A 115,104-nucleotide genomic window follows, 5' to 3' on the forward strand; every position below is an offset into this window, starting at 1 on the left:
TGGAGAAGGCCGACCCGGCCAACGCCGCCGACTACAAGAAGAACACCGACGCCCTGGTGACGAAGCTCGGCGCCCTGAACACCGAGTTCGAGACGGGCCTGAAGAACACCACCACCAGGACCTTCATCACCACCCACTCCGCCTTCGGCTACCTCGCCGAGCGCTACGGCCTGGAGCAGGAGGGCATCACCGGCATCGACCCCGAGTCCGAGCCGAGCCCCGCCCGCATCAAGGAACTCCAGGACATCGCGGCGAAGGACAAGGTCTCCACCGTCTTCTTCGAGACCCTCGCGAGCGACAAGACCGCCAAGACCCTCGCCGGCGACACCGGTCTCAAGACCGACGTGCTCGACCCGCTGGAGGGAATCACGGACAAGTCCCAGGGCGATGACTACATCGAGGTCATGCAGTCCAACCTCGCCGCGCTGAAGAAGGCCCTCGGCGCCAAGTGACCACAGCAGCACAGCAGGAGGCACGAGCCATGGCAGCGCCGGCACAGGAACCCGTCATCTCCGTCCGCGGAGCCACCGCGACCCTCGGCGCCCGGCCCGTCCTCCGGGGCGTCGACCTCACCGTCCACCGCGGTGAGGTCGTCGCGCTGCTCGGCGCCAACGGCTCCGGCAAGTCCACCGCCGTCCGCTCCGTCATCGGCCAGGTGCCGCTGACCGGCGGCCGGATCGAGCTGTTCGGTACGGAGCAGAAGCGGTTCCGCGACTGGGCCCGTGTCGGCTACGTACCGCAGCGCACCACCGCCGCGAGCGGCGTCCCCGCCACCATCCGCGAGGTCGTCTCCTCCGGCCGGCTCTCCCGCCGCCGCTTCGGCTGGCTGACGAAGGCCGACAAGGCCGCCGTCGACGCGGCCATCGACCTCGTCGGCCTCGCCGACCGCGCCAAGGACTCCGTCTCGGCGCTCTCCGGCGGCCAGCACCAGCGCGTCCTGATCGCCCGCGCGCTCGCCTCCGCGCCCGAGCTGCTGATCATGGACGAGCCGATGGCCGGCGTGGACCTGGCGAGCCAGGAGATCCTCGCCGCGACCCTGCGCGAGCAGGTCGCAGGCGGCACCTCCGTCCTCCTCGTCCTGCACGAGCTGGGCCCGCTGGAGCCGCTGATCGACCGGGCCGTCGTCCTGCGCGACGGCTGCGTCGTCCACGACGGCCCGCCGCCCGAGGCCGTCGGCCAGCACGCGCTCCCCGGCCACGACCACGTCCATCCGCACGCGGCCGGTGAGCCGCTCCGTACGGGTCTGCTGACCTGAGGAAGCTGACCTGACATGGAACTCCTCACGCTCCCCTTCATGCAGCGGGCGCTCCTCGCGGCCGTGCTCGTCGGCATCACCGCGCCCGCCGTCGGCATCTACCTCGTCCAGCGCCGCCAGGCGCTCATGGGCGACGGCATCGGCCACGTCGCCATGACCGGTGTCGGCCTCGGCTTCCTGCTGAACTCCAGCCCGGTCTGGATGGCGACCCTCGTCGCCGTCGTCGGCTCGGTCGCGATGGAACTGATCCGGGCGTACGGGAAGACCCGCGGCGACCTCGCGCTCGCCCTGCTCTTCTACGGCGGCATGGCCGGCGGCGTCCTGCTGATCAACCTCTCGCCGACCGGCTCCAACGCCAACCTCAGCTCGTACCTCTTCGGCTCGCTCTCCACGGTCGCGCCCGAGGACATCACCGCGATCGCGATCCTGGCCGCCTTCGTCATCCTGGTCACGGTCGGTCTGCGCCGCCAGCTCTTCGCGGTCAGCCAGGACGAGGAGTTCGCCCGGGTCACCGGCCTGCCGGTGCGCGCCCTGAACCTGCTGATCGCGGTCACGGCCGCGGTGACCGTCACGGTCGCCATGCGGGTCGTGGGCCTGCTGCTGGTCAGCGCGCTCATGGTGGTGCCGGTCGCGGCGGCCCAGCAGCTGTCGAAGTCGTTCCGCACGACCTTCGTCCTCGCGGTGGCGACCGGCATCACGGTCACCCTGGCGGGCACGGTCACCTCGTACTACCAGGACGTGCCGCCCGGCGCGACGATCGTCCTGTACGCGATCGGGGTCTTCGTCCTCCTGACCCTCCTCGCCACCCCGCTCGCCAAACGGCGGGCGCGGGCGACCGAGGCGGGCGCGGAGAGCGCGGAGGGCTGCGGCGTACCGCGTCCGCCGACCCCGCGTCCGACGGACGACGTGAAGGTCTGATCCGGCTCTGACCGCAGGGTCATGGGGGACTGGCAGAATGGCGGGGGCAGACAAGCATTCAAGGAGGCCCCCGTGGTGACGGCAGGACCCCCCGTACGAGGCCGCTCGACCAAGCAGCGGGCCGCCGTGTCGGCGGCGCTGAACGAGGTGGACGAGTTCCGCAGCGCCCAGGAGCTGCACGACATGCTCAAGCACCGCGGCGACTCCGTAGGCCTCACCACCGTCTACCGCACGCTCCAGTCCCTCGCGGACGCGGGCGAGGTCGACGCGCTGCGCACCAGCGAGGGCGAGACCGTCTACCGGCGCTGCTCGACCGGCGACCACCACCACCACCTGGTCTGCCGCGTCTGCGGCAAGGCCGTGGAGGTGGAGGGCCCGATGGTGGAGCAGTGGGCCGAGACGATCGCCTCGGAGCACGGCTTCGTGAACGTGGCGCACACCGTCGAGATCTTCGGCACGTGCGCGGAGTGCGCGCAGAAGTGACCTGACCTGACAGACGAAGGGGCCCGCACCGGACGTTTCCGGTGCGGGCCCCTTCGTCGTGTCCGTCGTCCGGCCCGTCGTCCGGCCCGTCGTCCGGCCCGTCGTCGTGTCCGTCTCAGACCTTGCTGATGTTCCGGTCCAGGACCGCCCGCAGCCGGTCCTCCTCGCCGGGCCCCGCCAGGCCCCGCTTCGGCAGGTAGGCGAAACCGCTGCCGGACTTCTCGGCGGTGAGCAGGACGAAGAGCCGGGGCGTCTCCACGTACCGGGGCATCAGCGCCCACCGGAACGCCATCTCGGTGTCCCGGGAGGTCCAGCGCGCTCCGTCCTCGTCGACGACGGCCGTGGCCTCGCCCTGGGACCTGACCGCCTGGAAGAAGGCGCGGGCCGTCAGCCAGGGCGCCAGCTCGGCGGCGACCACGGCCACCAGGCCGAGCGCCACCAGCTTGACCACCGCGCCCGGATCCGGCGTGGGCGGCAGCAGGGCCACACCGGAGGCGAGGAGGGTGAGGACGAACGCTCCCCACGCCGCCCACCGCAGCAGCCGCCACCACAGGAGGGCCCGCATCCGTATCCGTACGGCCTCGCGCACGTCCGCGAAGACCGCCGGGTAGACCAGCTCGATCCGCTCGCTCGTCTCCACGAACATTCCCCCGGGGTCCGGTCAGGCCTTGTCGAGGACGGCCATGTCGGCCGGGTCGACGCCGCCGAAGCGGCGGTCGCGCGAAGCGTATTCGACGCACGCGCGCCACAGGTCGCGGCGGTCGAAGTCCGGCCACAGCACGTCCTGGAAGACCATCTCCGCGTAGGCGCTCTGCCAGATCAGGTAGTTGGAGGTGCGCTGCTCACCGCTGGGCCGCAGGAAGAGGTCCACGTCCGGCATGTCCGCGTAGTACAGGTACTTCTGGATCGTCTTCTCGGTGATCTTCGCCGGGTCGAGCCGGCCCGCCTTCACGTCCTCGGCCAGCGCCTGCGCCGCGTCCGTGAGCTCCGCGCGACCGCCGTAGTTCATGCAGAAGTAGAGCGTGAGCTTGGTGTTGTCCTTGGTCTGCTCCTGCGCGACCTGGAGCTCCTTGGCCACCGACTTCCACAGCTTGGGCATCCGGCCGACCCACCGCACCCGGATGCCGAGCTCGTCGAGCTGGTCGCGGGTCTTGCGGATGAAGTCGCGGTTGAAGTTCATCAGGAAGCGCACCTCTTCGGGCGACCGCTTCCAGTTCTCGGTGGAGAAGGCGTAGAGCGAGATCGACCCGACGCCCATCTCGATCGCGCCCTGGAGCACGTCGAGGACCTGCTCGGCGCCGACCTTGTGCCCCTCGGTGCGCGGCAGACCGCGCTCCTTGGCCCAGCGGCCGTTGCCGTCCATGACGATCGCGACGTGCTCCGGGACGAAGTCGGACTGGAGCTTCGGCGGGCGGGCACCGGAGGGGTGCGGCTCGGGGGTCCTGTACTCCCGGCGCTGGCGCCCGAGCAGTCGTGCGATGGCCATGGCGTGGTCTCTCCTAGCTTTTCTCTACGTACCGCAGGGAGCGCAGGCCGCGCTCCAGGTGCCAGTGCAGATAGGCGGACACGAGTCCGCTGCCCTCCCTGACGTGACGCGGCTCGCACGCGTCCGCCGTCGCCCAGTCGCCGGTGAGCAGCGCGCTGAGCAGGCCGATGGCCTCCGCAGAGGGTACGACGCTTCCGGGCACCCGGCAGTCGCCGCATATGACCCCGCCCGCGCCGACCGAAAAGAACCGGTTCGGCCCGTGGAGTCCGCATTTCGCGCAGTCGTCGAAGCTGGGCGCGTAGCCGTTCACGGCGAGCGAGCGGAGGAGGAAGGCGTCCAGGATGAGGTGGGGCGCGTGCTCGCCCCTGGCGAGCGTCCGCAGGCCACCCACCAGCAGCAGGTACTGCTGCACGGCGGGCTCACCCTCGTGGTCGGTGAACCGCTCCGCTGTCTCCAGCATGGCCGTGCCGGCGGTGTACCGGGCGTAGTCGGTGACGATCCCGCCGCCGTACGCGGAGATCGTCTCGCTCTGCGTGCAGAGCGGCAGCCCGCGTCCGACCAGCTCACTCCCCCGGGCGAAGAACTGCACGTCCACGTGCGAGAACGGTTCGAGCCGCGCCCCGAACTTCGACTTCGTCCTGCGCACCCCGCGCGCGACAGCGCGTACGCGCCCGTGACCGCGCGTGAGGAGCGTGATGATGCGGTCCGCTTCACCCAGCTTCTGGGTGCGCAGCACGATGCCGTCGTCGCGGAACAGACTCATGGGCCCATTCTCCCGTACGGCGGGGGCGTGCCGACCCGCCCCTGGCACGCACTCGCCAGTGCCGCCTGGTACGGCTGGAGGCGGCGGGCCCCGCAGGGCCCGTCCGGGCGGTTCAGGGCACCTCGCCCCGGCTCCGCGCGTTGACGTGCGCCGTGGCGGCGCTCAGCCGCTCCGACGAGGTCGCCTCCCGTACGTCCTCGGGCTCCACGTCCCACTCCCGCCCGCCGCCGAGCGGCCGGATCTGGACGTAGGGCCCCTCGTGGCCCATCACTCTCCCGACCCGCCCCGTGCGGATCTCCACGACGTACGACCCGATGGGCAGTGCTGTCATGACCGGCTCTCCTCCCCTGGCGACAGAGCGGCGGCGATGAGCCGAGCCGTCTCCGCCGTGCAGCATCCCAATTCGACGAGCGGCCTCGGAGGATCGGCGGCGAGGGTGACGACGTCGAGCCCGAGCGAGGGGAGTGTGATTCCCGCCCTCGCCAGCGCCTCGCGCAATTCCGTCACTGCCTCTTGTGCGGCTTCGAGTGCCCCCGTGGTCGTCTTCATGATGTCTTCCTTCACCAACGTATGCCTTTCTGAATCCATTTCCCGCTTCGCCTCTCCAGGGTGGGGCGGGATCCGTAGAATCGGCAGACGCGCAGGCCGTACAACTGCTGCGTAGGGTTGGGGAGTTAATCCATGGCCAAGGGCAAGCAGGACGAGACGTGGGAGTTCTTCGGGGAGCTCCTCAAGGATCGCCGGGAGGCGGCCGGCCTCTCGCAGAGCGATCTCGGCGCACGGGTGTTCGTGTCCGGTGGATACATCGGACTGTTCGAGCAGGGAATTCGAAAGCCACAGCTGGATGTGGCGCGGAGAATCGACGAGGTCCTACAAACCGGCGGTATTTTCGAACGTACGGTACGCAAACTCATCAACAAGTCGCCGTACGCCTCCTATTTCCAGGCCGCTGCCGATCTGGAGGACATCGCCACGAGGATCTGCGAGTTCGAGTCCACCGCCATCCCTGGCCTGCTCCAGACGCCGGCGTACGCCGAGGCGGTCGTCCGCGCGAGCAACCCGCTCGCCACCGCCGAGTACGTCGCAGACACAGTCAAGGGTCGGCTGGACCGATCCGCGATCCTCAAGGACGCCACAAGGCCCATGTACTGGGCGATCCTCCACGAAACAGCGTTACGCATCCCGGTGGGCGGACCCGCCGTCATGGCCGGGCAACTGGACCACCTCATGGTGCAGGCACGCGCGCGCGTAGCCCTGATCCAAGTACTGCCCTACGCGGCGGGCGCCTACCCTCAGATGGGCAAGCCTCTCAAGCTGATGGAGTTCGAGGACGCTCCCCCAACCGCCTATACAGAGGCGGTGTATTCGGGCAACCTGCTGGATGATCCGGCAGTGGTGAAGCGGGCACAGGCCACCTACGATCTGCTGAGGGCCGCCGCTCTGTCGCCGGAGGTGTCCCTGGCCCTGATCGAGTCGGCGGCGGAGGACTACAGACGATGCGCGCGTACGACCTGAGCAACGCCCAGTGGTTCAAGAGCTCCTACAGCGACGGCGACGGGGGCAACTGCGTCGAGGTCTCGTACGACTTCGCGGGCGCCGCCTGGCGCAAGAGCAGTTACAGCAACGGCGAGGGCGGCAGTTGCGTCGAGGTCCTCGACGACGTCCCCGGTGTCGTGCCCGTCCGGGACAGCAAGAACCCCGCCGGCCCCGCCCTGATCGTGCCCGCCGCCGCCTGGTCCGTCTTCGTCGCCGGTATCGCCGGATGACCGCCTCCCCTTCCCTCGTCCTGCGCGGCAGCGGCTCCACCGTCCTCCGCTTCGAGGGGGAGGGAGGGGCCGTGTCCCTCGGTCGCCCGGGTGAGGACCACCGCATACCCCTGGGGGCGATCGCGCACGTCCGCGCCGAGGGGCGGGTCGCCATGATCGAGCTGACCGCCCCGACGGGCGTCGAGCCGGCCTCGTACCGCGTCGAGGACGTGAGCGAGGCCGCCGCCACCGCCTTCGCGGATGCCGTGAACGCCGCGCTCCCCGAGCGGACCGAGGACGCGGTCGACGGCTCCACGCTCGTCACCACCCACCTCACGCCGCCCACCCCCGCCCCGGCCCGGCGCCGGATCGGCACGGTCGGGGTGGTCGGCCTCTGCGTCCTCGCCGTGGCCGTCGCGCTGTGCGTGACGGCGGGAGTGGCGGGCGGCTGGGGGTACGCCGTGACGGTCCTCTTCCCCGTGCCCTTCGCGCTCCTCGGGGCCGGGATCGCCGGGGTGATCGGCCACGGGCTCTACGCACAGCGGGCCTACCCGAAGCACGGGATCACGGTGATGGCGGAGTTCTCGCACTACGACGCCAGGAGCCGGGTGTACCGGTACGCGGACACCACGGGCGCCGAGCACACGTACAACGGCTCGGGCGGGCAGTGGATCGAGCTGAGCTACCTGCCGCGCGCTCCCCACCGCGCCACCACCGTCGCCACGCGCCGCGAACGGATCGGGCTGGCCGGCCTGGCGCTGTTCGGCGTGGCCCTGGGCGGGGGCGGGCTCTTCGGCGTCGCGTACGTCATGACCGCGGCGTTCGCCGCGTGACGGCGCTCAGGGCGCGCGTCGGCTGCCGTGCCGCGTGCGGCGGGCTCCACGGCATCGGCCTGCTCGCCGTCACCGCTCCCCCGGACTGACCGCCCCGGCGACCACCGCCTCCAGCTGCCGCGCGACGCGGTCCAGCGGCTCGGTGGAGCGCTTGGCGCGGCACATCGCCACCGTCCCCTCGACGGACGCGACGACGAGCGTCGCGATCTCGTCCGCCCGCCCGCGCTCGACGCCGTGCGCCCGCAGCGAGGCGGCGAGCAGCTCCTCCCACTGCTCGAAGACCTCGGCCGCCGCCGCGAGGACGGGTGGGACCTCGGCGACCGGGGGTTCCTCGATGGCGACGGCGAGGACCGTGCAGCCCGCGTGGAAGTCGGTGCCGACGACCGTCCGGCGCCAGAGGTCGAGCAGGGCGCGCAGGCCGGGGACCGGGCCCGCCTCCAGTTCCTTGCGCAGGCTGCGGGCGATGACGTCACCGGCGTACCGGACGGCCTCGGTGGAGAGCTGCTGCTTGCCGCCGGGGAAGTAGTGGTACGTCGAGCCGAGCGGCGCCTTCGCGTGCTTGGCCGTCTCGCGGATGCTGGTGGCGCTCAGGCCTCGGCGGCGGATCATGTCGGCCGCGCCGGCCACGATCCGTTCGCGTGCCTGCGCCTGCGGGTTGGGCTCGGTCACGACGCGGTTCTCCTCGCACTCACTCCGGCATCACTGGCTATAACGGCCGTCATAGCCTAACGTGGCGGCGACTTATAACGCTCGTCATAACCTGAACGAGGAGAACCTCCGTGCCGATGATCCGACTGACCGTCCCGACCGGCTCCCTGACCGAGGAGGGCCGCTCCCGCGTCCGGCGGGACCTCGCCGCCGCCGTACTGCGCTGGGAGGAGTTCCCCGACACGCCCTTCTTCCGTGGCCTCTCGTGGAGCTATCTGATCGAGCTGCCCGAGGGCGCGCAGGGGACGTCCGAGGACGACGAGCCCCGCTTCCTCGTGGAGGTCACCGTGCCGCAGGGGCCGCCGCCCGCGCGCGACAAGACCGGTCTGGTCGCCGACGTGACGGCGGTCGTCCTCGACGCCGCCGGACTCTCCGCGCGCGACGCCGCCCGGGTCTGGGTCCTCGTGCACGAGCAGCCCGAGGGGTCCTGGGGCGCCGCGGGCTCGGTCGTCCGCCACGCGGACCTGGCCGCCCTCGCGAGCGCCCAGGCCACCCCGTAAGACCCCGCAAGACCCCGTAAACCCCTTCACCGTCCGCCACCCCGCCCCTACGATCACGCCCATGTCGATCACTTCGCCCATACCCGCCCTCCAGGGGCCCGAGGGAACCTTCCTCCGGGCCGAGGGGCAGACCCTGATCCTGCGCCGCGCCCGCGAGGAGATGCACATCCCCCTGAGGGCCATCGAGCACGTCCGCGCCGAGGGGCGGGTCGTCGCCGTCGAGCTGACCGCCCCGGCCGGGTCCACCCCGTCCGTCCAGCGGTTCGAGGGTGTGGACGAGGCCGCCGCCGTGGTGTTCGCCGACGCCGTGAACGCGGCCCTTCCGACAGAGGGCAAGGTGGACGACGGCTCGAAGTACATCGGGGGCGACCGCCTGGGCGGCGACCCGCACGCCGCGAAGGCCCTGCGCGCGCTCAAGCGAGGGACGCTCTACGCCACCCTCGCGGTCGTCGCCCTGTGCGTGCTCATGGTCGCCACGGGGCACGCGGGCGCCATCATCCTGATCATCCCGTTCGGATTCATGGCGGTGGGCTTCCTGGCGGGCGGCTCGGTGCCGGCGTACGGCCCCTACCGGGAGGGGCACCTCCGCAGGCACGGCGTCACGACCGTCGCCGAGCGGATCCCGGGCGAACCGAACCAGTTCGCCTACATGGACCCCACCGGACTCAGCCGCACCGTGACGTCGACCGCCGCCGCGTGGACCATCGACGTCGCCTACGATCCACAGGACCCGGGGCGCGTGACGGCCCTCAGGAAGCACCCCTGGTTGTCCTTCGACGGCATCCTGGGGGTGGCCAGTATCGGCACCGGCCTGTGCTTCGCCGCCGGGGTGATCGCGATCGTCGTCGCCAGCCTTCTCGGCGCCGGGGGTTTCTGACCCCGACACCTTCACTTATGGAAGTCATAAGTTCGCCTTATGGGCCCATAGACCGGGCCCGGGTACCACCCCGCTCGCGTTGTTATTTAGGGTGGCCTAAGTGTCGGCGGCTTCGCCGAAACGTCGCTTGCGAAGGGAACCCAGCCATGCCCCGCCCCCTCCGGGTCGCGATCGTCGGCGCCGGCCCCGCCGGAATCTACGCCGCCGATGCGCTGCTGAAGTCCGAGGCCGCCGCCGAGCCGGGCGTGTCCATCGACCTCTTCGAGCGGATGCCGGCCCCCTTCGGCCTCATCCGCTACGGCGTCGCCCCCGACCACCCGCGCATCAAGGGCATCGTCAACGCCCTCCACCAGGTCCTCGACAAGCCGCAGGTCCGCCTCTTCGGCAACGTCGACTACGGCACCGACATCCACCTCGACGACCTGCGCGCCTTCTACGACGCCGTCGTCTTCTCGACCGGTGCCATGGCCGACCGCGAGCTCCGCATCCCCGGCGTCGAGCTCGACGGTTCGTACGGCGCCGCCGACTTCGCCTCCTGGTACGACGGTCACCCGGACGTCCCGCGCACCTGGCCCCTGGAGGCCGAGAAGGTCGCCGTCCTCGGCGTCGGCAACGTGGCCCTCGACATCGCCCGCATCCTCGCCAAGACCGGCGACGAGCTGCTGCCGACCGAGATCCCGGCGAACGTCTACGACGGCCTCAAGGTCAACAAGGCCGTCGAGATCCACGTCTTCGGACGTCGCGGCCCGGCCCAGGCCAAGTTCAGCCCCATGGAGCTGCGCGAGCTGGACCACTCCCCCACCATCGAGGTCATCGTCAACCCCGAGGACATCGACTACGACGACGGCTCGATCGCCGAGCGGCGCAAGAACAAGCAGACCGACATGGTCGCCAAGACCCTGGAGAACTGGGCGATCCGCGACGTCGGCGACCGCCCGCACAAGCTCTTCCTGCACTTCTTCGAGTCGCCCGTCGAGATCCTCGGCGAGGACGGCAAGGTCGTCGGTCTCCGCACCGAGCGCACCGAGCTCGACGGCACCGGCAACGTCAAGGGCACCGGCGCCACCACCGACTGGGACGTCTCGGCCGTCTACCGCGCCGTCGGCTACCTCTCGGACGAGCTGCCCAAGCTCCCCTGGGACACCGCCAGCGGCACCGTCCCGGACCAGGGCGGCCGGGTCATCGAGGAGACCGGCGAGCACATGGCCTCCACCTACTGCACCGGCTGGATCCGGCGCGGCCCCGTCGGCCTCATCGGCCACACCAAGGGCGACGCCAACGAGACCGTCGCGAACCTCCTCGACGACTTCGCGAACGGCCGTCTGCTGACGCCCGAGGCCCCGGAGACGGAGGCCGTCGTGTCCTTCCTGGAGGGCAAGGGCGTCACGTACACGACGTGGGAGGGCTGGTACGCCCTGGACGCCGCCGAGAAGGCGCTCGGCGAGCCGCAGGGCCGCGAGCGCGTGAAGATCGTCGAGCGCGAGGACATGCTGCGCGCGAGCGGCGCGATCCAGTAGTCGCCGAGGCCCTCGCCCCTTCCCGGTCCTACCCTGAAAGGACCGGGAAGGGGCGAGGCCATGTCCGCACCCACACTCCACACCGCCCACACTGCCCACACCGCCCACACGGCCGCCGGAGCCGACGCGTCCGACGCGGTCGAGCACGCCAGGGACGCGGCCGGCCGGGAGTCCTGGGCCGAGGCGTACGCGCTGCTCCACGCCCACGACCGGCACCCCTCCCGCGCGCTGACCGCGGACGACCTCTCCGTGCTGGCCGACGCCGCCTGGTGGTCGGGGCACGTCGACGAGTCCGTCACCGCCCGGCTCCGCGCGCACGCCGCCTTCCTCGCGGCCGGTGACCACCGGGGCGCCGGGCTCGCCGCCTGGTGGCTGTCCTACGAGTACCGGAGCCTGGGGCGGCCCGCGGCGGCGGCGGGCTGGCTGCACCGGGCCCGGCACCACCTGGAGGACCTGCCGCCCTGCCCCGAGCAGTGCTTCCTGGCCTGGACGGACGCCGAGGAGGCCGAGCAGCACGGCGACCGGGCCGGGGCCCTCGCCGCGGCCCGCCGCATGACCCGGCTCGCCCTCCGCTCCGGCAGCCCCGACCTGCTGGCCCTCAGCCGCCAGGCCGAGTCCGCCGTCCTGCTCGCGAACGGCCGCAGGACACAGGCGCTGGCCCTCCTCGACGACGCGATGTGCGCGGTCTCCGCGGGTGAGCTGAGCGGCATGTTCACCGGCTGGCTGTACTGCCTGGCCCTCACCCAGTGCATGGAGGCGGCGGACTTCGGGCGGGCGGTGGAGTGGACGAACGCGGCGATGGAGTGGTGCGAGCCGCCGTGGACGGGCCGCCCGGCGGAGGCGGAGCCGGAAGCCATGACCACGTCCGCGGCCCCCGGCGAGAACCCCTTCCGGGGTGTCTGCCGGGCCCATCGGGTCGAGGTCCTCGACCTGCTCGGCTCCTGGGCGCTGGCCGAGGCGGAGGCGCGGCAGGCGTGCCGGGAGGTGCCGGTGGACTGCCTGGAGTCGGCCGCCGCCGCGTACTACGCCGCCGGGGACGTCCAGCGGCGGCAGGGCCGTCTCGACGAGGCCGCCGTCTCGTACGCGCACGCCCACGAGCTGGGCCGGATCCCGCAGCCGGGGCTCGCGCTGCTGCGGCTCGCCCAGGGGCGGGCCGACGCGGCCGTCGCCGGGGTGGAGCTGGCCCTGGCCTGCCAGAGCGACCCGCGCCACGACGTCCTGGGCCGGGCCCGCCTGCTCGCCGCCCGTACGGAGGTGGCGCTCGCCGTCCGGGACGTGGCGGGCGCCGCCGGAGCGGCGGAGGAGCTGGACGCGCTGGCCGGGGACGTACCGCTGCTGCGGGCGACGGCCGACACGGCGCTGGGCGCGGTGGCCCTGGCCGAGGCCCGGTCGGGCCCCGCGCTGCGGCTGCTGCGGCGGGCGCTCGCCGGGTGGCTGGAGCTCCACGTCCCGTACGAGGCGGCGCAGGTCCGGATGCTGCTCGCGGCGGCCGACCGGACGGTGGGCGACGAGGAGGCGGCCCGACTGGAGCTGGGCGCGGCGCGGACGGTGTTCGAACGGCTCGGGGCCGTACCGGACGCCCGGCGCGCGGCGGCGCTCCTCTCCGGTGGGAAGCGCCGACGGCTGCCGGGCGGTCTCACGGCACGCGAGGCGGAGGTCCTGCGGCTGGTCGCCGGGGGCGGGACGAACAAGGACATCGCGCAGGCCCTGGTGATCAGCGAGCACACGGTCTCCCGGCACCTGAACAACATCTTCGCGAAGCTGGACGTGGGCTCCCGGTCCGCCGCGACGGCGTACGCGTTCGCGCACGACCTGGTCTGAACGGCCCATCCCGCGCGAGGTGCGCGGATGGGTGGTTCGGGCGATGCCCCGCCCGTCTCCCCCGGGCTACACCGGAACCATGACCACCACGACCCACTCCCTGGACACGCTCCGCGGTGCCGTGCGCGGCACCGTCGTGACCCGTGGCGACCCGTCGTACGACGTGTCCCGTCGGGTCTACAACGCCCTGCACGACCGGCGTCCGGCCGTCGTCGTCCACGCCGTGGACGCCGGCGACGTCATCGCGGCGGTGCTGTACGCCCGGGAGCACGCCCTCCCGCTCGCCGTGCGCGGCGGTTCCCACTCCGTCGCCGGGTTCGGCACCGTCGACGACGGCCTCGTGGTCGACCTGTCCCGGATGCGGGGTGTCCGGGTCGACCCGGAGGCCCGTACGGCGCGGGCCGAGGGTGGCGCCACCTGGGGCGACTTCAACCACGCCGCCCACGCCTTCGGGCTCGCCACCACCGGCGGGGTGATCTCCACGACCGGCATCGGCGGTCTGACGCTCGGCGGCGGCATGGGTCATCTGTCCCGCCGGTACGGGCTGAGCTGCGACAACCTGATCGCGGCGGACGTGGTGACCGCCGAGGGCGCCCTCGTCTCCTGCGACGCCGAGCGGCATCCGGACCTGTTCTGGGCGCTGCGCGGCGGAGGCGGGAACTTCGGTGTCGCCGTCTCGCTCGCGTACCGGGTCCATCCGCTCTCGGACGTGTTCGGCGGCCTGACCTGCTACCCGCTGGACCCGGACGTGGCCCGTGCCTGGCAGCGGATGAACACGGACGCGCCGGTCGAGCTCAACTCGATCCTCGTGATGGCGCTCGGCCCGGAGGAACCGTTCCTGCCGGAGCGCTGGCACGGCCGGCCGATCTGCGCCGCGTTCACCTGCTTCAGCGGCCCGGCCGCGGACGACGACAAGGTCCTCGCCCGCCTGGACGGCCTCGGCCCGGTCGTCGGCCGGTTCATGGAGCGGATGCCGTACCCGGTGGTCAACACCCTCTTCGACGAGCAGCTGCCGCCGGGGCTCTTCCATTACTGGAAGGGGAACTTCAGCCGCGGCCTCACGGACGGCGCGATCGACACCCACGTCGCGTACGGCGAGACGATGCCGTCGATGGAGTCGGACACGGCGATCTTCCCGATCGACGGGGCCTGCCACGAGGTGGGACGGGAGGAGACCGCGTTCGCCTACCGGGACGCCGACTTCTCGCACTCCTTCGGAGCGAGCTGGACGGACGCGGCGGACTCGGAGGCGAACATCGCCTGGACCCGCGCCTACGACGGGGCACTGCGCCCGCACACCGAGGAGGGCGGGTACGTGAACTTCATGGACACCGACGACCAGGACCGGGTGCGGGTCAACTACCGGCAGAACTTCGACCGGCTGCGTACGGTCAAGCGCCGGTACGACCCCGACAACGTGTTCCGGCTCAACCAGAACATCGTGCCGTAGGCAACGCCCCCTACGGCACGGTCCGGGCCGAGGCGAGGAGGCGGACGGTGTCGTCGGGAGCCAGTGAGAGCGCGTTCCCGACGGTGCCGAGGACCTCCATCTCGGTCGGGCTGTACGCGCCGTCGGCGAGGGCGATCCGGGCGGCCTGGAGGAGGATCGACTCCCGCCCGGCGGGCGCCAGGTGCGGGGTGAGGGGCTCCAGGGCCTCGTGGAGCTCGATCGCGAGGAGCGTGCCCTCGGGGTTCACCTCGGGCATGAAGCGCCCGGTGTCGGCCGCCAGGGCCTCCACGAGGTCGACGAGCTGGACGGCCGTGCACTCGGCGAAGCCGGCGGACCGGACCGCGCCGACGGCCAGGTCCAGGACCGCGCGGGAATCCGTACCTCCGGCCGCGAGAACGGCCAGCGCGACGGTGTGCACACCGTCCCGCAGCATCGCCGAGAAGCGGCTCGTCGTCGGGTGGTCGAGCACCTCCGTACCGAAGTGCGTGTGACAGGCCGCGCACTCGACGACGGGGCCCGTACAGCCCCTGGGCAGGACGGGGACGCCCAGGACGGCGAACCTGCGGCGGCCGGTGCGCCGCCGGTAGTTCCGGTCGCCGCCGCACTCCTCGCAGAAGAACTCGCCGTCTCCGACCGTGTTCCAGGAGGTGCGGATTCCGCAGACGCCCACTTTCCCACCACGTGAATTCCGGGCAGACCGCACACGCACCTCCTCAACGGCCCGGCTGCACTGCCGGCGTTGGCGTGATGTTAGCCACATCCTTGATGTGGCGTCAGCACCCCGTCGACAGATCGCCGTGGAGATGGCCGAGACACGTCACCGTCCGGGCATGCTCAGGAGGCGCGTCGGCGACGCTTTGCGAAGGCCAGGAAGCCTCCGCCGACGAGGACGGCGGCCGCGGCGGCGCCGATCGCGCCGGGCCCGATGGCCGAACCGGTCGTCGCGAGATCACCCTCCGGGGTGGCGGACGGCGCCGGGGTCGAGCCGGGGGCGGTGGTGGCGTCGCCGGGGGTTGCCGGGGTCTCCGACGCCTCGGGAGTCCCGGGGGCCTCGGGAGTGCCGGCGGGCGTCGACGGCGAGGCGGAGTCCTCGGGCGTCTGGGAGGCGCCGGGGGTCCCGCCGTCCTCGGTCGGGGTGGGCTCGGGGGTCGCGGGCGGCGTGGGGACGGTCGTCTCGGTCGGCGTCGGCGGCTCCGGGGTGACGACCGTGCCCGGCGTGGTCTCCTTCGGGAGGCAGCCGGCGAAGTTCATCTGGTGGGTCTCGGCGCCGGGGACGGTGACGAGCTCCTCGGCGATGACGGAGCCGTTGACGTGGCCCGGGCCGATGTTCTTGCCGCCCATCTCGACCGTGGCGTTCGGCGCGAGGATGGTGCCCGGCCAGGAGGTGTAGTTCTTCCTGACGGTCTCGGCCTGCGGGAAGTTCCACAGCAGCTTGGAGCGGATCTGCCGGAACTCGTCGCTCGCCAGGGCGTAGTCGTCGATGACCGGAGCCGTGCCGTCCGCGCCCTGGTAGTAGACGCCGTAGGTGGCGGAGGCGTTCATGTCGTACGTCTCGCCGAGCACGTTCACGAGGGTGGAGGAGCCGGCCGGGACCTTGAGCGTGATCGCCCGGGCCTTCTGCAGGTCGGCGGCGGCCACGGCGAAGACGTTGAGCTCCGGGTCCGTGCCGGTGAGGAACAGGCCCTGGGCGTCCTTGTCGCCGGCGACGGTGCCGTTGGGCGTGGTGCCCGCCCAGCCGGTGGAGAGCGCGCGCAGGCTCGTGAACTCCTTCGCGAAGTCGATCGGGGCGGTCGGGGAGGCGCCCTTCGCGTGCGGGCCGTCGACGGCGAAGCCGGCGCCCTTCACGGAGCGGTCGTCGAGCGATCCGTACACGCCGGAGCCCTTGTTGATCACGACCTGGTTGGCGTGGAGCGTGCCGCCGACGACGAGGCTGTGGCCGCCGGGCAGCTTGGCGAGGTCGGCGCCGGTCAGCTTGTGGCCGATGGAGAAGCCCTGGCCGACCTTCGCGTCCCCGAAGTACGCGTCGCCGCCGACCGCGACCGCGCCTTCGGAGTCCGAGTAGCGGGTGGAGTCCTGCTCGACGAACTCGGCGTAGAGGCCGGCCGCGCCGAGCGGATTCGTCGCGCACGACGTGGCGGGGGTGGCGGAGACGGCGGGGGCCCAGGCGAGGGCGGTGCCGGTCACCGCGAGGACAGCGGCCACAGCAGCGGTCGTGCGCATGCGAAACTCCAGGTCAGGGAGGTGCGAAGGGGGCGCGTGGGGGGAGTGTCCGAGGGGACGAGCCGACCTTCCGCCATTCCCCGATGTGCCGTCAACTCACCTGATATGACGCCGATTCCGACATGGCGGCATGATCTTCCTTAAGCGAACCTGAAACCGTGACGCAGCTCACAAACGCAGCTGCCCCGCACCTTCCGGAAGGAAGGGTGCGGGGCAGCTGCCGTGGAGCGCGTCAGCGGGCGGAGCGGTTGACCGCCGAGATGACCGCCTTCAGCGAGGCGCGGGTCGTGTTGGCGTCGATACCGATGCCCCACAGGACCTGTCCGTCGATGGCGCACTCGATGTACGAGGCGGCCTGCGCGGACGCGCCCTCGCTCATCGTGTGCTCCTGGTAGTCCAGCAGGCGGGCGTCGACACCGACCGCCTGCAGGGCGGCGAAGAAGGCGGAGATCGGGCCGTTGCCGGAGCCGGTCAGCACGGTCTCGGCGCCGTCCACGACCGCCTCGACGGTCAGCGTGTCCGTGCCGTCGGTGTCGGAGGTGGTCTGGCCCGAGCGCAGCTGGATACGACCCCAACGAGCCGCGGTGTTGTCCGGGTTGGGCAGGTACTCGTCCTGGAAGACGGACCAGATCGCGGCCGGCGTGACCTCGCCGCCCTCGCTGTCGGTCTTCTGCTGGATGATCTTCGAGAACTCGATCTGCATCCGGCGGGGCAGGTCCAGCTTGTGGTCGTTCTTCAGGACGTACGCGATGCCGCCCTTGCCGGACTGCGAGTTGACCCGGATGACGGCCTCGTACGAGCGGCCGACGTCCTTCGGGTCGATCGGCAGGTACGGGACCGCCCACTCGATGTCGTCGACGGTGACGCCCTTGGCGGCCGCGTCGGCCTCCATCGCGTCGAAGCCCTTCTTGATGGCGTCCTGGTGGGAGCCGGAGAAGGCCGTGTAGACCAGGTCGCCCGCGTAGGGGTGGCGCGGGTGGACCTCCATCTGGTTGCAGTACTCGCTCGTCCGCCGGATCTCGTCGATCTGGGAGAAGTCGATCTGCGGGTCGACGCCCTGGCTGAACAGGTTCATGCCCAGCGTCACCAGGTCGACGTTGCCGGTCCGCTCGCCCTGCCCGAACAGGCAGCCCTCGATGCGGTCGGCGCCGGCCATGATCGCCAGCTCGGCCGCCGCGACGGCCGTACCGCGGTCGTTGTGCGGGTGGACCGACACGCAGATGTACTCGCGGCGGGTCAGGTTCCGGGACATCCACTCGAACCGGTCCGCGTGCGTGGACGGCGTCGAACGCTCCACGGTGGCGGGCAGGTTGAGGATGATCTCGCGGCCCGGGCCCGGCTGCCACACGTCACAGACCGCCTCGCAGACCTCCAGGGCGAAGTCCAGCTCGGTGTCGGTGAAGATCTCGGGGCTGTACTGGTAGCCGAAGACCGTGCGCTCGTCGAGCAGCTTCTCCGCGTACTCCATGACCAGGCGGGTGCCGTCGACCGCGATCTGCTTGATCTGCTCCTTCGAGCCGCGGAAGACCACGCGGCGGAAGGTGGGGGCCGTGGCGTTGTACAGGTGGACGGTGGCGCGCTTGGCGCCGACCAGGGACTCCACGGTCCGCTCGATCAGGTCCTCGCGGGCCTGGGTCAGTACGGAGATGGTGACGTCGTCCGGGATCGCACCCTCTTCGATGATGGAGCGCACGAACGCGAAGTCGGTCTCGCCCGAGGACGGGAAGCCGACCTCGATCTCCTTGTAGCCCAGGCGGACCAGCAGGTCGAACATCTCGCGCTTGCGGGCCGGGGACATCGGGTCGATCAGGGCCTGGTTGCCGTCGCGCAGGTCGGTCGACAGCCAGCGGGGCGCCTTCGTGATGCGCTGCTCCGGCCAGGTGCGGTCCGGAATCTCCACGGCCTCGTACCGGCCGTACTTGTGGATCGGCATACCGGACGGCTTCTGCAGCTGCGTCGCGTTGGTGACAGGCGTGGGACGGCCGATGAACGGGGACTGGCTCATTGCGTTGGGCTCCTCGGTCCAGCAAGAAGGACGGCCGACTGTCGAACGCAACACCAGGTCCCGCGGGGAGGGGGTCGGCCTACGACTACAGGCCCTCGCCGCGGCAGCTAAGGAGAAGCAGCCCGAAACGCATGATGTGCCGCAGCCTAGCCGAGGGACGTCGGAGACGGACGTCCTGTTTCAGTATGCGGGACGGGCCCTACGTCAAGGGCGATCAGTGACGCATCACTCCATTTCGCCAATCCTCGCCGCATCCCGTGACAGTTCCGTCACGCAGTGCCACATTGCAGGGATGACTCCCCAGACGTCCGTCTTCTGCTCGATCGTCCCGCCGCACCTCCTGGAGCACCTGGCGCGCTCCTCGAACCCGGCCGTCGCCGCCGCCGCCCGCCACACCCTCATCGCGGACGCCTCGGCCCGTGCGAGCCGGGTGCTGCCGCTGCCCGGCAGCGCGCCCACGCTCGCCCCCGCCGACGCCGGCCGGCCGCACCGCACCGTCTACGACTGCCGGCGCGGGACCGAGCTGCCGGGCGAACGGGTCCGCACCGAGGGCGAGGAGGTGACCGCCGACGCGACCGTCAACCGGGCGTACGCGGGTCTTGGCGCCACCTTCGACCTCTTCATGGACGCCTTCGGGCGGGACTCGATCGACGGCTCCGGGCTGCCCCTGCTCGCCTCCGTCCACTACGACGAGAACTACGGCAACGCCTTCTGGAACGGCGAGCAGATGGTGTTCGGCGACGGCGACGACGAGATCTTCCTCGACTTCACGCTGCCCGTGGACGTCATCGGCCACGAGCTGGCCCACGGCTTCACCCAGCACACGGCGAACCTGGAGTACTTCAGCCAGTCCGGCGCCCTCAACGAGTCCGTCTCGGACGTCTTCGGCTCCCTCGTGAAGCAGTACGCCCTCGGCCAGAGCGCCGACCGGGCCGACTGGCTCATCGGCGAGGGGCTCTTTCACCCGAACGTGGAGGGCACGGCCCTGCGCTCGATGAAGGCCCCGGGCACCGCGTACGACGACGACGTCCTCGGCAAGGACCCGCAGCCCGGCCACATGGACGACTACGTCCGCACGAGCCGGGACAACGGCGGGGTCCACATCAACTCCGGCATCCCCAACCACGCCTTCTACCTGGCGGCGACCGAGCTCGGCGGCAACGCCTGGGAGCGGCCCGGCCGGATCTGGTACGACGTGATGACGGGCGGGACGCTCACCCCCGAGACCCGTTTCTCCGAGTTCGCGGCGGCCACGGTGGCGGCGGCGAAGGCACGGTACGGCGACGGGGAGGAGATCCAGGCCGTCCTGAAGGCCTGGGCGGCCGTGGGCGTGCCGACCGACTGATCCGGCTGGTAGACAGGGTCCATGCGGATTCGAGTGCGGCGCACGGGCGGTTTCGCGGGTATCGAGCGGACGGCGGAGGTGGAGGTCTCGGACCCCGAGTGGGAGTCCCTGGCCGCCACCGTCCTCGCCGCGGGCGACGGTGACGTCCGGGGCGTGCCGGACGGCTTCTCGTACGAGATCACCGTCGACGGCCGCACGGTCCGCTGCTGCGACCCGCGCCTCACGGACGCGCAGAGGACCCTCATCACGAGGGTCCTCAAGGAGGGCGCGTAGCGGATCGCCGGGGCGCCGGTCATCCCCGGCGCCAGAACCCGCCGGACCGCTGTTCCTTCGGGGTCCGGACCTCCAGGGTCCAGTCGCCTTCGGCGGAGTCCACCACCACCAGCAGGGGCCCCGCGGGCAGCGGCTCCCTGGACTTCGGGTGCTCGTCGGCCACGTTGGCGAGCGTCGTGTAGTCGTGGCTGCCGCGGGTGGCCGGCCCGTGGCCCCGCACGCCGAAGTACGCGTGATCGGAGACCGGGCGCAGTTCGGCGAGGAGCTCTCCGGCGGGCCCCGTGTGGAGCAACACGTCCGCGCCGCGTCCCTTGGCGCCGCGGCCGAGCTTCGCCACGGCACTGCCCGGCCGGAGCGTGATATTCCACTTGTTGCCCTCGTCCTCGACACGCAGGCGCAGCGGCCCCTTGCCGTCGAACCACAACGCCGCCCGGCCCTTGAAGTTCTTCAGGTTCGTGTTGGCCAGCGAGTAGCCGTAATCCTTGTCCTCTTCGAGGCTCTGCACGCAGAAATAGCCCTCGCCCCGCCGTTCTGTGTCGACCAGGATGATGCCGGGCGGCAGGGGCACGTCGACGGTGAAGATCTCATCGCCCTCGCCGTTCCTGGTGTACGCCGAGAAGTCCGCGCCGAAGAGCGGGGCGGGGGAGGAAGCACCGGCCTCCGGTCCGGTCGCCACGGGCGCCGGGAGCTTGGTCACGCTCTGGAGGGGAGCGGGCCCGGTCGGCCGGGGTTCCTCGACCGGTGCCTCGACCGGCGCCTCGACCGGGTCGCCGCCCACGATGCCGAAGTCCTCGGCGAGGCCGACGAGGCCGGAGTCGTACCCCTGGCCGACCGCGCGGAACTTCCACGCCCCGTCGCGCCGGTAGAACTCGCCGAGGAGGAAGGCCGTCTCGGTGCTCGCGTCGTCGACCTCGTACAGCGCGAGCTGCTCGCCGGTGGTGGCGCTGACCGTCCGGATGTGGAGGCCCGGCACCTGACCGAACGTCCCGTGCTCGCTGGACGCGGTGATCACGATGCGCTGGACGGCGGGCTCGACGCGCTCGGTGTCGATCTCCAGCCAGTCGGCGACCCGCCGCTCCTCGTCCCGCACCTGCCCGGTCAGGCGCACCGCGCCGGACGCGTGCACCGGCTGGTTGTAGAAGACCAGGTCGCCGTCGCCCCTGACCCTGCCCGAGGCGTCGAGCAGCAGTGCCGAGGCGTCGACCTCCGGTACTCCGTCACCGGCGTCCCGCCGGACGACCGCGATCCGCCACGCCTGCCCGGGGACCGGCAGGTTTCCCCCCTTGATGATCTGCGTCACCGCGTCATGCTGGCACGCTGCCGGGGGGGAAGTCGACGGGCTAGAAACCCAGCTTCCGCAGCTGCTTCGGGTCGCGCTGCCAGTCCTTCGCGACCTTCACGTGCAGGTCGAGGAAGACCGGGGTGCCGAGGAGCGCCTCGATGTGCTTGCGGGACTTCATGCCGACCTCCTTGAGGCGGCTGCCCTTCGGGCCGATGATGATGCCCTTCTGGCTCGGACGCTCGATGTACACGTTGGCGTGGATGTCGAGCAGCGGCCGGTCCGCCGGGCGGTTCTCGCGGGGGATCATCTCCTCGACGACCACCGCGATCGAGTGCGGCAGCTCGTCCCGTACGCCTTCGAGCGCGGCCTCGCGGATCAGCTCCGCGACCATGACCTGCTCCGGCTCGTCCGTGAGGTCGCCCTCCGGGTAGAGCGGCGGGGACTCCGGCAGCAGCGGGATCAGCAGGTCGGCGACGAGCTGGACCTGCTTGTCGCCGACGGCCGAGACCGGGACGATCTCCTGCCACTCGAAGCCCAGCTCCTTGCCGAGCTGGTCGACGGCGATGAGCTGCTCGGCGAGCGTCTTGGAGTCGACCAGGTCGGTCTTGGTGATGATCGCGACCTTCGGGGTCTTCTTGATCGCGGCGAGTTCCTTGACGATGAACTTGTCGCCGGGGCCGAGCTTCTGGTCGGCGGGCAGGCAGAAACCGATCACGTCGACCTCGGCCCAGGTGGTGCGCACGACGTCGTTGAGCCGCTCGCCGAGGAGCGTGCGCGGCTTGTGGAGGCCGGGGGTGTCGACCAGGATCAGCTGCGCGTCCGGGCGGTGCACGATGCCGCGGACGGTGTGCCGGGTGGTCTGTGGCCGGTTCGAGGTGATGGCCACCTTCTGGCCGACCAGAGCGTTCGTGAGGGTGGACTTGCCCGCGTTGGGGCGGCCGACGAAGCAGGCGAAGCCGGCCCGGTGGTCGACTTCGGTTTCTTGGTTGCGAGCGCTCATGGGGGCCATTGTCCCCGATGAGCGCCCGCCTCACGTACTCAGTACGGCCTCACGGTGGCCCGGGGCCTCGCCCGGGGCCCTGCGGCGGCGCGTCCAGAGACCGAAGGAGCCGGTCAGAAGCGCGAGGAGGAGGAGCGCGACGGCGAGCCAGGGCACGGCGAGGAAGGACACGGTGCCGCTCTCCTCCACACCCTTCACGCCCTTCGCGGTGGCGGTGAGGGTCACGTCGCCCCAGTCGAACTGCGGGGAGCCGGTCCACCGCTCGGTGAGCCGGATCTTCTGGCGGGGCAGCAGCTCGGACGGGACGTTCACCAGGTCGCGGTCGAGGAGGGTGCGGCCGAAGAGGCCTTCCGCCCGGAGGACGACCTTGGGGTCGAGGGTGACGTTGCCCAGGTTGTGGAGGGTGTACGAGACGACGGCACTGCTGTCGCCGAGGCCGGGGACGAGCGGCCGGTCCTGGTCGAGGGTGACGTCCTCCACGGCGAGGGCGGGGACGGTCGGCCCGTTGACCCGGAGGTAGACACGGGCGCCTACCGCGCGCTGGACGCCGACGGCGACGGAGCCGTTCCCGCTGGGGCTGACCCGCTCGTCGAGGGCGACGAGGGCGCCGGGGTGGTCGCCGGGGTCGGCGTCGGCGGGGACGTTCAGGGTGTACGGGACGGTGACGGCGGAGTGGGCCGGGACGGTGATCCGGGTCCGCTCGGGCGTGATCCAGGCGCCGGCCCCGGTCTGCTTCTCCTGCTGTGTCCGGATGGCGAAGCCGCCGTCCCGGTCGGTGTTGTAGGCGTCGGCTCCGTAGAGCCGGAAGGTGAGCGGGCCGGCCGTCTTGTTGGTGACGGTGACGCGGTCGGTGAGCGAGGTGCCGGGGTCGACGGAGAGGTAGAAGTACGGGCGGCTGCCGGGCTTGGCGGCCGCCGGGTAGACGGCCCACTCGCCGTTCTCGGCGGCGGAGGCCTGCGGCGCGGCGCCGAGAAGCACGAGGAGCGTGCTCAGAAGGCTCAGGAGGAGGACGTACGGCTTGCTGCGCACAGTGCGGAGAACCCCCGGGTGCGGAGCGGGCCGGCCGGGGGTCGCCCGGCCGGCCCGCCGGGTGGTCAGGACAGGGTCAGCGTCAGCACGCCCGCGTACGAGCCGGGCGCGGTGAACGCCGGGACGTCGAGGGAGAGCTGGGCGTCGACGGTGAACTCGCCACCCGTGAGGGTGCCGTTCGGCGTGGAGGCGAGGGTCGCGCCGCCGCTGCCGACGGGACCGGCCGAGCCGGCCGCGCAGGTGCTGGGGCTGCCGGCCTTGGCGGTGCAGGCAGGGGTCCAGCTGAGGCTCCCGGCGCCGATGGCACCGCCGGGGCCGGTGAAGTCGGTGACCTTGCCGGTCAGGGACCAGCCCGCGGGGCCGCCGCGGAAGTCCTTGACCGTCACCGTCTTCAGATCACCGGTGGCCGCGCCGCCCTGACCGAAGTCGACCGAGGTCAGCTCGACGGCGTCGCCGGCCTGGCTCATGGACAGCTCACCGGCGTTGACGGCCGCGGTGATCGTCTGGCTGTTCGGCGGGGCCGGTACGACGACCTTGTACGCGGCGGGTCCCGCCCCCTTCTCGGGGTCCCAGGCCGCGCCCTCGTACGCCACGATCCCGGTGGTCGCCACGTCGTTGACCTTCAGGCGTGCCGCGAAGCCGCCCTCGCTGTCGGTGGTGACGGTCATCCGGTCGGCGGTCTCCGCCCCGCCGGCCCGGCCGACGACGGTGACCTCGGCGAGCGGGGTGAACTTGGCGCCGTTGACGGTCACCCGGACACCGGGGTCACCGGAGGCGGTGTCGAGCTGGAGCGTCCGGGCGTTGGGGCTGGTCACGGGGCTCGCGACGACCGTCTCGGAGACCGGGGCGGGCGGGTTGAGCACCGTACAGGGGGTGTCCAGCTCCATGAGGTAGCTGGTGTGGATGTTGTAGTCGCCCGGCGAGAGGGTGATCGATCCGGGCTCGGTGACCGTGAAGGTGCCGGTCATGGAGAAGGCCGGGAAGGAGCCCAGGCCCGGGATGGGCGGGTTCTTCTTGGGTCCGGTGACGGTGACCGCGCCGGTCTGGGCGCCGCCGAGGACGACCTTGCCGCTCGGGGTCATGATGTCGGCCGGGAGCGCGAGGTCGACGGGGTTGGACGCGGCGGGCTTGGTGATCGTGTAGGTCACGGTCACCGTGTCGCCGACCTTGGGCGCGGCCTTGTCGACCTTGATCTCGGCCGTCGTGGTGCCCGTGATGGGCGGGATGCCGGCGATCGGCGGCGGGACGCAGCGCGTCTGGTACTCCACCGGGGTGGAGAGTTCGACCGCGTGGGCCGGGGCGGCGATGGCGCCGCCTGCGGCGACCGCGAGGGCGGTGGCGCCGAGGGCGGCGGTCCAACGCCGTCTTCGGACCGCCGCCCGGGATCGGGTGAGTGCCATGTGTGGGCCCCCTCCTGAGGGATGAGAGGGCGCCATTGACGGCTGCGGGCCGAGAGAAGTCAATGGGATCGAAAACCATCGACTGATGACCCATCAGATTCTGTCAAGATCGTCGAAGGGTGGGCGTTCCCGCAGGTCAGGTCGGTCGCCATCGCCCCGAACACGCCGGAGACCGGTGCCGCCAGCGGCGGCACCGGTCAAGGGTGGAACAGGGCGGCTCAGCTGAAGACGAACGGACCCGGCGACTGCGACGTGACGGCGTCACAGGTCACCGTCACCCCGAAGATCACCATCTTGAGGGCAGGGCCCGCGAAGTACGAGTTGACGCTGGTGCCCGACGCCACGGTCCCGCTCAGGGGACCGATCGTGACGGACTGCCCGGCGGCGAGCGCCGGGTTCTTCTTGCCGGCGAACACCTGGGTGCCGCCGCCCGCCTTGGCCATCGTCAACGTGGAGCTGATCGTGTCGACTCCGACCGCGACCGGCGTCGTGATGGCCGCGGTGAGGGTGATGGTCGCGGCCGTGCCGCTCTGGGTCGCGGCGAGGGTGGCGGTACCGCTCCCCCAGGTGCCGCAGTCGTACACGGCCGTGGCGGACCCGGGTGCGACGGCCCCGGCCGTCGGGGCGAAGGCGAGTCCCGCGGCGGCGAGCGCTCCGGTGAGTACGGCGACCGACCCTAAGGTGCTTCTGCTTCTCATGGCGAGTTCGAACCCCTTCCGATGACGAACGCAGGGGTGCGGTCACTGCGTGAATGACGAATATCTGACGGTCCGTCGGGCGAACCGATGCTCATTGAGCAGCAGACCGGCAGGGAAGGCAAGAGAAGGTGCGGTGATCCTTCACAAACGCGCAAGGGCCCGGCATCCCGCCGGGCCCCGCTGTCCTGTTGTCGCCCCTCACGGTCACCCCGCGACGGAGGCCCGCGGTCGGCCCGCCGGGACGTCTCGCGGTCAGTCCCCGCGCCGGTCCGTCGTCACCTCGCGACGACGATCCCGCGTCAGCCCGCGGTGACCGCCTCGCGCAGCTGCCCGTCCGGGCCGGCGAGCAGCACCGGCGTCTCCGGGCCGCCGAGGTCCCGTACGGCCGCGCGGTCCGCCGCCGAGGCGGCCCCGGCGGACGACACGACGGCCGCCGCCTCCAGGGACTGGGCGCCACTCGCCACCGCCATCGCCACCGCGGTCTGCAGTGCGCTCAGCTTGAGCGACTCCAGCTCCACGGTCCCCGCCACGTACGTCCGCCCGGTCTCGTCCCGTACGGCCGCCCCCTCGGGCACGCCGTTGCGCGCGCGGGCGCTGCGCGCCAGGGTGATGATCTTGAGGTCCTCGGCGCCGAGGTCGCCGTGCTCGCTGCTGAGTGTCATGGGCCGAGCATAGGTCGGGGCCCGGGCGCACCCGGAACCCGTCTCATCCCACGGCCGGACGGGTCTCAGCCCGCGACCCCGCCGGCCCGGCTCGCGACCCGGCCGTCTCGGCCCGCGACCCGAGCGTCTCGGTCCCGCGACCTGACCGTCTCAGTCCCGAGACCCGACCGTCTCAGCCCGCGACCCGAGCGTCTCAGTCCCGAGACCCGAGCGTCTCAGTCCCGAGACCCGACCGTCTCAGCCCGCGACCGGGTACATCGCGCCGCGCCGCCCCTCCGGGGAGACCAGCCACTCCAGCTTCGCGGCCGTGTCCGCCTCCGGGAGCGGGGTGTGCAGGACGATGACCAGGTCCGGCCTGGCCGGGATCCTGAGCTGGGTCGCCTCGACGATCAGCGTGCCGGCCAGCGGGTGCTCCAGTTCCTTGCGGTTCTGGCCACCCGGCCGGATGTCCCGCCGCTCCCACAGCTCGGCGAACTCCGGGCTCTGCTCCTTGATCTCCTCGACGACGGCCCGGAACCCCTCGTCGTCCGGGCTCTCCGAGCAGGCGGACCGGAACTGGGCGACGACCTTCGGCGCGAGCGCCTCCCAGTGGCCCATCCGCGAGCGGTACAGCGGGTCCGTGAAGAACGCGACGAGGCAGTTCTGGGAGATCCCCGGCCGCATCCCGAGCACGATCGCCGCCGCGTCGTTGTAGGCGACCGTGTTCCAGTACACGTCCATGATGTGCGCGGGGAACGGCATCCACGTGTCGATGAGCCGCCGCAGCCCCTGGCACATGTCCTGGTCCTCCGGGGCGGCCTCCAGGGCCGGCGGGTTGAGCGCCGCCAGGACGTACAGATGGCGCCGCTCCGCCGGGCTCAGCCGCAGCACCCGTGCCACCGAGTCGAGGACCTGCGGCGAGACCGTGATGTCACGGCCCTGCTCCAGCCACTGGTACCAGGAGACCCCCACCCCCGCGAGGACCGCGACCTCCTCGCGGCGCAGGCCCGGCGTGCGGCGGCGCGCCCCGCCGTCCGGGAGTCCGGCCTCGGCCGGGCTCACCCGGGCCCGGCGGCTCATCAGGAACTCGCGCAGTTCGCCGAGGCGGTGCTGCTTGGCGGTGGTGCTCTCGAGAGCGGTGGCCACGTCCGCTTCCTCCCCCTGGATGCCTGTGGTGTCCGGTGGTACCCGGCACCCGGTCCCGGCGGTGCCTGGTGGTACGACCAACAGGATAAGTACCCGCTCCCCAGCATTGTTCCCCTGGCGCGAGAGTCGTCGGCATGGCAACGACGACCACACGCCCCACCCCGCCCGCCGTTCCCCCGTCCGCCCTCACCGGCCGCAACCGGCTCATCCTCTTCGTGCTGTGCGCCGCCCAGTTCATGGTGGCGCTCGACTTCTCCGTCCTGAACGTCGCCCTGCCCGTCCTCGGCGCCGACCTCGGCCTGAGCCAGTCCGCCCTCCAGTGGGCCGTCACCGCCTTCGCCCTGCCCTCCGGCGGCTTCCTGCTGCTCTTCGGGCGGATCGGCGACCTCTACGGACGCAAGAAGCTGTTCCTCGCCGGGCTCGCGCTCTTCGGCGCGGCCTCGCTGCTCGCCACCTTCGCCTGGAACCCGGCGGCCTTCCTGACCGGGCGCGCCCTCCAGGGCATCGGCGCCGCCGCGATCGTGCCCACCGGCATGTCGCTCCTGACGACGACGTTCCCCGAGGGCCCGCTGCGCGACCGGGCGCTCGGCATCTCCGGCACCCTGCTCTCGCTGGGCTTCACCGTCGGCATGGTGCTGGGCGGGGTCATGACCGACACCCTCGGCTGGCGCTCCACGATGGGCCTGCTCGCCCTCTTCACCGTGATCGTGCTGCCGCTGGCGCCGGGCCTGCTGCCCGAGTCCCGCACCCCCGAGAAGCCCCGGCTCGACGTGCCGGGCGCGGTGACCGTCACCGGCGGTCTGCTCTCCCTGATCTACGCCCTGTCGACGGCGGCGGAGCACGGCTTCGGCCGGACGGACGTGCAGGTCACGCTGGTGGCGGGGCTGGTCCTGCTCGCGGTCTTCGTCCGGGTCGAGTCCCGGCACGCGGCCCCGCTGGTCTCGCTGCCGATGCTGCGGCGGCGGACGGTCGCCTTCGGCAACCTGGGCGGTCTGATCACCTTCTCGATGATGTCGACCGTCGTCTTCGTCCTGACCCTGTACCTGCAGGAGACGCTGGAGCTCTCGCCCTTCGCCACCGGTCTCGTCTTCGGCGTGCAGGGCGTCTTCGCGGTCGTGGCCGGGATGCTCGCGCCGAAGGTGATCGGCAGGCTCGGCGCCCGCCGTGTCCTGGTCGGCTCGCTCGCCGGGCAGGGTCTGCTGACGGCCGCGATCCTCGGGGTCGGTCGGGACTCGGGCGTGCTCCTGGCGACGGTCGCGGCCTCGGTGGCCTGCATGTTCCACCTGGGCGCGATCATCTCGTACGGACTGATCGTCACCTCCGGCGTCCCGGACGAGGAGCAGGGCCTGGCCACCGGCCTGGTGACGACCACCCAGCAGGTCGGCCTGACGATCGGGATCCCGCTGCTCGGGGTGCTCGCGACCACGGGCGGGGACCTGTACGGGGGTGTCCGCACGGTCCTCGCCCTGGACGCGGCGATCGTGCTCGGTACGGCGGTGCTCGTCGCCCTCGGCCTGCGCCGCCGCTCCTGACCTACGGGCGGTCGAGGCGGAGCCGTACCGCCTTGGGAAGCCCGGCGACGACGAGGTCGTACGAGTCCTCGACGAGCTCCCGGACCATCCGGTCCGGGAGCTCTCCCACGGTCACCGTGTTCCAGTGCCGCTTGTTCATGTGATAGCCGGGGGCGACCGCCGGATGCTCCTCGCGGAGCCGTACCGCCTCGTCCGGATCGCACTTGAGGTTGACCCGCAACGGCTCGGCGTCGAGCCACGACAGCGCGAACAGCTTCCCGGCGACCTTGAAGACGGAGACGTCCGGGCCGAAGGGGAACTCCTCCGTCGCGTCGTTGAAGTCCAGACAGAAGGCGCGCAGCTGCTCGGGGGTCATGCCGGGCTCTCCTCCGGTTCCTGCGGTTCCAGCGGTTCCACGAGCACGGTGACGATCTTGTTCCGGCGGCCGGCCGGCGACTCGGCGGTGAGCCGCAGCGACCGCCCGTCCGGGAGCACCACGACCGCCTTCGCGCCCGCGATCGGGACCCGGCCGAGGGCCTTGGCGAGGAGTCCGCCGACGGTCTCCACGTCCTCGTCGTCGTACTCGTCGGGGCCGAAGCCGTACAGCTCGCCGAGGTCGCCGATGTCGAGGCGCGCGGTGACGCGGTGGCGGTCCTCGCCCAGGTCCTGGACGGGCGGCAGCTCCCGGTCGTACTCGTCGGTGATCTCGCCGACGATCTCCTCCAGGATGTCCTCGATGGTGACGATGCCGGCCGTGCCGCCGTACTCGTCGATGACGACGGCGACGTGGTTGCGCTCCTGCTGCATCTCGCGCAGCAGGTCGCCGGCGTTCTTGGTGTCCGGCACGAAGGCGGCGGGCCGCATCGCGGTCGACACGAGGTCCGCCTCGGAGTCGCGGTTGATGTGCGTCTTGCGGACCAGGTCCTTCAGGTACACGATGCCGACGATGTCGTCCTCGTTCTCACCGGTGACCGGGATCCGGGAGAAGCCGGAGCGCAGCGCGAGCGTGAGGGCCTGCCGGATCGTCTTGTACCGCTCGATGCAGACGAGGTCGGTGCGGGGCACCATGACCTCCCGTACGAGCGTGTCCCCGAGCTCGAAGACGGAGTGCACCATCCGGCGCTCGTCGTCCTCGATCAGCGACTCCTGCTCGGCGAGGTCGACCATGGCCCGCAGCTCGGCCTCGGAGGCGAACGGGCCCTTGCGGAACCCCTTGCCCGGCGTCAGCGCGTTGCCGATGAGGATGAGCAGCTGCGGGATCGGCCCCATGATCCGGGCGAGCGGCAGCAGGACGTACGCGGCGGCGGTCGCCGTGTTCAGCGGGTGCTGGCGGCCGATCGTGCGCGGCGAGACGCCGACGGCCACGTACGAGACGAGGACCATGACGGCGATGGCGACGAGCAGCGCCTCCCAGGTCTCCGGGAAGGCCTCCAGGCAGGCGTACGTGACGAGCACCCCGGCCGCCATCTCGCAGGCGACGCGGACCAGCAGCGCCACGTTGAGGTAGCGGGTCGGGTCGGAGGCGACCTGGGCGAGCTTGTCGGCCCCGCGCCGCCCGGACCGTACGGCCTCGGCGGCGCGGAAGCTGGAGACGCGGGCGAGCCCGGCCTCGGCGCAGGCGGCGAGCCAGGCGACGACGACCAGGGCGACCGCGCCGAGGATGAGCGAGATGTCCATCGGGTCAGGAGACGGTCGGCGCGGGAGACGGGCCGGTGAAGCCCTTCTCCGCACGCCAGCCGTCGACGATCGCCGCCTGGAGGCCGAACATCTCGGCCTTCTCCTCGGGCTCCTCGTGGTCGTACCCGAGGAGGTGCAGCACCCCGTGGACGGTGAGGAGCTGCAGCTCCTCGTCCATGGAGTGCTCCGTCGGCGCGTCCTTGCCCTGCTGGGTGGCGACCTCGGGGCAGAGCACGATGTCGCCGAGGAGCCCCTGCGGGGGCTCCTCGTCGTCCTTCGTCGGCGGACGCAGCTCGTCCATCGGGAAGGACATGACGTCCGTCGGCCCCGGCAGGTCCATCCACTGGATGTGGAGCTGCTCCATGGCTTCCGCGTCGATGACGATCACGGAGAGCTCGGAGAGCGGGTGGATGCGCATGCGCGCGAGCGCGTAGCGGGCGATGTCGAGGATCGCCTGCTCGTCGACCTCGGTACCGGACTCGTTGTTGACGTCGATCGACATGTGTTCTGCGTTCTACTTCCCGTTACGGCCGCGCCGATGCTCGCCGCGGCTTTCGTCGCGGCTTTCGTTGCGGAGGTCGTACTGCTCGTACGCGTCGACGATACGGCCGACGAGCTTGTGCCGGACGACATCCTGCGACGTGAGCGTCGAGAAGTGGACGTCCGGGACCCCGTCCAGGATGTCGCGGACCTGCCGCAGACCGCTCTTCGTCCCGTTCGGCAGGTCGACCTGGGTCACGTCACCGGTGATGACGATCTTCGAGTCGAAGCCGAGGCGGGTGAGGAACATCTTCATCTGCTCGGGGTTCGTGTTCTGCGCCTCGTCGAGGATGATGAACGCGTCGTTCAGCGTGTTGTGCGTCAGCAGGTAGTCCTGGGTGACGTACAGCGAGTCCTCGGCCGCGACCTGGATGCAGACCGTCTCCTCGCGCCCCGCGGGCTCGATGGAGTCGATGAACCGCATCGGCCTGCCGCCGCCTCCGGCCGCGTGGTACGTGTCGCGCTTGCGGGCGAGCCGGAAGGGCTCGATGCCCTCGGGGAGGCGGATGTCGACGACGTGGGCGTCGTAGCGGTGCTCGACCGGGCGCCCCTTGGCTCGCCCCGGAGTCCGGCCGTCCGCCGCCCTGCGACGGGCGTATGCGACGCCGCCCAGCGACTGAACCAGCGCGATCACGTCGTCACGGAGCACGATCGAGGTGGTCGTGTACTGGATCCGGCAGGTTCGGTCCTTCTGCGTCACCGGGCCGCCGTCGGAGTCGAGCAGCCCCTGGAGAACCGCCAGACGGACCTCGGCCGAGTTGTACAGGTAGTCGTCCGGGACGAACTTCGCGTGGGAACGGGTGCCGATGAGGTCGAGCTGTCGGAGCATCCCCGTCACGGGGTTCTCCTGCGTGATGACGTCGCCTGGTGCGGCGATCCGGTTCAGAACGTAGTCCGGGCCGCTCTTCGCCCGGACCCTGACACCGGGCAGAGCCGCTTCCAGCGCCTCGGCGAGCTCGTGGTCCTCGCTGGAGAACGAGGGTGTGGTGGAGCCGGTCAGGCACCCGTCCCCCAGGAGCAGCCCCAGCGCGTACGGGTCCATCGGGACCTCGCGCTCGGGCAGGGCCACCGGCGCGGTGAGCAGCGGCAGCTCGTACCGGCGGGCGTGCGCGGCCCGCAGGTTGCCGATCATCTCCTGGGTCTCCAGGACCCGCCACGGCTTGTCACGACGCTTGTCGGAGGCGGTACGGACCGTCCACAGGTGCTCACCGCAGCACAGGGTCCAGGAACCGTCCTGGGCGGAGACCCGATAGACGTCCTTCTCTCCCTGCGGGTAGACGCCGAGGACGGGGGTCGGCTCGCCGTTCGAACCGATGACGAGGTCACCGACCTGGAGGTCGCCGATGGGGCGCCAGCCGTCCGGCGTCAGCACGTTCGTGAAGCGCGGCTGCGCACGGCCCCTCATATAAGCCAGCGGCGCGACCTCGATCGTCCCGCTCGCCATGAGCTTGGGGATCGAGTCCGGGTCGAGCATGTCGTGCAGCGCGTCGTACAGCGGGCGCAGGTACGGGTCGATCTTCTCGTAGAGCGTGCCGGGCAGGAAGCCGAGGCGCTCGCCCGCCTCGACGGCGGGCCTGGTCAGGATGATCCGGTTGACCTGCTTGGACTGCAGGGCCTGGACCGCCTTGGCCATGGCGAGGTAGGTCTTGCCGGTGCCGGCGGGTCCGATGCCGAAGACGATCGTGTGCTTGTCGATCGCGTCGACGTACCGCTTCTGGTTGAGCGTCTTGGGACGGATCGTGCGTCCCCGGCTGGAGAGGATGTTCTGCGTGAGCACCTCGGCGGGAGTCTCCTCGCCGCCCTCCGCCGATCCGTTCTCGCTCGCCCTGAGCATGGCGATCGAGCGTTCCACTGCGTCCTCCGTCATCGGCTGACCGGTGCGGAGCACCAGCATCATCTCGTCGAACAGGCGCTGTATCAGGGCGACTTCCGCCGCGTCCCCGACCGCCGTGACCTGGTTGCCCCGGACATGGATGTCGGCCCGCGGGAACGACTTCTCGATCACGCGGAGAAGCGCGTCGCCGGAGCCGAGCAGACTCACCATCGGATGCTTGGCGGGGACGGTGAAGTGGGCGCGGGCCTGGTCGGGCGTCCCGTCGTGGGGCGCTCCGTCGTGGGCTGTGGGTGTGTGAGTCATGGGCCGGCACTAAGGCCTGCGCATACCTCCCGTTGCGGGGTTCTCGCCGCTCGACGACCTCTCGGCTTCCAAGCCTACGACTCGACACCGCAAGCCCGTAGTGGTTTACGAGGCGGCCGCACGGAAGCCGATCGTCGGCACCGCGCGGCGCAGCGGCCAGGGGCGCGCGGGGGCGGGCAGGAGCCGCTCCAGGAAGGCGTAGCGGCCGCGCAGGGCCTCGGGATCCTGCTTGGCGTGGCCCTGGACGTGTTGCCACCAGGCGGCGATCTCGCCCCAGGTGGGGGCGGAGAGCGAGCCGCCGAACTCCTGCACGGAGAGGGCGGCGGTGAGGCCGGCGAAGGCGAGCCGGTCGGCGAGGGGCCAGTCGGCGAGGGTGCCGGTGACGAAGCCGGCGACGAAGACGTCGCCCGCGCCGGTCGGGTCGAGGGCGGAGACCTGGATGGCGGGGACCTCGGCGGTCTCGCCGGTGGCGCCGTCGACGGCGTAGGCGCCCTCGGCGCCGAGGGTGACCACGGCGTAGCGGACCTTGTCGGCGAGGGCGCGGGCGGCGGCCCGGGGGCAGTCGGTGCGGGTGTACCGCATGGCCTCGGCGGCGTTGGGCAGGAAGGCCTCGCAGTGCTCCAGGTCGGTGAGGCCCGCCAGGTCCCAGCGGCCGGTGTCGTCCCAGCCGACGTCGGCGAAGACCTTGGCGCCGCCGCGGGCGGCCTGGGCGACCCACTCCTCGGTGCGGCCGGGGACGAGGGAGGCGACGGCGGCGCGGGCGTGCGGCGGGTAGGCGGGCAGGGCGCCGTCGAGCGGTGGGGCCTCGTGGCCGTGGGAGACCATCGTGCGCTCGCCCTCGTAGGCCATGGAGACGGTGACCGGGGAGTGCCAGCCGGGGACGGTGCGGGAGAGCGAGAGGTCGATGCCCTCGCCCTGCTCCAGGGCGTCCCAGCAGTACTCGCCGTAGTGGTCGTCGCCGAAGGCGGCGGCGAGGGAGGTGCGCAGGCCGAGGCGGGCGAGGGCGGTGGCCATGTTGGCGACGCCGCCGGGGCTGGATCCCATGCCGCGGGCCCAGGACTCGGTGCCGCGGACGGGGGCGCTGTCGAGGCCGGTGAAGATGATGTCGAGGAAGACCGTGCCGGTCAGGAAGACGTCGCAGGCGGGGTCGGTGGGCTCGCGCAGGCACACCAACGGGTCGACCCCGGCGTGGTGTTGCGGCTGGTCTCCCCTTGCTGTGCTCACGGCAGCTCCCCGGACGTGGTGCGGTGCGACCCAGTGTGCCCGACGGGTGGTGGGTGACGGGCGGGACGCACGAGGAAGGCCGACTCCCTACCCGTAAACCCGCATACCAAACCAAGAGTGACCCGGATCACATGCTTTACCTTCGGATACCACCTTCTCGGACAACTCACCTGCTTGATACACATGGTTCCGCGACCCCGTGCCCCACGCACCACCGGGCGCTCCACCCTCCCCTTTTCTGTTCCTGGGAACGCCCATGTCCTCGCGGACTCGCGGCTCGGGGGCCCTCGTCGCCCTCGTCGCCCTCTTCACGGCCGGCTATCTCGCCCCGTACCTGCTGCCGACCGTCGTCGGCCGGCTCGCCTCCGGTCTCGGCCTCAGCCCCGCCCAGGCGGGCCTGGTCGGCTCCGTACTGCTGCTCGGCTCCTCCACCGCCGGCTTCACGCTCGCCGCGCGCGGGGAGCGGATCGGCCCCCGCCGGGCGGCCCGCGCGGGCCTCCTCGCCATGGCCGTCGGATACGGCTCCGCCGCAGCGACCCACACCGTGTCCCTGGTGGTCGCGGGCGCGGTCCTCGGCGGCCTCGGTTCGGGCACGGCGACGGCGGTGGCCGCGGCCGGGATCGCCGGACAGCGCGACCCGCACCGGGCCTCGGCCCTGGGCCTGCTCACGGTCTCGGCCACGGCGGGCGCCCTCTACCTGACCCTCCCCCACCTGGGCGGCGGCCACGCGCCCCCGCTGCTCGCGATCGCCTGCGCGGCGGCCCTGGTGTGGCCGCTGACGGCCCGGCTGGCGTCCGGCACGCGCGCGCGTGCCGGACGTACGGAGGCGTCCCCCACGGGCCCGCTGCCGTACCGCCGGGCCGGTGCGGTGCTCGCCGGCGGCATCCTCTGCTGGTCCCTCGCGCAGAACGCGCTCTGGGGCGTGAGCGGCCGCATCGGGCTGACGCAGGCCGGGCTCTCCGAGGTCACCGTCGGCGCGGTCTTCGCGGCGGCGCTCGGCGCGGGGCTCGCCGGGGTCACGGCGGCGGGCGCGCTCGGCTCCCGCCTGGGCCGGGCCGTGCCGATCGGCGTCGGCACCGTCCTCATCGCGGGGTGCGTACTGCTGAGCTCGGCGGCCGGGAACCTGGCGTCCTTCGCGACCGGCGAGATCCTGTGGAACGCCGTCTACCCGGTCGTCCTCTCCTACCTCCTGGGCCTCGCCGCCTCCCTGGACCCGCGCGGCCGCTGGGCCGTCCTGGTCGGCTCGGCGTCCTCCCTGGGCGTGGCCTGCGGCCCGGTCGTCGGCAGCCTGCTCTCGGAGAGCGCCGGGTACACGGGCATGGGCGTGGTCCTCTGCGCCCTGCTCCTGCTCGTCGCGATCCCCATGACGGCGGTCGCCCGCCACGCCGCGGGCCGCCCCCTGGTCCCGGGCTCGGTCCGCCGCCGCGGCGGCGCCCCCGCTGCGGTCCTCGCGGGCACGGCCTCGGCGACCTCGGCCCTCGTCCCCCAGATGGGCGCCCCGGAACAGACGGTCACCCCGATCCCGGTCCCGGCGGGCCGGCGCCGCCTGGCGAAGTCGGCGTTCCGACTGGCGAGGCCGAGCGACCGGGGCTGACGGGAACGCGGCCCGTCCGGCGGCCCGCCGCAGGCGCCTACCAGGCCCAGCCCCGCGCTCCCCGGCTCCCCGCGCTCCCCGGCTACTCGGCTACTCGGCTACTCGGCGCCGAACTCGTACGCCTCGACCTCCGCGAGGTACCGCGCCCTGCGCGCCTCGTCGTCCTCCAGGAACGACGCCTCGAAGGAGTTGCGGGCGAGCTCCCGGAGCTGCTCCGGCGACAGCCCCAGTGCCTCCCGTACCCCGGAGAAGTTGTCGCCCACGTACCCCCCGAAGTACGCCGGGTCGTCGGAGTTCACCGTCACCAGCAGCCCCGCCGCCATCATCGCCCGCAGCGGATGGTCGGCGAGCGTGTCGATGACACGGAGCCGGACGTTCGACAGCGGGCAGAGCGTCAGCGGCACCCGCTCGCGGGCCAGCCGGTCGACGAGCTCCGGGTCCTCCATGCAGCGCAGACCGTGGTCGACGCGCTCCACACCGAGGATGTCGAGGGCCTCGCGGACGTAGTCGGCCGGGCCCTCCTCCCCCGCGTGGGCGACCCGGCGCAGGCCGAGCCGGGCGGCCTCCTCGTACACCTCGCGGAACTTCGCGGGCGGGTGGCCCACCTCCGCCGAGTCCAGGCCGACGCCGGTGATCCGGTCCAGGTACGGCTTCGCGGCCTCCAGGGTGGCCAGGGCCGACTCGGCGGACTCGTCGCGCAGGAAGCACAGGATGAGCCGGGTCGAGATCCCGTACCGCTCCTCGGCGCGGTCGAGGGAGGCGCCGAGCCCCTCGATCACGGTGCCGATCGGGACTCCGCGCGCGGTGTGCGCCTGCGGGTCGAAGAAGATCTCGGCGTGCCGGACGCCCTGGGCGGCGGCCCGCTCCAGATAGGCGTCGGCGAGCTCCGTGAAGTCCTCGGCGGTGCGCAGGACCGCCATCAGTCCGTAGTAGAGGTCCAGGAAGGACTGGAGGTCGCTGAACCGGTACGCCTCGCGCAGGGCGGCGGTGTCCGCGTACGGCAGGGTGACGCCGTTGCGCGCGGCGAGCGCGAAGGCCAGCTCGGGTTCGAGGGTGCCTTCGATGTGGAGGTGCAGTTCGGCCTTGGGGAGGGGCATGGGGGGTGTCTATCTCTTCGGTACGGGGACCCGCATGAGGTCCTGGGCAATGCTCAGTTCGCCGTCGAACCCGGCCGCCCGCGCCTGCCGCTCGAACTCGGCCGGGTCGGAGTAGCGCTGCGAGAAGTGGGTGAGGACGAGGTGGCGTACGCCCGCGTCCCGTGCGACCGCCGCGGCCTGGCCGGCCGTCAGATGGCCGTGGTCGGTGGCGAGGCGGACGTCCTCGTCGAGGAAGGTCGACTCGATGACGAGCATGTCGGCGCCCTCGGCGAGGGCGTGCACCCCGTCGCAGAGGCGGGTGTCCATGACGAAGGCGAAGCGCTGCCCGCGCCGGACCTCGCTGACCTCGTCGAGGCTCACGCCGTTCAGGGAGCCCTCGCGCTGGATCCGGCCCACGTCGGGGCCCGTGATGCCGTGCGCGGCGAGCCGCTCGGGCAGGATGCGGCGCCCGTCGGGCTCGGTGAGGCGGTAGCCGTACGACTCGACGGGGTGCGAGAGCCTGCGCGCGTCGAGGGTGTACGTCTCGGTGACGGCGAGCGGCCCGTCGGCGGCGACGGGCGACTCGGTCAGCTTCACGGTCTCGCGGTAGGCCGTGGCGTACCGCAGCCGCTCGAAGAAGTGCTGTCCGCTCGCCGGGTAGTGGGCGGTGACCGGGTGCGGGACCTGGTCGAGGTTGATCCGCTGGATCACCCCGGCCAGGCCGAGCGAGTGGTCTCCGTGGAAGTGCGTCACGCAGATCCGGTCGAGGTCGTGCGCGGCGACCCCGGCCCGCAGCATCTGCCGCTGGGTGCCCTCGCCGGGGTCGAAGAGGATGCCCTGGCCGTCCCAGCGCAGCAGGTAGCCGTTGTGGTTGCGGTGCCGGGTCGGGACCTGGCTGGCGGTCCCGAGGACGACCAGTTCGCGTACGGACACGGCCTAGCCGGGGGGCCAGTTGAGGCCGCGGCCGCCCAGCACGTGCGCGTGCGCGTGGAAGACGGTCTGGCCGGCGCCGGCGCCGGTGTTGAGGACGATCCGGAATCCGTGGCCGTCGACCTTCTCCTGCGCGGCGACCTCGCCGGCCTCGCGCAGCACGTCGGCGGCGACGGTCGGCGCGGCGGCGGCCAGGGAGGCCGCGTCCGGGTAGTGGAGCCGCGGGATGACGAGGACGTGCGTGGGCGCCTGCGGGTTGATGTCGCGGAACGCGACGGTCGTCTCCGTCTCGCGGACGATCGTCGCCGGCACCTCCCCCGCCACGATCTTGCAGAACAGGCAGTCGCTCTGCGGCTCTCCGGCCATGGCCCGGGCCTCCTCGCCTCTGATGTGGATCGGTACGACGGGAATGCTATCCGCCGACACCGGCACGGTCGCGTCCCCCGGTCGGCCCAGGGGGCGCGTGGGGGGCGCCGCCCGAGGCGCCGACCGCTCTTCGACACCCTGACGGCCCCCGGAACCCCCGGTCGCCGCATCCCCTGCCCCGCGGGCAGACGGCGGCACTACTTTCCGGACACCCCTAGCTCCAGCGGCCCGTGCGCCCCAGGACCAGGGCCGTCGCCGCCGTACCGGCCGTGGAGGTGCGCAGGACGCTGCGGCCGAGGCGGTACGGCTTCGCGCCGGCCGCCTCGAAGGCCGCGAGCTCGTCCGGGGAGACTCCGCCCTCGGGGCCGACGATCAGCACGATCGAGCCCTTCTCGGGGAGTTCGGCGGTGGCGAGCGCGCCGCTGGGGTGGTCGCGGTCCTCGTGCAGGACGGCGGCGAAGTCGGCGGCCGCGAGGAGGGCGGCGAGCTGCTTGGTCGTCATCAGGTCGGCGACCTCGGGGAAGCGGGTGCGGCGCGACTGCTTGCCGGCCTCGCGGGCGGTGGACCGCCACTTGGCGAGCGCCTTGAGGCCCCTGTCGCCCTTCCACTGGGTGATGCAGCGGGAGGCGGCCCAGGGCACGATCGCGTCCACCCCGGTCTCCGTCATGGTCTCCACGGCGAGCTCGCCCCGGTCGCCCTTGGGGAGCGCCTGGACGACGGTGATCCGGGGCGTCTCCTCGGCGTCCTCGTGTACCTCGGCGATCCGCACGGTCAGCTGGTCCTTGCCCTCGGCGGCGAGCACCACGCACTCCGCCCAGCGGCCCCGGCCGTCGGCGAGGACGAGCTCCTCGCCCTCCCGCAGCCGCTTCACGGAGACGGCGTGCCGGCCCTCGGGCCCGTCCAGGAGGAAGCTCCCGGGGCCGGGGACGGTGTCGACGACGAAGACGGGTGCGGTCATGGGGCGCTCCTGTGGGCGAGCTCGGAGAGGGCGGTGTCGAGTTCGGCGGCCAGCACCTCGACCAGCTGCCCGGCGGGGAGTTCACGGGCCAGCCGGTGGCCCTGCCCGGCCCACAGGGCCATGCCCTGGGCGTCGCCCGAGGCGGCGGCGGCCTTGCGGAGCGGGGTGGTGAGGTGGTGGACCTCGGGGTAGGCGGCGGGGGCGTACGGCCCGTGCTCGCGCATGAAGCGGTTGACGAGTCCGCGCGCGGGGCGCCCGGAGAACGCCCGGGTGAACGCGGTCCGGGTGAAGAGCGGGTCGGTCAGGGCCCGCTTGTGCAGGGGGTGCGCGCCCGACTCGGGGCAGCCGAGGAAGGCGGTGCCGAGCTGGGCGGCGTCGGCGCCGGCCGCGAGGGCTGCGGCGATCTGCGTGCCGCGCATGATCCCGCCGGTGGCGACGATCGGCAGGCCGACGCTCTCGCGGACCTCGGTGACGAGGGCGAGGAGGCCGGTCCCGGGGGTGCCGTCGCCCTCCGGGTCGTCGCGGTGCGTGCCCTGGTGGCCGCCGGCCTCGACGCCCTGGACGCAGACGGCGTCGGCACCGGCCCGCTCGGCGGCGAGGGCCTCCTCGGCCGAGGTGACGGTGACGAGCGTGAACGTTCCGGCACGGGCGAAGGCGGCGAGCGTGTCGGCGGCGGGGCAGCCGAAGGTGAAGGAGACGACGCGGACCGGGTCGTCCAGGAGGATGGCCAGTTTGGCCTCGTAGGCGTCGTCGCGGGAGTCGTCGGCCTCGCCGAGCGGGGTCTCGTACCAGGTCGCCTCGCCGGCGAGCTGGTGGCGGTAGACCTCGACGGCGGCGGGGTCGGCGTGCCTGCTGCTCTGGGGCATGAAGACGTTGACGCCGAAGGGGCGCGCGGTGAGCCCGCGTACCTGCTTGATCTCCTGGTACAGGCCTCCGGCCGTCTTGTATCCGCCGGCCAGGAAGCCGAGCGCACCGGCCTCGCAGACGGCTCCGACGAGCTCGGGACAGGAAGCGCCACCCGCCATGGGGGCCTGCACGATCGGGAACCGAAAGAGATCGTTCAGTGCGGTGGTGGACATACGGGCATCGTTTCATGGCCGTGCGGCCGGGCCGAATCGGTACGTCAGGTAACGGAAGCAGGCCCTCCGGAAACGGGAAGGAGCGGGTCGGAACGGGGAAGGAGCGGGTCGGAACGGGAAAGGGGCGGAACGGCTCATCGCCGTCCCGCCCCTCCCCGCATGCTGTCGTCCGGTCAGGTCCGCCCGTTGAAAGCGTCCTTCAGGCGCGAGAACAACCCCTGCTGCCCCGGCTGGAACTGCCCGGTGGGCCGCTCCTCGCCGCGCAGCTTGGCCAGCTCGCGCAGGAGGCGTTCCTGCTCGGCGTCGAGCTTGCCCGGGGTCTGCACCTCGACGTGCACGATCAGGTCGCCCCGGCCGTTGCCCCGCAGGTGCGTGACGCCGCGTCCGTGCAGCGGGACCGACTGGCCGGACTGGGTGCCCGGGCGGATGTCGATCTCCTCGATGCCGTCGAGGGTCTGCAGCGGCACCTTCGTGCCGAGCGCGCCCGCCGTCATCGGGATGGTCACCGTGCAGTGCAGGTCGTCGCCGCGCCGCTGGAACGTGTCGTGCGGCGTCTCGTGGATCTCGACGTACAGGTCACCGGCCGGACCACCGCCGGGGCCGACCTCGCCCTCGCCGGCGAGCTGGATCCGGGTGCCGTTGTCGACACCGGCCGGGATCTTCACGGTGAGCGTGCGGCGGGAGCGGACCCGGCCGTCGCCCGCGCACTCGGGGCACGGGGTCGGGACGACGGTGCCGAAGCCCTGACACTGCGGGCAGGGCCGGGAGGTCATGACCTGGCCCAGGAAGGACCGGGTGACCTGGGAGACCTCGCCACGACCGCGGCACATGTCGCAGGTCTGCGCGGACGTGCCGGGCGCGGCGCCCTCACCCGAACAGGTGGTGCAGACGACGGCCGTGTCGACCTGGATGTCCTTGGTGGTGCCGAAGGCCGCCTCGTTGAGGTCGATCTCCAGGCGGATCATGGCGTCCTGGCCGCGGCGGGTCCGCGAGCGCGGTCCGCGCTGCGAGGCCGTACCGAAGAAGGCGTCCATGATGTCGGAGAAGTTGCCGAAGCCGCCGGCACCGAAGCCGCCCGCGCCGCCTCCGCCGGAGGCCGAGAGCGGGTCGCCGCCGAGGTCGTAGACCTGCTTCTTCTGCGCGTCCGAGAGGACCTCGTACGCGGCGTTGATCTCCTTGAAGCGTTCCTGCGTCTTGGGATCGGGATTGACGTCCGGGTGCAGCTCGCGCGCGAGCCTCCGGAAGGCCTTCTTGATCTCGTCCTGGGAAGCGTCGCGGCGCACGCCGAGTACGGCGTAGTAGTCCGTGGCCACTTACGACTCCGCCAGGATCTGTCCGACGTAACGTGCCACTGCGCGTACCGCTCCCATCGTTCCGGGGTAGTCCATGCGGGTCGGTCCGACCACGCCGAGTTTGGCGACTGCTTCGCCGCCCGAACCGTAGCCGACCGAGACGACCGAGGTGGAGCTCAGCCCCTCGTGGGCGTTCTCGTGCCCGATGCGTACGGTCATGCCCGATTCCTTGGCCTCGCCGAGCAGCTTGAGGAGGACGACCTGCTCCTCCAGGGCTTCCAGGACGGGCCTGATCATCAGGGGAAAGTCAGGTCCGAAGCGGGTGAGGTTGGAGGTGCCGCCGATCATCAGCCGCTCCTCGTGTTCCTCCACGAGCGTTTCGAGGAGGGTCGCCAGCACGGTCGAGACCGTGGCGCGGTCCTCCAGCTCCTCGAAGGACTCGGGAAGGTCCTGCACCAGCTGCGGCACGTCGGCGAACCGGCGGCCGACGACCCGGCTGTTGAGCCGGGCGCGCAGGTCGGCGAGGGAGGTCTCGCCGAAGGGCGCGGGGCAGTCGATGACGCGCTGCTCGACGCGGCCGGTGTCCGTGATGAGCACGAGCATCAGGCGGGCCGAGGCCAGCGAGAGCAGCTCCACGTGCCGGACGGTCGAGCGGGTCAGCGACGGGTACTGGACGACGGCGACCTGCCGGGTCAGCTGCGCGAGCAGCCGTACCGTGCGGCCGACGACGTCGTCGAGGTCGACCGCGCCGTCGAGGAAGTTGTGGATGGCCCGCCGCTCGGGCGTCGACAGCGGCTTGACGCCGGCCAGCCGGTCGACGAAGAGCCGGTAGCCCTTGTCGGTCGGGATGCGGCCGGCGCTGGTGTGGGGCTGGGCGATGTACCCCTCCTCCTCCAGCACGGCCATGTCGTTGCGGACGGTGGCCGGCGAGACGCCGAGCTTGTGGCGCTCGGTGAGCGCCTTGGAGCCGACCGGCTCCTCCGTCCCGACGTAGTCCTGGACGATGGCGCGCAGGACCTCGAGTCTGCGTTCGCTGAGCATTCGTGCGCACCTCCAGCTGTCGTCGTCGTTCCGGTTGCTCCGCTTTTGGCACTCACCGTGTCCGAGTGCCAGCAATCCCCCGGCCAGTGTACGGCGGCGGGCAACGCTCCTGGCAAGGAGGCGGCGGCGCACCGGCTAGCGTCGCCTCATGGATGTCGATTGGGAAGCGTACGGCTGGGAGCGGCTCGGGGTCGGAGTGGGCAGGCGTCGGCTGCCCGGCTGGGACGCCACGGTGGGCCTGGTCGTGGGCGCACGGGCGCTCCTGCTGTACGACACGGGCTCGACGCTCACGGAGGGCGCGGAGCTGCGGACGCAGATCGAGGCGTTGACGGGCGGCCGAAGAGTGACGCACATCGCACTGAGTCACCCGCACTTCGACCACGTCCTCGGCACGGCGGCGTTCGCGGGCGCGGAGGTCTTCGGCGCGGTGGGGGTGGACGAGCTGCTCGGCCGGGAACGGGACCGGGAGGACCTGCGCAGGGACGCCGTCCTGCAAGGCGTCGACGCCCGGGAGGCGGCGGAGGCCGTCGACGTCCTCGTGGCCCCGCGGCACATGGTCTCCGGCGAGTGGACGCTCGACCTGGGCGGCCGCCAGGTGCTCCTGGCGAACGTCGGCCCCGGCCACACGGGCCACGATCTGGTGCTCTGCGTCCCCGGTTCGCGCGAGGTCGTCTTCTGCGGGGACCTGGTGGAGGAGTCGGGTGAGCCGCAGGCCGGCCCGGACGCGATCCCGTCCCGCTGGCCCGACGCGCTGGACCGGCTGCTGGCGCTGGGCGGTGAGGAGGCGGCGTACGTGCCGGGGCACGGCGCGGTGGTGGACGCCACGTTCGTACGACGCCAGCGCGAGGAACTGGCACAGCGCTTCTCCGTCGCATAACGTCGCCCGAATGCGCAGCTACGACCCGGACCTGACGCCCTCTTGGAAGCGCTCGGCACCCGTCCCGGAGGTCCCGGCGGACCACGACCTCGTCGTCGAGGAGGTCACCACGGGCTTCTGCGGGGCGGTGATCCGCTGCGAGGCGGGGACGGTGACGCTGGAGGACCGCTTCGGCAAGCACCGGGTCTTCCCGCTGGAGCCGCGCGGCTTCCTGCTGGAGGGCCGGGTGGTCACCCTGGTCCGCCCGTCCGCCGCCGCACCGGTACGCCCCACCCGTACGGCCTCCGGCTCGGTCGCCGTCCCGGGCGCGCGGGCGCGCGTGGCGCGGGCGGGCCGGATCTACGTGGAGGGCCGGCACGACGCCGAACTCGTCGAACGGGTCTGGGGCGACGACCTCCGGATCGAGGGCGTCGTCGTCGAGTACCTGGAGGGCATCGACGACCTGCCGTCGATCGTCGCGGAGTTCGGTCCGGCACCGGACGCCCGCCTGGGCGTCCTGGTGGACCATCTGGTCCCGGGCTCGAAGGAGTCGCGGATCGCCGCGCACGTGACGTCCCCGGACGTCCTGGTGGTCGGCCACCCGTACATCGACGTCTGGGAGGCGGTGAAGCCGTCCTCGGTGGGCATCAGGGCCTGGCCGAGGGTCCCGCGCGGCCAGGACTGGAAGACGGGCGTCTGCCAGGCCCTGGGCTGGCCCTCGGACAACACCGGCGCGGTATGGCAGGCGATCCTCAAGCGCGTGAACTCCTACAAGGACCTGGAGCCGGTGCTACTGGGCCGCGTGGAAGAACTGATCGACTTCGTGACGGCCCCCTGACGAGCCTCCGCCCCTGCTCCCCCCGCACCCCGACGCGCCGCGACCCCGGCCATGACCCGCCGGACAGGCCCTAGTCCACCAGGTCCCGCACGACCGCGTCCGCGAGCAGTCGCCCCCGCAGTGTCAGGACCGCCCGCCCGGCCTCGTAAGAGGCCGGGTCGAGAAGCTCGTCCGCCAGCGCACGCGCCGACGCCGCAAGCCCCGCCGGCTTGAGGATCGACAGCTCGACGCCGTCCCGGAGCCGCAGCTCCAGCAGGATCCGCTCGACGCGCCGGTCCTCCTCCGAGAGGATCTCCCGCCCCGCGCCCGGCGACTTCCCGGCGGCAAGGGCCGCCGCGTACGTCCCGGGGTGCTTCACGTTCCACCAGCGGACGCCCCCGACGTGCGAGTGCGCCCCGGGCCCCGCGCCCCACCAGTCCGCGCCGCGCCAGTACAGCTCGTTGTGGAGGCAGCGCCCCGCCTCCGAAGTGGCCCAGTTGGACACCTCGTACCAGGAGAAGCCCGCCTTCTCGAAGGCCTCTTCGGCGATCAGATAGCGGTCGGCGTGCACGTCGTCGTCGGTCATCGGCACTTCGCCGCGCCGGATGCGACGCGCCAGCTGCGTCCCCTCCTCGACGATCAGCGCGTAGGCGCTGACGTGGTCGGGCCCCGCGCCGATCGCCGCGTCGAGCGACGCCCGCCAGTCGTCGTCGGTCTCCCCGGGCGTGCCGTAGATGAGGTCCAGGTTGACATGGTCGAAGCCGGCGGCACGCGCCTCGGCGACGCACGCCTCGGGGCGCCCGGGGGTGTGCGTACGGTCGAGGATCTTCAGGACGTGCTGCTTCGCGCTCTGCATGCCGAAGGAGATCCGGTTGAAGCCGCCCTCCCGCAGCTCGGCGAGGTACGCCGGGTTCACCGACTCCGGATTGGCCTCCGTCGTCACCTCGGCGTCGTCCGCGAGCCCGAACTCGTCACGGATCGCCCCCAGCATCCGTACGAGGTCCCCGGCGGCGAGCAGCGTCGGCGTGCCGCCGCCGACGAAGACGGTCCGCACCGGCCTGAGGTCGTCGCCGAGGACCTTCCGGGCGAGCCGGATCTCCTCGACGACCTGCTCGGCGTAGTTGTCCCGGGAGGCGAGCACACCGCCCGTACCGCGCAGCTCGCTCGCCGTGTACGTGTTGAAGTCGCAGTAGCCGCACCGCGTCGCGCAGTACGGCACGTGCAGGTAGAACCCGAGCGGCCGCTCCCCCGCCCCTTCGAAGGCGTGCGGGGGCAGCGCCCCGTCGTCGGGAACGGACTCACCATCGGGCAGTACGGAAGGCATGAGCCCATTGTCCCGTACTGCCCGAGGTAACCGACCTGCCTGTGGACAACCGCGATCCGCGCAGGTCAGGACTGGCGCGCCCTGACGTCAGGACTCGCGCGAGCCCGCGTACATCTCCTCGATGAGCTCCTTGTACTCCCGCTCCACCACCGGCCGCTTCAGCTTCAGCGACGGGGTCAGCTCGCCGTGCTCGATGTCGAGGTCACGCGGCAGCAGGCGGAACTTCTTGATCGTCTGCCAGCGCTGGAGGCCCTCGTTGAGGCGGTCGACGTAGCCCTGGATCAGCTTCTGGGTCTGCGGGGCGGCGACGATCTCCGCGTACGACTTGCCCGCGAGGCCGTGCTCGGCGGCCCAGCCGAGGAGGGAGGGCTCGTCGAGGGCGATCAGCGCGGTGCAGAAGTTCCGGTCGGCGCCGTGGACGAGGATGTTCGAGACGAACGGGCAGACGGCCTTGAACTGGCCCTCGACCTCGGCCGGCGCGATGTACTTGCCGCCGGACGTCTTGATCAGGTCCTTCTTGCGGTCGGTGATCCGGAGGTAGCCGTCGTCGGACAGCTCGCCGATGTCGCCGGTGTGGAACCAGCCGTCGGACTCCAGGACCTCGGACGTCTTCTCCGGCAGGCCGTGGTAGCCCTCCATGATGCCGGGGCCGCGCAGCAGGACCTCGCCGTCGTCGGCGATCCGGACCTCGGTGCCGGGGAGCGGCTTGCCGACGGTGCCGGTGCGGTAGGCCTCGCCCGGGTTGACGAAGGAGGCGGCGGAGGACTCCGTCAGGCCGTAGCCCTCCAGGATGTGGATGCCGGCGCCGGCGAAGAAGTAGCCGATCTCGGGGGCGAGCGCGGCGGAGCCGGAGATGCAGGCGCGGAGGTTGCCGCCGAAGGCCTCGCGGATCTTGCCGTAGACGAGGGCGTCGGCGACCTTGTGCTTGGCGGAGAGGCCGAAGGGCGTGGAGGCGGTGCCCGTACGGCGGAAGTTGTCCTGGCTGACCTTGGCGTAGTCGCGGGCGACCCCGGCCGCCCACTGGAAGATCTTGTACTTGGCGCCGCCGGCGGCACGGGCCTTGGCGGCGACCCCGTTGTAGACCTTCTCGAAGATGCGGGGCACGGCCGCCATGTAGGTCGGCTGGACGACCGGCAGGTTCTCGATGATCTTGTCGACGCGGCCGTCGACGGCGGTGACGTGCCCGACCTCGATCTGGCCCGAGGTGAGGACCTTGCCGAAGACGTGCGCGAGCGGCAGCCACAGGTACTGGACGTCGGCCTGGGTGACGAGACCCGTGGCGGCGATGGCCTTGGCCATGTACGACCAGTTGTCGTGCGGCAGGCGGACGCCCTTGGGGCGGCCGGTGGTGCCTGAGGTGTAGATGAGGGTGGCGAGCTGCGTGGAGGTGATCGCGGCGACCCGCTCCTTGACGGCCTCGGGGTGCTTCTCCAGGTACGCGCGGCCGCGCGCCTCCAGGTCGGCGAGGGAGAGGACCCAGTCGCCGTCGGTCTCCACGCCCTCGGCGTCGACGACGACGACGTGGCGGAGGTCCGGCAGGTCGGCACGGCGCTCGACGGCCTTCGCGAGCTGCGTCGCGTCCTCGGCGATCAGGACCCTGGACTCGGAGTCGGAGAGGATGAACGCCGACTCCTCGGCGTTGGTCTGCGGGTAGACCGTGGTGGTCGCGGCGCCCGCGCACATCACACCGAGGTCGGCCAGGATCCACTCCACCCGGGTGGCGGAGGCGAGGGCGACGCGGTCCTCGGGCTGCAGGCCGAGGTCGACGAGGCCGGCGGCGATCGCGTAGACCCGCTCGGCGGCCTGCCCCCAACTGAGCGACTTCCAGTCGTCCGGACCTGTGCCCGAGGCGGCGGGCACCGGGTACCGGTAGGCCTCCGCGTCGGGGGTCCGCTCGACGCGCTCAAGGAAGAGCGTCGCCACGGAGGGCGGCCGGTTCTCGATCAGGGTCTGTGTGTCGCTCACGACGTCCTCCGGGCGGCGGCGGTGCCTGCTGGCGGTGCGTAACTACGTAACTAACTGGTGAGTAACCTTCGATTCGGGATCAGAGTAAAGGGCCGGGGACCGGCGCGTAAGGGCTTGCAAGACGCCGCTTCATAACGAACGGGTCCACGCGCCGTCGACGCGTGGACCCGTTCGATGCACAGGGCAGCTACTCGCCGCCGGCCGGCTACTTCTTCTTGCTGGACGACTCGTCACTCGACAGGACCGCGATGAAGGCCTCCTGCGGCACCTCCACCGAGCCGACCATCTTCATGCGCTTCTTGCCTTCCTTCTGCTTCTCCAGCAGCTTCCGCTTACGGGAGATGTCACCGCCGTAGCACTTCGCGAGGACGTCCTTGCGGATCGCTCGGATGGTCTCGCGGGCGATGACCCGGGAGCCGATCGCGGCCTGGATCGGCACCTCGAAGGCCTGCCGCGGGATGAGCTCGCGCAGCTTGGCGACGAGCCGCACACCGTAGGCGTACGCGGCGTCCTTGTGGGTGACGGCGGAGAACGCGTCCACCTTGTCGCCGTGCAGCAGGATGTCGACCTTGACCAGGCTGGAGGCCTGCTCGCCGGTGGGCTCGTAGTCGAGGGAGGCGTAACCGCGCGTCTTGGACTTCAGCTGGTCGAAGAAGTCGAAGACGATCTCGGCGAGGGGGAGGGTGTAGCGGATCTCCACCCGGTCCTCGGAGAGGTAGTCCATGCCGATCAGGGTGCCGCGACGGGTCTGGCACAGCTCCATGATCGCGCCGATGAACTCGCTCGGGGCCAGGATCGTCGCGCGTACGACGGGCTCGTACACGTCGTCGATCTTGCCCTCGGGGAACTCGCTCGGGTTCGTGACCGTGTGCTCGCTGCCGTCCTCCATGACCACGCGGTAGACCACGTTGGGGGCGGTGGCGATCAGGTCGAGCCCGAACTCGCGCTCGAGCCGCTCACGGATCACGTCGAGGTGGAGGAGCCCCAGGAAGCCGACGCGGAAGCCGAAGCCGAGCGCGGCGGAGGTCTCCGGCTCGTAGACCAGCGCGGCGTCGTTCAGCTGCAGCTTGTCGAGGGCCTCGCGGAGGTCCGGGTACTCCGAACCGTCCAGCGGGTAGAGGCCCGAGAACACCATCGGCTTGGGGTCCTTGTAGCCGCCGAGCGCCTCGGTCGCGCCCTTGTTCAGGGAGGTGATCGTGTCACCGACCTTGGACTGACGGACGTCCTTCACACCGGTGATGAGGTAGCCGACCTCACCGACGCCGAGACCGTCGGACGGCGTCATCTCCGGAGACGAGACACCGATCTCGAGCAGCTCATGGGTGGCGCCGGTCGACATCATCTTGATGCGCTCGCGCTTGTTGAGCTGCCCGTCGACCACTCGTACGTAGGTCACGACACCCCGGTACGAGTCGTACACGGAGTCGAAGATCATCGCGCGGGCGGGAGCGTCGGCGACACCGACCGGGGCGGGAACGTCCCGAACGACCCGGTTCAGCAGCGCGTCGACACCGACACCGGTCTTCGCGGAGACCTTGAGGACGTCCTCCGGCTGGCAGCCGATGAGGTTGGCGAGCTCCTCGGAGAACTTCTCCGGCTGGGCGGCCGGCAGGTCGATCTTGTTCAGCACGGGAACGATGGTCAGATCGTTCTCCATCGCCAGATACAGGTTGGCGAGGGTCTGTGCCTCGATGCCCTGGGCCGCGTCGACGAGCAGGACCGTGCCCTCGCAGGCCGCCAGCGAACGCGAGACCTCGTAGGTGAAGTCGACGTGCCCGGGGGTGTCGATCATGTTCAGGATGTGCGTCCTGCCCCCACCCTGCCCGTCGGTGGGTGCCCACGGCAGCCGGACCGCCTGGGACTTGATCGTGATGCCGCGCTCCCGCTCGATGTCCATCCGGTCGAGATACTGGGCACGCATCTGCCGCTGGTCGACCACACCGGTCAGCTGGAGCATCCGGTCGGCGAGCGTGGACTTGCCGTGGTCGATGTGCGCGATGATGCAGAAGTTGCGGATCAGAGCCGGGTCGGTACGGCTCGGCTCGGGCACGTTGGTAGGAGTCGCGGGCACGCAGGGTCTCGTCTCGGGGCGATGTCGGATCGATACGTAGGCTCCATGGTCCCATGCCCGTCGCCCTGTGCCCGGTTTGGGCGGCCCCGCGGGTGACTGATAGTGTGGACAGCTGTGTCTCGTGTGCCCTCTCAGCCTGCGAGTCACACTCCAGAAGGAACATCGAACCTGTAAAGGCTCTTTTCGTGGCGAACATCAAGTCCCAGATCAAGCGGAACAAGACCAACGAGAAGGCGCGCCTGCGCAACAAGGCCGTCAAGTCGTCGCTCAAGACCGCGATCCGCAAGGCCCGTGAGGCTGTCGCCGCGGGTGACGTCGAGAAGGCCATCGTGGCTTCCCGCGCCGCCTCCCGCGCGCTCGACAAGGCTGTCTCGAAGGGTGTCATCCACAAGAACGCCGCCGCCAACAAGAAGTCGGCGCTGGCCACCAAGGCTGCCGCTCTCCAGGGCTGAGCTCTGATGTAACCGGTCGCACGGGACCCAGCGGGCCCTCTCTCCCGCTCCCGCCCGACCACCAGGACTCGCACGCGGACGCGTTCGCCACGCGGGTGCGAGCCCACCCAGCTGAACGACAAAGGCCCCGCCAGACTCCTTCCCCAGGAGCCGACGGGGCCTTCGCCGTACCCAAGACCACCACAGACGGGACGGGGCGGGTCACCGCAGGGCCGCCCGCGGGCGGGACCGGGGAACAGTGCGGACGCGGCAGCGCGAAGCCATCGCGGACGGCGTCGGACGGCAGCCCGGGCACCCGGGGCTCACGCCGCCGAAGGCAGGACCCGGGCGCGGCCCGGACACGGCACCGCTAAGCCGCCCGCAGACGGGACCGGGCGCAGCCCGGAGCATCACCCCCCACCAGCCCCGGCAGGGTTTCGGGAAGGGGCGGGGTGGGGGAATCAAACCGCCCCGCCCCTACCTCCGCAGCCGCGCCGCCCGCGCCACCGCGACCACCGCTTTCTCCAGGGCGTACTCCGGATCGTCGCCCCCGCCCTTCACCCCCGCGTCCGCCTCCGCGATCGCCCGCAGCGCGAGGGACACCCCGTCCGGGGTCCAGCCCCTCATCTGCTGCCGCACGCGGTCGATCTTCCACGGCGGCATGCCCAGCTCACGCGCCAGGTCCGCGGGCCGCCCGCCCCGGGCGGACGAGAGCTTCCCGATCGCCCGCACGCCCTGCGCGAGCGCGCTCGTGATGAGCACCGGCGCCACCCCGGTCGAGAGCGACCAGCGCAAGGCCTCCAGGGCCTCAGCCGCCCGCCCCTCCACGGCCCGGTCGGCCACGTTGAAGGAGGAGGCCTCCGCGCGGCCGGTGTAGTACCGCCCGACGACGGCCTCGTCGATCGTCCCGTCGACGTCCGCGACCAGCTGCGCGCACGCGGACGCCAGCTCCCTCAGGTCGCTGCCGATCGAGTCCACCAGCGCCTGGCACGCCTCCGGCGTCGCCGCGCGTCCGAGCGCCCGGAACTCCTGCCGTACGAACGTCAACCGCTCCGCCGGCTTCGTCGTCTTCGGGCAGGCCACCTCCCGCGCCCCCGCCTTGCGCGCGGCGTCGAGCAGGCCCTTGCCCTTGGCGCCGCCTGCGTGGAGCAGGACGAGCGAGATGTCCTCGATCGGGTCGTCGAGGTAGGCCTTGACGTCCTTGATCGTGTCTGCCGAGAGATCCTGGGCGTTCCGCACGACCAGCACCTTGCGCTCGGCGAAGAGCGAGGGGCTGGTCAGCTCCGCCAGCGACCCGGGCTGGAGCTGGTCGGAGGTGAGGTCGCGCACGTCCGTGTCGGCGTCGGCGGCCCGTGCCGCCGCCACCACCTCCTGGACGACGCGGTCGAGGAGCAGGTCCTCCTGCCCCACGGCGAGCGTCACGGGTCCGAGGAGGTCGTCGGGGGAAGTCTTTCTGGTGGCCATCGCGATCCAGCATCCCACGGACGACTGACAGCGAGGCCCGACAGCCCTGGACGTCCGTCCTGCACCTCGGCCGTGCACCTCGCCCATGCACCTCGGCCACACACCTCGGTCGCACACCTCGGTCACGCCCGACAGCCCCGCCCGACAGCCGCGCCCCGACGGCCATGCCGGAGAATGGCGGCGTGAGCGAACGACGACACGTACTGGTACTCCCCGACCGCGACACCGCCGAGGAGGTCGCCCAGGAACTCCCCGACCGTTTCGGCGTGGCCGAGGCGCCGCAGCTCGTCCGGGACGCCCTGGCCGGGGAGGACGACGCCGAGGACGCCCAGTGGCTGGTGGTCGTCGAGGACCCCGCGGGCCGGCTCGACCCGGCGGCGCTCGACGAACTCGCCGCCGAGTACGAGGGCTGGCTGGAGGCCCCGTAACCGACCCTCACGCCCTGCGTCCTACGCCCTACGCCCGGCCCTGGCCCCTACGCGGACTTGCGGACGATCTGTATGTCGAGGTCGATGCTGATGCTGGACCCGACGGCCGCGATACCGCGCGCGAGCAGCGTCTGCCACGTGAGGGTGAAGTCCTCCCGATGCAGCTCGGTGGTGGCCCGGCAGGCCCCCCGGGTCTCGCCCTCCAGGCCGTTCCCGAGGCCCAGGTACTGGGTGTCGAGGGTCACCGTGCGACTGACGCCATGCAGGGTGAGCGCCCCGCTGACGGCCCAGCGACTGCCGCCCCGGTGGACGAAGCGCTCGCTGTAGAACTCCAGCGTCGGGTACGCGCCGACGTCGAGGAAGTCGCCCGAGCGCAGATGGTCGTCGCGCATCTGTACCCCGGTGTCGATGGAGGCCGCGTCGATGACGACGTGCATCGCCGACTGCTCCATGCGGTCGGCGATCCGCACCGCGCCGGCGAAGCTGTTGAACCGGCCGTGGATGCGGGCGAGGCCGATGTGGCGGGCGGTGAAGCCGATCTGCGAGTGGGTCGGGTCGATCTCCCAGTCGCCGGGTTCCGGGAGCTGTGGCTGCGGGGCGACCTGGAGCAGTACGTCGCCGACGCCCGTGTGTCCGCCCTCGGCGACGACGGCGCTGCCGTGGTACGGCGTGTACCCCTCGGCGGTGACCGCGAGCCGGTACTCGCCCGCCGGCACGGTCGCGAGTGCCGTGCCGTACGGGTCGGTCTCCCCGCCCAGCACCTTGCGCCCCGCCGCGTCGCTGAGGACGAACTCGGCCTGCCGGACGGGTTCGTGTACGGGATCGATGACGCGGCAGCTCAGCACTCCCGCCGAGGCCGGGACCTCGACTCCGGCGAGCGGTCCGCCCCGTGCGGCACCCGCCGCACGCTTCCCGAAGAGACGATCGAACATTCTTCACGCACCCCCGCATGACTCGTTCACTATGCAACGAAGTGGCATTCGATCACCGGTGAGGCGTTCGAGGCAAACGAACCAAGTGTTACCGAGGGTCCGAATTGGGGATTCCGCTTAGCGGGTCCAGAGCGTCCGGACGTGCCGTCTCGGGATCGCCCTCCGGAGCGACCGGCAATGCGTCGAGCACGATGCCGAAAAGGTCCCGGTACACGCCGAGCACCTCCTCGTCCCGCTCCTCCTCCAGGAGCCGCTCGACGCGCTCCCCGTCGACGCGGGTGACCAGCTTCCGGCCGCTGAGGGTGATCCGGCCGTCCTCGGTGAGCAGGGAGCAGACGAGGGAGCGCGGGAAGTGCGAGTCGGGCGAGGTCCGGTGGTACCAGGCTCCGGCCGTGAAGTCGGCGAGCTCCCGGGGCCGCGGCTCCAGCCGGTACTGCGGCTTCCCGTCCCGCAGCACGTCCAGATCGCCGTCGGCGGCCTCCTGGACACGGAAGCACCCGCCCGGGTCCTCCTGGTCCCCGCGCTCGTCGAACGCCAGCGGGTAGTGGCTGTGGTCGCCGAAGCCGACGTCGGCCAGCCACCGCTCCCCGTCGGCCGTCTCCACGAGGAGCGCCATGTGGTCGTACGGGATCCCGAGCCTCCCCTCCTCGTCGATCACCCGGGCCTGGAGCAGCGAGACCCGGTAGCCGAGCTCCCGCAGCAGGACCGCGAACGTGGTGTTGATCTCGTAGCAGAAACCGCCCCGCCGACCGCCGACCACCTTGCCGATCAGCGCCTTCTCGTCCAGGACGATGTCCTCGCCGAGGTGGATCGAGAGGTTCTCGAAGGGCACGCTGCGCAGGTGTCGCACGTGCAGCTCGCGCAGGGCGGCGGCATCCGCGCGTACGGGCCGCCCCGCGCCGATCCGCGCCAGGTAGGCGTCGGCGTCCGGCAGGACCGGGTCGGACGGAGCGTGGTCCGGGAGGGCGTGGGTGTCCGGTTCGGTACTCATCCGGGCAGTCTCTCCCCTGCCGCGCGCTCAGGCCGCTCCGACGGGGGCCGGCTCCTCTTCGCTGGTGGGCAGCTCGCGCATCCGCGCCAGCGGCGAGGGCAGCAGCCAGAGCACGGCGAGGACGGCTCCGCCGGTGGCGATCCACAGCGTCGGGCGCAGCCCGATCGCGGTGCCGAGCAGACCTCCGGCGAGCGCGCCGAGCGGACGGAATCCGTGGTTGAGCGTGCGGAACGCGCCCATGACCCGCGCCCGTATCGCGTCGGGGATCGCCGCCATCTGGAACGATCCCGCGGCGATGTCGACGATCATCACCCCGGCGCAGGAGAGGAACTCCGCCGCGAAGAGCACGGCCACCACCAGCGGAAGCGGTCCGCCGGCCAGGGGTATCAGGAGCAGGGGCAGCGTGAACCCGAGGAAACCGGTGACGAGCGAGGCGCCGATGCCGATCCGCCGGACGACCGCTCCGCCGCACACCGCCCCGACGAGACCGCCCACCGCTCCGGCCCCGAGCATCAGACCGAGCAGGCCGGCGTCGATGCCGAGGTCGGCGGTCACGTAGAGGACGAAGAGGGTGTGGAACATGTAGTTGAAGAACTGGACGGTGCCGGAGGCGGAGAACAGCGCGCGCATCGAGCGGTCGTGGACCACCCAGCGCAGCCCCTCGGTGAAGTGCCCCTTGGCCACGGGGGCCGGCGGGGGTTCGACGGGCTTGATCCGGGCCAGGTAGCCGGCCGACACCACATACGTGAGGGCGTCGGCGACCAGGGCCAGAGGGGCGGTGAGGACCTGGACGAGGACGCCGCCGATCCCGGGCCCCGCGAGCCAGGACATCGAACGGCTCCCGTTGACCAGCGAGTTCGCCTGCACGTATCGCTCGGTGGGGACGAGCGCCACGAAAAGCGTGGTGTTGCAGACCTCGAAGAGCACGGTGAGCGCGCCGACCCCGAAGGCCACCGCGTACAGCTGACCGAGCGTCAACGCGTCGAGCGCGTAGGCCACGGGGAGCGTCAGCATCAGCGCCGCCCGCCCGAGGTCGGCCGCGATCATCACGCGTCTGCGCCGGGCCTGTCGGTCGGCCCAGGCACCGAGCGGCAGGTTGAGCAGGAGGGCGGGGAGGAGTTCGGCGGTCTTGAGCCAGCCCATCTCGGCGGCGTCGGCGCCGAGGATCAGGACGGCGGCGAGGGGGATCGCGATGAGCGAGATCTGGTCCCCGACGAGCGAGATGGTCTGCCCGGTCCAGTAGCGGCGGAAGGTCCGCTCGCGCAGCAGTGCCGGTATGCGTTCCACGAGGGCCATCTCCCTCACTCCGCCTCTCGGTTGCCGGGGATCTCCTGATCCAGGTAGGCCATCCGCACGATGCTGACGGCCCGGGTTCCCTCCGGCCTGAGGGACGGGTCGGACTCGCGCCCTTCGTAGGGCCGGAGCAGTGCGTCGATCCGCTCTCCGAGGTCGATCAGCTCCGCGGGGGTGAGGTAGAGCAGGGAGTCGCTGAACTGCCCGGCCTCCCGCCACTCCTTCGGCAGCGCGTGCCGGTTCTCCATGGACCGGGTGACCCGCTCGAAATAGCGCTCGGCCACGGCGGCGCTCAGCGCGTCGGCGGCCTCCGCGACCGTCGAGTCCTCGCTGTACTCCGGCCACTCCGTGTACCGGGCCGTGGCCCGCCAGGGCTTCTCCCGCCCTCGCCCGCCCGGCGCCTCCTCCACGAGGCCGTACTTGGCGAGTATGCGCAGGTGGTAGGAGCAGCTGGCCACGGATTCGCCGGTCAGCTCGGCGGCCCGGGTGGCGGTGAAGGGGCCGACACTGCGCAGCAGTCCCACCAGGGACATCCGCAGGGGGTGGGCGTAGGCCCGCAGGGCGCGCGGGTCGGTGAGTCGGATACTGCGGGGCTGCTCGTCCCCTGGAGGCGGTTCGCTGATCTCCGGCATGATGAAAAGGTATCTTTAGAAAGATTTCTTTACAAGGACTTCTCTCATCGGAACACCTCCCGTCCCTGCACCTCGCCTCCCCTCGCTACGGCCACCAACCCGCGCCCCGCCCCCACCACCGCGATCGCCCCGTCCCGGTCGGTCCGCAGCACCCGCGCCCCACCGGCCAGCAAGGCCTCCACCGTCCGGGGCGAAGGATGCCCGTACGGGTTGTCGCGCCCCGCGGACACGAGCGCGAGCCGCGGCCGCACCGCCCGTATCAGCCCCGGATCCTGATGCGCTGAGCCATGGTGGGCGACCTTGAGGACGTCCACCGGTCCGAGCCCCGGACTGCTCCGCAGAAGCCCGCGTTGAGCCGGTGGTTCGAGGTCACCCAGGAGCAGCAGACTCAGCCCTCCCGCGGCACGGACGAGAAGGGTGACACTGGAGTCGTTCGCCCCACCGCCCGACACCCCGGCACCCACCGACGGCCAGAGCACCCACCACTCCAACGCCCCGATCCTCCGCTGCTCCCCGCGCCCGGCCCGAACCAGCGGCACCCCCGCGGCGGCCGCCGTCCGCCGCACGAACGCGGCTTGAGCGGGCGGCTCTTCGAGCCCCGTGGTCTGGATCGCCCCCACGGACCGCCCCCGCAGCACCCCGGTCAGCCCGGCCACGTGATCGGCATGGAAGTGGGTGAGGACCAGCAACGGCACCCGCCGCACCCCGAGTTCCCGAAGACAACGGTCCACCGGTACGGGGTCGGGGCCGGCGTCCACCACGACGGCCGCGTCACCACCCGCCGCCAGCACCGTCGCGTCCCCCTGCCCCACCTGGCACATCGCGAACACCCAACCCGGCGGCGGCCACCCGGTGACCCACCGGGCCACCGGCACCGGCCGCACGACCACCAGGAAGAGCACCGCCGCGACGAACGCGCCGAGCCACCCCCGGTACGGCAGCCTGCGCGCCCCGAGCAGCACGAGCCCCGTGACCAGCGCGAGGACCAGCCCGCCCCACCACCCACCGGGCCAGGCCAGCTGCGCCCCGGGCAGCTCCCCACCCGCGCGGGCGACCCCCGCGATCCACCCGGCGGGCCACCCCGCCGCCCACGCGACACCCGCCGCGGCCGGCTCCCACACCTGCGCCAGGGCGAGCGCGGCGAATCCGAGCACCGTCGCGGGCGCGACCGCCAGTTCGGCGAAGAGGTTCGCCGGAATCGCGACCAGACTCACCCGGGCGGCGAAGACCACCACGACCGGCGCGCACACCGCCTGCGCCGCGAGGGAAGCCGCCAGCGCCTCCGCGAGCCGCCCCGGCACCCGGCGTCGCCGCAGCGCCTCGCTCCACCGCGGGGCGATCGTGAGGAGCGCCCCGGTGGCCAGGACCGAGAGCAGGAACCCGTAACTCCGCGCCAGCCAGGGGTCGTAGAGCACGAGGATCAGGACGGCGGCGGCCAGCGCGGGGATCAGCGATCTCCGACGCCCGGTACCGATCGCGAGCAGCACGACGAGCCCACAGGCGGCGGCGCGCAACACGCTCGGATCCGGCCGGCACACGACCACGAAGGCCAGTGTCAGCACTCCCCCGGCCACGGCCGTCACCCGCAACGACAGCCCGAGCCGCGGAGCGAGCCCACCCCGCTCCACTTGGTGCGCCCTCCCGGGGCGGCCGATGAGCAGCAGCAGGACGACGCCGAGGTTGCTTCCGGAGACCGCAAGGAGGTGAGTGAGGTCCGTGGCTTCGAAGGCGTCCCGCAGCTCGGGCCCGATCCGGGAGGTGTCTCCCACGACCAGCCCCGGCAACAGGGCCCGCGCGTCCGGTGCGAGCCCCTCGGTGGCCCTCCGCAGCCCGGCCCGCAGCTCTCCCGCCGTACGCTGCGGAGCGCTCGGCGGACCGACGATCCGCGGCGGACCCGCTCCGTCGGCCTTCGCCACCGCGGCGAACGGTTCACCCGGGCGCAGTGGCGGCGCGAGCCGGGCCTCGACCCGCAGCCGGGTCGAGGGAAGGAGCCGCAGCCACTCCTCCCGCCCCTCCCCCGGCGGCACGACCAGCAGCACCGGCGCCCGCGTCCGGTGGACCGCGCCGTCCGACCGCTCGACCCGGGTCACCTCGCCGTCCAGGAGGACCGAGACCGGCGCCATCGCGTTGCCCCGCACCCGGGGCCGGGTCAGCCGCGGATCGGAGGTGACGGTGACCTCCAGCTGCGCCCGGCCGTACTCCCGCGCCAGGCCCGGCACGGGACCGCGTCGCAGGTCCGCCGCGTGCAGCCCCGCCGAGGCCGCCCCGACCGCGGCGCAGAGCAGGACTCCCGCCCACGCGGTCGCCCGTAACCGCCACCCGGCGGTCACCGGAGCGCCCGGCACCGCCCCCGGCCCGCCGCCGCCCGAGCCCCCGACCTCACGGGACCCACGAGCCCTGCGCGCCCCACGAGCGTCCGCGATACGCCGGGCCAGGGCCGGCGTCAGCAGGATCACCGCCCCCACCAGGCAGACCGCGACACCGGCGATCGTCCACCACCCGGTGACGCCGACCGCACAGGCCGCGGCCGCCCAGGCCGCCAGCGCGAGCGGCACGAGCCGCAGATCGACCGGCCCCTCTCCGCGCGAAGCCCCCGCGCCCCTCTCCCCCCGCTCCTCCCGCTCCTCCCGCTCCTCCCGCTCCTCCCGCTCCTCGTCCGTCACCGCGCCCCGGTTCACGGCCGGACCAGCGGTTCGAGGTCGGCGAACCGTCGCTCGCCGATGCCGTTGACCTCCCTCAGCTCGTCCACCGCCCGGAAGCCACCGTGCTCCGTGCGATGGTCGACGATGTGCTGAGCCAGGACCGGACCGACGCCGGGCAGCGTGTCGAGCTGCTCCACGGTGGCCGCGTTGAGGCTCAACGGCGCCCCCGGCCCACCTGCCCCGGTCCCGGAGCCGCCGACCGGCACCCCCGGCAGCCCGACCAGGACCTGTTCACCGTCCATGAGGACGCGGGCCCGGTTGATCCCGGTGAGATCGGCTCCGGGCTTCGCCCCACCGGCGGCGCGCAGAGCGTCCGCCACCCGTGCACCCGCCGGCAGGGTCAACACCCCGGGCCTGCGCACCTTGCCGCCCACATCGACGACCACCTTCGTCCCACCCGCCACCGGACCGGCTCCCGGGGCCGTGCCGGGTGGGGGCACGGGGGCGGACGCCACAGCGGCGGCACGGACGATCTCGGGGGCACGCACCTGCTCCGACCGCCCCGTCCAGAAGTACCCGCCCGCGAGGCCCACGGCCACGAGCAGGACCACCGTCAGCGCGGCCAGCGCCCGCGGTTCGAGACCGCACCGCGTCTGCACCCACAGCGGAGTCCGCTCGCGCAGCACCGCCGCGAACCGCGCCGGCGCCCCGATCGAGGAATCCCGCACCGCTGCCTCGGGCCCCGCAGCGACCTCAGGCCCTGCCGACGGCACCGGCGGCACCACCGGCACCACCCCCGGGAACAGCGCGTCCCCCCGCTGCCGCACGACGGCGGCCCCGGGCGCCTCTGCGGCCCGGCGCACCCTGACCCGCCTCCCGGCCCGCCCAGGAGGCGAGCCGCGTCCCGCCGGGCGACTACGCCCGTCCGAGCCCGGCGCCCGGCCGGGTCCGCTCGTCGGAGCCCCGGGCCTGCCCGCGAGTCCGGTGGTGATCGCTGCGCTGTCTGTACGAAGAGCCATGCTCGTGACGGTAGAGATCACGACCGCCCCGTGCGGGACTCACCGAATTCCCGTGGACAGGCCTCCCGTTGTGGATAACTCCGTCACTCTCACGAGTGCGCCACGGGACGGCGCGGGCCAGGGCTGGGCGGAACGGCGAGGGCCGGGGCGAGGCGATTCAGGTCAGGTCGAGCCGAGTCGAGTCGAGTCGAGGCATGCTCAGCGCGGCGAGACGACGACCGCGAGGAGTCCGGGGCCCGTGTGGGCGCCGATGACCGCGCCCACCTCGCTGACCTGGAGTTCCTCGATGCCCGGGATCCGTTCCCTGAGCCGGTCCGCCAGCACGGCGGCCCGCTCCGGTGCGGAGAGGTGGTGCACGGCGATGTCGACGGCGCCGGAGCCGGCCCGCTCCACGGCGATCTCCTCCAGGCGGGCGATGGCCTTCGAGGCGGTCCGCACCTTCTCCCGTAGCTCGATCCTCCCGCCGTCGAGCTCGAGGAGCGGCTTCACCGCGAGCGCGGAGCCGAGCAGCGCCTGCGCCGCGCCGATGCGCCCGCCCCGGCGCAGGTAGTCGAGGGTGTCGACGTAGAAGTAGGCGGAGGTTCCCGCGACGCGCTTCTCGGCAGCCGCGACCACCTCGTCGAGCGAGCCGCCGGCCTCGGCGATCTCCGCGGCGGCCAGGGCGCAGAAGCCCAGCGCCATGCCGACCATGCGGGTGTCCACGACCCGCACCGGCACGGGGGCGTCCTTGGCCGCCAGGACGGCGGCGTCGTAGGTCCCGGAGACCTCGGCGGACAGATGGAGCGAGACGATGCCTCGCGCCCCCGCCTCCGCGGCCGCGCGGTAGGCGGCGGCGAAGGTCTCGGGGCTCGGCCGCGAGGTCGTGACGGGGCGCCGTTTCTGCAACGCCTCGGCGAGGGACCGAGCCGAGATCTCGGTGCCCTCCTCCAGAGCGCGGTCGCCGATGACGACGGTCAGCGGGACCGTGGTGATGGCGTGCCGCTCCATCGTCTGGCGTGGCAGGTAAGCCGTGGAATCGGTGACGATCGCGACATGCCGGGACATGAGCGGGAGGTTACCCGCCGGAGCCACGGCTCGGCAGCCCGGCCCCCCGACGGAGGCTCACCTACGCCCCTCGCGCCCCTCCCGACGCCCCGCGACGCCGTACCGTCAGGTGGTGGTCTCCGGGCGGGTCGACTTCTCCCACGGATAGGCGGTGCGCCGGGGATCACGTGCCGTGATCGCGGGCGGCTCGTCTCCGGCGCCCGGAGCGGTGGGCCCGACAGGGCTTCCCCATCCCTCCGCCGTGCCCGTCTCGGCCCGGCCGGAAGCGGCCCCCGGCGTCCCCGACCCCGCTGCCGTCTCCGGCGCGTCCCAGTGGCGCAGGGCGCCCGCCTCCACGTCGATCTGGGCGCTCAGCGAGGACAGGTCGTCCTCGGCGAACTTCAGGGCCCGGTCCCGGGCGGCCCGGCGCAGCGCGTCGGCCGAACCCGTGATCTGCTCCGTCCGCCGCGTGAGCTCGGTGAGCTGTCCGGACACCCATGCCCGGTCGGGCTCCCGCTCCAGCCGCTTGAGGTCCTCGTCGAGTTCGCGCCCGTGCGCGCTGAGCCGGTGGAACAGGTCGAGCGACTCCTTCAGCGAGGCGTCCTCGCCGACCCCCGCCTGCAGCGCCTCCTGCGTGGCCCGCATCGAGGTGCGCAGCGAGAGCCGGAGCCGGGCCAGCTCGCCGGCGACCCCGGCCTGGCCGAAGCTCTTGGCCCTCAGCGTGGTGTCCTCGACCGTGCGTCGTGCCTGGTCCAGAGTGCGGTCGACCCCGCGCTTGGCCGCCTTCGCCACCTTCACGGTGGTGTAGACGCCGAGCGCCACGAAGGCGAAGAAGAGCAGCGCCATGATCGTGATAATCGCGGCTTCCATGTCCGCCCCTCCGGCATCCGTCGAGTCCCCACGTATGTGGTTCCTCCACGGTAAACGGAACGGGCAGGCCAGGGGTTCCATCGGAACCCCCAACCTGCCCGTAGGGGAAAGCCCCCATACCTCCGTCAGACGTCAGACGTCAGCCGTCAGCCGGCGACGATGTTGACCAGCTTCGGCGCGCGGACGATCACCTTGCGGATCTCCGCGCCGCCCAGCGCGCCGACCACGTGCGGGTCGGCCAGCGCCAGCGTCTCCAGCTCCGCGTCGGTGATCGACGGGGAGACCTCCAGACGGGCCTTGACCTTGCCCTTGATCTGCACGACGCAGGTCACGGTCTCGTCGACGACGTACGCCGGGTCGGCGACCGGGAAGCCCTGGTGGACGACCGATTCGCTGTGACCCAGCCTGCGCCACAGCTCCTCGGCGATGTGCGGGGCCAGCGGGGCGACCAGCAGCACCAGCTGCTCGGCGACCTGCCGGGACAGCGCACCACCGGTCTTCGTCAGGTGGTTGTTCAGCTCGGTCACCTTGGCGATGGCCGTGTTGAAGCGCATGGACGCCATGTCCTGCGCGACACCGTCGATCGCCTTGTGCAGGGCGCGCAGCGTGTCCTCGTCGGCCGGCGCGTCGACGACGGTGACCTCACCGGTCGACTCGTCGACGATGTTGCGCCACAGGCGCTGCAGCAGTCGGTACTGGCCGACCACGGCACGGGTGTCCCAGGGACGCGAGACGTCCAGCGGGCCCATCGCCATCTCGTACAGGCGCAGGGTGTCGGCGCCGTACTCGGAGCAGATCTCGTCCGGCGTCACCGCGTTCTTCAGGGACTTGCCCATCTTGCCCAGGACGCGGCTGACCTTCTCGCCCTCGTACCAGAAGGCACCGTCCCGCTCCTCGACCTCGGCGGCCGGTACGGCGATCCCGCGCGCGTCCCGGTAGACGAAGGCCTGGATCATGCCCTGGTTGTACAGCTTGTGGAACGGCTCGGCCGAGGAGACGTACCCCAGGTCGAACAGCATCTTCGACCAGAAGCGCGCGTACAGCAGGTGCAGCACGGCGTGCTCGGCGCCGCCGACGTACAGGTCGACGCCACCGGTCGGCATGCCCTCGCGCGGGCCCATCCAGTACTGCTCGACGGCCGGGTCGACCAGCTTCTCGGCGTTGCGCGGGTCCAGGTAACGCAGCTCGTACCAGCAGGAGCCGGCCCAGTTGGGCATGGTGTTGGTCTCGCGGCGGTAGCTCCGCGGACCGGCGCCGTCGCCCAGGTCCAGGGTGACGTTGACCCAGTCCTCGTTGCGGGACAGCGGGGTCTCCGGCTGGGTGTCCGCGTCGTCCGGGTCGAACGTGCGCGGCGAGTAGTCCTCGACCTCGGGCAGTTCCAGCGGCAGCATCGACTCGGGCAGCGAGTGCGCGACGCCGTCCTCGTCGTAGACGATCGGGAAGGGCTCGCCCCAGTACCGCTGGCGGCTGAACAGCCAGTCGCGCAGCCGGAAGTTGACGGTGCCCTCGCCGATGCCGCGGTCGGCCAGCCAGGAGGTGATCTTCTCCTTGGCGTCGACGACACCCAGGCCGTCCAGCGAGATCTCGTCGTTGGCGGAGTTGATCAGCTTCGCCTCGTACGAGGCGAAGGCGTCGTCCCAGACCGACGGATCCGTGCCGCGGTCGTCCGACGGCTCCACGACGCAGCGCATCGGCAGCTCGAAGGCGCGCGCGAAGGCGAAGTCGCGGCCGTCGTGGGCGGGGACGGCCATGATGGCGCCGGTGCCGTAGCCCATCAGGACGTAGTCGGCGATGAAGACCGGGACCTGCTCGCCACTGACCGGGTTGGTCGCGTACGCGCCGGTGAAGACACCGGTCTTGTCCTTGGCCTCGGCCTGCCGCTCGACGTCGGACTTGGAAGCGGCCTGCTTGCGGTAGGCGTCGACGGCCTCGGACGGGATGGCGTGACCGCCGGTCCACACGTCGTGGGTGCCCTCGGGCCAGACCGCCGGGACGATCTTCTCGATCAGGTCGTGCTCCGGCGCCAGGACCATGTAGGTGGCGCCGAACAGCGTGTCCTGACGGGTGGTGAAGACGGTGATCGCACCGCTGTCGCCGACCTGGAAGTCGACCCGGGCGCCCTCGGAGCGACCGATCCAGTTGCGCTGCTGCAGCTTGATGGCCTCGGGCCAGTCCAGCGCGTCCAGGTCGTCCAGCAGGCGGTCCGCGTAGGCGGTGATCCGCATGTTCCACTGGCGCAGCTTGGACTTGAAGACGGGGAAGTTGCCGCGCTCGGAGCGGCCGTCGGCGGTGACCTCCTCGTTGGCCAGGACCGTGCCCAGGCCGGGACACCAGTTGACGGGCGCGTCGGAGGCGTACGCCAGGCGGTACTCGCTCAGGACGTCGGAACGCTCGGCGGCGCTCAGCTCGCTCCACGCGCGCGTGCCGGGGGCCTCACGCGTGCCGTTCTCGAACTGCGCGATCAGCTCGGCGATCGGACGGGCCTTACCGGCCTCGTCGTCGTACCAGGAGTTGAAGATCTGCAGGAAGATCCACTGCGTCCACTTGTAGTACTCCGGGTCGATCGTGGCGAACGACCGGCGCTTGTCGTGGCCCAGGCCCAGCCGGCGCAGCTGGACCTTCATGTTCTCCATGTTGGCCTCGGTGGACACGCGCGGGTGCGTGCCCGTCTGCACGGCGTACTGCTCGGCCGGCAGGCCGAAGGCGTCGAAGCCCAGGGTGTGCAGCACGTTGTGGCCGGTCATACGCGCGTGGCGGGCGTAGACGTCCGTGGCGATGTAGCCCAGCGGGTGGCCGACGTGGAGACCCGCGCCCGAGGGGTACGGGAACATGTCCATGATGAACTTCTTGGGCCGGGCGGCGACCTCGGGGTCGCCCGCCAGGTCACCGGAGGGGTTCGGCGCCTCGTACGTGCCCTCGGCGTCCCAGAAGTCCTGCCAGCGTGCCTCGATGTCGGCGGCCATGGCAGCCGTGTAGCGATGCGGGGCCGCCGTCTCGGCGGCCGTATTGATCTCGGTCATGGTCCTTGAAGCTCCATCGATCGTCTCTGCCCACTGCCCCGAACTGCCGCGAAATGAAAAAGCCCCTCGCACAGGAGGGGAAGCCGCGCCGACTCCGACGGGATGACGGTCATCGGGACGACCGTCATGCGCCGGTGCTGATCAGCGCGGCTCGGTAAGCAGGAGGCGTACGGCACGCATGGCGCCAGGGTACCGCAGGGCCCACGCGAGCCGCACCGGCGTTCCACGCGCGGGCACACGAAGAACACACCCGGGCACAGCGGGAACACGTGTGGGCGCACACGAAGAAGCGGGCCACCCGATCCGGGTGACCCGCTTCTTTTTCTGTGGAGCTAAGGAGAATTGAACTCCTGACCTCCTGCATGCCATGCAGGCGCTCTACCAACTGAGCTATAGCCCCTTGCTTTCCCGTCTCCGTTTCGGTTTCCCTCCCGGCGACAGACAGAACATTAACCGGCTCCCCGGCAGATCACCAAATCGATTCTCCGACCCCCTCCGACCTGCCCGGTAGGGTCGCCGACTGTGTCCGTTTCCGTGCTCTCCAAAACCCGCGCCCGGCCGTGGCCCCTTGCCACCGCCGCGGCGGTCTGCCTGCTCTCGTTCGCGGCCTTCTGGGTGGCGCAACGCCTCGCCCACGTGAACATGCTCGACGTGATGGTCTACCGGGCCGAGGGCGAGACGCTGCGGGCCGGCGGGGACCTCTACGCGATGCGCGCCACCTCGGCGAACCTCGCGATGACCTATCCGCCCTTCGCGGCCCTGCTGTTCGTCCCGCTGACCCTGGTCGGCGTCCCGCTGATGCGGACGCTCACCACCGCGGGGAACCTGCTCCTGGTGGTCGCCCTGGTCCAGCTGTCGCTCCAGCTCGTCCGCCCGTCGCTGTCCCGGACGAACCTGTGGCGTACGACACTGCTGGTCGCCGCGGCCGTGGTCTGGTGCGAGCCGGTGTGGACGACGCTGCGGTACGGCCAGATCAACCTGCTCATAGCGGTGGCGGTGCTCTGGGACCTCACCCGCCGCGAGGGGAGTCGCTGGGCCGGCCTGGGCATCGGTCTCGCGACCGCGGTGAAGCTCACACCGGGCCTCTTCGTGGTCCTTCTGCTCGCCGCGGGTCTGCTGCTGTGGCGCCGGGACCGTACGTGGAACCAGTGGCTGCGCATCGGGGTGACGGCGACCGGGGTGTTCCTGGCGACGACGCTGGCCGTGGCGCTGGCCCTGCCGGCGGACTCGAAGAAGTTCTGGACGGAGACCCTCTTCGCGACCGGCCGCGTCGGCTTCGCCGAGGAGACCGCCAACCAGTCCATCAGCGGTGTCCTGGCCCGCCTGATGCACACCGACTCCCCGGGCGTCTGGTGGCTGCTGACCGCTGCCGTCCTGGGCGGCGTGGCGATGGTCGTGTCCGTACGGGCCGCGTTGCGCGGCGACAAGGCGGTGGCCGTGGTCGTCTGCGCGTTCACGGCGCTGATGATCAGCCCGATCTCGTGGTCCCACCACTGGGTCTGGTGCGTACCGCTGCTGATCCTGCTCGCGGACCGCGCCACGCGCGCGTGGCCGGTGACGGCTGCGGTGGCCCTGGCCTTCACCTCGTTCGCGCTGTGGTGGGTGCCGCACGACCCGGGCCGTCCGGAACTGGACCAGAACGCGGGCCAGATGCTGCTCTCGGCGGTGTACCCGCTGACGGCGACGGCGCTGCTCGTGGGGTACGTGCTGACGCGGCGGCGTCAGGCTCTGGCGAAGGAGTAGAACCGCTTGAGGGTGCAGTGCTCGTCGAGGAGCCGGCCGTAGATCGGCTCACCCTCCAGCTCGCGGTACGTCTCGATCGGGTCGCCTTTTATGATCAGCGCCCGCGCGCACTCCTCGCACCAGTACTGGAACTCGGTGTTGACGGGGTCCATGTCGCGCACGATGGGCGTACCGCTGCCACACCAGTCGCACTTCCGCCTGTGTGCACCCATCAGTCAGCTCCAGCTGTGGCCGCAGGCCGTGCACCCATAGGACACCCTGCCGTTGTCGCCGAGCACTTGGGTCACCCTCCCGTCCGGATCCTCGTCCCCTCCGGCCGTCCGATTCTGCCATGGCCCCGCAAGGGGGTCAGCGCGCTCGGCGCGACGGCCCGGCCACGGCGCCCACGAGCGCCGCGGCGGCCAGGGCGAGGGTGGTCGCCCACAGCGCGTCGGCGGAGGCCTGCGCACCGGGACCCGTCAGCCGGCCCAGGAAGAGCGTGCCGAAGGCGGCGACGCCGACGAGCTGGCCGAGCTGGGTGACGGTGGCGAGCAGCCCTCCGGCGTCGGCCGCGTCCTCGGGCCGTACGGTGGCCAGCGCGCCGGTCAGGGCGGGGCTGAAGGCCAGCGCGATGCCCGCGCCCAGCCCGCACAGCGCCGGGTAGAGCCCCGGGCCGCCCGCGCCGCCTCCCCCGAGGGACAGGCCGAGGCCGAGCGCGGAGGCCGCCGTGAGCAGGAATCCGCCGGGGATCAGCGCGCGTTGCGTGCGGGCCGGCCAGCGCCTCCAGGTCAGTCCGACGACCCCGAAGACGACGGCGGCGGGACCGAAGGTGAGTCCGGCGCGCAGGGCGCTGTGACCCAGCCCTCCCTGCAGATGCAGGGTGAGGGTGAACAGGAAGCCCGCGTTGACTCCCATGGCCACGGCGATCCGGAGGACGGCCCGTCCCATACCGGGAACGCGCAGGACGCGCGGGGCGATGAGCGGCGCGCCGCCGCGCCGGGCTAGCCCCGACTCGTACGCGACGAACACGGCGAGGAGCAGCAGGGAGCCGCCGAGCGAGAGCCAGGCCCACAGCGGCCAGCCCTGCTCCTCCCCGAGGACCAGGGGGACGGTCAGCAGGGACACGGCCGCCGCGAGGAGCAGCAGCCCCGGCAGGTCCAGGGCGCGGGTCCGTCCGGGCCCTGTGCGGTCGTCGCGGGGCAGGGTCCGGGCGCCGAGGGCGAGCAGGGCGAGCCCGATCGGGACGTTGACCAGGAAGACCGGCCGCCATCCGGTGCCGAACAGGTCGGCGCTGACGAGGATGCCGCCGACCACCTGGCCCGCGGCGGCGCCGGTGGCCAGGACCGCGGAGTACGCGCCGAGCGCCCTGGCCCGGTTCTCGCCGGTGAAGTTCCGCTGGATGAGGCTGAGGACCTGCGGGATCATCAGGGCGGAGCCCGCGCCCTGGACCAGCCGGAAGGCGATCAACTGGCCGGTTCCTGAGGCGAGTCCGCAGGCGAGGGACGCCGTGGTGAAGAGGGCGAGGCCGCCGAGGTACGTCCGGCGGTGGCCGATCAGGTCGCCGAGCCGGGCCCCGGTGATCAGCAGCACCGCGTAGGAGACGGTGTATCCGGCGACGACGAGTTGGAGTGCGGCGCCGGACGCGGCGAGTTCGACGCGGATGGTGGGGGCGGCGACGTTGACGATGAAGACATCGAGCAGCGCCATGAACTGGGCGGCGAGCACCACACCGAGGAGCAGCCCGGGGCGATTGTCGGTGCCACCGTCTTTACTGAGTACGGGACGTGTTGTGGTCGAGGTCATGCGCCGAGCGTGACCTCGACCAGATACGGGTAACGAGAGCCCGCTGATGCTGGTACTGACACCACCTGGCAGCGGCGGCACGGGGACTCGACCATGGGGGTGTGACGACTTTGGCAGCTGTACCGACCCAGCCGCGCCGACGGCCGGAGCTGGCCGCGTTCCTGCGCAGCCGCAGGGCACGGGTGACGCCGGAGGACGTGGGCATGCCGCCGGGGTTCCGCCGCCGCACGCCGGGACTGCGCCGCGAGGAGGTCGCCCAGCTCTCCGGCGTCGGTGTGACCTGGTACACGTGGTTGGAGCAGGGCCGCCCGATCAACGCCTCGGCGCAGGTGCTCGACGCCGTCGCCCGCACGCTCCGGCTCGACCGGCCCGAGCGCGAGCACCTCTACCACCTCGCCGAAGTGCCGTACGCCCCGGAGCGGGCCGCCCCGGGCGTCGAGGCCGTCAGCCCGGAGATCCAGGGAATCCTCGACGCCCTCGATCCGCACCCGGCCGTGCTCTACAACACGCGGTACGACGTGCTCGCGACCAACACCACCTACGAGCGGCTCTTCCTGTGGGACGGAAACGGCCTGGACACGGGCCCGTTCGGCATACGGAACGTGCTGTGGGCGCTCTTCACCGCGTCGGAGGCGTCCTGCCCCCTGGCCGACCGGGAGCAGGAGCTGCCGCTGATGGTGGCGCAGCTGCGGGGCGCGTACGGCCGCCATGTGGGCGAGCCGGCCTGGGAGGCGTTCGTGCGGCGCCTCGCGGAGGCCAGTCCGGATTTCGCCCGGCTCTGGCGGAGCGGCGACGTCGTCCCGCCGGGGACCCGGGTGAAGACCTTCCGTCACGACGCGGTCGGCGTGATCCGGATGACCTCTGTCTCCCTCTCCGTCAACGGGATGCCGGAGTGCCGGATCGTGACCTACACGCCGAACGACGCGGAGAGCCGCCACGCGATCCGGACGCTGGGCGGAAACGACGAATCCCGCCCCCTGATGGGGACGGGATCCGGTGACTGTGGAGCTAAGGAGAATTGAACTCCTGACCTCCTGCATGCCATGCAGGCGCTCTACCAACTGAGCTATAGCCCCTCGTGTTCTTCGCGCTCTGCGCTGCGAACAAGAAGAACTTTAGCCTGTGACCTGCCGGAAAGTGAAATCCGGGTCCGGCAGGCCGCTCACGTGCCTCAGTCGTCGTCGCCGAGGACCGGCTCGGGCAGCGTGCCGGCGTTGTGCTCCATCAGGCGCCAGCCACGGGCGCCCTCACCGAGGACGGACCAGCAGCAGTTGGAGAGCCCACCGAGGCTCTCCCAGTGCTGGGCCTCCAGGCCCAGGAGCCGGCCGATCGTGGTGCGGATCGTGCCGCCGTGGCTCACGATGACGAGCGTGCCGTCCTCGGGGAGCTTGTCGGTGTGCTCAAGGACCACCGGAGCGGCCCGGTCGGCCACCTCGGTCTCCAGTTCGCCGCCGCCCCGGCGCACGGGCTCGCCGCGCTTCCAGGCGGCGTACTGCTCTCCGTACCGCGCCACGATCTCGTCGTGGGTCAGCCCCTGCCACTCCCCCGCGTACGTCTCGCGCAGCGCGGAGTCGTGGTCGACGGTGTGACCGGTGAGCGCGGCGAGCTCGGCGGCGGTGGCCGCCGCCCGCTTCAGATCGGAGGACACGATGGCGTCCGGCTTCAGCGCGGCGAGCAGCCGGGCGGACCGGCGCGCCTGGGCGACGCCGGCCTCCGTCAGCTCGATGTCCGTCGACCCCTGGAACCGGCGCTCCAGGTTCCAGGAGGTCTGGCCGTGTCGCCAGAGGACGATGCGGCGGCCGCTGCCGCCCTTGGTGGTGCTCAGCTCAGCTCACCGTCCGCTCCCTCGGGAAGGCCGGAGCCCTCGAGGTCCACGCCGGTCAGGGCGGCGTGCTCGGCCGCCTTGCCGCGGGTCTTCAGGGCCTCCTCGGGCAGCGGAAGCTCGGGGCAGTCCTTCCAGAGCCGCTCGAGGGCGTAGAAGACCCGCTCCTCGCTGTGCTGGACGTGGACGACGATGTCGACGTAGTCCAGGAGGATCCAGCGGGCGTCGCGGTCGCCCTCGCGGCGGACCGGCTTGGCGCCGAGGTCCTTGTTCAGCCGCTCCTCGATCTCGTCGACGATCGACTTGACCTGGCGGTCGTTGGGCGCGGAGGCGAGCAGGAATGCGTCGGTGATCGACAGCACGTCGCTGACGTCGTACGCGATGATGTCGTGAGCGAGTCGGTCGGCGGCCGCCAGAGCGGCGGCGTTGACGAGCTCGATGGAGCGATCCGTAGCGGTCACAAGCAGGCTTTCGTCGACGGTCCAGTACCCCTCCAGGGTCTCACGGACCGCCGACGCACCCGCCAACGTTTACCGGGGGGCCTTCAGCGGGCCCCCGGAACCTTGTAGTCCCGGCCCAGGACGACGGTGACCGCGGCCGCTCCCGAGGGCTTGCCCTTGAGGATCGAGCCGGCCGGCAGCCCCAGGGTCTTGGCCACCTCGACGGCCGTCACCTTCTGGGCGTCGTCACCATAGATGACCTGCGACTTCGCCCGGGTTTCCGTCTCGGCGCCACCGACGAAGACATAGCCGCCGTTGATCAGGACGACCCGGGCCGCCTCGGTCGCGTCCTTGCCGGATCCGTCCCGGACGGAGACGCGGGGCACCTCGCCGGCCTCGGGTGCGGTGACCTTGCCGCCGAGGATGTCCTTGACCACGCTGTCGCTCGCGCCCTCGGTCAGCGTGCCGTCCTGCCCGACGGGGAGCAGGGCGGTCTTGTAGGCGCCGATCTTGGCGTGCTCGGCGAGCTTGGCGAGGGAGGCACCGAGGTCCTTCTCGGGCAGCGAGGGGTCGAGGATCTGGGCCAGGTACTCGATGGTGGCCGTGGCGACCTGGGGGTCGTCGGAGAACTTCCGCAGGACTCCGTACATGACCTGGCCGAAGCGCTGGAGCTGCTTGGCCTCGGCCTCGCCGGGCGCCCGGTAGGTCGCGTAGGCGACGGCCGCGCGGCCGTTCAGGTCCTGCTTCTCGCCCTTCACGACGAGCGGCTCGGCACCCTTCTTCGGGTCCGGCACGGTCGTGTCGGTGTCGACCTCGATGCCGCTGACGCGCTCGACGAGGTTCTCCAGGTACGGCGTGTCCAGCCGCCAGGTGCCGGTGATCTTGGCGCCGAGGAGGTTGCCGATCGCCTCCCGGGTCCCGCTGGAGCCGTCGTCCTCGACCGACTTGGCGAGGGTGGTCGCGGATCCCTCGGCATCGGCGACGGCGACGGAGTTGGGGAGCAGGACGGTGGTGCCCTGCTTGGTGGTCGTGTTGTCCACGAGCAGGGCGGTGGAGGTCCCGCCGCCCTTGGTGTCGTGGAGGTGGACGACGATCGTGTCGCGCTTCTGCGGGCCGGTCGCGGTGTTCTGCTTCTGCTCCGGTTCGGAGGTGCCGGGGAGCATCCCGGCGTACCAGAAGTAGCCGACGCCGCCCACGACGGCGAGCACGAGGACGACCACGAGTGCGACGACCCGGTTGCGCCCGCGCCGCCTGGCCTCCTCGCGCCGCTCCGAGCGGCTCTCGGTGAACTTCAGCCAGTCGATGACGTCCTCGGAGTCCTCGTCGGGCTCCTCTATGAACGAGAACTGCTCGGTGCGGTACGCCCGGTCGTCCTCGCCCTGCCGCGCCGGGCCGGACCGCTCGGACGCGGGACGCTGACCGGGGACCCCGGCCGAAGCGGGGGCCGCGGGTGCGGCCGGAGCCGCCGGCGGGGCCTGCACGGCCTGCATGGCCTGCGTCGCCTGCACGGGAGCGGGCTCGGCCTGGGGGGCCCACTGCTGCTCGGTTCCCGCCGTCCCGGCGCCCGTGTCGTACGAGGGGTAGGCGTAGCCCTGCTGCCCGTACGGGTCGTACTGCGGCTGCTGAGCGGGCTGGACGGGCTGCTGGGCGGGCTGCTGCTGGGCGTAGGGGTCGTAGCCGTACGCCTGCTGCTGCGGCGCCTGCTGCCCGCCGCCGTACGGGTCGTAGGAGTCGTACTGCGGCTGGGCGGGCTGCTGTGGCGCCTGCGGCTGCTGGTACACCGGCTGCCCGTACTCGTCGTAGCCGACGAGCTGCGGCTGCGGATGGTACGGGTCGTACGGGTCGTACGGATGCTGTTGATCGTTCACCGGTGGCCCTCCCCGAAGCTCACTCGCCGCGGTACAACTGGCGCTTGTCGATGTAGCGCACGACGCCGTCCGGGACGAGGTACCAGACGGGATCGCCCTGCGCGACGCGCGCCCGGCAGTCCGTGGACGAGATCGCGAGCGCGGGGACCTCGACCAGCGAGACCCCGCCCTCGGGCAGTCCGTCGTCGGTGAGGTCGTGGCCCGGCCGGGTGACGCCGATGAAGTGCGCGAGCGAGAAGAGTTCCTCGGCGTCGCGCCAGGTGAGGATCTGCGACAGCGCGTCGGCCCCGGTGATGAAGAAGAGGTCCGAGTCGCTGTTGAGAGAGCGCAGGTCCCTCAGGGTGTCGATCGTGTAGGTCGCGCCGGGTCGGTCGATGTCGATCCTGCTGACCGAGAACTGCGGGTTGGACGCGGTGGCGATGACCGTCATCAGGTACCGGTCCTCGGCCGCGGACACGGCCTTGTGACCCTTCTGCCACGGCTGCCCGGTCGGCACGAACACCACCTCGTCGAGGTGGAACAGGGCGGCCACCTCGCTGGCGGCCACCAGGTGACCGTGGTGGATCGGGTCGAACGTTCCACCCATCACACCGAGTCGGCGTTTGCCGCGGCCGCCGGTAGACACTTCCTGCTCTCCCATGCGTGCAGAGCCTACTGGCACCGCGGCGGACGCCGGATCGGCGGTCGGCGGATCAGCGGTCGCGGTTGAAGCGCGTGGTGATCCACAGCAGCAGAAGCAGCACACCGAAGGCGCCGATTCCGGTGAGGTAGGGGTTGAGGCTGTCGTGGTTGCCGCCGTGTTCGGCGCCCTCGGCGAGCGAGACCAGGTTGGCGGCGGTGCTGTGGAGGCTCATCGTCAGCAGGACCTATCGATCGGGAATGGGAGCGGAGACTTCGCGCACATCGTATGCGGGCGGTCCGGACACTCTCACGCCGACTCAGGCGTTGGCGTCGTCGTCGGTGTCGGTACCGGTGTCGCCGGTGTCGCCGGTGTCCGGCATGCCGGTCGTGCTCCTCGGTGGTTCACGATGCCGGAGTTATCCACAGGCTCCGGCGCACGGTGGCGCCACCACCTACGCTGGGGTCCGTCAGGGGGACGAGCACCGACTCGTACGAACAGGGGGCATCCATGACCGAGAACCACCAGGGGAACGTGCCGAGCAGGCAGCGAAAGCGGTTCCCCGGAATCTCCTCGCGAGCCTACGAACACCCGGCCGACCGCTCGGCGCTGGTGGCGCTGCGGAAGCTCAGTGGTTTCGACACGGCCTTCAAGGCACTCAGCGGACTGCTCCCCGAGCGCAGCATGAGACTGCTCTACCTCTCGGACTCCGTCCGGGTGAGCGACGCGCAGTTCAGCCGGCTCAACGACATGTTGCGGGACGCCTGTTACATCCTGGACCTGGAGAAGGTCCCGGCGATGTACGTGACGCAGGACCCCAAGCCCAACGCGATGTGCATCGGCATGGACGAGCCGATCATCGTCGTCACCACCAGCCTGGTGGAGCTGCTCGACGAGGAGGAGATGCGGGCGGTCATCGGCCACGAGGTGGGCCACGCGCTCTCCGGCCACTCCGTCTACCGCACGATCCTCCTGTTCCTCACCAACCTGGCGCTGAAGATCGCCTGGATTCCGCTGGGTACGGTGGCGATCACGGCCATCGTGACGGCCCTGCGCGAGTGGTTCCGCAAGTCGGAGCTCTCCGCCGACCGGGCCGGGCTCCTCGTCGGGCAGGACGTGCAGGCCTCGATGCGCGGTCTGATGAAGATCGCCGGCGGCGATCACCTCCACGAGATGAACGTGGACGCGTTCCTCGCCCAGGCCGACGAGTACGAGAAGGCCGGCGACCTGCGGGACTCGGTGCTGAAGATCCTCAACGTGCTGCCGCGCTCGCACCCCTTCACCACCGTCCGCGCCGCCGAGCTGAAGAAGTGGTCGGAGAGCCGCGACCACCAGCGGATCATGGACGGGCACTACCCCCGGCGTACGGAGGACCAGGACACCTCGGTCACGGACTCCTTCCGCGAGTCGGCAGGGCACTACGCCGAGACGGTGCGGACCAGCAAGGATCCGCTGATGAAGCTGGTCGGGGACATAGCCGGTGGCGCCGGTGACCTCGCGGGCGACCTGGGCGGACGGCTGCGCAACCGCTTCGGCGGCGGCCCGGGCACCGGCGGGACCGCCACCGCTCAGGACACCAAGGAGAAGGCCGCCGACGACGAGACCGGGGACGGTCAGAGCGAAGGCTGAGCGCTCGGCGCCAGCGCTCCGCAGAGGGACGGGGCGGCGGGCCTGCTCGTGGCGTACGGGTCGGTGACCGCCGGTCCGCCCGCCTCAGGCGCCCGCTCTCCCGCCAGCAGGGGCTTCAGGATGCCGTGGGAGCCGCCGCACGCCTGCGGACCGGCCTCCACCGTGCTGGTCAACAGCTCGGCCCGGTGCATACGCAGGTCGTCGCGGTCGAAGCGGAAGTGCACCACACGGTGGACGGTGAAGAGCGAGGCGGCGGCGACCGGTCCCGCGCCCCCGGTCGCCGGGCGCAGGGCGTAGGTGAAGGTGTGGTCGGCGGTGACGTCCAGCGTGTCGGGGCCGGACTCCGCGAAGCGGAGCGTGCCCTGTACGCGGACGGAGGGGTCAGCGAGCGCGGCCTGGCGCGGGTCGAAGCGGACGAGCCAGCCGGCGAGGGCGTGCCGTCCGTCGTCGGCCGGTGACTCGACGCTCCGGTCGAACTGTTCCAGCTGGTCCGGGTCGATGAGCAGCCGGGCGGGCCGGACGCTCTCTCCGGAGAGGATGCCGGGCTCCAGCGAGGAGGCCACGAGGTAGTCCTTGGCGATGCTGAGTGCGGTGACGACCTGGCTCTCGGCGAAGTGGGAGGTGCGTCCTACGACGGGAAGGTTGATCCCGGCGGCTCCGGTGCGGTACTCGGCGACCGGGCTGTTGGCGAAGAGCTGCTCCGGCTGACCGCCCGGGACGGGGCCCTGCGGGGCGAGCGGCACCACGGTGGTCCGCAGCGGCTCGGCCCGCTGGTCGACGGGCGGCTGGTACGGGTTGCGGACGCCCAGGTAGATGGCGGTGCCGAAGGCGAGGAGGATCAGCAGGACCAGCATGACGGCCTGGCGGGAGCCGGTTCTGCCCTCGTGGGTGGAGCGGGACCGGACGGCCTGCGCGTACTCCCCCATCCGTTCCTGGGCGGAGAACTCCTGGAGGCGGGCAGCACGGACGAACGCCTCGTCGAAGACGACGGATCGGTATTCGTCCTCACCACCGCCGGGGAGACCCTCGGGTGTCCCCTCAGGCGGGTCGCCACGCCCTGCCATACCTTCAGGGTAGGTCGGCGGGGGCCTCGGTAAACGCCCAGGTACACGACAACTTCGGAAGAGTTCCGCCGTCAGGGTGTACGGGGGGCGGCGGAGACCGGGGAACCATGGGCCGCGGGCGGGGCCGGGTTCGGGTTCGGGATGTCCACGCCGGTGGTGGCCGGCGGCGGGATCTGGTCGTCGCTGTTGGCTGCGGCGCCCCGGTAGACGGCGCTGAAAGCGAGGGCGACCATGCCGATGCCCATCACGAGGGCCAGGATCCAGGCGACGGGCCGGTGCCAGCGGGCGCGGCCCCGGTAGGGGCGCAGGGCGCCGCCGTGGCGGCCGTAGGGGCTGGCGTCGTCCCCGACGTCGTCGGGTTCGTAGGTGTGGCCTACGGGGTCGTAGCCGTCCTCGTACGAGTCGTCGTCCCCGGATCCGATGGCGGCGCGGGCCCGGGCGGACTCGGCCTCGGCGCGGGCCTGGGCGGCGGCGAGGAGTCGCTCGACGGCGGTCGGCTCGTGGACCCGCGCGGCCCGCACGAAGGCCTCGTCGAAGACCACGGTGGCGTAGTCCTCGTCGGCGCCTCCGCGGTCGACAGAGTCCTCAGGGTCCTCACCGTCCGGGAACGGCCTGCCCCCCACGTCGTCCGGCACGGATTCAGAGTAGACCCGGGAGGGGGTTTTGGGCAGGGAGCGTGCGAAGCCTCCCTGCCCGTACCGAAAGGAGAGGGTTATCGAACGTGACCGTCGCCGGTGACGATGTACTTGGTCGAGGTCAGCTCGGAAAGGCCCATGGGGCCCCGGGCGTGGAGCTTCTGGGTGGAGATGCCGATCTCGGCGCCGAAACCGAACTGCGAGCCGTCCGTGAACCGTGTGGAGGCGTTCACGGCCACCGTGGTGGAGTCGACCAGCTGGGTGAAACGGCGCGCCGCGACCTGTGAGGTGGTGACGATCGCCTCGGTGTGACCGGACGACCACGTGCGGATGTGCTCCACGGCCTTGTCGAGGGAGTCGACGACGGCGGCGGCGATGTCGTACGACAGGTACTCGGTCTCCCAGTCCTCGGGCGTGGCCGGGACGACGGTGGCCTTGGTGGCCGGGGCGTGGGCGAGGACGCGTTCGTCGGCGTGGACGGTGACGCCGGCCTCGGCGAGGGCGTCGAGAGCCTTGGGCAGGAAGGCCTCGGCGATGTCCTGGTGGACGAGGAGGGTCTCGGCGGCGTTGCAGACGCTGGGCCGCTGGGCCTTGGAGTTGATCAGGATGTCGACGGCCATGTCGAGGTCGGCGTGGGCGTCGACGTAGACGTGGCAGTTGCCGGTGCCGGTCTCGATGACCGGGACGGTGGACTCCTCGACGACGGTGCGGATCAGGGAGGCGCCGCCGCGCGGGATGAGGACGTCGACGAGACCGCGGGCGCGCATCAGCTCGCGGACCGACTCGCGGGACTCGCCGGGGACGAGCTGGACGGCGTCTGCGGGCAGGCCGGCGCCGCCGACGGCGTCGCGCAGGACCTTCACCAGGGCGGTGTTGGAGGCGTACGCGGAGGAGGAGCCGCGGAGCAGGACGGCGTTGCCGGACTTGAGGCAGAGGGCGGCGGCGTCGACGGTGACGTTGGGGCGGGCCTCGTAGATGATGCCGACGACGCCGAGCGGGACGCGGACCTGGCGGAGGTCGATGCCGTTGGGGAGGGTCGAGCCGCGGACGATCTCGCCGACGGGGTCGGGCAGCGCGGCGACGTGCCGGACGTCGGCGGCGATGGCCCGGACGCGCTCAGGGGTGAGGGTGAGACGGTCGACGATGCCCTCGTCGGTGCCGGCCGCGCGGGCCTTGGCGATGTCCTCCGCGTTGGCCTCGACGATCTCGGCGGTACGCACTTCGAGGGCGTCCGCGATCGCCAGCAGGGCGTCGTCCTTGGCCGCTCGCGGGAGTGGCGCGATTTCGGCGGCGGCGCCACGGGCCCGGTAGGCGGCCCGGATGACCGGGGAAAGGTTGTCGAGGGGCGTGAGCGAGGTCATGCCCGCAGGGTACTGGCAGCCCTGCGGACATCTCTCGCGTATCCCGCACTGCGAGACGTCCCCGGACGGAAGGATCCGGTCAGTAGGGGTGGACGCCGACCGGCGCGGCCGGTGGCGGGCCGTAGCCCTCCGCGATCCGCTGGTGGTAGGTCTCGCGGTCGATGACCTCGAGACCGACGATCTCCCAGGGCGGAAGCTTCGCGGTCTGGCGGTGCTCGCCCCAGAGGCGCAGGGCGACGGCCGCCGCGTCGTGGAGGTCGCGGGCCTCCTCCCAGTACCGGATCTCGGCGTGGTCGTTGGCATAGCGGCTGGTCAGCAGGAAGGGGTGGTCGTGGGCCAGTTGTTCGAGCCCGCGCCGCACCTCCTTCAGCGGTGACTCCACGCCGGACACGCTGAGGGTGATGTGCCAGAGTTTGGACAGAGGCTGCTCCTCGGCGCGCGCCTCTCGTGTCTCGGTGGTGGTCTCGGTCTTCCTGTCCGTGGACCTGTCCCGTGCCTCGTCGAAGTCGGCTCCGGCCTCGACACTGGTCAGGGCGCGTTCGGCAGTCCCGCGGGGCGGTGCCCCTGGGCGCGCTCGTCTCACCGGCGGCCTCCTGTGTGATGCGTGTGGTGCTGTACCCCGCCTTGCTCTTACCCCCGAGACAAAGTTGACCAGCCCGAGGCGGCAGATGGGGCGGTTTTGGTAAACGTCCCTTCCGGATGGCCTGACTTTCAGCCGTTTCAGCGGATGACCACCAGGTCGTCGCGGTGGACGATCTCGCGCTCGTACTCAGGGCCGAGCTCCCGGGCGAGCTCGGGGGTGGAGCGGCCGAGCATCCGGGGGAGCTCCTTGGCGTCGAAGTTGACGAGGCCGCGGGCGACGGCCCGGCCCGCCGTGTCGCGCAGTTCGACGGGGTCACCGGCGACGAAGTCCCCCTCGACGCCCGCGACACCTGCCGCGAGCAGGGACTTCTTGCCTTCGACGACGGCGCGTACGGCACCGTCGTCCAGGGTCAGGGAGCCCTGCGGGGTGGAGGCGTGGGCGAGCCAGAGGAGCCGGTCGGCGGAGCGGCGGCCCGTGGGGTGGAAGTACGTGCCGGTGTCACGGCCGGCGAGGGCGTCGGCGGCGCGGCTCGCGGAGGTGAGGACCACCGGGGTGCCGGCGGCGGCGGCGATCCGGGCCGCCTCGACCTTGGTGACCATGCCGCCGGTGCCGACGCCCGCCTTGCCCGCCGCGCCGATCTCGACGTGGGCGATGTCCTGGGGGCCGGTGACCTGCGCGATCCTCGACGTGCCGGGCTTGGACGGGTCGCCGTCGTAGAGCCCGTCGACGTCGGAGAGCAGGACCAGCAGGTCGGCCCGGACGAGGTGGGCGACGAGGGCCGCGAGCCGGTCGTTGTCGCCGAAGCGGATCTCGTCCGTGGCAACGGTGTCGTTCTCGTTGACGACGGGCAGCGCGCCCATGGCGAGGAGCTGGTCGAGCGTCCGGTAGGCGTTGCGGTAGTGGGCGCGGCGGCTGGTGTCGTCGGTGGTGAGGAGGACCTGGCCGACGCGGACGCCGTAGCGGGCGAAGGAGGCGGTGTAGCGGGCGACGAGGAGGCCCTGGCCGACGCTGGCCGCGGCCTGCTGGCGGGCGAGGTCCTTGGGGCGGCGGGTGAGGCCGAGCGGTGCGAGACCCGCGGCGATGGCACCGGAGGAGACGAGGACGATCTCCTTCTCGCCGCCACTGCGGACCTTGGCGAGGACGTCCACGAGGGCGTCGACGCGGTCGGCGTCGAGACCTCCGGAGGCGGTGGTGAGCGAGGAGGAGCCGACCTTGACGACGATCCTGCGGGCCTCCGTCACGTACTGCCTTGCCACGTCCGTCTGTCCCGTCACCTGCGTCGTCACCTGCGTCGTCCTCACTCGGCTGTCCCGCTCGCGCCCCGGGTGACCCGCCGCGGCTGCCAGGCAATCTACGCGAGCCGGGAAGGCTGCCGCTCGTCCATTCCGCTCTCTGGACCGGTCCCCTCCGGACCCTCCTGGCCCTTTCGCGGCACCAGGATCCGCTGGGAGATCAGATAGGTGAACGGGATCGCGACGACGGCCGCGACGAGCGGCGCGATCCTGTCGTCCATGCCGGCCCAGGTGACGAGCGCGTACAGGCCGACGCTCTGCACGAGGTAGTTGGTGACGTTGGTGAGGGGGAAGAGGGCGAACTTCTTCCAGGTCGGCCGGGTGCGGTAGGTGAAGTAGGTGTTGAGGAAGAAGGAGCCGATCATGCTGAGGAGGAAGGCGAGGGAGTACGCGGCGAAGTACGGCATCCACGGGTGCAGCAGCAAATAACACCCAAAAAAGGTGCAGGTGTTGACCCCGCCGACCAGCGCGAAGCGGAAGACCTCGGCCAGCCGCGCCCGCCGCGCACCCGACACGCCGGTGGCCATCAGCGCTCCCGGTCGGTGGCGGGGACGCGGATGCGTTCGGCGGCGGCGCGTTCGGCCGCCCCGCGTCCGAAGGAGCGGTGGGTCTCCTTCACGAGGAAGTGCGGCCGCCGTTTGGTCTCGTAGTAGATGCGGCCGATGTACTCGCCGATCAGTCCCAGCATCACCATCTGCACTCCCCCGAGCCCCACGATGATCGCGACCAGCGTGACGTAGCCGGGGGCGGTGACGCCCTGGGTGAGCGCCGCGGCGGTCACCCAGACGGCGTAGAGGACGGCGAGGCCGCTGAGCATCATCCCGAGCCAGAGCGCGATGCGCAGCGGACGGTTGTTGAAGGAGATCAGCCCGTCCATGCCGTAGTTGACCAGGGAGCTGAACTTCCACTTCGTCTCACCGCCCTCGCGCGCGGCGTTCTGGTAGTCGAAGGTGACGGTGTCGAAGCCGATCCAGGAGAACAGGCCCTTGGAGAAGCGGTTGTACTCGGGCAGCGAGAGCAGGGCGTCGACGGCGGTGCGGGACAGCAGACGGAAGTCGCCGACGCCGTCGGTGAGTTCCACGTCGACCCAGCGGTTGACGGCCCGGTAGTACACGCGACTGAGCACCGAGCGGACCTTCTTGTCGCCCTCGCGGGTCCGCCGGGCCATGACCTGGTCGTAGCCCTGCTGGTGGAGGTCGAGCATGCGCGCGAGGAGCTCGGGCGGGTGCTGGAGATCGGCGTCCATGATCACCACGGCGTCGCCGGTGGACTTGCGCAGGCCCGCGAGCATCGCGGCCTCCTTGCCGAAGTTGCGGCTGAAGGAGGCGTACTGGGTGCGGTGCGGGTGCCGGGCGGCGATCTCGCGCAGCTTGCCCAGCGTGCCGTCGGAGCTGCCATCGTCCACGTAACAGATCTCGTAGCCGACCGGGAGGCCGTCGAGCACCTGGCGCATGCGCGCGTCGAACCGTTCGACGACGTCCTCCTCGTTGAAGCAGGGGACGACGACGGAAAGCCTGGTCATGGAACGGTCACTCCAGAGAGTCGGGCGAGAGTACGTCCTGAGGGACCGCCACCGAACTCTCCTTTTCGAGCAGCGCGGCCACGGTACGGCGCGGTGGTGACCGGCTCGCGTCGTCCGAGTGACCACCCCTGGTCGGCATGTCGTCCATGCGGCGAAGCATGCGGGGAAGATATTGATAGACGTGGCATTTATACCCTTTTGTCGCTCATCCAGACGATGTAGCAGGACGGCATGTCACGAACCTCGGGCACCTGGAGCAATGACCGGTGAACAGGACGACCACTCCGGAACGCGGCGAGCACGGCGAGGTAGGGGAGGGAGGGGAGACAGGGCAGCCGGACAGCGGGCAGGGCACCGACGCCAACTCCGGCCCGGAGCCCGGACTCAGGCGGGCACTGTCCTGGATCGGGCTCGCCGTCGCCGCGGGCTCCGCGGCGCTGCTCGCCGTCGGGGCCTTCCTCGGCCTCTACGTACGCCCCACGTCGGACGACTGGTGCGCCCTGTGGAAGTCGCGGGACATGGGGGCCCTGGGGATCAGCTCGGACTTCTACCTCACCCAGAACGGGCGCGTCACCAACGCCTTCGTCACCGGCCTCCTCTACTCCCACGACATGCGCGGGCCGAAGCTGCTGCCCGCCTTCCTGGTGGTCGCGCTCGGCGTCGGCCTCTTCCTCCTCGCCCGTGCGGCGCTGCGCGCCCTGCGCCTCCCCCGGCCTCCCGTCGTCCTGCTCGCGGCGGCCGCGGCGCTCCTCTCGGCGCTGCTGTTCTTCGCCGGCACGCGCCCTTACCAGGCACTCCTCTGGGCGCCGGCGACCATCTCCCACACCCTGCCGAGCCTGATCGGACTCTGGGCCGTCCTGGGCGCCGTCCGGGCCGCGCGCAGCGAACGCCGGTGGGCCCGGACCGCCACGATCGGCGCGACGCTCCTGATCGGCACGGCGGTCGGCATGCTCAGCGAACCGTTCACGCTGGTGGCCGGGGTGTTCGCGGCCGCGACCGGCCTCCTCTGCCTGCCCCGGTTCGGCTGGGCGAAGGACCGGTACGTGTCGACGTGGTGCGCGACGGCCTGCGTGGGACTCGGAGTGGGTCTCGTCCTGCTGTACACGTCACCCGGTGCACGGTGGCGGCGCGCCCAGCATCCGGCGGAGCCCCTGTCACTGGCGGAAGTAGGGGAAACGTTCCACGACTGGTGGCGGGTCTGGCAGGCCGTGGGCGGCCAGTGGGCGTACGCGGGCGCCTTCGCCGTCGGCGGGCTCCTGGGCCTGGGCCTGGCCTACGCCCGCACCCGAAGCGGCACCCGCACCCGAAGCGACGGCAGCGACACCCGCCCCCTCGCCCCGCGCCGGGTGCCCCGGGTCGCGGTGTTCCTGCCGCTGCCCCTGGTCGCCCTGGCGAGCCTGGCCGTCACCTACGGGCTGCGCAGCGGGTACGGAGTGACCGGCTGGACGTACGCCCGCACCTGGACGAGCTTCCTCCTGCCGTTCCTGCTGGCGCTCTGCGCGTACGGCACCGGGCTCGGCCTCCTGCTCGGCCGCCGACTCGCCGCCCGCACCGCCGGCTCCGACCCGCACACCGCCTCCGGGCCCCGCGCCCCGCTCGCCGCCCGTGTCGCGGCCGTCACCGTCGCGGGTACGGTGGCCGTGGCCTGCACCGCGGCGCTGGTGCCCTCGGTGCGGACCCTGACGACCACGACCGTGGTGCGGAGCCTGGCCTGGGACCGGCAGGACGCCCGGATCCGCTCCGAGATCGCGGCCGGCGCCCGCGAGGTGACGTACCGCCCCCTCCCGATCGGGTACCTGGCCGAGCCCTTCTTCACACCCGCGTACACACGGGACTGGGTGGCCCAGTGCGTCTCCCGGTACTACGGCGCGGACCGGATCGGCCGACCCTGAGAACGGCGCCCCCCTCGGCGGAGGGGGTGTGTTCCTGATCACTCGCCAGCTGGAGCATGCGGGGGCCTACGGTAAATTTTGACCGCATGTCCCCCCATCCGTGGCATCACGCCCGCATGGGCGACTTCTGACCCCCGCCATCGGTTGCAGGGGGTTGCGTTACGAACCGGTAAAGAAATGGAAACGCACCCCTCCAGGGCGGCCCGAGGCTGGGCCGAACCGCTCGCGAACACCAGGTAGCTTGGGTGTGTCTGAAGGAAAGAAAAGTGGATCGAGGTGCCAGTGCCTGACGTCTCAGTGATCGTCATCGCCTACAACGACGCAGAGCGTCTTCCGGCGGCTGTCCAGTCCGTCCTGGATCAGACGCTGAAGAGCGTCGAAGTACTGATCGTCGACGACTGCAGCAGTGACGACACCTTCTCCGTCGCACAGAGCCTGGCAGCAGCGCACCCCGACCTGGTCCGCGCGTACCAGCTGCCCGAGAACAGCGGCGCGGGCGGTGAACCCCGCAACGTCGGCATCGGCCACGCGCGGGGCCGCTACGTCATGTTCCTCGACAGCGACGACGTACTGGAGCTCAACGCCTGCCTGAACATGGTCGCGGCAGCCGACGAGACCGAGGCCGACATGGTCTCCGGCCTGTGCGTCCGCCTCCACAAGGACACCGCCAACCAGAAGCGCGACGAGTGGTACTCCTGGATCTACCGTCAGACGCGCACCCTGAACTCGGTCGCCGAGCTTCCCGACCTCTTCGTCTGGGACACGCTCTCGACCAACAAGTGCTACCGCCGTGAGTTCCTCCTCGAGAACAATCTCCGATTCCCCAAGGGGATGTTCTACGAGGACCTGATGTTCATCGCCGAGGCATATCTCGCCGCGAAGAAGATCACCCTCATCCCGAACCAGGTCTACTTCTGGCACGTCCACCAGAACGCCCAGGTCAAGTCGGTGACCAATCGCCGACACGAGATGACGAACTACATCCACCGGCTGGAGATCCACCGCCGGATCGACGCGCTGCTCGACGAGCACGGTCTGCCCGAGCTCCGGCACGCGAAGGACGTCAAGTTCCTCAAGCACGACCTGGTCCTCCACCTCCGCGACCTGCCCTTCCGCGACGAGTCCTTCCGCCGGGAGTTCGCGGAGCTCTCGCGTGACTACCTCCAGGGCCTGGACCGCGAGGCGTACCCCAAGGCACAGCCGATCCAGTCGATCTGCGCGTACCTGCTCGAAAAGGGCGACTGGGACAACCTGCTCCCCGCCGTCGACACCCTGCTCCACCGCGACAAGGTGTCCACGCCCCTCCACGAGGAGGACGAGCGCATCTACTGGTGCGCCGAGCACCTCGACGACGAGTTCGGCCGCAGCGTCCTCGACGTCACCGACCGCGGGTACCACAAGAAGCCGATCAACAAGCTCTTCCTGCGCAACGAGCTGACCTCGTACGAGGAGTCCGGCGGCACCGTCCGGCTCTCCGGCCGGATCAACAACCCGCTCGGCGTCATCACCCCGGAGGCCCACCTCACGGGCGGCCTGGAGTTCCGCGCGCGCCGCCGCAGCCTGCAGACCTTCGTCTTCCCGGTCAAGACGCTGCGCCACGACGGGGAGAGCATCCACTGGGAGGCCGAGATCGACCTCGGCTCCGGTCTGCGCCCGCTCGGCATCATCGACTCCGTCTGGGACGTCCGGCTCGACCTCGACGTCGACGGCAAGCGCACGCGCACCCGGCTCACCGTCGGGACCCCGGACCTCGGCGGCGAGGCCTTCCCGATCAAGCCCCGGCTGACCCGGCTGGTCGCCGACCGCATAGAGCCGCACGCCACCGCCAAGGGACACCTCGCCTTCCGCCTGGTGTCCACCCGGCACAACAGCGAGCGGATCGAGGAGCTCATCCTCCGCGGTGTGCGCGGCACGCCCGGCAAGCTGGCCAAGTCCGGCTACCGCAAGGCCAAGGCCCTGCGCAAGACCCTCAAGGCCAAGGGGTCCAAGGAGAAGAAGCTCGACCTCTACTACGAGGCCTACAGCCGGCTGCCCGTGAAGAAGCGGACCGTCGTCTTCGAGAGCCACCTCGGCAAGCAGTACAGCGACAGCCCGCGCGCGATCTACGAGGAGATGCGCCGCCAGGGTCTCGACTTCGAGGCGATCTGGTCGTACGCCGGGACTCCGACGGGCTTCCCGGAGGACGCCGAGCTGGTGCGCCGCTGGTCCGTGCCGTACCTGAAGGCCCTCGCCCGGGCGGAGTTCTGGGTCGACAACCAGAGCTTCCCGCTCCGTCTCGCCAAGCGCCCCGAGACGACGTACATCCAGACCTGGCACGGCTCCGCGCTGAAGAAGATGGGCTTCGACCAGCCCGCCCTCAAGGCGAAGACGCGCGCGCAGCGGGCGGCGGACCAGAAGCACCTGAACCGCTTCGACCACTTCCTGGTCCGCACGGAGCACGACGTCCGGACGCTGGCCAGGGCCTTCAACCTGAAGGACGAGGTGCTGCTGCGCTCGGGCTACCCGCGCAACGACACGCTCGTCCAGGCGCGGCTGGCCGAGGAGGAGACCGGCACGCGGGTGCGCGGGCCTGTCGCCGAGGAGCTGGGCATCCCGGCGGACAAGACCGTCCTGCTGTACGCGCCCACGTTCCGCACGATGGGCAAGGCCAGCCGCTTCTCGCTGCCGTTCGACGTGGAGGCCTTCGCCGAGGAGTTCGGCGACCGCTACGTCCTCCTGGTGCGCGCGCACTACCTCAACCACGTGGTGCTGCCGCCCACGGTCGAGGGCAAGGTCATCGACGTCTCCAAGTACCACGACGTGATGCCGCTGATGGAGCTCTCCGACGCGCTCATCACGGACTACTCCTCGGTGATGTTCGACTACGCGCTGCTCGACCGGCCGATGCTGTTCTTCACGTACGACTACGAGCGCTACGTCCACGAGGACCGGGGCACCTACTTCGACCTGCTCGAGAAGGCCCCCGGTCCCGTCTTCCGCACGGAGGACGAGTTCCTCGAAGAGGTGCGGAACCTGGAGGCGCAGGGCCGGCAGTACGCCGACGTCCGCAAGTGCTTCGTCGCCGAGTTCGGCGAATACGACCATGGCAACGCCGCCAAGACCATCGTCGATCAGTTCTTCTCGTCCCGGTGGAGCCGTTGATGACCAAGCCGACCAGCACCCTGACGACCGAACCCGGGACCGCTCGGGACACCGACGGCGGGCGGGACATCTTCCTCGTCTCCAACAGCGTCGACGAGCTGGGCGGCATCACCAGCTGGTCGCACCAGGTCGCCCGCCTCTTCTCGGAGCGCGGCCACACGGTCCACGTGGTGGGCATCGTCCCCGCCCCCGAGGGCCGGCGCGCCGACCTCGGCGACGACCTGCCCTACCGGACCACCACGCTGTACGACGTCCACCCGCCGAGCCTGAAGCCGCTCCGCGGCCTCAAGGGCAAGCTCGACCTGGCCGAGCGCCGGCGCAGGTCCGCCCGGGCCGCGGGCATGGCCGAGCAGGCCGCGAAGCTCACCCGGATGTTCCGGGCCGCCCGTCCCGGCTCCATCGTCATCGTGACGCAGGTCTGGGCCATGGAGTGGGTCGCGCTCGCGGACACCTCCGGGCAGCGCGTGGTCGGCATGAGCCACGAGTCCTTCCAGACCTGCCGTGCGTCGTCCCGTTTCCACCGGGTCAAGACGTACTACAAGGACGTCGACCGGATGCTCACGCTGACCCGTGAGGACGCCGACCTGTGGATCCGGCAGCGCTTCGACAACGTGGCGTCCATGCCGAACCCGCTCCCCTTCTTCCCCGAGGAGCCGTCGCGCCGCACCGCCAGGACGGTGGTCAGCATCGGGCGACTGCACGAGGAGAAGGGCGTCGACATGCTGCTCGACGCCTGGGCCGAGGTCGCCCCGCGCCACCCCGACTGGACCCTGCGCGTGTACGGCTCCGGTGAGGAGGAGGCGGCGCTCAAGCAGCAGGCCGAGGAGCTGGGGCTCACCGGTTCGGTGGAGTGGATGGGCCGCACCAGCGACGTGCCCGGGGCGCTCCGGGAGAGCTCGCTCTTCGCGCTCTCCTCGCGCGGCGAGGGCTTCCCGCTCGCGCTCATGGAGGCCATGGCCACGGCCGTGCCCTGCGTCGCCTTCGATGTCGCTCCCGGTGTCCGGGAGATCATCACGGACGGCGAGAACGGCCTCATCGCGGCGCCGGGCAACACGAGCGAGTTCGCTCGCAAGCTCGACGAGCTGATCTCGGACAAGGAGCTGCGCGACCGCATGGGCGAGAAGGCCCGCGTCGACATCCAGCGCTACTCGACCGACGAGATCATGGCCCGCTGGGAGCACCTCTTCACCATGCTGAACCCGTAGCCCCCGGGCTGCGGACATCACGCAAAGACACGGAAACGCTCGGCCGGGATTCCCGGCCGAGCGTTTTCACGTCGGTGGCGAGCGGTCGCGCCGGTCGCTGACCGGCCGCGACGGGTCGAGCCGGTCAGCGACCGGCGAGGACCGCGCGGTTCGCGACCCAGCCCTCCCAGGCCGAGCCGATCATGTCGCGGACGTCCTTGCGGGCCTTCCAGCCGAGCTCCGACTCGATACGGTCGGCCGCGGCGACGACCCGGGCGGGGTCGCCGGGGCGGCGCGGGGTGACCAGGGGCTCGGCGGAGTGGCCGGTGACCTCGTTGATCAGCTGCACCATCTCGGTGACGGAGACGCCCTCGCCACGGCCGATGTTGACCGTCAGGTCGCGCGGCTCGCCCGCCTCGGCCCACTCCGCGAGCTTGCGCGCGGCGACGAGGTGCGCGTCGGCCAGGTCCTCGACGTGGATGTAGTCACGGATGCAGGTGCCGTCGGGCGTGTCGTAGTCGTCGCCGAAGACCCGCGGGGACTCCCCCGCGTCGAGGCGCTCGAAGACCATCGGGACCAGGTTGAAGATCCCGGTGTCGGCCAGCTCGGGAGCTGCGGCGCCGGCCACGTTGAAGTAGCGCAGGCAGGCCGTCGAGATGCCGTGGGCCTTGCCGGCGGCGCGCACCAGCCACTCGCCCGCGAGCTTCGTCTCGCCGTACGGGCTGAGGGGCAGGCACGGGGTCTCCTCGGTGACGAGGTCGACGTCCGGCATGCCGTACACGGCGGCCGAGGAGGAGAAGAGGAAGTTGCGCACGCCCGCGGCGGCGACCGCCTCCAGGAGGACGGTGAGGCCGAGCACGTTCTCGCGGTAGTAGTGCATCGGCAGTTCGACGGACTCGCCGACCTGCTTCTTCGCGGCGAGGTGGACGACGCCCGTGACGCCGTGCTCGGCGATCGTCCGGTCCAGGACCTCACGGTCGAGGGTGGAGCCGACCACCAGGGGAACGCCTGCGGGCACCCGCTCCGTGAACCCCGTGGACAGGTCGTCGAGGACGACGACCCGCTCGCCCGCCTGCGTCATGGCGCGGACCACGTGAGAGCCGATGTATCCGGCGCCGCCGGTGATCAGATAAGTCATAGTGCCCCAAACCCTTTCACTGAGAACTGCGGGCGAGCCGACGCAGCCGGGCCCTGACCGCCCGGAACCCGTCCCGGGCGCCGGGCGCGATCCGCACCGCCAGCGAGCCGTTCGCCGTGGCGTACTGCTGCACCAGAAGTACACCGTACCGGCTGCTCGGAAGCACCGAGCGCCGCTGCGAGCCGTCCCGCGGCCGGAGCGAGGTGGTGAACGACTCACCGTTCGAACAGGTCACCGTGACACCGATGTCCCACAGCTGGGTGCCTCGGCGGCCGCGCCGGCGGCCGGTGTCGGCGAGCCCGGCGAACCGGACCGGGACCCGGGCGGTCCAGCCGCCCTCTGCCCCCGGCGCCTCCGCCGTCTCGGCGCGCAGCTCCACCCGTTCGGTACGGGCGGGCTCGGCGTCGCCCCTCGGCAGGAACGCGAGCTCGGCGACGCGGGGGCCGGCGTCGGCGAGTCGCCCGTACAGATCCCGGACGGTGAGGCGCAGGTCGCCGCCGGCAGCGGTGCGCAGGACCGCGTCCACGACGAGCGGCAGTTCGTCCAACGGCAGCGCGTCCATGCCGTCGAGCCGGGCCTCCGGCAGGTCGTCGGCCCAGACGGCGGCCTCGCGGGTGCCCGCGTACGGCGGGAGCAGCCGGGCCGGGTTGGCGGCGAGCCGGGACAGCCGGAGCAGGTCGCGGGGTTCCTTCGCGGCCAGCAGGAACCGGGCGATCCAGCGGGCGGGAGCGACGGCGGCGGCGATCTCCGGCTCCTCGAAGCCGGCCAGGTGGTCCCGGGTGGTCGTCCACCACTCGGCGCGGTGGGCGGCGTCGCGCTGTCGCAGGTCGCGGGCGTACATCCGCAGGTCGTGTTCGAGGAACTTGGTGCGGCAGGCGGCGGCGAGCTCCGCGCGTCCCGCCTCGGCGAGGGTCTCGACGGCCGCGCGGTGGGCGGAGATGCGGGACTGCCAGTTGGAGACGCCCTCGCGGTCGAGGGAGATCGACAGCTGGGCGGCGGCCCGGCGCACGTGCCAGACGTAGACGGTGTCGGGGATCACGGCGACGCGGGGGGCGGCGGCGTACACCCGGGCGGTGAAGAGGAAGTCCTCGTAGACGAACCGGCCGTCGGGGAAGCGGATGCCGTGCTCGGCGAGGAAGGCGCGGTCGTAGACCTTGTTGACGCAGAGGGTGTCGTGGACGAGCGGACGCAGGTCGGCGGGCGTCTCCAGGACGGCCGGCTCCCGGTAGAGCGCGGGCTGCCAGCGCACGTCCCGGCCCTCGGGGAGCTCGCGCCGTACGCAGACGCCGACGGCGACGGGGGCATCGTGCCGCTCCGCGGCGGCGACCAGGGCCTCGGCGGCACCGGGCGGCAGGATGTCGTCGCTGTCCAGGAACATGACGTACGGGGCGGTGGCGGCTCGGATGCCGTCGTTGCGCGGGGTGCCGCAGCCTCCGCTGTTCTCCGTACGGTGCACCACCCGCAGCCGGGGGTGGAGGGCGGCCAGCTCGTCGAGGACCCGCGCCGTCCCGTCGCCGGAGCAGTCGTCGACGGCCACGACCTCCGCCACGACGGGCCCCTGGTCGAGCGCGGACCTGATCGCCTCGCCGACCAGCTCCTCGTCGTTGTAGGCGATGACGACGACGCTGAGCCTGCCTGCGGTTTCGGGCAGAGGGACGGTACTCACACCAGGATCCTACGGGAGCCCCCCGACCCCCCTGACGGGGGTCGAGGGGCTCTCACCGCCACCTTCACACGCCTCGCGCCCGACGCTTCCAGGCCTGTCCGGTGGACAGGCCTGGAGGCGGGCGGGCCTGGAGGCGGGCAGCCTAGAAGGGGTCGAACTCGTCGTACTCGCGCTGCGCGTCGTCGCGCTGCGCGTCGCGGTCGCGGCGGCGCTGCGCCGCCGGACGCGGAGCCTCCAGACGGTGGTCCTCGCCACGGCGGCCGAGCATTTCGGCGCCGGCCATCATCGAGGGCTCCCAGTCGAAGACGACCGCGTTCTCCTCGACGCCGATCGCGACGCCGTCGCCCGCGCGGGCGCCCGCCTTCATCAGCCGGTCCTCGACGCCGAGGCGGTTGAGGCGGTCGGCCAGGTAGCCCACGGCCTCGTCGTTGCTGAAGTCGGTCTGGCGGACCCAGCGCTCGGGCTTGTCGCCGCGCACCCGGTACACGTCCTCGACCTCGTCGTACGTGACCGTGAAGCCCGCGTCGTCGACGGCCTTCGGGGTGATGACGATCCGGGTCGCCTCCTCCTTCGGCTTCGCCGCGCGCGCTTCCGAGACGATGCCGGCAAGGGCGAAGGAGAGCTCCTTCAGACCCGTACGGGCGACGGCGGAGGCCTCGAACACCTGGTAGCCGCGGGCCTCCAGGTCCGGGCGGATCATGTCCGCGAGGTCCTGGCCGTCCGGGATGTCGATCTTGTTGAGGACGACGATCCGGGGACGGTCCTCAAGCCCGCCGTACTGCTTGAGCTCCTCCTCGATGATGTCGAGGTCGGAGACCGGGTCGCGGTCGGACTCCAGCGTCGCCGTGTCCAGGACGTGGACGAGGACGGAGCACCGCTCCACGTGGCGCAGGAACTCCAGGCCCAGGCCGCGGCCCTGGCTCGCGCCCGGGATCAGGCCCGGCACGTCGGCGATCGTGTAGACGGTCGAGCCGGCCGTGACCACGCCCAGGTTCGGGACGAGCGTCGTGAAGGGGTAGTCGGCGATCTTCGGCTTGGCGGCCGACAGCACCGAGATCAGCGAGGACTTGCCCGCGCTCGGGTAGCCGACGAGGGCCACGTCGGCGACGGTCTTGAGCTCCAGGACGATGTCCCGCGCCTCACCGGGCTCACCCAGGAGGGCGAAGCCGGGGGCCTTGCGGCGGGCGGAGGACAGCGCGGCGTTGCCGAGGCCGCCGCGGCCGCCCTGGCCCGCGATGAAGGTGGTGCCCTCACCGACGAGGTCGGCGAGGACCTCGCCGTTCTTGTCGAGGACGACGGTGCCGTCGGGCACGGTCAGGACGAGGTCCTGGCCGTCCTTGCCGGAGCGGTTGTCACCGGCGCCGGGCTGGCCGTTGGTGGCCTTGCGGTGCGGGGAGTGGTGGTACTCGAGGAGGGTGGTGATCGACTGGTCGACGACCAGGATCACATCGCCGCCACGGCCGCCGTTACCGCCGTCGGGTCCGCCGAGCGGCTTGAACTTCTCCCGGTGAACGGAGGCGCAGCCGTGGCCTCCGTTACCCGCGGCGACGTGCAGCTCGACGCGGTCCACGAAGGTAGTCATGGTTCTGTGCCTCCAGTTAACGGGGTACTACGAGGTGGAATGTCTATCTAGTAACACGCGAAAGGCGGACCCGCTTCCCTGTCGGGAAGTGAGGTCCGCCTCCGCAAAGATCCGATCAGGCGACCGGAACGATGTTCACGACCTTGCGGCCACGGTGGGTGCCGAACTGCACCGAACCGGCCTGCAGGGCGAACAGCGTGTCGTCGCCGCCACGGCCGACGCCCGAGCCCGGGTGGAAGTGGGTGCCACGCTGGCGGACCAGGATCTCACCCGCGTTGACGACCTGACCGCCGAAGCGCTTCACGCCGAGCCGCTGGGCATTGGAGTCGCGCCCGTTCCGGGTGGACGATGCGCCCTTCTTGTGTGCCATGTCTCAGTCCCTCTTACTTCGCAGCCGCGGGGATACCGGTGACCTTGATCGCCGTGTACTGCTGGCGGTGACCCTGGCGACGGCGGTAGCCGGTCTTGTTCTTGTAGCGCAGGATGTCGATCTTGGCGCCCTTGTGGTGGTCCACGACCTCGGCCGTGACCTTGATGCCGGCCAGGACCCACGGGTCGCTGGTCACGGCGTCGCCGTCGACAACGAGCAGGGTCGAGAGCTCGACCGTGTCGCCAACCTTGGCAGTGGAAATCTTGTCAACCTCAACGATGTCGCCGACAGCAACCTTGTGCTGGCGACCACCGCTGCGCACGATGGCGTACACGCGGATCTCTCTCTCACTCGGGATGAAAACCTCTGAAGCCAGCCGCTCACACGTGCCCTGGGGCCCGCGGCGTTCCGGAATCGGACGAGCGGCCTCTCCCGACGGGCGGGAGGGAGGTGCTCAGAGGTGCGACGCGTCCAGTCAGACACGCCGACGGTCTAGGTTACGGGCGGCTGCCACAGGGGGTCAAATTCGCCCGAGCGGGTGCGGGCCGCCCGAAGGGGACGGCCCGCACCCGGTGGATCAGTCCTGGGCCGGAGCCGTGGTCTTCTCCGCCGCCTTCTTGGCCGGGGCCTTCTTGGCGGTGGTCTTCTTGGTCGCCGCCGTCTTCTTGGTGGCCGCCGTCTTCTTGGTGGCGGCCTTCTTGGCGGTGGCCTTCTTCGCGGTCTTGCGCGCGGCCGTCTTCTTGGCCGGCGCGGCCTCGGTCGCGGCCTCGTCCTTCGCCTCGGTGACCTCGACGGTCTCGACCGGAGCCGCGGCGACCACGACGACGGCGGCCTCCTCGGCGCCCGCGGGCGAACCCGCGGGAGCGGTGGCCTTACGGACCACCCGGCGACGGGCACGCGGCGGGGCGGCCACGGGGGCCTCCTCGACGACGGGCTCGGGCGCGGCCTCCACGACGGGCTCCGGCTCCGGGGCGGCCACAGGGGCCTCCTCGACGACGGGCTCGACGACGACGGCCGGCTCGGCGGTCTCCGTGGTCGACACGACCGGGGACGTCGCTCGGCGCGTGGCGCGGCGACGGCCACGCGGGGCCGGGGCGGCGATCTCCTCGACCACCGGCTCGGCGACGGGCTCGGCGACCGCTTCGGCGACGGGCTCCGGCACGACGACCGGCTCCGGCTCCACCACGTAGGTCTCGGTCTCCACGACCCGGGCAGGGGCGGCCGGCGCGGACACCCTGCGGGTGGCGCGGCGACGGCCACGACCACGCGTGGCGGCGGCCTCGGCCTCGGCGATGCTGCCGTACAGCTCCTCGTCCGGGGCGATGGGCTCGGGCAGGGCGACCGGCGCGGCCAGCTCCGCCGCGACCTCGGCCTCGGTCTCGGTCTCGTGCTCGTGCTCGTGCTCGTGCTCGTGGACGTGCTCGGCACCGCGACCGCGCTTCTTCGCGCGCTTGCCGCCGCCACCGGTGGTGGTCGGCTGCTCCATGTGCACGATGACACCGCGGCCGTTGCAGTGGACGCAGGTCTCGGAGAAGGACTCCAGGAGGCCCTGGCCGACCCGCTTACGGGTCATCTGCACCAGGCCGAGCGAGGTGACCTCGGCCACCTGGTGCTTGGTCCGGTCCCGGCCCAGGCACTCCAGGAGGCGGCGCAGCACCAGGTCGCGGTTGGACTCCAGGACCATGTCGATGAAGTCGATGACGACGATGCCGCCCAGGTCGCGCAGGCGCAGCTGGCGGACGATCTCCTCGGCCGCTTCGAGGTTGTTCCTCGTCACGGTCTCTTCGAGGTTGCCGCCCTGGCCGGTGAACTTGCCGGTGTTGACGTCGACGACGATCATCGCCTCGGTCTTGTCGATCACCAGCGAGCCGCCGGACGGCAGCCAGACCTTGCGGTCCAGCGCCTTCATCAGCTGCTCGTCGATCCGGTACGTCGCGAAGACGTCGACCTCGCTCGTCCACTTGGACAGGCGGTCGGCCAGGTCCGGGGCGACGTGCGACACGTACCCGTGGATGGTCTCCCACGCCTCGTCACCGCTGACGATGACCTTGGAGAAGTCCTCGTTGAAGATGTCGCGGACGACCCGGACGGTCATGTCCGGCTCGCCGTAGAGCAGGCTCGGCGCGCTCGTCGAGATCTGCTTCGCCTTCTTCTGGATGTCCTCCCACTGCGCCTGGAGCCGCTCGACGTCACGGCGCAGCTCGTCCTCGCTCGCGCCCTCGGCGGCGGTGCGCACGATGACGCCCGCGTCCTCGGGGACGATCTTCTTGAGGATGGTCTTCAGACGCGCGCGCTCGGTGTCCGGGAGCTTGCGGCTGATGCCGGTCATCGAGCCCTCGGGCACGTACACGAGGTAGCGGCCGGGCAGGGAGACCTGGCTGGTCAGACGGGCGCCCTTGTGGCCGATCGGGTCCTTCGTGACCTGCACGAGGACCGACTGGCCGGACTTGAGGGCGGTCTCGATACGACGCGGGCCGTGGCCCATGCCGAGCGCCTCGAAGTTGACCTCACCGGCGTACAGGACGGCGTTGCGGCCCTTGCCGATGTCGACGAAGGCGGCCTCCATCGACGGCAGGACGTTCTGGACCTTGCCCAGGTAGACGTTGCCGACGTACGAGGTGGCCTGCTCCTTGTTGACGTAGTGCTCGACGAGCACGTTGTCCTCGAGGACGCCGATCTGGGTGCGCTCGCCGCTCTGGCGGACGACCATGACGCGCTCGACGGCCTCGCGGCGGGCCAGGAACTCGGCCTCGGTGATGATCGGGACGCGACGGCGGCCCTGCTCGCGGCCCTCGCGGCGGCGCTGCTTCTTCGCCTCCAGACGGGTCGAGCCCTTGATGGACTGGACCTCGTCGGCGCTCGTGCCGAGCTCGGCCTTCTCGCGGGCCGGGCGGGGCTCGCGGACCTTGACGACCGTACGGACGCCTTCCTCCTCGGCGCCCTCGGCGTCGGCGGAGGCGTCCCCGCTGCGACGACGGCGACGACGGCGACGACGGGAGCTGCTGGAGCCGCCGGCGTACGCCTCGGCCTCGTCGTGCTCCTCCTCGCCCTCCTCGGCCTCGGCCTCGTCCTCGGACCGGAGCTCGTCGGACTCCTCGGACTCCTCGACCTCGGTGAGCTCACCGCGGCGACGGCGACGGCCGCCACGGCGGCGACGGCGGGACGGGCGGTCCCCGTACTCGTCCGTCTCGTCGGCCTCCTCGGCCTCTTCGAGCTCGTCCGCCACGGCCTCGACCTCGGGCTCGTCGGCGACGGTGGCCGGGACGGGCTCGACGGCGACGGGCTCGCCACGGCGGCGACGGCGACGGCGGGAGCCGGCCTCGGCGCGCTCGGTGGCCTCCGGGATCTCGATGGGCCCGGTCGTCTCGGCGACCTCGGCCTCGACGGTCTCGTCGAGCTCGTCCTCCTCCAGCTCCTCCGGCTCCACGACCTCGGCGGCCTGCATGGCTGCCGTCTCCGGGGTCTGGAACATCGGCTCGGAGAAGACCGGGGCCTGGAAGACGGCGACGGCGGGACGCTCGGCGCGGCGGGCGCGGGACGTCTCCGGCTTCGTGACGGGCTCGGAGGTGAACTGCGGCGAGGTGGCGCGGCGGCGGCCGCGGCCTCGGGTGGCGGCGGTCTCGGCGGCGGTGACCTCGGCCTCTTCGGCGGCGATCTGCGCGACGGCGGCCTGGGGCAGCGACTCACCGGTGGCGGCCTCGACGGCCTCGACGGTCGCCTCGGGCGAGGTGACCTTACGGGTGGCGCGACGGCGGGTCCGCGGGGCGGGGGCGGCCTCGGGGGCCTCCTCGACCGGCGCGGTCTCGACGACGGCGGCCACGGGCTCCTCGACGGGGGCCGTGGAGGTCACCGGCGAGGTGGCCTTACGAGTGGCACGGCGGCGGGCCGGGCGCGCCGGGGCGGCCTCTTCGGCCGGAGCGGCGACGGGCTCCGCGGCAGCGGCCACGGGCTCCTCGACGGGGGCCGTGGAGGTCACCGGCGAGGTGGCCTTACGAGTGGCACGGCGGCGCGTCGGACGCGCCGGGGCGGCCTCTTCGGCCTCCTCGGCGGGGGCGGGCGCCTCTGCGGGGGTCTCCGCGAGCGGGGCGACGACCTCGACGGTCTCCACGACCGGCGCGGTGGCCTTGCGGGTGGCGCGGCGGCGGGCCCGCGGCGCGGGCGCGGCCTCGGCCTCGACCGGGGCGGCCTCCACGGCCGGGGTCTCGGCGGCCACGGTGGTCTCGGCGCCTGCCGTCACCGGCGGACCGGCGGGGCGGGAAGCGGCGCGGCGCCTGCGGCGCGGCGGCAGCTTGTCACCGGGGGCGTTGCTGTCGTTTTCTTCGTGCTGTTCGAGCATGCGGGCGGTTCTCCCGTCACGCTCCCGGGCGCCGCGCCTTGTTCCGGTCCGGCGGCACGATCGCGCCTGAGGCGCGGTGCCGCCGTCCGGGGCGCGGGCGCCGCACGGGAGCTGATGTCTGGCTCGCCGGTTCCGTACGCACTGTGCGGACGGCCTGGCGAAAGTCTCCTGGTCTGTGCGCTGCCCGACCCAGGTGGCTCCCGAGTACCAGGGCGGCGCTACAACGACCGCTCCCTACGCGGTACCTGCACCCGGCGCCGTCGCTGAGGCGGTCGCGGCGGCCGTGGATGAAGCGGCCGTGACTGCCTCGCGGTCGGGCGCGAGCGGGTCGGTCACCGTGCCGGACTCCTCGTCGAAGAGCCCCTGCGCCAGCCTGGTCACCGCAGCGGGGACCGGCGGCGCCAGGTCGGCCACGGCTCGGAGACCGGACAGGACGTCGTCGGGTCGCACGGCAGGTGTCACGTGCCGAACAACCAGCCGCAGTATCGCACAGGCGCTGTCCAGCGGCCTATCACCCTGGGGATCACCCTGGGGACGGGACACCGTCAGCTCGGTGACGGCGGAACGGGCGTCGAAGGTGCGGATGCCGTTCTTGGTCTTGCGCTGTACTTCCACGGTCTCGGCCGCGAGAAACGCCTCGGCGGCCTTCTGCACGTCCTCGACCGTGACGCCTTCGAGCCGGAGCTCCCACACGGAGGCGGTGAGCCGGTCGGCGAGACCCGAGGTCCGGGCCTCCACGGCGTCGATGATGTCGAGGCCCGCGGGGAGGGACTCGTCGAGCAGGGCCCGCAGGGTCTCGGGGTCGCGCGTCTTCGTGAGCGCGATCTCCAGGTACTCGGCCTCGGAGCCCGTACCGGTCGGGGCGGCGTTGGCGTACGACACCTTGGGGTGCGGGGTGAACCCTGCCGAGTACGCCATGGGCACCTCGGCGCGGCGCAGGGCCCGCTCGAAGGCGCGCTGGAAGTCACGGTGGCTGGTGAACCGGAGGCGGCCGCGCTTGGTGTAGCGCAGTCGGATGCGCTGCACCGCCGGAGCGGGCGGCGGGCCTTCGGGCTGTCGCTTGCCCAGTGGTTCTTCTCCTCGGTGCGGGGCGGCGCGGGTGGCGCGCCGTCCACGAGATGTGCGGGTTGCCCTGGGGGGTCCCGCCCGGTTCACCCCCGCTTTCGCAGGGAGATCTCGGGGGCGGGCGCCGCGCCGGGGACGTTCGTTGTACTACCCAGAGTACGCGCCCGGGCCACCTCCGGTTCCCCGGGCTCGGTCATCCGGGCTCCGCCGACCAGGGCGCGCCAGGCGTCGCGGCGGGCTTCCCGCACGGTGGCGCGGGCGGCGGCGAGCGCCTCCCGGACGGCCCGCCCGGTGTCGACGGCGGCCCTGCGGGCCGGGGCCAGGACGCTGTCGCGGACCCACCGCCCGACCGGCCGGACGACCTGCGTCCAGGCCCAGGCCACGGGCCGTCCCACCAGGTTCCAGGCGACCCACTTGAGGGCCCGCCCGACGGCCCGTGACAGGAACCCGGCGACCCGCCAGCAGATGGCGAGGGCGTCGCGGATCTCGCGCCCGACGGGCACGAGTACCCGCTTCCAGACCCATGTGGCGGGGATGGCGATCCCGTACCGCGCGACCGGCACGAGCACGTACCGCCAGAGGCCTACCCACGGCCAGACGAACACCGCCCTGCCGGACCACACCAGCACGACCGCGAGGCCGCGGCCGAACCGGGGGAAGAACCAGGCGAGACCCCGTCCGACCTGGACGAGGATCCATCCGATCCCGTGGCCGAGCGGGGTCAGGACGTGGCGGTCCAGCCAGACGGCGGGGAGGGCGATCCCGTACCGGAACAGCGGGACGACCACGTACCGGAAGAGCGCGGCGACCGGCACGAGGAGGAGCTTCTCCAGCAGGAACAGGGCAGCGGTGCCGAGCGGCGCGAGGACGTGGCGGTACAGCCACCGGGCCGGGGCGGCGATCCCGTACCGGGCGATCGGCACGACCACGTATCGCCAGAGGCCCACCCACGGCCAGACGAACAGCGCCTTCCCCAGCCAGAGCCCGGCGGCCGACAGACCGGACCACAGCCACCCGCCCGCGGCGGCGAGACCCCGGCCCACGACGGCGAGCCCTCGGCCCAGCCCGGTGAACACCCACGCCAGACCGCGACCCACTCGCGTGAACCCCCAGGCCAACCCCCGGCCGACGCCCGTGAGCGCCCACGCGATCCCCCGGCCCACCGGCGCGAGCACGTGTCGGTACAGCCAGCGGCCCGGGCGCGTCACGAGGTGGTGGAGGAGCCACGCCAGCCCTCGGCCGGCCGGGCGGAGGAGGGTGCGGTCGAGGAAGCGGGCCGCGACCTTGAGGGCGTCCCAGGTCATCCGGATCGGGAGGACGACCAGCAGCACCACGATCCGGACCGGGATGCGGATCAGGGCCGGTGGCGGCGGGTTCTCCATGTTCATGCCCGGAATGACGCGACGGCCCGGCGCGGGGTTTCCTCCGCGCCGGGCCGTCACCCGAGTGTTACCCGATCCGCCTACTTCACGACCGACAGCGGCAGCAGCTTCTTGCCCGTCGGGCCGACCTGGATCTCGGTCTGCATCGCGGGGCAGACACCGCAGTCGAAGCACGGCGTCCAACGGCAGTCCTCGACCTCGGTCTCGTCGAGCGCGTCCTGCCAGTCCTCCCAGAGCCAGTCCTTGTCGAGACCGGAGTCCAGGTGGTCCCAGGGCAGGACCTCCTCGTAGGTGCGCTCGCGGGTCGTGTACCAGGCGACGTCCACGCCGAAGCCGGGCAGCGTCTTCTCGGCGCACGCCATCCAGCGGTCGTACGAGAAGTGCTCGCGCCAGCCGTCGAAACGGCCGCCGTCCTCGTACACCGCGCGGATGACCGAGCCGATGCGGCGGTCACCGCGCGAGAGCAGGCCCTCGACGATGCCGGGCTTGCCGTCGTGGTAGCGGAAGCCGATCGAGCGGCCGTACTTCTTGTCGCCGCGGATCTTGTCGCGGAGCTTCGCGAGGCGCGCGTCCGTCTCCTCGGCCGAGAGCTGCGGCGCCCACTGGAACGGGGTGTGCGGCTTGGGGACGAAGCCGCCGATGGAGACGGTGCAGCGGATGTCGTTCTGCCCGGAGACCTTGCGGCCCTCGGCGATGACCTTGACCGCCATGTCGCCGATCTGGAGGACGTCCTCGTCGGTCTCCGTCGGCAGGCCGCACATGAAGTACAGCTTCACCTGGCGCCAGCCGTTGCCGTACGCGGTGGAGACGGTGCGGATCAGGTCCTCTTCCGAGACCATCTTGTTGATGACCTTGCGCATGCGCTCGGAGCCGCCCTCGGGGGCGAACGTGAGGCCGGAGCGACGGCCGTTCCTCGTCAGTTCGTTGGCCAGGTCGACGTTGAACGCGTCGACACGGGTCGAGGGCAGCGACAGGCCGACCTTGTCCTCCGTGTACCGGTCGGCGAGGCCCTTCGCGATCTCACCGATCTCGGTGTGGTCGGCGGAGGACAGCGACAGCAGACCGACCTCCTCGAAGCCGGTCGCCTTGAGGCCCTTCTCGACCATCTCGCCGATGCCGGTGATGCTTCGCTCCCGCACGGGGCGCGTGATCATGCCGGCCTGGCAGAAACGGCAGCCGCGGGTGCAACCGCGGAAGATCTCGACGGACATGCGCTCGTGGACGGTCTCCGCGAGCGGCACGAGCGGCTGCTTCGGGTACGGCCACTCGTCGAGGTCCATGACGGTGTGCTTGGAGACGCGCCACGGCACGCCGGACCTGTTGGGCACGACACGGCCGATACGGCCGTCCGGCAGGTACTCGACGTCGTAGAACGCCGGGATGTAGACCGCGCCGGTCTTCGCGAGACGGAGGAGGACCTCCTCGCGGCCGCCGGGCCGGCCCTCGGCCTTCCAGGTGCGGATGATCTCGGTCATGTCGAGGACGGCCTGCTCGCCGTCGCCGATGATCGCCGCGTCGATGAAGTCCGCGATCGGCTCGGGGTTGAAGGCGGCGTGACCGCCGGCGAGCACGATCGGGTGGTCGACGGTCCGGTCCTTCGCCTCCAGCGGGATGCCGGCGAGGTCGAGGGCGGTGAGCATGTTCGTGTAGCCGAGCTCGGTCGAGAAGCTCAGGCCGAAGACGTCGAACGCGCCGACCGGGCGGTGCGAGTCGACCGTGAACTGCGGGACCCGGTGCTCGCGCATCAGCTCCTCCAGGTCCGGCCACACGCTGTAGGTGCGCTCGGCGAGGACGCCTTCGCGCTCGTTGAGCACCTCGTACAGGATCATGACGCCCTGGTTGGGCAGACCGACCTCGTACGCGTCCGGGTACATCAGCGCCCAGCGGACGTCGGCGGACTCCCACGGCTTCACCGTGGAGTTCAGCTCTCCACCGACGTACTGAATCGGCTTCTGCACGTGCGGGAGCAGAGCTTCGAGCTGCGGGAAGACAGACTCGGCAGCAGACATCTCGAACCTTCGTGAGCTGGCAGGGGGGCGACTCTCAAGCGTACCCCGGTGCTCAGCGGGTCAGTGCCGCCCGGATTTCCGGGGCCGAGGCCCTGGCCCAGACACGGGGGAGGTCGTGCTCCGCCGCCTCGGCCGCCACTTCCTCCCGGCCGTGGAGAAGTCCCCAGGTGAAAGCCGATTCGCCGGCCGCGTGGGCCTGCGTCCCGAGCTCGCGCAGGGCCTCGCGGGCGACGACACCGTCCTGGTGTTCGCCCAGCAGGGACTGGACGGACTTCACACGCTTGGCGAACTTCCGTGCGGGCTTCCCGAGGGTGGGCTGGGCCGCCTCGGCGGCGTACCGGGCGCGTTTGGCGGCCTTGCGGGCCGCGTGGAGCGCGAGGTCGCGGTCGTGGCCGGGGTCGAGGGCGAGGGCCCGGTCGACGCGGGAGGCCAGCCGGTCGTGGTCCTTGAGGACGGCCCGGGCGAGCACCGTACGGGCGTCCCTGGCGGCGGACTTGCGCAGGGGCGGGTCGGCGAGGAGCTCGTCGAGGGTGTCGAGCAGGGCGAGGTAGCGGGCCGAGTCCAACGCGGCGAGGGCGCGGCGCCGGCCACCCCGGGCCCGGGCCGCGGACCAGGTCCGCAGCCGGCCGCGGACCGGGCCGAGGCGCAGCGTCCGGGGCAGCCCGTCGACCCGGCCGCGCAGCCGCTCGGTCAGCACCTCCTGGTCCCGGGCCACCCCGAGCTCGCCGGCCAGCCACTTCAGCTCGGCGCCGACGGGGTCGGTGACGTCCCGGTCGAGGACCTTGCGGTACGTCCGGAGCGCACTGCGCAGGCGTCGGCAGGCGACCCGCAGCTGGTGCACGGCGTCGGGCAGGTCGCGCCGCACGGCCGGGTCGAGGGCGACGATCGCGTCGGCCTGTTCCCGTACGTAGACGAGGACGGCGTGCCCCGCGGTGCCGGGCTTCGGGGTGGCGCCGGGTTCCGGGGCGGTGGTCTCGGCCCGCGGTGCCGTCTCCTTCAGGGCCCTCGCCAGCTTGGAGGCGGACGCCGAGCCGTGGATGCCCGCCTTCGTGAGGCGCTTCTCGATCGCGTCGAGGAGTGCCGTGCCGGCCTCGTCGGTGTCGTCGGTGCCGTCCGCCAGCTCGACCTCGATCTCCGTCCAGGTGGCCTCCGTTCCTCCGGGCAGCCGTTCGGCGCGGACGGTGTCGACGGAGAGTTCGGCGAGGAGAGTGCCCGACCTGTCGACGAGGTGGCGGACGTCGCGGGCGGAGCGGAGCCGTACGACGGGGACGACCTCGTCGCCCCGGACCCGGGAACGCAGAAGCCCCGCCAGCTCACCCGGGAGGGTGTCGGCCAGCGGGGCCCTGATCTCGTCGCGGATTCCGGAGGCGACCGGGAACTTGAGGTGCCAGCCCTCGTCGTCCCCGCCCGTGCGCCGTCGCAGCGTCAGCGCGTCGGCGGCGAGCCGCAGGTCCGGGGTGTCGTAGTAGACCGCGTCGAGTTCCATGACGCCCCGGTCCACGACCGCCGAGACCCCGGGGACCCGGCTGAGGTCCGGCACCGCGGTCCCTCCCGTGGCTTCGTACTTCCGCTCGATCTCGCGCTTCGTCTCCGCCATAGGACGAATCTAGTACGTGTCGTCCCGGCGCGGCCGCTCCGCGGACACCGGGCGCTACGCCGTCATCGGGTGCTACGCCATCACTGGCTCGCTACGCCGTCATCGGGCGCTGCGCCCTGATCGACTGGAGCAGCCCGATCGCCACCCACACCGCGAACATCGACGAGCCGCCGTACGACACGAACGGCAGCGGCAGGCCCGCGACCGGCATGATGCCGAGCGTCATGCCGATGTTCTCGAAGGACTGGAAGGCGAACCAGGCGATGATCCCCGCCGCGACGATCGTGCCGTAGAGCTCGGTGGTCTCGCGGGCGATCCGGCAGGCGCGCCAGAGCACGATCCCGAGGAGGACGAGGATCAGGCCGGCGCCGACGAAGCCCAGCTCCTCCCCCGCCACCGTGAAGACGAAGTCGGTCTGCTGCTCGGGCACGAACTGGCCGGTGGTCTGGGAGCCCTTGAAGAGTCCCGCGCCGAGGAGGCCGCCGGAGCCGATCGCGATCCGGGCCTGGTTGGTGTTGTAGCCGACGCCGGCGGGGTCGAGGTCGGGGTTGGCGAAGGCCGCGAAGCGGTTGATCTGGTACTCGTCGAGCATGCCGAGCGCGGTGACGAGGACCGCGCCCCCGATGCCCGCGCCGATCAGGCCGAGGACCCAGCGGTTGGAGGCGCCGGAGGCGAGCAGCACGCCGAGCACGATGACGGCCATGACCATGACCGAGCCGAGGTCGGGCATCAGCATGACGATGCCCATGGGGAGGGCGGCCAGTGTGAGCGCCTTGGCGACGGTCCGGTGGTCCGGGTGGAGCTGGTCGCCCGCGTCGACCTTGGCGGCAAGCAGCATCGCCATGACCAGGATGATCGTGATCTTCACGAACTCACTGGGCTGGAGGGAGAAGCCGCCGCCGACGACGATCCACGCGTGGGCGCCGTTGATGGTGGCGCCGAGCGGGGTGAGGACGGCGAGGATCAGCACGATCGAGAGGGTGTAGAGGATCGGCACCGCGCCGCGCAGGGTGCGGTGGCCGAGCCAGATCGTGCCGATCATCAGGGCGACGCCGATGCCGGTGTTGAGCAGGTGCCGGAAGAGGAAGTAGTACGGGTCGCCGTTGTTGAGTTCGGTGCGGCCGCGGGTGGCGGACCACACGAGCAGCGCCCCGATGCCGGAGAGCGCGAGCGCCGAGAGCAGGATCGGCCAGTCGAGGCGACGGACCACCGAGTCGCGGGCGGTCAGCTTGGCGAGCGTGCCGCGCTCGGGGGCGTACCGGGAGACGGAGAAGCCGTGGGGTGCGGTCATCGGTTCAGTCCCTCCGCCAGGAGGCGGGCGGGCCCGCGAGTTCCTGGTCGTCGTCCGGCTTCGCCGGGTCGGCGGCCGTGGCCGTGCCGGTGCCCGTGCCGTCCTGCTCCTTCAGCGGATCCACCTTCTGGGCCTCGGGGTCGTACGGCTTGATCTTCGGGGCGTCGATGGAGCCGTCGGCCTCGATCTTCGGCAGGGACTTCTGCGGCTGCGGCAGCAGGGCCCGCTTGAGGTCCTGGTTGCCGGCGTCGTCGAGTCCGTAGAGCGCGTCGTAGATGTTGCGCACGGCGGGGCCGGAGGCGCCGGAGCCCGTACCACCCTGGGCGATCGTCATGACGATCGAGTAGTCCTTGGTGTACGTGGCGAACCAGGAGGTCGTCTGCTTGCCGTAGACCTCGGCGGTACCCGTCTTGGCGTGCATCGGGATCTTGTCCTGCGGCCAGCCGCCGAACCTCCAGGCGGCCGTACCGCGGGTGGCGACTCCCGCGAGGGCTTCCTCTATCAACGCCTGCGTCTTGGCGTCCATGGGGAGCTTGCCGTGGGACTTGGGCTTGATCTCGGTGACCTTCTTGCCGTCGGGGCTGACGATCGCCTTGCCGACGGTGGGGTTCCAGAGGGTGCCGCCGTTGGCGATGGCCGCGTAGATGGTGGCCATCTGGATGGGGGTGACGAGGGTGTCGCCCTGGCCGATGGAGTAGTTGACGGAGTCACCGGCGCGCATGAGGTTGCCTTCGAGGCAGTTCTCGTAGGAGAGCTGCTGGACGTAGGTGCCGCCGCGCTTGCCGATCTTGCACCAGTAGTCCTTGTTGGCCGTCCAGAAGTCCTGCTTCCACTTCCGGTCGGGGACGCGGCCGGTGACCTCGTTGGGGAGGTCGATGCCGGTCTCGGCGCCGAGGCCGAACTGGTGGGCCGTCTTGTAGAACCAGTCCTTGGCGTCCTTCTTCGGCTTCATGCCGCCGTCGTTCAGCCACTGCTGGTGGGAGAGGGCGTAGTAGACGGTGTCGCAGGAGACTTCGAGGGCCTGGCCGAGGGTGATGGAGCCGTGGCCCTGGGACTCGAAGTTCTTGAAGACCTGGCCGCCGATGGCGTACGAGGAGGGGCAGGGGTAGCGCCCGTTGAACTCGTAGCCGGCGTTGACGGCGGCGGTCGTCGGGATGACCTTGAAGATCGAGCCGGGGGCGGCCTGGCCCTGGATGGCCCGGTTGAGGAGCGGGAAGTTGGAGCCCTTGCCGGTGAGGGCCGCGTAGTCCTTGCCGGAGATGCCGCCGACCCAGGCGTTGGGGTCGTAGTCGGGCAGCGAGGCCATGGCGACGATCCGGCCGGTCTTGTTCTCCATGACGACGACGGCGCCGGAGTCCGCCTTGTAGTTCTCGTTGGTGTTCTTGTCGTGCACCTTGCGGGCCTCGACCATCGCGTTGTTCAGCTCCCACTCGGCGACCGCCTGCACGCGGGCGTCGATGGAGGTGACGACGTTGGAGCCGGGTACGGCGGGGTCGTTCTTGGCCTGGCCGATGACGCGGCCGAGGTTGTCGACCTCGTAGCGGGTGACGCCGGCCTTGCCGCGCAGTTCCTTGTCGTACGTGCGCTCCAGGCCGGAGCGGCCGATCTGGTCGGAGCGGAGGAACGGCGACTCGCTGTCCTTGGCCTTCTCGATCTCGGAGTCGGTGACGGGCGAGAGGTAGCCGAGGACCTGGGAGGTGCGGGAGTTGCCGGGGGCCGGGTAGCGGCGGACGGCGGTCGGTTCGGCGGTGATGCCGGGGAAGTCCTCGGCGCGCTCGCGGATCTGGAGGGCCTGCTGGGTGGTGGCCTCGTCGGTGACGGGGATCGGCTGGTAGGGCGAACCGTTCCAGCAGGGCTTCGGCGTCTCGGAGTCGCAGAGCCGGATCTTGTTGATGACCTCGTCGGGCTTCATGTCGAGGACGTCGGCGAGCCGGGTCAGGACCGCCTTGCCCCGGTCCTTCATCTTCATCAGCTCGGTGCGGGACGCGGAGACCACGAGCCGGGTCTCGTTGTCGGCGAGCGGGACGCCGCGGGCGTCGAGGACGGAGCCGCGGACGGCGGGCTGGACGACCTGCTGGACGTGGTTGTTCTTCGCCTCGTCCGTGTACTCCTTGCCGTTCCTGATCTGGAGGTACCAGAGACGGCCCCCCAGGGTCAGGAGCAGCGAGAAGACGAGGATCTGGATGACGACGAGCCGGATCTGGACCCGCGGGGTCCGCCCGGTCTCGGGGATGTTGCTCATACTGCCGGGACCCCCTCGGTCACAGTCGCTTGACTCCCTTGATGCGTCCGGCCCGTGCGGCGCGGCTCCGGGCCGACTTCACGCGCAGACCGCCGCGCTGGGTGCCGATCCGCAGGCCGGTGCCGGAGGAGAGCCAGCCGGAGGCGACGTCGGCGCCGTTGCCCCCGCCGGCGTCGGCGAGCGGATCGTTCTCCGCGCGCCGGGCCAGGGCCATGATGAGCGGCACGGTGAAGGGCGCGAGGAGCAGGTCGTAGACCGCCGCGGTGAACAGCAGGAAGCCCAGGCCCACATGGCGGGCGGCGGTGTCGCCGACGAGGGCGCCCACGCCGGCGTAGAGAAGCGTGGATCCGACGGCCGCGGCGACGACGACGGCCATGGGGCCGGTCGCGGAGGTCAGTCGGCCGTTCTCGGGCTTGGCGAGGCCGACCAGGTAGCCGATGACGCAGAGCACGAGGGCGTAGCGGCCGGCGGCGTGGTCGGCGGGCGGGGCGAGGTCGGCGAGGAGGCCGGCGGAGAAGCCGATGAGGGAGCCGCTCACGGGGCCGTACACCAGGGCGAGGGCCACGACGGTGAGGAGCACCAGGTCGGGGACGGCGCCGGGGAGTTGCAGGCGGGCGAGGACGGAGACCTGGACGACGAGCGCGACCACGATCAGGGTCGCGGAGAGGAGGATGCGGTTGAACTTCACGGTGTCGCGTCCCCCTGGTCCTGGCCCTGCTGGTTCCGGCCCTGCTGGTTCTCGTTCGGCTGCTGTCCGTCGGCGGCCTGCTGTCCGTCCGGTGGCGGCGGTGTGATCGTGACGGTGACGGTCGGCGCGGGCTTGGGCTTCTGCGGCAGGACCATGTCGCGGGGGTCGGAGCGCGGGGCCTGGACGACGACGCCGACGATGTCGAGCTTGGTGAAGCCGACGTACGGGCGGACGTAGATGTTGCGGGTCAGGCCGCCGCCCGCCGGGTCGACGCGGACGACCTCGCCGACCGGGACGCCCGGTACGAAGGGCTTGTCGGCGCGCGAGCCGAAGGTGACGAGCCGGTCGCCGGGCTTCACCTTGGCCTTGCCGTTGAGGAGTTGGACGAGGAGGGGGCTGTCTCCCTGGCCGGTGGCGAAGCCGAGCTCGTCGCTCTTCTCCATGCGCGTGCCGACGGTGAAGTCGGGGTCGTTGGCGAGGAGGACCGTGGAGGTGGAGGGGCCGACGGTGGTGACGCGGCCGACGAGACCGGAGCCGTTGAGGACGGTCATGTCGCGCTTGATGCCGTCGCGGGCGCCGACGTCGAGGGTGACGGTCCAGGAGAAGCCCTGGGCCGCTCCTATGGCGATGACCTGCGCGCCCTTGATGCCGTACTGGCCGGCGCCGGCCGTCTTGAGCATCGTGTCGAGCTCGCGCAGCCGGTTGCGGTTGCGGTCGTCGCTGCCGAGCTCGGCCTTGAGCTCGGCGTTCTCCTTCTCCAGGGCGGCGATCCGGGTGTGCCGCTCACCGGAGTCGCGGACCGCGCCTATGGCGTTCCCGATGGGGTCGACCGCTGCCGCCACACCGTTCTCGACGGGCCCGAAGACCGCGGCGGCGGCCTGCCGGGCACCGTCGACGGGTGACTCCTGGCCGCCGCGGATGTCCACCGTGATCAGTGCGAACGCGATGGCGATCAGCAGCACCAGGAGCAGCCGGCTCTCTCGTGTGTCCCTCACGTGCGGCGGCCGTGCCTTTCCTCGTGGTTCGTTGTTCGGCTGTGCTTTTTCTCTTGTGGGGTTCTGCTCGTACGGCGCTAGCGGCGCGGCTGGGCGTCCAGCACCTGCTGGAGGGCCTCGAACTCCTCCACGCACTTGCCGGCACCGAGCGCCACCGAGTCCAGCGGGTCCTCGGCGATGTGGATCGGCATACCGGTCTCGCGGCGGAGCCGCTCGTCGAGGCCGCGCAGCAGGGCGCCTCCACCGGTGAGAACGATGCCGCGGTCCATGACGTCACCGGAGAGCTCCGGCGGGCACTTGTCGAGGGTCGTCTTCACGGCGTCGACGATCGAGTTGACCGGCTCCTCGATGGCCTTGCGGACCTCGGCGGCGGAGATGACCACCGTCTTGGGCAGGCCGGAGACGAGGTCGCGGCCGCGGATCTCGGTGTGCTCGTCGTTGTCGAGGTCGTAGGCCGAGCCGATGGTGATCTTGATCTGCTCGGCGGTCCGCTCACCGAGGAGGAGCGAGTACTCCTTCTTGATGTGCTGGATGATCGCGTTGTCCAGCTCGTCGCCGGCGACCCGGATCGACTGTGCCGTGACGATTCCGCCGAGGGAGATGACGGCGACCTCGGTGGTGCCGCCGCCGATGTCGACGACCATGTTGCCGGTGGCCTCGTGGACGGGGAGACCCGAGCCGATGGCCGCCGCCATGGGCTCCTCGATGATGTGCACCTGGCGGGCACCGGCCTGCGTCGACGCCTCGATGACGGCACGGCGCTCCACGCCGGTGATGCCGGAGGGCACGCAGACCACGACCCGGGGGCGGGCCAGGTAGCGGCGCTTGTGGATCTTGAGGATGAAGTAGCGGAGCATCCGCTCGGTGATCTCGAAGTCGGCGATCACGCCGTCCTTGAGCGGGCGCACGGCGACGATGTTGCCGGGCGTCCGACCGATCATCTTCTTCGCCTCGGCACCGACCGCCAGGATGCCACCAGTGTTGGTGTTGATCGCGACGACGGACGGCTCGTTCAGAACGATGCCCCGCCCCCTGACGTACACCAGCGTGTTGGCGGTCCCGAGGTCGACAGCCATGTCACGGCCGATGAACGACATTGAGTTCCCCTTGATTTCCCATGGCCGAGAGTGATGCGGCGTGGAGTTTTCCATCGTAGTGCCGCCCGCGCGGATGCCGCGCGTTGGTCCACCTCTGTATCTGGTGACGGCAGGACGCGGCGATCCGTTCCCGGGATTGGCGTTCATATGCCTGGGGGCGACCGAAATTCCTTCGGTCGCCCCACAGGGTTGTGCCGATCGGCTGACGCCGAGTCAGCATCGGATCGTCGGATCAGACGAGACCCGGGAAGAAGATCTTCAGCTCACGGAGCGCGGACTCCTCGGAGTCCGAGGCGTGGATCAGGTTCTCGCGGACGATGGTGCCGAAGTCGCCGCGGATGGAACCGGGCGCGGCGGCGATCGGGTCGGTCGGGCCCGCGAGCTGGCGGACGCCCTCGATGACCCGCTCACCCTCGACGACGAGGGCGACGACGGGGCCGGAGGACATGAAGCCCATCAGCGGCTCGTAGAAGGGCTTGCCCTTGTGCTCGCCGTAGTGCTGCTCCAGCGTGTCCTGGTCCAGCTCGCGCAGCTCCAGGGCCGCGAGCGTCCAGCCGGCCTTGCGCTCGATACGACCGATGATCTCGCCGACCAGGCCACGGCGGACGGCGTCGGGCTTGAGCAGGACGAGCGTGCGCTGGCTCACGGGGGAACTCCTTCGGAAAAGCGGTGTGCGGGACCTCCGAGGCTACAGGGCCCGCACGCCCCTCGATTACGCAGCGTCAGGCCCTGCCGTGGCCTGTGCGGGCTGCGCGGCCTGCGATGCGGCCCAACGCGCCTTGATGTCGTCGACCTTCCGGCCGTAGTGCACCGAGGCCCACCACAGGACCGCGAAGGCCGCCCCGAGGAGGAACATGACCGGTACGAAGAAGCCGCTGGCGATCAGGCCGATCTGGAGGGCCCAGCCGAGCTGCACACCGCCGGGACGGGTGACCATCCCGCACAGCAGCACGGAGAACACCATCGCGACGCCGCAGACGGTCCAGACCGTGGACATGGCCAGGCTGTCGTCCTTCATGGCGACGAGACCGGCGAAGCCGATCACGAAGAACTCGCCGATGAGCGTCGAGGAACAGAGCATGCGCATCGGATCAGCCCCTTCGCAGCAGCAGCCGGGCGTCGCCGACCGTGAAGATCGAACCGGTCACGAGGACTCCCGCGCCGCCGTACTCGGCCTCTTCCTCCGCGAGGGTGATCGCCGCCTCGATCGCGTCGGGCAGCCGCGGCTCGACGACGACCCGCTCCTCGCCGAAGACCTCGACCGCGATCGCGGCGAGCTCGTCGACATCCGTGGCCCGCGGGTTGGAGTTCGTCGTGATCACGATCTCCGCGAAGATCGGCTCGAAGGCCTCGAGGAGACCGCGCGCGTCCTTGTCGGCGCTCGTGGAGACCACGCCGACGAGCCGCGAGAAGCCGAAGGACTCACTGACGCCCTCCGCCGTGGCCCGCGCGCCGTGCGGGTTGTGCGCGGCGTCCAGGATCACCGTCGGGGACGAGCGGACGATCTCCAGCCGGCCGGGCGAGGCCACCTGGGCGAACGCCCGGCGGACCGTGTCCGGGTCGAGGGTCCTCGCGTGCTCCGCGCCGATCCCGAAGAAGGCCTCGACCGCCGCGAGCGCGACCGCCGCGTTGCGCGCCTGGTGCGCTCCGTACAGCGGCAGGAAGACGCCCTCGTACTCGCCGGCGAGACCACGCAGCGTGAGGAGCTGGCCGCCGACCGCGACCTCGCGCGAGACGATGCCGAACTCCATGCCCTCGCGGGCGACGGTGGCATCCGCCTCGACGGCCTTCTTCAGCAGGACCTGCGCCGCGTCGACCGGCTGCTGGGCCAGGATCACGGTCGCGCCCTGCTTGATGATCCCGGACTTCTCGCCGGCGATCTCGGCGGTCGTCCCGCCGAGCCGGTCGGTGTGGTCCAGGTCGATCGGGGTGACGACGGCGACCGAGGCGTCGATGACGTTGGTCGCGTCCCACGTGCCGCCCATGCCGACCTCGACGACGGCCACGTCGACCGGGGCGTCGGCGAAGGCCGCGTACGCCATGCCGGTGAGGACCTCGAAGAAGGAGAGCCGGTACTCCTCGCGGGCGTCGACCAGCTCCACGTACGGCTTGACGTCCTCGTACGTCTCGACGAACCGCTCGGCGGAGATCGGGGCGCCGTCCAGGCTGATGCGCTCGGTGATCGTCTGCACGTGAGGCGAGGTGTACCGCCCGGTGCGCAGCTCGAAGGCGCCGAGCAGCGCCTCGATCATGCGGGCCGTCGACGTCTTGCCGTTGGTGCCGGTGATGTGGATCGAGGGGTACGCGCGCTGCGGATCGCCGAGCACGTCCATGAGGGCCGCGATCCGGGTGACCGAGGGCTCCAGCTTGGTCTCGCCCCAGCGGGTGGACAGCTCGGTCTCGACCTCGCGCAGCGCCTTGTCCAGCTCCGGGTCCTCGGGCCGGCTCGGCACGGGGTCGCCCTGGACCGGGCCCGCCTGTGCGCGCAGGGTGCGGCTGCCGGCCTCGATCACCGCCAGGTCGGGGTCACGATGGGTCTCGTTGTCGACGATGTCGTCGAACTGGTCACTCGGGTCGCTCGGCTCGCTCACGGGCCCAGTCTACGGAGGGGGCGACGCCAGGTTGTCTCGGGAGCGCTCGGGGGTCGCTTAGCTCGTTCGTGTGATGGTCGGCCTCCGGGCTTGCGGCGTCCTGGGCCGTTCGGGTTAGCGTGCTCACGTGATCTGGGACGCCGGGAACGGCGCCAGTGTGCGGGGCCCCTGCTCCACCAGAGTGATGGTTCAGGGCCTCCCCGTCGCCTTTGGCCGTACCCACTTGGCCAGATCGCGCAGGGAACCGACCTCCCGGGCCCGGACCACGTACAGGATGCGTGTCGCCGCCCCGGGGCTGAGTACGCCGGGGACCAGTGCGCCCAAGACCGTTCGGGGCGTGCGGCTGAGCGGTCCATTCCGCCCGGTCCAAAGGGACGGTACCGACAGGACCGTGGACCCGCCCCTCTGGGGCTTTCGGGTCCAGCGTCCCGGCGTAGCGGCCCGGCGGACTCGCCGATCTTGAGACATAGAGATCGGCCTCAGTCGGGCCAAAGCGCTCCTCTACGGCCTGCGGCCAGGACACGGCACTCGCCGCGCGAGGGGCGTCCCACCCGTGGCGGGATCGTCACGGCCCAGTCGCTGCGGGTGGGCGGCGACCGTCTCGACGCGGCCATCACCGACTTCGTACGCAAGGAGCGCTCGCTGCTCATCGGCGAGCGGACGGCCGAGGACGTCAAGGTCGCGATCGGCTCGGCGTGGCCGGTGCCCGGCGAGGAGGAGCGGGAGCGGCGGACCTTCACCGTGCGGGGGCGGGAGAAGGTCAGCGGGCTGCCCCGGACGGTGGAACTGACGGTGCCCGAGGTGCGGGAGGCGCTCGACGAGCCGGTGGAGGCGATCATCGCGGCGGTGCGGGCCACCCTGAAGGAGTGCCCGCCGGAGCTGTCCGGCGACGTGATGGAGCACGGCATCGTCCTGACCGGCGGCGGGGCGCTGCTGCCGGGCCTCGACCTGCGGCTGGCCTCGGCGACGGAGATCCCGGTCTTCGTCGCGGACCGGCCGCTGGACTGCGTGGCACTGGGCTCGGGGCGGTGCGTGGAGGACTTCGACAGTCTCCAGCGGGTCATGGGGAAGGCGGAGCGGGTCCGCTGACCGATGAGCGGTTCAGGCCCGTACCGACTAGCGGTTCAGGCCCGTACCGACTACCGGTTCAGGCCCGTCGGGAGCAGCGCCGTCACCACGTAGGCGCCGTCCTCGGGGCGGGCGTTCAGCGTGCCGCCCATGCTGGTGACCCGCTCCTCCATGGAGAGCAGGCCGGTCCCGGTCGAGACGGGCGCCGGGTCCGGCGGGGTCTTCGGCAGCGGGTTGCGCACCTCGATCCGCAGGTCGGGGCCGTCCACCGTGATCGCGACCGTCACCGGCAGGCCGGGCGCGTGCTTGGCGGTGTTCGTGAGGCACTCCCGGACGACCCGGTGGACGGCCGCCTGACGCAGCGGCGACAGCGCCTCGGCCGCGTCCGCGACCGTCAGGTCCACGGGGCTGCCCATCCGTTCGCTCTCCTCGGCGAGGGCGGCGAGCCCTTCGAGGCCGGGGGTGGCCGCGTTCCGGTCGGCCCGGCGCACGATCGTCTCGTTGAGCATGAGGTGGGCGCGGCGGGCCGTGTCCGCGAGCTCCTCGAAGTCCTTCCGGTGCGCCTCGCCCCTGGCCCGTACGGCGAGGACCTCGGCCCGTACCGCCAGGACGGTGAGCTCCCGGCCGACCAGGTCGTGGACGTCCCGGCCGACGGAGATCCGCTCCTCCTGGACGGCCTGCCGGGCGGCGGCCTCGCGGCGCTGGACCTCCAGGGCGCGGACGAGGTCCTGCCGGTACGCGGCGATGCCGACGCCCGCCGCGAGGACGCCGATCGGGACGACGATGCTCAGGAAGTCGCTCAGGGTGTCGCCGTGCCGGGCGGGCCAGCCGGGCGTGTTGAAGAGGGCGTACGCCACGCCGATGTAGAGCAGGGTGGCGACGACGGCGGCCCGCCGCCCCCGGAACCGGCCGATCGAGTACAGCGCGAACTGGACCATCGTCAGCTCGTGGAGCCAGCCCATCAGGACGAGCGCCACGAGGTACGGGATCCACGGCAGCCGGCGCCTGAGCACCAGCGTGGCCGCCCCGGACGCCAGGACGAGGGTCGCGGTGACCCCGGTGAGGGAGTTGTCGGCGCGGGCGAGTCCCGGCACGTCGAGGACCATCAGACCGAAGGCGCTGAGCGCGGTGACGACGTCGAGGGCGCGGGGCGAGACGGCCCACCGGTCCACGCAACGGCGCAGCGCGGGGACGGTGGGGAGTCGGGACATACCGTCCATCATCCAAGGTCTTTCGTCCCGAAGCCGTGGACCCGAAGTCCCTTCCGGTGTGAGATCAGGCACTTCGCCCATATTGCTGTTTGACTCAGAAATGTGCACGAAGCATCCCAGGAGCAACTGTCCTTCGCCGCAGCCGTCCTCGACGCCCTCCCCCAGGCGGCCCTCCTCCTCGACCGCGACCTGCGGATCGTCCGGGTCAACCGCCGCCTCACCACACTCCTGCGGCTGCCCGAGGGGCTCGACCTCTCCCCCGGTACGCCGCGGGAGCGGGTCCTCGGCCATCTGGCCGGGATGCTGGAGCGGCCGGAGGAGCGGGACCGTCTCCTGGAGGAGAGCGAGACGCACGGCCCCGTCACCCGAACCACCGACTACCACCTGCGGGACGGCCGGGTCCTGCGGCGCCGCCGGGCCCCGGTCGGCGACGGCGACCGTCCCCTCGGGCACCTGTGGCTCGTCGAGGACGTGACGCGGCAGCGCGAGGCGGAGGAGGACCTCTACGGGCAGGTACGGAAGCTGGCGGCGCTCGCCGACGAGCGGGCCGCCTTCGCCGGGCGGACCCTGCACGAGCTGCGGACCCCGCTCGCCACCGTCCTGAGCTTCGCCCAGCTGCTCCTCGAACCGGCCGGCGGACCGCTCAGCCCGGAGCAGGCCTCGTACGTGGACGCCATCCTCCGCAACGCGCTGCGGATGCGGTCGGTGGCCGAGGACCTGCCGAAGACGGCCGCCGGCGCGCCCCGCACCGAGCCACGGCTCGGCCAGGTCCTCGTCCACGAGCTGATCGAGCGCGTGGTCCTCGAAGCGCTCCAGCGGGCCGAGGGCACCGGCCCGTACGTGACGGCCGACTGCCCGCCCGTCGGCCCGCCGCTCGTGGCCGACGCGTTCATGCTGACGGGCGCCCTGGAGGAACTCCTCGGCAACGCGCTGCGCTTCACCCCGGAGGACGGCCGGGTCGAGGTCGTCGGCCGGCCCGCCCCCGACCACTGGACGATCCAGGTCAAGGACACCGGCATCGGAGTCCCCCTGGAGTACCACGAGGAGATCTTCACGCCCTTCGTCCGCGCGCCCAACGCCCGGCGCGAGGGCCACCCCGGCACCGGGCTCGGCCTGGCGGGCGCCCTGGACGCCGTACGCCTGCACGGCGGGACCATCCGGGTCCGCGACCGCGACGGGCAGCCGGGCGCGGTCTTCACCGTACGGCTGCCGGTCACCGGCCGCCGTGTCACCGGGACCCACCCGTGACCAGGCTGCTGATCGTGGAGGACGACCCGGACCTCGCGCTCGCCCTGCGGGTCCTCCTGACCCGGCGCGGGTACGAGGTCTCGCTCGCCGCCGACGGCCGCGAGGGGCTCCGGCTGCTCTTCGCGGAACGGCCGGCCCTGATGCTGCTCGACCTGCTGCTGCCCGCGCTCGACGGCTGGGAGGTCCTGGACCGCACCCGGGACATGAGCGACCTCCCGGTCCTCGTCCTCTCCGGCCTCGGCGCCGTCGACGACCGGGTCCGCGCGCTGCGCTCCGGCGCCGACGACTTCCTGGTCAAGCCCTTCGCCCACCCGGAGCTGCTGGCCCGCATCGAGGCCCTGCTCCGCAGGGCG

The 115,104-nt window shown here is 71.6% G+C and carries 102 protein-coding genes, 2 tRNA genes and 1 pseudogene (2 of these 105 only partly in view); 29 read left to right on the forward strand and 76 right to left on the reverse strand.

What is annotated here, in order from left to right; genetic code table 11:
- From OG580_RS11310 to OG580_RS11325, 4 genes are all read left to right on the forward strand, one after another.
- Positions 1-452, forward strand: the end of a protein-coding gene (locus tag OG580_RS11310; RefSeq protein ID WP_267043526.1) for a metal ABC transporter substrate-binding protein. The gene continues 529 nt to the left of window position 1, outside the view; 452 of the gene's 981 nt are visible here — the last part of the coding sequence; the start codon falls outside the window, past its left edge; its stop codon occupies positions 450-452.
- 29 nt (positions 453-481) lie between these two features.
- Entirely contained in the window at positions 482-1,255 is a 774-nt protein-coding gene (locus OG580_RS11315; protein ID WP_267043527.1) for a metal ABC transporter ATP-binding protein, read from the forward strand.
- 15 nt (positions 1,256-1,270) lie between these two features.
- A complete protein-coding gene (locus OG580_RS11320; RefSeq protein ID WP_267043528.1) occupies positions 1,271-2,173 on the forward strand; it encodes a metal ABC transporter permease in 903 nt (300 codons plus the stop codon).
- A 72-nt stretch (positions 2,174-2,245) separates the two neighbouring features.
- Positions 2,246-2,656, forward strand: a complete 411-nt coding sequence (locus OG580_RS11325) for a Fur family transcriptional regulator (protein ID WP_267043529.1) — start codon at positions 2,246-2,248, stop codon at positions 2,654-2,656.
- Positions 2,657-2,771: 115 nt separating this feature from the next.
- On the opposite strand, the gene OG580_RS11330 is transcribed toward OG580_RS11325, so the two are convergent.
- The 5 genes from OG580_RS11330 to OG580_RS11350 all read right to left on the reverse strand — a co-directional run bounded on the left by OG580_RS11330 (position 2,772) and on the right by OG580_RS11350 (position 5,454).
- Positions 2,772-3,296, reverse strand: coding sequence for a YcxB family protein (locus OG580_RS11330; protein WP_267043530.1), 525 nt, complete (start codon positions 3,294-3,296; stop codon positions 2,772-2,774).
- A 21-nt stretch (positions 3,297-3,317) separates the two neighbouring features.
- The gene (locus OG580_RS11335) at positions 3,318-4,142 is read right to left on the reverse strand and encodes an isoprenyl transferase (RefSeq protein WP_267043531.1); all 825 of its coding nucleotides are present in this window, start codon (positions 4,140-4,142) and stop codon (positions 3,318-3,320) included.
- A gap of 13 nt (positions 4,143-4,155) precedes the next feature.
- Positions 4,156-4,905 (reverse strand): DNA repair protein RecO, encoded by a 750-nt coding sequence (recO, locus tag OG580_RS11340; RefSeq protein WP_267043532.1) that lies wholly within the window; start codon positions 4,903-4,905, stop codon positions 4,156-4,158.
- A gap of 112 nt (positions 4,906-5,017) precedes the next feature.
- The gene (locus tag OG580_RS11345; protein WP_267043533.1) at positions 5,018-5,236 is read right to left on the reverse strand and encodes a hypothetical protein; all 219 of its coding nucleotides are present in this window, start codon (positions 5,234-5,236) and stop codon (positions 5,018-5,020) included.
- Entirely contained in the window at positions 5,233-5,454 is a 222-nt protein-coding gene (locus tag OG580_RS11350) for a hypothetical protein (protein WP_267043534.1), read from the reverse strand. The genes OG580_RS11345 and OG580_RS11350 overlap by 4 nt, the downstream gene beginning before the upstream one ends.
- A gap of 132 nt (positions 5,455-5,586) precedes the next feature.
- Between OG580_RS11350 and OG580_RS11355 the strand changes: the two genes are divergently transcribed.
- The 3 genes from OG580_RS11355 to OG580_RS11365 are packed head-to-tail and all read left to right on the forward strand — an operon-like array spanning position 5,587 to position 7,483.
- Positions 5,587-6,420, forward strand: a complete 834-nt coding sequence (locus OG580_RS11355; RefSeq protein WP_267043535.1) for a helix-turn-helix transcriptional regulator — start codon at positions 5,587-5,589, stop codon at positions 6,418-6,420.
- Positions 6,402-6,671 (forward strand): DUF397 domain-containing protein, encoded by a 270-nt coding sequence (locus OG580_RS11360; protein ID WP_267043536.1) that lies wholly within the window; start codon positions 6,402-6,404, stop codon positions 6,669-6,671. The genes OG580_RS11355 and OG580_RS11360 overlap by 19 nt, the downstream gene beginning before the upstream one ends.
- Positions 6,668-7,483, forward strand: coding sequence for a hypothetical protein (locus tag OG580_RS11365; RefSeq protein WP_267043537.1), 816 nt, complete (start codon positions 6,668-6,670; stop codon positions 7,481-7,483). The genes OG580_RS11360 and OG580_RS11365 overlap by 4 nt, the downstream gene beginning before the upstream one ends.
- A gap of 69 nt (positions 7,484-7,552) precedes the next feature.
- On the opposite strand, the gene OG580_RS11370 is transcribed toward OG580_RS11365, so the two are convergent.
- Complete coding sequence (locus tag OG580_RS11370) at positions 7,553-8,152, reverse strand: TetR/AcrR family transcriptional regulator (RefSeq protein ID WP_267043538.1); 600 nt, start codon at positions 8,150-8,152, stop codon at positions 7,553-7,555.
- Between the two features lie 110 nt (positions 8,153-8,262).
- On the opposite strand from OG580_RS11370, the gene OG580_RS11375 reads away from it, so the two are divergent.
- The 5 genes from OG580_RS11375 (at position 8,263) to OG580_RS11395 (ending at position 14,356) form a co-directional block, all read left to right on the forward strand.
- Positions 8,263-8,691 (forward strand): tautomerase family protein, encoded by a 429-nt coding sequence (locus OG580_RS11375; protein WP_267043539.1) that lies wholly within the window; start codon positions 8,263-8,265, stop codon positions 8,689-8,691.
- 61 nt (positions 8,692-8,752) lie between these two features.
- Positions 8,753-9,568, forward strand: a complete 816-nt coding sequence (locus OG580_RS11380; protein WP_267043540.1) for a hypothetical protein — start codon at positions 8,753-8,755, stop codon at positions 9,566-9,568.
- Positions 9,569-9,714: 146 nt separating this feature from the next.
- Positions 9,715-11,085: an FAD-dependent oxidoreductase gene (locus tag OG580_RS11385; protein ID WP_267043541.1), complete on the forward strand. Its 1,371-nt coding sequence runs from the start codon at positions 9,715-9,717 to the stop codon at positions 11,083-11,085.
- Between the two features lie 60 nt (positions 11,086-11,145).
- Positions 11,146-12,906, forward strand: a complete 1,761-nt coding sequence (locus OG580_RS11390) for a LuxR C-terminal-related transcriptional regulator (RefSeq protein ID WP_267043542.1) — start codon at positions 11,146-11,148, stop codon at positions 12,904-12,906.
- A gap of 79 nt (positions 12,907-12,985) precedes the next feature.
- Positions 12,986-14,356: an FAD-binding oxidoreductase gene (locus OG580_RS11395; RefSeq protein WP_267043543.1), complete on the forward strand. Its 1,371-nt coding sequence runs from the start codon at positions 12,986-12,988 to the stop codon at positions 14,354-14,356.
- A gap of 10 nt (positions 14,357-14,366) precedes the next feature.
- On the opposite strand, the gene OG580_RS11400 is transcribed toward OG580_RS11395, so the two are convergent.
- From OG580_RS11400 to leuA, 3 genes are all read right to left on the reverse strand, one after another.
- Entirely contained in the window at positions 14,367-15,059 is a 693-nt protein-coding gene (locus OG580_RS11400) for a TerB family tellurite resistance protein (RefSeq protein WP_267043544.1), read from the reverse strand.
- 131 nt (positions 15,060-15,190) lie between these two features.
- On the reverse strand, positions 15,191-16,576 hold the full coding sequence (locus tag OG580_RS11405) for a choice-of-anchor A family protein (RefSeq protein WP_267043545.1): 1,386 nt from the start codon (positions 16,574-16,576) through the stop codon (positions 15,191-15,193).
- A gap of 232 nt (positions 16,577-16,808) precedes the next feature.
- Positions 16,809-18,581, reverse strand: a complete 1,773-nt coding sequence (leuA, locus tag OG580_RS11410; protein ID WP_267043546.1) for a 2-isopropylmalate synthase — start codon at positions 18,579-18,581, stop codon at positions 16,809-16,811.
- A 292-nt stretch (positions 18,582-18,873) separates the two neighbouring features.
- Between leuA and OG580_RS11415 the strand changes: the two genes are divergently transcribed.
- Complete coding sequence (locus OG580_RS11415) at positions 18,874-19,926, forward strand: M4 family metallopeptidase (RefSeq protein WP_267043547.1); 1,053 nt, start codon at positions 18,874-18,876, stop codon at positions 19,924-19,926.
- Between the two features lie 21 nt (positions 19,927-19,947).
- On the forward strand, positions 19,948-20,199 hold the full coding sequence (locus tag OG580_RS11420; protein WP_267043548.1) for a protealysin inhibitor emfourin: 252 nt from the start codon (positions 19,948-19,950) through the stop codon (positions 20,197-20,199).
- A gap of 19 nt (positions 20,200-20,218) precedes the next feature.
- Here the strand turns inward: OG580_RS11420 and OG580_RS11425 are convergent, their stop codons facing one another.
- The 7 genes from OG580_RS11425 to OG580_RS11455 all read right to left on the reverse strand — a co-directional run bounded on the left by OG580_RS11425 (position 20,219) and on the right by OG580_RS11455 (position 27,395).
- On the reverse strand, positions 20,219-21,499 hold the full coding sequence (locus OG580_RS11425) for a TerD family protein (RefSeq protein WP_267043549.1): 1,281 nt from the start codon (positions 21,497-21,499) through the stop codon (positions 20,219-20,221).
- A gap of 40 nt (positions 21,500-21,539) precedes the next feature.
- On the reverse strand, positions 21,540-22,490 hold the full coding sequence (gene era, locus OG580_RS11430; protein WP_267043550.1) for a GTPase Era: 951 nt from the start codon (positions 22,488-22,490) through the stop codon (positions 21,540-21,542).
- A 21-nt stretch (positions 22,491-22,511) separates the two neighbouring features.
- Positions 22,512-23,510, reverse strand: coding sequence for a DUF916 domain-containing protein (locus OG580_RS11435; protein WP_267043551.1), 999 nt, complete (start codon positions 23,508-23,510; stop codon positions 22,512-22,514).
- Between the two features lie 65 nt (positions 23,511-23,575).
- Entirely contained in the window at positions 23,576-24,910 is a 1,335-nt protein-coding gene (locus tag OG580_RS11440) for a beta-xylosidase (protein ID WP_267043552.1), read from the reverse strand.
- Positions 24,911-25,128: 218 nt separating this feature from the next.
- Positions 25,129-25,608: a hypothetical protein gene (locus OG580_RS11445; protein WP_267043553.1), complete on the reverse strand. Its 480-nt coding sequence runs from the start codon at positions 25,606-25,608 to the stop codon at positions 25,129-25,131.
- Between the two features lie 299 nt (positions 25,609-25,907).
- Complete coding sequence (locus OG580_RS11450) at positions 25,908-26,270, reverse strand: cytidine deaminase (RefSeq protein WP_267043554.1); 363 nt, start codon at positions 26,268-26,270, stop codon at positions 25,908-25,910.
- Positions 26,271-26,507: 237 nt separating this feature from the next.
- Complete coding sequence (locus OG580_RS11455; protein ID WP_267043555.1) at positions 26,508-27,395, reverse strand: helix-turn-helix transcriptional regulator; 888 nt, start codon at positions 27,393-27,395, stop codon at positions 26,508-26,510.
- A gap of 134 nt (positions 27,396-27,529) precedes the next feature.
- On the opposite strand from OG580_RS11455, the gene OG580_RS11460 reads away from it, so the two are divergent.
- Positions 27,530-28,927, forward strand: a complete 1,398-nt coding sequence (locus tag OG580_RS11460; protein ID WP_267043556.1) for an MFS transporter — start codon at positions 27,530-27,532, stop codon at positions 28,925-28,927.
- Position 28,928: 1 nt separating this feature from the next.
- On the opposite strand, the gene OG580_RS11465 is transcribed toward OG580_RS11460, so the two are convergent.
- From OG580_RS11465 to OG580_RS11485, 5 genes are all read right to left on the reverse strand, one after another.
- Positions 28,929-29,282: an MmcQ/YjbR family DNA-binding protein gene (locus tag OG580_RS11465; protein ID WP_267043557.1), complete on the reverse strand. Its 354-nt coding sequence runs from the start codon at positions 29,280-29,282 to the stop codon at positions 28,929-28,931.
- Positions 29,279-30,583, reverse strand: coding sequence for a hemolysin family protein (locus tag OG580_RS11470; protein ID WP_267043558.1), 1,305 nt, complete (start codon positions 30,581-30,583; stop codon positions 29,279-29,281). The genes OG580_RS11465 and OG580_RS11470 overlap by 4 nt, the downstream gene beginning before the upstream one ends.
- A gap of 4 nt (positions 30,584-30,587) precedes the next feature.
- Positions 30,588-31,085: an rRNA maturation RNase YbeY gene (gene ybeY, locus OG580_RS11475; protein WP_267043559.1), complete on the reverse strand. Its 498-nt coding sequence runs from the start codon at positions 31,083-31,085 to the stop codon at positions 30,588-30,590.
- A 12-nt stretch (positions 31,086-31,097) separates the two neighbouring features.
- On the reverse strand, positions 31,098-33,260 hold the full coding sequence (locus tag OG580_RS11480) for a PhoH family protein (RefSeq protein ID WP_267043560.1): 2,163 nt from the start codon (positions 33,258-33,260) through the stop codon (positions 31,098-31,100).
- A 105-nt stretch (positions 33,261-33,365) separates the two neighbouring features.
- Entirely contained in the window at positions 33,366-34,484 is a 1,119-nt protein-coding gene (locus OG580_RS11485; protein ID WP_267043561.1) for a carbohydrate kinase family protein, read from the reverse strand.
- Between the two features lie 256 nt (positions 34,485-34,740).
- Here OG580_RS11485 and OG580_RS11490 point away from each other — a divergent pair, with 256 nt between their 5' ends.
- Entirely contained in the window at positions 34,741-36,078 is a 1,338-nt protein-coding gene (locus OG580_RS11490) for an MFS transporter (RefSeq protein WP_267043562.1), read from the forward strand.
- A gap of 98 nt (positions 36,079-36,176) precedes the next feature.
- On the opposite strand, the gene OG580_RS11495 is transcribed toward OG580_RS11490, so the two are convergent.
- From OG580_RS11495 to hrcA, 7 genes are all read right to left on the reverse strand, one after another.
- Positions 36,177-37,175, reverse strand: coding sequence for an adenosine deaminase (locus OG580_RS11495; RefSeq protein WP_267043563.1), 999 nt, complete (start codon positions 37,173-37,175; stop codon positions 36,177-36,179).
- A gap of 9 nt (positions 37,176-37,184) precedes the next feature.
- Positions 37,185-38,087: a ribonuclease Z gene (locus tag OG580_RS11500; RefSeq protein ID WP_267043564.1), complete on the reverse strand. Its 903-nt coding sequence runs from the start codon at positions 38,085-38,087 to the stop codon at positions 37,185-37,187.
- A 3-nt stretch (positions 38,088-38,090) separates the two neighbouring features.
- A complete protein-coding gene (locus tag OG580_RS11505; protein ID WP_267043565.1) occupies positions 38,091-38,450 on the reverse strand; it encodes a histidine triad nucleotide-binding protein in 360 nt (119 codons plus the stop codon).
- A 214-nt stretch (positions 38,451-38,664) separates the two neighbouring features.
- Positions 38,665-39,408: a 16S rRNA (uracil(1498)-N(3))-methyltransferase gene (locus tag OG580_RS11510; protein WP_267043566.1), complete on the reverse strand. Its 744-nt coding sequence runs from the start codon at positions 39,406-39,408 to the stop codon at positions 38,665-38,667.
- Complete coding sequence (locus OG580_RS11515) at positions 39,405-40,487, reverse strand: nitronate monooxygenase (RefSeq protein ID WP_267043567.1); 1,083 nt, start codon at positions 40,485-40,487, stop codon at positions 39,405-39,407. Before OG580_RS11515 ends, OG580_RS11510 begins: the two co-directional genes overlap by 4 nt.
- 173 nt (positions 40,488-40,660) lie before the next feature.
- Positions 40,661-41,800 (reverse strand): molecular chaperone DnaJ, encoded by a 1,140-nt coding sequence (gene dnaJ, locus OG580_RS11520; RefSeq protein WP_267043568.1) that lies wholly within the window; start codon positions 41,798-41,800, stop codon positions 40,661-40,663.
- Complete coding sequence (hrcA, locus tag OG580_RS11525) at positions 41,801-42,820, reverse strand: heat-inducible transcriptional repressor HrcA (RefSeq protein WP_267043569.1); 1,020 nt, start codon at positions 42,818-42,820, stop codon at positions 41,801-41,803.
- Positions 42,821-42,968: 148 nt separating this feature from the next.
- On the opposite strand from hrcA, the gene OG580_RS11530 reads away from it, so the two are divergent.
- Positions 42,969-43,697: an MBL fold metallo-hydrolase gene (locus OG580_RS11530; protein WP_267043570.1), complete on the forward strand. Its 729-nt coding sequence runs from the start codon at positions 42,969-42,971 to the stop codon at positions 43,695-43,697.
- 10 nt (positions 43,698-43,707) lie between these two features.
- Positions 43,708-44,514 carry a DUF3097 domain-containing protein gene (locus OG580_RS11535; protein WP_267043571.1) on the forward strand — a complete coding sequence of 269 codons (807 nt, stop codon included), beginning with the start codon at positions 43,708-43,710 and terminating at the stop codon, positions 44,512-44,514.
- Between the two features lie 70 nt (positions 44,515-44,584).
- Here the strand turns inward: OG580_RS11535 and hemW are convergent, their stop codons facing one another.
- From hemW to lepA, 3 genes are all read right to left on the reverse strand, one after another.
- Positions 44,585-45,817 carry a radical SAM family heme chaperone HemW gene (gene hemW / locus OG580_RS11540; protein WP_267043572.1) on the reverse strand — a complete coding sequence of 411 codons (1,233 nt, stop codon included), beginning with the start codon at positions 45,815-45,817 and terminating at the stop codon, positions 44,585-44,587.
- An 87-nt stretch (positions 45,818-45,904) separates the two neighbouring features.
- Positions 45,905-47,782 (reverse strand): long-chain fatty acid--CoA ligase, encoded by a 1,878-nt coding sequence (locus OG580_RS11545; protein ID WP_267043573.1) that lies wholly within the window; start codon positions 47,780-47,782, stop codon positions 45,905-45,907.
- A gap of 205 nt (positions 47,783-47,987) precedes the next feature.
- A complete protein-coding gene (gene lepA, locus OG580_RS11550) occupies positions 47,988-49,853 on the reverse strand; it encodes a translation elongation factor 4 (RefSeq protein ID WP_267043574.1) in 1,866 nt (621 codons plus the stop codon).
- Positions 49,854-50,038: 185 nt separating this feature from the next.
- Between lepA and rpsT the strand changes: the two genes are divergently transcribed.
- Positions 50,039-50,305: a 30S ribosomal protein S20 gene (gene rpsT, locus OG580_RS11555; protein ID WP_267043575.1), complete on the forward strand. Its 267-nt coding sequence runs from the start codon at positions 50,039-50,041 to the stop codon at positions 50,303-50,305.
- 456 nt (positions 50,306-50,761) lie between these two features.
- On the opposite strand, the gene holA is transcribed toward rpsT, so the two are convergent.
- Positions 50,762-51,748, reverse strand: coding sequence for a DNA polymerase III subunit delta (gene holA, locus OG580_RS11560; RefSeq protein WP_267043576.1), 987 nt, complete (start codon positions 51,746-51,748; stop codon positions 50,762-50,764).
- Between the two features lie 182 nt (positions 51,749-51,930).
- Here holA and OG580_RS11565 point away from each other — a divergent pair, with 182 nt between their 5' ends.
- Positions 51,931-52,176, forward strand: coding sequence for a hypothetical protein (locus OG580_RS11565; RefSeq protein ID WP_267043577.1), 246 nt, complete (start codon positions 51,931-51,933; stop codon positions 52,174-52,176).
- A gap of 47 nt (positions 52,177-52,223) precedes the next feature.
- Here the strand turns inward: OG580_RS11565 and OG580_RS11570 are convergent, their stop codons facing one another.
- The 10 genes from OG580_RS11570 to OG580_RS11615 form a co-directional block, all read right to left on the reverse strand.
- A complete protein-coding gene (locus OG580_RS11570) occupies positions 52,224-53,108 on the reverse strand; it encodes a YceI family protein (RefSeq protein ID WP_267043578.1) in 885 nt (294 codons plus the stop codon).
- An 88-nt stretch (positions 53,109-53,196) separates the two neighbouring features.
- Complete coding sequence (locus tag OG580_RS11575; RefSeq protein ID WP_267043579.1) at positions 53,197-54,099, reverse strand: arylamine N-acetyltransferase; 903 nt, start codon at positions 54,097-54,099, stop codon at positions 53,197-53,199.
- A 27-nt stretch (positions 54,100-54,126) separates the two neighbouring features.
- On the reverse strand, positions 54,127-55,395 hold the full coding sequence (locus tag OG580_RS11580; protein WP_267043580.1) for an MFS transporter: 1,269 nt from the start codon (positions 55,393-55,395) through the stop codon (positions 54,127-54,129).
- A 5-nt stretch (positions 55,396-55,400) separates the two neighbouring features.
- Complete coding sequence (locus OG580_RS11585; protein ID WP_267043581.1) at positions 55,401-56,024, reverse strand: helix-turn-helix domain-containing protein; 624 nt, start codon at positions 56,022-56,024, stop codon at positions 55,401-55,403.
- Between the two features lie 44 nt (positions 56,025-56,068).
- A complete protein-coding gene (locus OG580_RS11590) occupies positions 56,069-58,588 on the reverse strand; it encodes a ComEC/Rec2 family competence protein (protein WP_267047973.1) in 2,520 nt (839 codons plus the stop codon).
- Positions 58,589-58,698: 110 nt separating this feature from the next.
- Positions 58,699-59,529: a ComEA family DNA-binding protein gene (locus OG580_RS11595; protein WP_267043582.1), complete on the reverse strand. Its 831-nt coding sequence runs from the start codon at positions 59,527-59,529 to the stop codon at positions 58,699-58,701.
- A 354-nt stretch (positions 59,530-59,883) separates the two neighbouring features.
- Positions 59,884-60,729 (reverse strand): DegV family protein, encoded by an 846-nt coding sequence (locus OG580_RS11600; RefSeq protein ID WP_267043583.1) that lies wholly within the window; start codon positions 60,727-60,729, stop codon positions 59,884-59,886.
- 105 nt (positions 60,730-60,834) lie between these two features.
- Positions 60,835-61,578 carry a hypothetical protein gene (locus OG580_RS11605; RefSeq protein ID WP_267043584.1) on the reverse strand — a complete coding sequence of 248 codons (744 nt, stop codon included), beginning with the start codon at positions 61,576-61,578 and terminating at the stop codon, positions 60,835-60,837.
- 146 nt (positions 61,579-61,724) lie between these two features.
- Positions 61,725-64,598, reverse strand: a complete 2,874-nt coding sequence (gene leuS, locus OG580_RS11610) for a leucine--tRNA ligase (RefSeq protein ID WP_267043585.1) — start codon at positions 64,596-64,598, stop codon at positions 61,725-61,727.
- A gap of 327 nt (positions 64,599-64,925) precedes the next feature.
- A tRNA-Ala gene (locus OG580_RS11615) sits at positions 64,926-64,998 on the reverse strand.
- Positions 64,999-65,120: 122 nt separating this feature from the next.
- Between OG580_RS11615 and OG580_RS11620 the strand changes: the two genes are divergently transcribed.
- Entirely contained in the window at positions 65,121-66,341 is a 1,221-nt protein-coding gene (locus tag OG580_RS11620; RefSeq protein ID WP_267043586.1) for a glycosyltransferase 87 family protein, read from the forward strand.
- On the opposite strand, the gene OG580_RS11625 is transcribed toward OG580_RS11620, so the two are convergent.
- The gene (locus tag OG580_RS11625) at positions 66,320-66,553 is read right to left on the reverse strand and encodes a hypothetical protein (protein WP_267043587.1); all 234 of its coding nucleotides are present in this window, start codon (positions 66,551-66,553) and stop codon (positions 66,320-66,322) included. The genes OG580_RS11620 and OG580_RS11625 overlap by 22 nt on opposite strands.
- Before the next feature lie 136 nt (positions 66,554-66,689).
- On the reverse strand, positions 66,690-68,123 hold the full coding sequence (locus OG580_RS11630) for an MFS transporter (RefSeq protein WP_267043588.1): 1,434 nt from the start codon (positions 68,121-68,123) through the stop codon (positions 66,690-66,692).
- 101 nt (positions 68,124-68,224) lie between these two features.
- Here OG580_RS11630 and OG580_RS11635 point away from each other — a divergent pair, with 101 nt between their 5' ends.
- Positions 68,225-69,145 carry a helix-turn-helix transcriptional regulator gene (locus OG580_RS11635; RefSeq protein WP_267043589.1) on the forward strand — a complete coding sequence of 307 codons (921 nt, stop codon included), beginning with the start codon at positions 68,225-68,227 and terminating at the stop codon, positions 69,143-69,145.
- Here OG580_RS11635 and OG580_RS11640 read toward each other — a convergent pair.
- From OG580_RS11640 to OG580_RS11665, 6 genes are all read right to left on the reverse strand, one after another.
- A tRNA-Ala gene (locus tag OG580_RS11640) sits at positions 69,127-69,199 on the reverse strand. The two genes, OG580_RS11635 and OG580_RS11640, sit on opposite strands and share 19 nt — an antisense overlap.
- A gap of 95 nt (positions 69,200-69,294) precedes the next feature.
- On the reverse strand, positions 69,295-69,948 hold the full coding sequence (locus tag OG580_RS11645; protein ID WP_267047974.1) for a histidine phosphatase family protein: 654 nt from the start codon (positions 69,946-69,948) through the stop codon (positions 69,295-69,297).
- On the reverse strand, positions 69,945-70,406 hold the full coding sequence (gene rsfS, locus OG580_RS11650; RefSeq protein WP_267043590.1) for a ribosome silencing factor: 462 nt from the start codon (positions 70,404-70,406) through the stop codon (positions 69,945-69,947). Before rsfS ends, OG580_RS11645 begins: the two co-directional genes overlap by 4 nt.
- An 83-nt stretch (positions 70,407-70,489) precedes the next feature.
- A complete protein-coding gene (locus tag OG580_RS11655; protein WP_267043591.1) occupies positions 70,490-72,253 on the reverse strand; it encodes an LCP family protein in 1,764 nt (587 codons plus the stop codon).
- Positions 72,254-72,272: 19 nt separating this feature from the next.
- The gene (gene nadD / locus OG580_RS11660; RefSeq protein ID WP_267043592.1) at positions 72,273-72,893 is read right to left on the reverse strand and encodes a nicotinate-nucleotide adenylyltransferase; all 621 of its coding nucleotides are present in this window, start codon (positions 72,891-72,893) and stop codon (positions 72,273-72,275) included.
- Positions 72,894-72,945: 52 nt separating this feature from the next.
- Entirely contained in the window at positions 72,946-73,107 is a 162-nt protein-coding gene (locus tag OG580_RS11665; RefSeq protein WP_267043593.1) for a hypothetical protein, read from the reverse strand.
- Between the two features lie 275 nt (positions 73,108-73,382).
- Here OG580_RS11665 and OG580_RS11670 point away from each other — a divergent pair, with 275 nt between their 5' ends.
- Positions 73,383-74,501 (forward strand): M48 family metallopeptidase, encoded by a 1,119-nt coding sequence (locus OG580_RS11670; RefSeq protein ID WP_267043594.1) that lies wholly within the window; start codon positions 73,383-73,385, stop codon positions 74,499-74,501.
- Here OG580_RS11670 and OG580_RS11675 read toward each other — a convergent pair.
- The 7 genes from OG580_RS11675 to OG580_RS11705 form a co-directional block, all read right to left on the reverse strand.
- The gene (locus OG580_RS11675) at positions 74,486-75,565 is read right to left on the reverse strand and encodes a hypothetical protein (protein WP_267043595.1); all 1,080 of its coding nucleotides are present in this window, start codon (positions 75,563-75,565) and stop codon (positions 74,486-74,488) included. The genes OG580_RS11670 and OG580_RS11675 overlap by 16 nt on opposite strands.
- Positions 75,566-75,636: 71 nt before the next feature.
- A complete protein-coding gene (locus OG580_RS11680) occupies positions 75,637-76,200 on the reverse strand; it encodes a hypothetical protein (RefSeq protein WP_267043596.1) in 564 nt (187 codons plus the stop codon).
- Positions 76,201-76,277: 77 nt separating this feature from the next.
- Positions 76,278-77,561: a glutamate-5-semialdehyde dehydrogenase gene (locus OG580_RS11685; RefSeq protein WP_267043597.1), complete on the reverse strand. Its 1,284-nt coding sequence runs from the start codon at positions 77,559-77,561 to the stop codon at positions 76,278-76,280.
- Between the two features lie 79 nt (positions 77,562-77,640).
- On the reverse strand, positions 77,641-78,144 hold the full coding sequence (locus tag OG580_RS11690) for a hypothetical protein (RefSeq protein WP_267043598.1): 504 nt from the start codon (positions 78,142-78,144) through the stop codon (positions 77,641-77,643).
- A gap of 137 nt (positions 78,145-78,281) precedes the next feature.
- Positions 78,282-79,385, reverse strand: a complete 1,104-nt coding sequence (gene proB / locus OG580_RS11695) for a glutamate 5-kinase (protein WP_267047975.1) — start codon at positions 79,383-79,385, stop codon at positions 78,282-78,284.
- Positions 79,386-79,495: 110 nt separating this feature from the next.
- The gene (locus OG580_RS11700; RefSeq protein WP_267043599.1) at positions 79,496-79,963 is read right to left on the reverse strand and encodes a GtrA family protein; all 468 of its coding nucleotides are present in this window, start codon (positions 79,961-79,963) and stop codon (positions 79,496-79,498) included.
- A complete protein-coding gene (locus OG580_RS11705; RefSeq protein WP_267043600.1) occupies positions 79,963-80,958 on the reverse strand; it encodes a glycosyltransferase family 2 protein in 996 nt (331 codons plus the stop codon). Before OG580_RS11705 ends, OG580_RS11700 begins: the two co-directional genes overlap by 1 nt.
- A 266-nt stretch (positions 80,959-81,224) precedes the next feature.
- Between OG580_RS11705 and OG580_RS11710 the strand changes: the two genes are divergently transcribed.
- From OG580_RS11710 to OG580_RS11720, 3 genes are all read left to right on the forward strand, one after another.
- Positions 81,225-82,850 carry a DUF6056 family protein gene (locus tag OG580_RS11710; RefSeq protein WP_267043601.1) on the forward strand — a complete coding sequence of 542 codons (1,626 nt, stop codon included), beginning with the start codon at positions 81,225-81,227 and terminating at the stop codon, positions 82,848-82,850.
- A 282-nt stretch (positions 82,851-83,132) separates the two neighbouring features.
- Positions 83,133-85,991 (forward strand): bifunctional glycosyltransferase family 2 protein/CDP-glycerol:glycerophosphate glycerophosphotransferase, encoded by a 2,859-nt coding sequence (locus tag OG580_RS11715; RefSeq protein WP_267043602.1) that lies wholly within the window; start codon positions 83,133-83,135, stop codon positions 85,989-85,991.
- Complete coding sequence (locus OG580_RS11720; RefSeq protein WP_267043603.1) at positions 85,991-87,196, forward strand: glycosyltransferase; 1,206 nt, start codon at positions 85,991-85,993, stop codon at positions 87,194-87,196. The genes OG580_RS11715 and OG580_RS11720 overlap by 1 nt, the downstream gene beginning before the upstream one ends.
- A gap of 124 nt (positions 87,197-87,320) precedes the next feature.
- Here OG580_RS11720 and galE read toward each other — a convergent pair whose 3' ends face one another.
- The 18 genes from galE to OG580_RS11810 all read right to left on the reverse strand — a co-directional run bounded on the left by galE (position 87,321) and on the right by OG580_RS11810 (position 111,224).
- On the reverse strand, positions 87,321-88,313 hold the full coding sequence (galE, locus tag OG580_RS11725; protein WP_267043604.1) for a UDP-glucose 4-epimerase GalE: 993 nt from the start codon (positions 88,311-88,313) through the stop codon (positions 87,321-87,323).
- A 16-nt stretch (positions 88,314-88,329) separates the two neighbouring features.
- Positions 88,330-89,979, reverse strand: coding sequence for a glycosyltransferase family 2 protein (locus OG580_RS11730; RefSeq protein WP_267043605.1), 1,650 nt, complete (start codon positions 89,977-89,979; stop codon positions 88,330-88,332).
- Between the two features lie 142 nt (positions 89,980-90,121).
- Positions 90,122-91,561 (reverse strand): GTPase ObgE, encoded by a 1,440-nt coding sequence (gene obgE / locus OG580_RS11735; protein WP_267043606.1) that lies wholly within the window; start codon positions 91,559-91,561, stop codon positions 90,122-90,124.
- Between the two features lie 115 nt (positions 91,562-91,676).
- Positions 91,677-91,931: a 50S ribosomal protein L27 gene (rpmA, locus tag OG580_RS11740; protein ID WP_029387501.1), complete on the reverse strand. Its 255-nt coding sequence runs from the start codon at positions 91,929-91,931 to the stop codon at positions 91,677-91,679.
- A gap of 13 nt (positions 91,932-91,944) precedes the next feature.
- Entirely contained in the window at positions 91,945-92,265 is a 321-nt protein-coding gene (gene rplU / locus OG580_RS11745) for a 50S ribosomal protein L21 (protein ID WP_015033583.1), read from the reverse strand.
- A 243-nt stretch (positions 92,266-92,508) separates the two neighbouring features.
- Positions 92,509-96,267, reverse strand: coding sequence for an Rne/Rng family ribonuclease (locus OG580_RS11750; RefSeq protein ID WP_267043607.1), 3,759 nt, complete (start codon positions 96,265-96,267; stop codon positions 92,509-92,511).
- 234 nt (positions 96,268-96,501) lie between these two features.
- Positions 96,502-97,293, reverse strand: a complete 792-nt coding sequence (locus tag OG580_RS11755; protein WP_267043608.1) for a TIGR03936 family radical SAM-associated protein — start codon at positions 97,291-97,293, stop codon at positions 96,502-96,504.
- Positions 97,294-97,418: 125 nt separating this feature from the next.
- Positions 97,419-98,720, reverse strand: a complete 1,302-nt coding sequence (locus tag OG580_RS11760) for a hypothetical protein (RefSeq protein WP_267043609.1) — start codon at positions 98,718-98,720, stop codon at positions 97,419-97,421.
- A gap of 74 nt (positions 98,721-98,794) precedes the next feature.
- A complete protein-coding gene (locus OG580_RS11765) occupies positions 98,795-100,723 on the reverse strand; it encodes a TIGR03960 family B12-binding radical SAM protein (protein WP_267043610.1) in 1,929 nt (642 codons plus the stop codon).
- 52 nt (positions 100,724-100,775) lie between these two features.
- A complete protein-coding gene (locus tag OG580_RS11770) occupies positions 100,776-102,320 on the reverse strand; it encodes a CYTH and CHAD domain-containing protein (RefSeq protein ID WP_267043611.1) in 1,545 nt (514 codons plus the stop codon).
- A gap of 91 nt (positions 102,321-102,411) precedes the next feature.
- Complete coding sequence (rodA, locus tag OG580_RS11775; protein ID WP_267043612.1) at positions 102,412-103,611, reverse strand: rod shape-determining protein RodA; 1,200 nt, start codon at positions 103,609-103,611, stop codon at positions 102,412-102,414.
- A 4-nt stretch (positions 103,612-103,615) separates the two neighbouring features.
- Positions 103,616-105,853: a penicillin-binding protein 2 gene (gene mrdA, locus OG580_RS11780; protein WP_267043613.1), complete on the reverse strand. Its 2,238-nt coding sequence runs from the start codon at positions 105,851-105,853 to the stop codon at positions 103,616-103,618.
- Between the two features lie 19 nt (positions 105,854-105,872).
- Positions 105,873-106,541, reverse strand: coding sequence for a rod shape-determining protein MreD (gene mreD, locus OG580_RS11785; RefSeq protein WP_267043614.1), 669 nt, complete (start codon positions 106,539-106,541; stop codon positions 105,873-105,875).
- The gene (gene mreC / locus OG580_RS11790; RefSeq protein WP_267043615.1) at positions 106,538-107,536 is read right to left on the reverse strand and encodes a rod shape-determining protein MreC; all 999 of its coding nucleotides are present in this window, start codon (positions 107,534-107,536) and stop codon (positions 106,538-106,540) included. Before mreC ends, mreD begins: the two co-directional genes overlap by 4 nt.
- A gap of 77 nt (positions 107,537-107,613) precedes the next feature.
- Complete coding sequence (locus tag OG580_RS11795; protein WP_024755513.1) at positions 107,614-108,633, reverse strand: rod shape-determining protein; 1,020 nt, start codon at positions 108,631-108,633, stop codon at positions 107,614-107,616.
- Between the two features lie 232 nt (positions 108,634-108,865).
- Positions 108,866-109,279, reverse strand: coding sequence for a nucleoside-diphosphate kinase (gene ndk / locus OG580_RS11800; RefSeq protein WP_267043616.1), 414 nt, complete (start codon positions 109,277-109,279; stop codon positions 108,866-108,868).
- A 66-nt stretch (positions 109,280-109,345) separates the two neighbouring features.
- Positions 109,346-109,720 (reverse strand): DUF4233 domain-containing protein, encoded by a 375-nt coding sequence (locus OG580_RS11805; protein WP_267043617.1) that lies wholly within the window; start codon positions 109,718-109,720, stop codon positions 109,346-109,348.
- Positions 109,721-109,724: 4 nt separating this feature from the next.
- Positions 109,725-111,224: a folylpolyglutamate synthase/dihydrofolate synthase family protein gene (locus OG580_RS11810; protein ID WP_267043618.1), complete on the reverse strand. Its 1,500-nt coding sequence runs from the start codon at positions 111,222-111,224 to the stop codon at positions 109,725-109,727.
- 555 nt (positions 111,225-111,779) lie between these two features.
- Here OG580_RS11810 and OG580_RS11815 point away from each other — a divergent pair.
- Positions 111,780-112,313 (forward strand): annotated as a pseudogene (locus tag OG580_RS11815) (rod shape-determining protein); the annotation flags it as partial.
- Positions 112,314-112,363: 50 nt separating this feature from the next.
- Here the strand turns inward: OG580_RS11815 and OG580_RS11820 are convergent.
- Positions 112,364-113,503 carry a sensor histidine kinase gene (locus tag OG580_RS11820; RefSeq protein ID WP_267043619.1) on the reverse strand — a complete coding sequence of 380 codons (1,140 nt, stop codon included), beginning with the start codon at positions 113,501-113,503 and terminating at the stop codon, positions 112,364-112,366.
- 102 nt (positions 113,504-113,605) lie between these two features.
- Between OG580_RS11820 and OG580_RS11825 the strand changes: the two genes are divergently transcribed.
- Positions 113,606-114,751, forward strand: a complete 1,146-nt coding sequence (locus OG580_RS11825) for a PAS domain-containing sensor histidine kinase (protein ID WP_267043620.1) — start codon at positions 113,606-113,608, stop codon at positions 114,749-114,751.
- Positions 114,748-115,104: the 5' end (the start) of a response regulator transcription factor gene (locus OG580_RS11830; protein WP_267043621.1), read on the forward strand. 381 nt of this gene lie beyond the right edge of the window; 357 of the gene's 738 nt are visible here — the first part of the coding sequence; the start codon lies at positions 114,748-114,750; the stop codon falls past the right edge of the window. Before OG580_RS11825 ends, OG580_RS11830 begins: the two co-directional genes overlap by 4 nt.

The sequence above is a fragment of the Streptomyces sp. NBC_00094 genome (genome assembly GCF_026343125.1).
Taxonomy (GTDB): Bacteria; Actinomycetota; Actinomycetes; order Streptomycetales; family Streptomycetaceae; genus Streptomyces.

What these genes read in the sequence shown, in the direction of transcription:
- OG580_RS11315 (WP_267043527.1), top strand. Translation starts at nt 482, where the DNA reads ATGGCAGCGCCGGCACAGGAACCCGTCATCTCCGTCCGCGGAGCCACC.
- rodA (WP_267043612.1), bottom strand. Translation starts at nt 103,611, where the DNA reads ATGACCGCACCCCACGGCTTCTCCGTCTCCCGGTACGCCCCCGAGCGC.
- OG580_RS11580 (WP_267043580.1), bottom strand. Translation starts at nt 55,395, where the DNA reads ATGGCCCTCGTGGAACGCATACCGGCACTGCTGCGCGAGCGGACCTTC.
- OG580_RS11420 (WP_267043548.1), top strand. Translation starts at nt 19,948, where the DNA reads ATGCGGATTCGAGTGCGGCGCACGGGCGGTTTCGCGGGTATCGAGCGG.
- OG580_RS11465 (WP_267043557.1), bottom strand. Translation starts at nt 29,282, where the DNA reads ATGACCCCCGAGCAGCTGCGCGCCTTCTGTCTGGACTTCAACGACGCG.
- OG580_RS11570 (WP_267043578.1), bottom strand. Translation starts at nt 53,108, where the DNA reads ATGTTCGATCGTCTCTTCGGGAAGCGTGCGGCGGGTGCCGCACGGGGC.
- OG580_RS11470 (WP_267043558.1), bottom strand. Translation starts at nt 30,583, where the DNA reads ATGGACATCTCGCTCATCCTCGGCGCGGTCGCCCTGGTCGTCGTCGCC.
- OG580_RS11535 (WP_267043571.1), top strand. Translation starts at nt 43,708, where the DNA reads ATGCGCAGCTACGACCCGGACCTGACGCCCTCTTGGAAGCGCTCGGCA.
- OG580_RS11405 (WP_267043545.1), bottom strand. Translation starts at nt 16,576, where the DNA reads ATGCGCACGACCGCTGCTGTGGCCGCTGTCCTCGCGGTGACCGGCACC.
- OG580_RS11440 (WP_267043552.1), bottom strand. Translation starts at nt 24,910, where the DNA reads ATGGCACTCACCCGATCCCGGGCGGCGGTCCGAAGACGGCGTTGGACC.
- hemW (WP_267043572.1), bottom strand. Translation starts at nt 45,817, where the DNA reads ATGCCTTCCGTACTGCCCGATGGTGAGTCCGTTCCCGACGACGGGGCG.
- OG580_RS11605 (WP_267043584.1), bottom strand. Translation starts at nt 61,578, where the DNA reads ATGGAAGCCGCGATTATCACGATCATGGCGCTGCTCTTCTTCGCCTTC.
- OG580_RS11355 (WP_267043535.1), top strand. Translation starts at nt 5,587, where the DNA reads ATGGCCAAGGGCAAGCAGGACGAGACGTGGGAGTTCTTCGGGGAGCTC.
- OG580_RS11450 (WP_267043554.1), bottom strand. Translation starts at nt 26,270, where the DNA reads ATGACACTCAGCAGCGAGCACGGCGACCTCGGCGCCGAGGACCTCAAG.
- OG580_RS11700 (WP_267043599.1), bottom strand. Translation starts at nt 79,963, where the DNA reads ATGGCCACCGGCGTGTCGGGTGCGCGGCGGGCGCGGCTGGCCGAGGTC.
- OG580_RS11820 (WP_267043619.1), bottom strand. Translation starts at nt 113,503, where the DNA reads ATGTCCCGACTCCCCACCGTCCCCGCGCTGCGCCGTTGCGTGGACCGG.
- OG580_RS11675 (WP_267043595.1), bottom strand. Translation starts at nt 75,565, where the DNA reads ATGGCAGGGCGTGGCGACCCGCCTGAGGGGACACCCGAGGGTCTCCCC.
- OG580_RS11490 (WP_267043562.1), top strand. Translation starts at nt 34,741, where the DNA reads ATGTCCTCGCGGACTCGCGGCTCGGGGGCCCTCGTCGCCCTCGTCGCC.
- OG580_RS11415 (WP_267043547.1), top strand. Translation starts at nt 18,874, where the DNA reads ATGACTCCCCAGACGTCCGTCTTCTGCTCGATCGTCCCGCCGCACCTC.
- nadD (WP_267043592.1), bottom strand. Translation starts at nt 72,893, where the DNA reads ATGGGAGAGCAGGAAGTGTCTACCGGCGGCCGCGGCAAACGCCGACTC.
- OG580_RS11625 (WP_267043587.1), bottom strand. Translation starts at nt 66,553, where the DNA reads ATGGGTGCACACAGGCGGAAGTGCGACTGGTGTGGCAGCGGTACGCCC.
- OG580_RS11770 (WP_267043611.1), bottom strand. Translation starts at nt 102,320, where the DNA reads ATGGCGGAGACGAAGCGCGAGATCGAGCGGAAGTACGAAGCCACGGGA.
- mrdA (WP_267043613.1), bottom strand. Translation starts at nt 105,853, where the DNA reads ATGAGCAACATCCCCGAGACCGGGCGGACCCCGCGGGTCCAGATCCGG.
- OG580_RS11345 (WP_267043533.1), bottom strand. Translation starts at nt 5,236, where the DNA reads ATGACAGCACTGCCCATCGGGTCGTACGTCGTGGAGATCCGCACGGGG.
- era (WP_267043550.1), bottom strand. Translation starts at nt 22,490, where the DNA reads ATGGCCCCCATGAGCGCTCGCAACCAAGAAACCGAAGTCGACCACCGG.
- OG580_RS11585 (WP_267043581.1), bottom strand. Translation starts at nt 56,024, where the DNA reads ATGCCGGAGATCAGCGAACCGCCTCCAGGGGACGAGCAGCCCCGCAGT.
- OG580_RS11670 (WP_267043594.1), top strand. Translation starts at nt 73,383, where the DNA reads ATGACCGAGAACCACCAGGGGAACGTGCCGAGCAGGCAGCGAAAGCGG.
- OG580_RS11720 (WP_267043603.1), top strand. Translation starts at nt 85,991, where the DNA reads ATGACCAAGCCGACCAGCACCCTGACGACCGAACCCGGGACCGCTCGG.
- ybeY (WP_267043559.1), bottom strand. Translation starts at nt 31,085, where the DNA reads ATGTCGATCGACGTCAACAACGAGTCCGGTACCGAGGTCGACGAGCAG.
- recO (WP_267043532.1), bottom strand. Translation starts at nt 4,905, where the DNA reads ATGAGTCTGTTCCGCGACGACGGCATCGTGCTGCGCACCCAGAAGCTG.
- OG580_RS11665 (WP_267043593.1), bottom strand. Translation starts at nt 73,107, where the DNA reads ATGAGCCTCCACAGCACCGCCGCCAACCTGGTCTCGCTCGCCGAGGGC.
- OG580_RS11460 (WP_267043556.1), top strand. Translation starts at nt 27,530, where the DNA reads ATGGCAACGACGACCACACGCCCCACCCCGCCCGCCGTTCCCCCGTCC.
- rpmA (WP_029387501.1), bottom strand. Translation starts at nt 91,931, where the DNA reads ATGGCACACAAGAAGGGCGCATCGTCCACCCGGAACGGGCGCGACTCC.
- OG580_RS11350 (WP_267043534.1), bottom strand. Translation starts at nt 5,454, where the DNA reads ATGAAGACGACCACGGGGGCACTCGAAGCCGCACAAGAGGCAGTGACG.
- OG580_RS11445 (WP_267043553.1), bottom strand. Translation starts at nt 25,608, where the DNA reads ATGAGAAGCAGAAGCACCTTAGGGTCGGTCGCCGTACTCACCGGAGCG.
- OG580_RS11385 (WP_267043541.1), top strand. Translation starts at nt 9,715, where the DNA reads ATGCCCCGCCCCCTCCGGGTCGCGATCGTCGGCGCCGGCCCCGCCGGA.
- OG580_RS11360 (WP_267043536.1), top strand. Translation starts at nt 6,402, where the DNA reads ATGCGCGCGTACGACCTGAGCAACGCCCAGTGGTTCAAGAGCTCCTAC.
- OG580_RS11765 (WP_267043610.1), bottom strand. Translation starts at nt 100,723, where the DNA reads ATGTCTGCTGCCGAGTCTGTCTTCCCGCAGCTCGAAGCTCTGCTCCCG.
- OG580_RS11510 (WP_267043566.1), bottom strand. Translation starts at nt 39,408, where the DNA reads ATGACCGCACCCGTCTTCGTCGTCGACACCGTCCCCGGCCCCGGGAGC.
- holA (WP_267043576.1), bottom strand. Translation starts at nt 51,748, where the DNA reads ATGGCCACCAGAAAGACTTCCCCCGACGACCTCCTCGGACCCGTGACG.
- OG580_RS11630 (WP_267043588.1), bottom strand. Translation starts at nt 68,123, where the DNA reads ATGACCTCGACCACAACACGTCCCGTACTCAGTAAAGACGGTGGCACC.
- OG580_RS11480 (WP_267043560.1), bottom strand. Translation starts at nt 33,260, where the DNA reads ATGACTCACACACCCACAGCCCACGACGGAGCGCCCCACGACGGGACG.
- galE (WP_267043604.1), bottom strand. Translation starts at nt 88,313, where the DNA reads ATGACTTATCTGATCACCGGCGGCGCCGGATACATCGGCTCTCACGTG.
- OG580_RS11705 (WP_267043600.1), bottom strand. Translation starts at nt 80,958, where the DNA reads ATGACCAGGCTTTCCGTCGTCGTCCCCTGCTTCAACGAGGAGGACGTC.
- OG580_RS11530 (WP_267043570.1), top strand. Translation starts at nt 42,969, where the DNA reads ATGGATGTCGATTGGGAAGCGTACGGCTGGGAGCGGCTCGGGGTCGGA.
- OG580_RS11390 (WP_267043542.1), top strand. Translation starts at nt 11,146, where the DNA reads ATGTCCGCACCCACACTCCACACCGCCCACACTGCCCACACCGCCCAC.
- OG580_RS11505 (WP_267043565.1), bottom strand. Translation starts at nt 38,450, where the DNA reads ATGGCCGGAGAGCCGCAGAGCGACTGCCTGTTCTGCAAGATCGTGGCG.
- OG580_RS11365 (WP_267043537.1), top strand. Translation starts at nt 6,668, where the DNA reads ATGACCGCCTCCCCTTCCCTCGTCCTGCGCGGCAGCGGCTCCACCGTC.
- OG580_RS11685 (WP_267043597.1), bottom strand. Translation starts at nt 77,561, where the DNA reads ATGACCTCGCTCACGCCCCTCGACAACCTTTCCCCGGTCATCCGGGCC.
- obgE (WP_267043606.1), bottom strand. Translation starts at nt 91,561, where the DNA reads ATGACTACCTTCGTGGACCGCGTCGAGCTGCACGTCGCCGCGGGTAAC.
- OG580_RS11320 (WP_267043528.1), top strand. Translation starts at nt 1,271, where the DNA reads ATGGAACTCCTCACGCTCCCCTTCATGCAGCGGGCGCTCCTCGCGGCC.
- OG580_RS11380 (WP_267043540.1), top strand. Translation starts at nt 8,753, where the DNA reads ATGTCGATCACTTCGCCCATACCCGCCCTCCAGGGGCCCGAGGGAACC.
- OG580_RS11600 (WP_267043583.1), bottom strand. Translation starts at nt 60,729, where the DNA reads ATGTCCCGGCATGTCGCGATCGTCACCGATTCCACGGCTTACCTGCCA.
- OG580_RS11335 (WP_267043531.1), bottom strand. Translation starts at nt 4,142, where the DNA reads ATGGCCATCGCACGACTGCTCGGGCGCCAGCGCCGGGAGTACAGGACC.
- hrcA (WP_267043569.1), bottom strand. Translation starts at nt 42,820, where the DNA reads ATGCTCAGCGAACGCAGACTCGAGGTCCTGCGCGCCATCGTCCAGGAC.
- leuA (WP_267043546.1), bottom strand. Translation starts at nt 18,581, where the DNA reads ATGAGCCAGTCCCCGTTCATCGGCCGTCCCACGCCTGTCACCAACGCG.
- OG580_RS11515 (WP_267043567.1), bottom strand. Translation starts at nt 40,487, where the DNA reads ATGTCCACCACCGCACTGAACGATCTCTTTCGGTTCCCGATCGTGCAG.
- OG580_RS11495 (WP_267043563.1), bottom strand. Translation starts at nt 37,175, where the DNA reads ATGCCCCTCCCCAAGGCCGAACTGCACCTCCACATCGAAGGCACCCTC.
- OG580_RS11575 (WP_267043579.1), bottom strand. Translation starts at nt 54,099, where the DNA reads ATGAGTACCGAACCGGACACCCACGCCCTCCCGGACCACGCTCCGTCC.
- OG580_RS11750 (WP_267043607.1), bottom strand. Translation starts at nt 96,267, where the DNA reads ATGCTCGAACAGCACGAAGAAAACGACAGCAACGCCCCCGGTGACAAG.
- OG580_RS11395 (WP_267043543.1), top strand. Translation starts at nt 12,986, where the DNA reads ATGACCACCACGACCCACTCCCTGGACACGCTCCGCGGTGCCGTGCGC.
- OG580_RS11805 (WP_267043617.1), bottom strand. Translation starts at nt 109,720, where the DNA reads ATGCGCATGCTCTGTTCCTCGACGCTCATCGGCGAGTTCTTCGTGATC.
- leuS (WP_267043585.1), bottom strand. Translation starts at nt 64,598, where the DNA reads ATGACCGAGATCAATACGGCCGCCGAGACGGCGGCCCCGCATCGCTAC.
- OG580_RS11795 (WP_024755513.1), bottom strand. Translation starts at nt 108,633, where the DNA reads ATGTCGTTCATCGGCCGTGACATGGCTGTCGACCTCGGGACCGCCAAC.
- OG580_RS11760 (WP_267043609.1), bottom strand. Translation starts at nt 98,720, where the DNA reads ATGAACATGGAGAACCCGCCGCCACCGGCCCTGATCCGCATCCCGGTC.